Source organism: Polynucleobacter sp. IMCC30063 (assembly GCF_021395235.1).
GTDB lineage: Bacteria > Pseudomonadota > Gammaproteobacteria > Burkholderiales > Burkholderiaceae > Polynucleobacter.
The window spans coordinates 225,022-340,364 of the sequence record NZ_JAJVCQ010000001.1 but is presented as its reverse complement, the minus strand read 5'-3'; the positions used below and the strand labels follow the sequence as shown (position 1 = coordinate 340,364).

Sequence of the window (115,343 nt, the reverse complement as noted above, 5' to 3'; positions counted from 1 at the left end):
CCGTGTCGATTCGATGTGCCCACACAATCCGAACCCGTATCGCCGCCGCCAATCACCACAATATGCTTATCCGTAGCCCGAATTTCATTCGTACTATCACCAGCAACTTCTTTATTTTGCGGAATTAAAAATTCGAGCGCGTAATGAATGCCACTTAATTCTCTGCCTGGTACCGGCAAATCGCGCGGCTGCTCGGCGCCCCCCGAAATAATGACCGCATCAAATGTAGCAAGTAATTCTGCTGGATCTATAGTCTTGCTTGAGTAATTTTTAATTTTCTCGTGCAGAGCCTCTTTACCAACAAAAACGCTAGTTTTAAATACGACGCCCTCGGCTTGCATTTGTTCGACACGCCGATCAATGAGCCATTTTTCCATTTTAAAATCTGGAATGCCGTAACGTAATAAGCCGCCTACCCGATCATTTTTTTCATAGACGGTAACCTCATGGCCAACCCGAGCAAGTTGTTGCGCTGCCGCCATCCCTGCTGGGCCAGAACCAACAATTGCAATGCGCTTACCTGTTTTGTGTTTAGCTGGCTGTGGCTTAACCCAACCATTTTCCCAGCCTTTATCAATAATGGCGTGTTCAATAGACTTAATGCCAACCGGCGCGCGATTGATTGTTAGGGTGCACGCAGCCTCGCACGGCGCTGGACAAATACGTCCAGTAAACTCAGGAAAATTATTGGTTGAGTGCAAAACATCAAGCGCATTTTGCCAATCACCACGAAAAACCAAATCGTTAAAATCGGGGATGATATTGTTTACGGGGCAGCCGTTATTGCAAAAGGGAATGCCACAATCCATGCAGCGCGCGCCTTGCACTTGCGCCTCTGCGTCCTCTAAAGCCAGCACAAACTCTTTGTAATGATGAATGCGTTGCGTTGGTGCCTCGTAGGTCTCATTGACCCGCTCGAATTCCATAAAACCCGTAACCTTACCCATAACCCCTGTGTTCCTTTTCTTTACACTTACTTAAGCAGTAATTAATTTGTCTTGATTTTCTGACTTCAGCCAGAGCTCACCTAAAGCACGCTTATATTCGGTGGGCAACACTTTAATAAAGCGGTTACGCGCTTGCTCCCAGTCGGCCAAAATGGCTTTGGCACGCTCAGAACCCGTGTGGCGGAAATGCTGCTCAACCAAGCCTTTTAAAATCACCTCATCGCTTACGCGCTCGCCACCATCTTTCACATCGCTTGGCGCATGCCACTCTGACTGCGGCATTTGCGCAATTTGCTCTGCGCTGGTTAACACTTTCTCTAAGGTGACCATGCTGGTATTGCAACGCTTCTCAAATAAGCCATCTTCATCATAGACATAAGCTATACCGCCGCTCATGCCAGCAGCAAAGTTACGCCCCGTTTGACCCAGGACCACCACCGTCCCGCCAGTCATATACTCACAGCCGTGATCGCCTGTGCCTTCAACTACTGCTGTAGCCCCTGAATTACGCACTGCAAAACGTTCACCTGCTACGCCATTAAAAAATGCTTCGCCACTAATGGCGCCATATAAAACGGTATTGCCCACGATAATATTTTTTGCAGAATCGCCACGGAATTCATGGGGAGTACGCACAATAACGCAACCTCCCGACAAACCTTTGCCAACATAGTCATTGCCATCGCCAACTAAATCTAGCGTAATTCCGTGCGCCAAAAATGCGCCAAAACTTTGGCCCGCTGTGCCGTTCAACTGAATATGGATCGTATCCTTGGGCAAACCTTCATGTCCATGGTGTTGTGCTACTTCACCCGAAAGCATCGCACCCACAGTGCGATTGACGTTACGCACTGGCACGATAAAGGAAACCTTTTCACCACGCTCAAGAGCAGGCTCGCTTTTTTCAATCAAAATATGGTCAAGTGCGCTACCCAAATTATGATCTTGCTTTAATACTTGATATCGCGGTACATCAGCAGGGACCCGCGGAGCAGCAAATATTTTGCTGAAATCTAAACCACGGGTTTTCCAGTTCTCCACACCCTTACGCGTATCGAGCAAATCTACTCGCCCAATCAGATCATCAAATTTGCGAATACCAAGTTGGGCCATTAATTCACGTGCTTCTTCCGCAATATAAAAGAAGAAGTTCACCACATGCTCGGGCTTACCTGCAAACCGTTTACGCAATTCAGGGTCTTGGGTAGCGACGCCAACGGGACAGGTATTCAAATGACACTTGCGCATCATGATGCAGCCCTCAACAACTAAGGGCGCCGTTGCAAAACCAAATTCATCCGCGCCTAACAATGCGCCAATCACGACATCCCGACCCGTTTTCATTTGACCATCAGCCTGCACGCGTATTCGGCTGCGCAAACGATTCAATACTAAAGTTTGCTGGGTTTCAGCCAAACCCAATTCCCACGGTGAGCCGGCGTGCTTAATAGATGACAATGGCGAAGCCCCTGTGCCACCATCATGACCGGCAATGACCACATGATCGGCTTTCGCTTTAGCGACACCAGCAGCAACCGTACCAACACCCACTTCAGAAACTAATTTGACTGATACATCAGCGGCAGAATTCACATTTTTTAAATCATGTATTAGCTGGGCGAGATCTTCAATCGAATAAATATCATGGTGTGGTGGCGGTGAAATTAAGCCTACACCAGGCACGGAAAAGCGCAAGTTACCAATGTAATCTGATACCTTACTACCTGGCAATTGGCCACCCTCGCCAGGCTTTGCGCCTTGAGCCATCTTAATTTGCATTTGATCTGCACTACGCAAATATTGGGCGGTTACACCAAACCGACCTGAAGCGACTTGTTTAATTTTAGAGCGCAATGAATCACCCTCTTGCAGTGGAATGTTGGCCTCCACCACATCACTGCCGAGAATACTGGCGAGGGTTTCGCCTTTTTTAATTGGAATACCCTTTAGTTCATTGATATAGCGATTGGGGTCTTCTCCACCTTCACCCGTATTTGATTTTCCACCAATCCGATTCATGGCAATTGCTAAGGTGGCATGAGCCTCGGTCGAAATCGAGCCCAATGACATTGCGCCCGTTGCAAAGCGTTTAACAATTTCTTTAGCAGGCTCTACCTCATCGAGTGAGATAGCCTTGGCTGGATCAATTTTAAATTCAAATAAGCCCCGCAAAGTCATTTGCCGCTTACTTTGATCATTAATGATGTTGGCGTACTCTTTATAGGTTTGATAGCCTTTTTCTGGCCCAATGCGGGTTGCGTGCTGCAGCTTGGCAATCGTATCAGGCGTCCACATGTGGTTTTCACCGCGAATCCGATAAGCATATTCTCCGCCAGCTTCGAGCATATTAGTTAAGACTGGGTCATCACCAAATGCAGCTTGGTGCATCTGTAAAGCCTCTTCAGCTACCTCAAATACCCCGATGCCACCGACATTAGATGAGGTGCCCTTGAAATATTGGTTGATTACCTCTTGATTTAAACCAATGGCCTCAAAAATTTGTGAGCCGGTGTACGACATATAGGTTGAGATGCCCATTTTGGACATCACTTTTTGTAATCCCTTGCCAACTGCCTTTACAAAATTCTTGATCGCCTTTTCGGCCGATAAGTCTCCAGGAAGACCCTGAGCCATTTGCGCTAAAGTTTCCATTGCAAGATAAGGGTGGATTGCTTCAGCGCCATAACCCGCTAATAAAGCAAAGTGATGGGTTTCGCGTGCACTGCCCGTTTCAACGACCAAGCCAACACTAGTGCGCAAACCTTTTTCAACTAAATGCTGATGAATGGCTGACGTTGCTAACAATGCAGGTATGGCCACATGATGTTGATCTACCTGACGATCGCTAACAATTAAGATGGTATAGCCTGAACGCACAGCATCAGCCGCCTCGGCACACAGTGACGCTAGCCGCGCTTCAATACCAGCTTTACCCCAGGCGGCTGGATAGCAAATATCCAATTCGTAAGAGCGAAACTTACCATTAGAGTAATGCTCAATGTGACGAATTTTAGTGATGTCAGCGAAATCAAGAATCGGTTGACTCACTTCTAAGCGCATAGGCGGATTAATATTATTGGTATCCAATAAATTGGGCTTAGGACCAATGAACGATACCAATGACATCACTAGATTTTCGCGAATAGGATCAATCGGCGGATTAGTTACCTGCGCAAATAATTGCTTAAAGTAGTTATAAAGTGATTTATTTTTATTTGATAACACCGCCAAGGGGCTATCGTTACCCATCGAGCCAATAGCTTCCTCGCCGGCGCTAGCCATTGGAGCCATTAAGTATTTCAAATCTTCTTGGGTGTAACCAAAGGCCTGTTGGCGGTCGAGTAATTTCGCGATAGGTCGAATGACGCGTTTTTCGTCAAGGCGATCGCTTGCACTTACGGTAACCTCGTCTAACTTAATGCGTACTGCATCAAGCCAGCTTTTATAAGGCTTTGCTTTAGCAACCGCGTCTTTTAACTCAACGTCTTCAATAATGCGGCCCTGTTCCATATCAATCATGAACATTTTGCCGGGCTGTAAGCGCCACTTATGAACAATCTTGCTTTCAGGTATTGCTAATACTCCAGCCTCGGATGCCATGATGACAAGATCATCGTCGGTTACGTAATACCGTGCGGGGCGTAAACCGTTACGATCAAGGGTTGCGCCAATTTGACGTCCATCGGTAAATGCCATCGCTGCTGGACCATCCCAAGGCTCCATCATCGAGGCATGGTACTCATAAAAAGCCCGCCGATTGACGTCCATCAAATTGTGTTGTTCCCAAGCTTCAGGAATCATCATCATCATGGCTTGCGCCATAGGATAGCCAGCCATTACTAGTAATTCAAGGCAGTTATCAAAACAGGCTGTGTCCGATTGCCCCGGATAGATTAGTGGCCATAATTTTTGTAAGTCATCCCCTAATACGGGTGAACTAATTGCGCCAGTGCGCGCATTAATCCAATTGACATTCCCTTTTACGGTATTAATTTCGCCATTGTGCGCAATCATGCGGTAAGGATGAGCTAACTCCCAAGCAGGAAAGGTATTCGTTGAAAAGCGCTGATGCACTAATGCCAAGGCTGAAACGGTACGTTCATCAGTTAAGTCTTGATAGTAGGCTCCAACTTGGTTGGCTAAGAGCAAGCCTTTATAAACAATGGTACGAGCCGACATCGAAGTGACGAAATATTCTTTACCATGTTTTAAATGTAAATCTTGAATTGCATGGCTAGCTGTTTTGCGAATAACGTACAGCTTACGCTCAAGGGCATCAGTCGTCATAATGTCGCGCCCACGCCCAATAAAAATTTGCCGAATGACGGGCTCGGTTTTTCTCACCGTCGGTGACATGGGCAATTGAACGTCTACTGGTACATCACGCCAACCTAATACCGTTTGTCCTTCAAGACGTACTGTCCGCTCTAATTCCTGTTCACAGGCCAACCGGGATGCGTTCTCTTTAGGTAAAAAAATCATGCCGACGCCATACTCGCCTAAGGGCGGTAGAGTTACACCTTGTAAAGCCATTTCATCCCGATACAGTTGATCGGGTATTTGAATCAAAATGCCAGCGCCATCACCCATCAGCGGATCAGCGCCAACTGCGCCACGATGATCTAAGTTCTCGAGGATTTTTAATCCCTGCGTGATGATATCGTGGGATTTTTTGCCTTTGATATGCGCCACAAATCCTACGCCACAGGCATCATGTTCATTTTGTGGGTCATAAAGCCCTTGTTTAACAGGGCGTAATTCAGTTGTCATCATCATCAATCTCGCGGTGGAGCTTAAAAAATTAGCAGCATTACTAGTTGGGAGAAACTAATATAGGGGAATACCCCTTTAGATGCAATAGAAATAAAATGACTCTGTCCCAATTAACGAATAGACAGTACGTTCATTTTAGCTTATTGGGGACAGATTCGTTAAATTCTCTGCCTAGGGCGCCCACGTGGCCGAATTTGTACCACGTCTAAGGGACTCTTAAAAAGTTGCATAGCCGTTGCCTGAGAAATCCAAGGCTTTGATTTCAATAGGTATTCTGTTATTTCTAGGTCTTCACGGTGGGGGGAGCCCTCCTGTACAAAGTGCTGCCAGGCTAATTGCCGTTCAAATGGAGTATTTCCTAAGGCCCAAAAGCTGGAATGGTCGACTAACCATGGCTCTACCTTTTCTCCAGTATGGCTAAGGTAGCTAGTCCAACTAGAAGCGGCGGGGCTTGATTCATAACCAGCCCGAACAGGATTTAATTCTAAATACCGTTGGCAACGTAAAAAATGTTCAGCGTCAATGAGTGAAGAACGGTATCGCCCTTCCCAAATTGTTCCAGAGCGATTTTGCTGCTGATTGCAGTATTGAGCATACCTGCGACCTAAGGACTGCATGGTTTTTGCTAGGGAATGCGCATGCTGGGGGGTTAAAAGACAATGTAGATGATTCGGCATTAAAGCAAATGCATGCACCGTACACCCAAATTCTTTAGCCGCTTCGCGTAACCAATCTAAGTAAATGCGGCGATCTGCCGAATTAAAAAAAAGCGTTTGGCGATTATTACCTCGAGCCATGACATGCATAGCTTGACCTGGAATCACGATGCGTGCTTGACGGGCCATAATTCAGGTCGTCAACTAGTTGAGTTGGCGAATACCACCCTGCGGAGCAAATTCAGGAATAAACCAATCGCCATCAAATTGCGTTACGCCATCTGGGACAACGCGCGCCTCTTCTGGTGAGCCTCTTAGTGCCGTGGTCATATATGAAATCCAAATTGGTAAGGCAAGGCCGCCGCCGGTTTCCCGATCACCCAAACTCGCAGGCTTATCAAAACCAATCCATGCAATTGCCACGACTTTTGGGTTATACCCTGCAAACCAGGCATCATGTGAGTCGTTAGTCGTACCTGTTTTGCCAGCTATATCAGTTCGTCCTAATTTTGCTCGTGCACTTGCAGCAGTGCCAGTTTTAGTTACCTCTTGCAACATGCTATCAATCACAAATGCCGTTCTCGCATCTAGCACTCGCGTGCCACTTTCATGCACCCGCACGGGTTGAGCCTCAAATAACACCACCCCTTTGTTGTCGATCATTTTGTCAATTAAAAAAGGGTCCACTCGATAACCCCCGTTGGCAAAAACACTATACGCTGCTGCCATTTGTAATGGGGTAACTGAGCCTGCGCCCAAAGCTAAGGTTAAGTAAGGTGGGTGTTTTTCTGGCTCAAAACCAAAACGCTGAATATATTCCTGCGCATACGAGGGGCCAATAGTGCGTAATAGGCGCACCGAAACTACGTTTTTGGATTTTGCTAAGGCAGTACGCAAGCGCATCAGCCCCTCATACTTCCCATCATAATTTTTCGGCTCCCAAGCTTGACTGCCGGTTTCTAAAATACCAATCGAAATCGGCGCATCATTAACAACGGTGCTGGGTGAAAATCCTTTTTCAAGTGCTGCGGCATAAATAAAGGGCTTAAACGAGGAGCCTGGTTGGCGCATTGCCTGTGTCACATGATTAAATTGCGTACGATGAAAATCAAAACCGCCTACCAAGGATAAAATTGCGCCAGTTTCTGGATTCATCGATACGAATGCCGCTTCAACTTGTGGAAGTTGGGCCAACTTCCACATGCCATCTTCAGCTAACAAGCGCACTATCGCTCCAGGCCGTAAGCGCTTCTTGGGCTGTGCGCTATCAGTGAGTGTGGCTAAGGCTAGTTTCATGCCGTCGCCTTTGATTACAATGACATCTCCCGTCGCAATCATCACCTCAAGCTCTTTAGGCTTGACTGCCAATACCACGCCTGACTGAAGCTCATCGAGCGGTGGATGCTCAAGCAAAGCATCATCAATGGCCCGTTGGCGCTTTAAATTATCTACTGGCAATTCAATAAAGCCCTCGGGACCACGATAAGCGTGCCGTAAGTCATACTCAAAAATACCTCGGCGCACTGCGCGGTAAGCCGCATCTTGATCAGCTTTTAAAAGTGTCGTGTACACATCTAAGCCTTGGGAATAAATTGCCTCACCATATTGGGCAAATAAAATTTGTCTTACCATTTCCGCAGCGAAATCAGCGCGGGTTCTAAATTCATTACCCAAGCCCCGCACGCGTAATTCCTCCTTCATCGCTTTATCGTATTCTGCGGGAGTAATATAGGATAAATCGCGCATCCGTTGCAAAATATATTCTTGGCGCGCTTTCGCACGACGATAATTAGTAACTGGGTTATAGGCTGATGGCGCCTTTGGTAAGCCGGCCAACATCGCTGCTTCGGCAATGCTAATTTCATGAATATCTTTACCAAAATAAATTTGCGCCGCGCTTGCAAAACCATAAGCGCGCTGACCCAAAAAAATTTGATTCATATAAATTTCAAGAATTTTGTCTTTACTCAGCTCAGCTTCAATTTTCCAGGCCAATAAAACTTCATAAATTTTGCGGCTAAAGGTTTTTTCATTTCCCAAGAAAAAATTTCGGGCAACTTGCATGGTTATAGTTGACGCACCTTGTGCCAAGCGGCCACGCAAATTAGCTAGTCCGGCACGCAACACTCCGAAATAATCAACTCCGCCATGGGAATAAAAACGATCATCCTCTATTGATAAGACCGCATTTTTCATTTGTTGCGGCATTTGATTTAGTGGCACTAACTTACGTCGCTCTTCGCCAAACTCACCAATTAAGACTTTATCTGCGGTATAAATTCGCAAAGGCACTTTAGGGTTGTAATCCGTTAAAGCGGAAATACTCGGTAAATTTGGCTTGGCCACAATAAAAGCGTAAGCCAACAGCAAGCTCAGTAAAATTGCCAAGACCAGCCCCAGAATTAATAAGGCTTTCACGAGCGGGCTACGAATCGCGGTCCAAAAAGAATGACCTCCGGAGTTCAAGCGAGGGCGAATCGTGCCGCTGGGCTGATTGCGTGCATTTGGCTTCAGGGGCGGCCTGTCTTGAGGGGTTTGTGCCATAAGCTTGAATTATAAGAGCCATGCCTAAATCGGCTTATTCCTACGCGTCTTTAAGCCTATGTTGCTAGATTTAGGAAAGAGTTTAGAAAAGAATAGGGGGTGCCGATACGTAAAATTACTTCCCAATCTTTTGATGCCATTTTGAGCGTGCTGGGTGATGATCCAGTCATGCAGAATCCAGTGACTTCAAGCCCGGAACCTGAGCTATCTGCTCGCCAGCAAAATAAACTGGCTGCCGAGGCCGCACCAGCCGAAGCCAAGCACAGCCTTGGCCTTCAGCCGCCAGCACAAATACGCCACACCTTCGCCAAACCAGTCCAATGGATACCAAGTTTAATTGGCCTTGTATCCTTTGGTGCATTAGCTTGGACAATTAGCGCACTCATTGCTCTAGAGCAGAACACGCATTCCCAATTTGGCTTACTGGAAGCGCAAATCAATCGACTCAAGCAAGCCCTAACAGAACAAGAAGACACTGCAAGCAATTATCATGCGGAACTCAGCGAGCAACTCGACCAGATTTATACCGCACAACTTAGTGCAGGTTCTCGCAGTATTAAATCTGCTCATAATCCTATGCGCCAAGAAGCGCTGGAGCTCAACCGTAAATTAAAAGCGGAAGAGGCCACCTTAAGTCAGTGGCGATATTTAGGCATGAGCACCGCTGGTCAAGGTACGGTAGCTTTTTTTCACACTGGTGATAAAACCCTATCCTTAGCTCTTCATACTGCGGTACTAGGGACATGGGTCTTAAGCGAAATTAGGGCAGAGCATGCCAAACTTACTGCAGCCACTGGACAGGTTGTCACGCTTAAATTAAAGCGTCAGCCATGAGGCTCAAGACCCACTCCTTTCGTAGCTACGCACGGCTCTGTTTAGCGCTATGGTTTTTATGGCTGCCGCTGCTCACACCAACTTATGCAGACTCATCGTTAACTGGGACCTCAACTAGCCCACAGAAGATAGCGCAGGCGGCTCAAGCAAAAACCATTAGCCTACATTTTGCCAATATTGAAGTCAGTACCTTACTCAAAGAATTGGCACGACTTGGGCAAACGAATTTTTTAATTAGCGAATCGATTCAAGGCACGATTTCAGTTGATTTGCAGCAGATTCCATGGGGTAGTGCGGTGCAATCAATCTTAGCTAGCAAAGGGTTGAGCATGCTAAGGCATGGCGATATTTTCTGGATTGGCCCCTACGCTGAAATTAATGCCTTTCAAAAACACCGTCGTGAAGATGCAGCCTTACCATTTGGGGGTGACCACGCACAGAGCCCTAAACAAATTTTAATCGAAGCCAGAATCGTTGAAGCTGATGACCGCTTTGCTCGTGATCTGGGTGCTAAGCTCAGCTTTCTGGGTGAAGGAGCGAGTTCGCATTTGAATCCTAAAATGAGCTCGGGTTTTGATTTAGCGGCCAATGGCTTAAATGGATTTAGTCCCGTCAGTGCCGCTGCCACTCTTTTATCTAAAAATGCTAGCCAGCTTTTACAGGCTGAACTTTCTGCGCTTGAAGCTCAAGGCCAAGGCAAAGTTATTTCGAATCCCCGCATCATGACCTCAGATCAAGTCAAAGCAACAATTGAACAGGGCACTGAATTACCTTATCAAGTTTCAACCCAAAGCGGCAGTAAATTGCAATTCCGTAAAGCAAATCTGCGTCTTGAGGTCATTCCTAAAATTCATCCTGATGGCATGATTTCGATGTTAGTTGGCATTACTAAAGACACCATTGGCATGAAAACTGAACAGGGCTATGCCATTGATACGAAAACGCTAAGCTCAGAAGTAACTGTAGAAAATGGGGGTACTGTCATTATTGGTGGAATTTATCAAACCATTGAGCGAGAAGACATCGTTAAGGTGCCCTTGCTTGGTGATATCCCCATTTTGGGCCATTTATTTAGGCATAGCGCCAAACTACACGATAAAAAAGAGTTGCTGGTTTTCTTAACCCCCACCGTCCTGCCCAAACCCTTATAAAATCAGGATGTGAACTCCTTATTAAACAAATCTAACAATATTTTCTTAATTGGTCTCATGGGGGCTGGTAAGTCTACCGTAGGGAAATTATTGGCGCGCAAACTAGGACGCCGTTTTATTGATAGCGACCATGCGCTTGAAGAGCGCTGCGGCGTCAAAATTCCCCTTATCTTTGAAATGGAAGGTGAGTCTGGGTTTCGTAAACGTGAAGCCCAAATGATTGCCGAGTTAACTCAAGAAAATGACATTATTTTGGCTACGGGTGGTGGCTCAATTCTTGCACCTGAAAATCGGCAGGCCTTAAGCAAACGAGGGGTTGTCATTTATTTGCACGCTAACCCCAATGAGTTGTGGCATCGAACTAAAGGCAGTGAGGGCAGGCCCCTCCTACAAAATGGCGACCCACGGCAAATTTTGACAACGCTGTATGCAGAGCGTGATCCCCTTTATCGCGATATTGCCACGCATATTATTGAAACTGGCAAGCCCAGCGTCAATCAATTGGTTCATACTTTGTTGATGCAGCTAGAATTAAGCCCATGAATACACTCAAGGTCGAACTGGGTAAACGTAGTTATCCCATTTATATTGGAAGTGATTTAATCTCCCAAGGCAGTCTCTTTCATCCCCACCTTAAGGGTGAGGTAGTTTTCATTGTGACCAATACAACTGTTGCGTCATTGTATGCAGAGGCGCTCACCAAAACTCTTGAGCAACTAAAAAAACGGGTGCATCTGATCGTTTTACCCGATGGCGAGTCTTACAAAGATTGGACTCATTTACAAACGATTTTTGATGTCCTGCTGCAATCTGGGGCTGATCGCGATACTGCCATTATTGCGCTCGGTGGTGGGGTCATTGGCGACATGGCTGGCTTTGCTGCAGCAAGCTTTATGCGTGGCATTCGCTTTATTCAAGTTCCAACGACTTTATTAGCTCAAGTAGATTCCTCGGTGGGCGGAAAAACGGGCATTAATCATCCGCTGGGTAAAAATATGATTGGCGCTTTTCATCAACCCGTGGCTGTCATTGCCGATTTACGCACCTTACAATCATTACCTCCCCGTGAACTTTCGGCAGGGCTGGCGGAAGTCATTAAACATGGTGCTATGGCTGATATTCATTTTCTGGCTTGGATCGAAAAAAATACGGCTGCCTTGTTGGCCTGCGAGCCTGCTGCGCTAGCGCATGCTGTACTACGCTCTTGTGAAATTAAAGCGGCATTAGTAGCTGCCGATGAACGTGAAAGCAACGTTCGTGCAACCTTAAATTTTGGTCATACGTTTGGGCACGCAATTGAAGCTGGCCTAGGATATGGCAAATGGTTACATGGGGAGGCGGTTGGTTGTGGAATGGTTATGGCTGCCGATCTCTCGATGCGCTTAGGCAAAATTCAAGCCCCCGAGGTGCAGCGCCTAAAGCAGCTCATTCATGCCATGGGACTACCGACTGAAGCACCAAAGTTCGGGCTTGAGCGCTACTTCGAATTAATGCAATTAGATAAAAAAACCGCGGGCGGTCAAATTCGCTATGTGGTTCTTAACCCGCTAGGTGCAGCTATCATTGAAGCCGCCCCCGCATCACTAGTTCAAGAAACTTTACTTGCTACTGGCGCTGCTTAAGGTTGATGCCGGCCTAAAGTTACCGCTTGGCCAGCCTGCGCACTAATAAATTGCGTTAAATCGCTTAATAGCTCTTTGCCTGTTTTATAGTCGATCCACAGTGGTGATGAAGTAGTACCAGCCCAGCGATAATGAAAACCGCCAGCCTTAGCTGCTACCCAAATTTCGTGCAAGGGGGGTTGGCTATTAACAACAATGACGCTACGATCACGAAAACGAATATTAATCACATTGCCACCCTGTCGCTCAACATCTAAATCAAGATCTAACTGATCATCGGCGGCCTCAAGCGTAATCTCGAGCGAGTGTAAGAGTTGACTGGCTAGCTGATGAAATTGTTTATCGTCAATGGGTTCAGCGGCTGGGGTATTTACTGGATGCTGCATGCTATATTCAATCATTCGTTTTAGAGACTTTCATGATAGCGATTCTTATTCGAGCCTTTAGATTTAGCATCATAATATCCCTCATAGGATGTGGGGTAAGAGGGCCCCTGTATTTGCCAAGCGTGCCAAATATACCGCCGATTCCTGCCCAAGTTGAACCAAAAGGCAAGTTGTACCCAGCTCCCGGCCCAAATACCGCTGTTGATAATAAGGAGGCCTCACCTGAGGAAAGCAAATGAGTCAAGCAAAACATCACAATTCCTTACCGGCCTTGCAAAGCTTGCTAGGGTTTTCTGTACGTGATGGCTGCTGGTTTATTGAAGCACTCCCCTTAGCCCAACTGGCGGCGCAATTTGGTACGCCACTCTATGTTTATAGCAAACGTGCTTTGGTGGCTGCATTTGCTGCCTATGAAGAAGCCTGCTTTAACGCACAAGGCAAAAGACGAGCGCGAATTTTCTTTGCAGTGAAAGCCAATAGTAATCTTGCAGTAATGAATTGCTTTAAAGAGCTTGGCGCAGGCTTTGATTTAGTTAGTGGCGGGGAACTCGAACGCGCACTTGCAATTGGCGCCGATCCAGCAAGCTTAGTTTTTGCAGGGGTTGGTAAATCTGCTGCTGAAATTCGGCTGGCCCTTACGGTTGGAGTGAAATGCTTCAATGTTGAATCTGTTGCCGAGCTTGAACAAATTAATCAGATCGCAGCAGAATTATCTTGTCGTGCGCCAATTTCTTTGCGAGTGAATCCCGATGTCGATGCACAAACGCATCCCTATATTTCTACTGGACTCAAAGATAACAAGTTTGGTATTGCTTATCATGAAACGCTAAAAACCTATCGTGAGGCTGCCTTACTTTCGCATCTTGATATCGTGGGAATTGATTGTCATATTGGCTCACAAATTACCTCTACCGCGCCTTATTTGGACGCGCTTGATAAAGTACTTGATTTAGTAACACAACTTAAAAAAGAGGGGATTAAGTTACGGCACCTCGATTTAGGAGGTGGACTTGGGATTGATTATGGCGATGAAAGTTCGCCTGCTATCACCGAATTTACTAACGCGCTTTTAGATCGGATTGCTGAACGCGGCTTTGCCAACCTAGAAATTCTTCTTGAGCCTGGGCGCTCATTAGTGGGTAATGCAGGCGTCTTGCTCACGCGCGTCGAATATATCAAACTTGGAGCGAGTAAAAATTTTTGCATAGTAGATGCGGCGATGAATGATTTATTACGCCCTGCACTTTATAGCGCGTATCACGCCATTGTGGCAGTTCAAAATAATGAGGCTGAAACACAAATTTATGATGTAGTTGGACCAGTTTGTGAATCGGGAGACTGGCTTGGTAAAGATCGGGCTCTGGCAATTAAAGCAAATGATGTTTTGGCGATTTTATCGACCGGGGCTTATGGCTTTACGATGGCATCGAATTACAACACTCGCCCTCGAGCAGCTGAAGTGATGGTCGATGGCAACCAAGCTTTTATCATCCGTGAACGCGAAACCGTTGCTGAGTTGCTCTCAAAAGAGCGTCTCTTACCGCAAAAAAAATAGTACTTCGCCAGCCTTAATGCAGTCCAGCCATGTAATCGGTAACGGCCTTCATTTCAAGATCAGATAGTTTGACAGCGATCATATTCATTTGTACATTTTTACGGGTGCCATCGCGGAAATACCCCAGTTGTACAGCGTTGTATTCTGCCCATTGCCCACCCAAGCGGGGGTATTGCGCTGGAATACCAGCCCCATTTGGACTATGGCAAGCCGCACAAGCAGGAATGCCTTTGGCAGCGATGCCACCACGATAAATGAGTTGTCCGAGCTCGAGGGTCGCCTTATCTTGCGCCTCGCCTTGGGGAGGTGCCTGTTTTACTAAAAACGCAGCCAAATTCAACATATCTTGCTCGGTTAAGGTCGCCGCCATACCCATCATGATGGGATTAGCACGCGTGCCGTCCTTATAACTTTTTAATTGCTTAGCTAAATAAGTTCCATGTTGCGCGGCTAACTTAGGCCAAGTTGCCACGGCGCTCATCCCCTTGGGGCCATGACACGTAATGCAAGCCACTACGCCGCGGCTAGTATCACCGCTGTTATAGAGGGCCTCGCCCGCGGCGGCATCGCCCTTAGTAGGCTTAGCCGCTATAGCTACTGGCGCTGGGGCTACAGCGGTAGCCGTGGCTGAAGCAGGAACTGTAGCAGTTGGTGCTGGCTTGGCGGGCTCGTTAGCAATGGCCACAGAGCCGCTAGCAGATAATATGAAAATACTGCAAAGGCCTAAAAACAGCTTTTTTAAGCGACTTAATTTGGAGATTTGGGTGCTATGACGCATTATGTTTACCTTGGCAAAAATTCCTTAGAAGATTTGGCTGGCTATTGCTGGCCAAATCCCGCAGATCTTAATATTTTATGTGATTTTACAATAGCTTCCAGACATGTCTAAACTCTTTCAATCCCGCTTTTTTACCACCGTAAACGATTTGCATTGTCTGCCCCAAGGCCCCCTGCGGGAAGTAGCCTTTGCCGGGCGCTCAAATGCTGGCAAATCGAGCGCTATTAATGTTTTATGCAATCAAAAGCGCTTGGCTTTTGCGAGTAAAACGCCGGGGCGGACTCAACATATTAATTATTTTGGCGTGTTTGCAAAAGATGATTTATTAGCCTATCTCGTTGATTTGCCCGGCTATGGCTATGCCGCCGTCAATCATGAAACCCGCTACCACTGGAATAGTTTAGTCAGCGACTATTTGCAAGAACGCCCCGAACTAGTTGGCATGATTTTAATCATTGATTCACGCCGCGGGATGACTGACTTAGATGAACAAATGATTCAATGGTTTTTACCGACCGGTAAACCAATTCATTTACTTTTAAGTAAATGCGATAAGCTCAACCATACCGAGTGTCGTCATACCCTAGAGGCCGTAGAGAAAAGATTAGCTGAATTAGCTGGGCCGGCAGTCAATTTGGCTGGGCCCCAGCCGCAAATTACTGCGCAACTCTTTTCCAGTACAAAACGCATTGGGCTGGTAGAAGCAGATAAAATTATTATTAATTGGTTATTTGCTGTTCCGACTCTGCCTGATGTCTTCACCCAAACCGAGGAAAACTAAATGAACCCACTCCATTTTCCTGCTCATCGTCCGCGTCGTATGCGCCGCGACGATTGGTCTAGAAGATTAATGCAAGAAAACCGCTTAACGGTAGATGATTTAATTTATCCGGTTTTTTTATTAGAAGGCAGCAAGCAATCGCAAGCAATTGCTTCAATGCCTGGAATCAATCGACTCTCGCTCGACTTACTTTTTGAGGTTGCTGAAGAATGTCTTGAGCTTGGAATTCCTGTGATGGCACTTTTCCCTGTCATTGATCCAACCCTAAAAACACCTGATGGTAAAGAAGCGCTAAACCCTAATGGTTTAATTCCGCGCGCAGTCGAAGCTTTAAAAACACGCTTTCCTAATTTAGGCATCATGACGGATGTCGCCCTTGATCCCTATACCAGTCATGGCCAAGATGGCATCTTAGATGAACAAAATCGCCTACTCAATGATGTCACTACTGCTGTTTTGGTACAGCAAGCAATAACACAAGCGCAAGCAGGGGTTGATATTGTTGCACCTTCAGACATGATGGATGGGCGTATTGGCGCAATTCGTCGAGAGCTTGAAAAGTTAAATTTGATTCATACCCGCATCATGGCCTATTCTGCTAAATATGCTTCGGCTTTTTATGGCCCATTTCGTGATGCCGTTGGTTCGGCAAAAAATTTAGGTAAGGCCGATAAAAAAACGTATCAAATGAATCCGGCTAATAGTGCCGAAGCCCTTTCAGAAACAGCGCTTGATATTAGCGAAGGCGCCGATATGGTGATGGTAAAACCGGGTATGCCCTATCTGGATATCGTTCGTCAAGTTAAAGAGGCATTTTCTTATCCAACTTATGTATATCAAGTTAGTGGTGAGTACGCCATGCTCAAAGCTGCTGCTCAAAATGGTTGGCTTGATCATGATGCAGTCATGATGGAAAGCTTAATTGCCTTTAAACGTGCCGGCGCAGACGGCGTCCTAACTTACTTTGCTTTAGAAGCCGCGCGCCAATTAAAAAATAACTAAATGTCTTAAAAATCGCTTATTTAAGCGAGTTTAAGTAGACTAAAAAACGGTTTGCCGCCATAAACCCAATGATCCGTTGGGTTGTTTGCTCGCGCCCCTCGGCATCAAAAAATAGTATTGCGGGTGGCCCAAATAGATTAAATTGCTTGAGCAACGCTTGATTTTCGGGTGTATTTTTGGTCACATCGGCCTGCACTAAGACAAACTTACTTAAGGCTTGAGCAACGGTTGGATCAGCAAAAGTAAGGAGTTCCATTTCTTTGCAACTAATACACCAATCGGCATAAAAATCGAGCAACACAGGGCGCCGCTCTATGTTCGCTTTTTCAAGCACCTGCTTTAATTCGGCTGAGGATTGAACAACAGTAAAGTGTAAATTTGCTGCGATGGTACGTTGCGAATTTTGCTTGGATGGGCTTGCTTGCTGAGTTTGAAAGAGTGCTTGCGACCCTGAAAAAAGGGCTGGCCAGACAATCCAAATTGCCAGAGCCACCAATAAAACACCCAGGATGCGCTGTAACCATAACATCCATGCGCCTGTGTTGGGGACCAAAACCCGTGCCTCGAGGGCAATCAAGAGTAGAGGCAAACCCATGCCGATAGCCATAATAAATAACAAGCTGCCGCCAAGTGCTACCGAGCCAGTTTGGGCAATAAATGCCAATACCCCAGCTAATGGTGCCGTAATGCATGGGCTAGCAATTAGGGTTGAAAGCCCACCCAGGATAAATGCACCAATAATGCTGCCGCCCTTTTGGCGCCCAGCAAACTGATCAATGGTCTGTTGCAGTGCATGCGGTAAACGTAAGTGATAAAACCCAAATAAACTGCCGGCCAAAGCTAATAAAACTAGGCCAAAAGCCAATAAGACCAAGGGATTTTGTAGCGCTGCTTGAGCGCCACTGCCAAGCGCAGCCATGAGCATTCCTGCGATTGAATAGAGGCTAGCCATACCCAAGATATAGGCAATGGCTAAGACGGCAGCCCGGCTTTTTTTAATTGACTTAGCAGGGTCTGAATTGAAGAGAATACTCGACAAAATAGGCAACATGGGTAAAACGCAGGGGGTAAATGCCAGCGCAATTCCTAAAATAAAAAATGCTAAAAATAGGTAAGGAATAGATGCTTGAGCTAAAAATTGATTGACTGCGTTGATATCTTCACGCTGCCCCCATAAGCTAACTAAACTCAATTTTTCTGAGGGTGGTGCGATCTCCGTTGTATCGGGCAATGGTTGGGCCTTAACACCAGGGGCTGCTAAGTTAAAGTTTAAGGTCATCGGTGGGTAGCAAATTCCACCATCTGCACAACCTTGCAATTGAATTTGCAAACGCAAACCCTTAACTCGATTACTGAATGCATCAGCTGCTTTACCTATACTACTGATGGCCTGATCTAAATTAATTTGAACTTGAAATGGGGTCTTGTAAATAATAAGATTTTTATTAAAAGTAGGATCAAATTTATTTTCTCCGGCGGGTAAGGGGGGCTGAAACTGATAGGTTGGCTGCCCATTTTCAAGCACATGAAATTGCAATGAATGCTGATAAATGTAATATCCTTTAACGGGTTTGAAATCAATTTCAACCTGCGTTCTATTTTCTAGCCAAGTGGCTTGCACTTGAAACGCTTTTTCTGGTGGTAAAAAATCAGGCGCTGCAAAAGCGCTGGAAATGAATAAACAAAAGGTGAGTACTAGCTTAAGTAGTGTGTTATGTATTTGCATCAATTTAATTCGGTCCTATATAAATGAAAAAGCCAGACCGAAGTCTGGCTTTTCACTATACCCCATACTCACAATTAAGTTGAACTCTCTTCAGCTACAACCTCTTCAACAATAGGGCGATCAACCAATTCAACCAAGGCCATAGGCGCATTATCGCCCTGCCGAAAGCCAAACTTTAAGATGCGTAAATAACCGCCTGGGCGTGTAGCATAACGCGGCCCAAGCTCGGTAAATAATTTAGCAACAATGTCGCGATCTTGCGTGCGGTTGTAAGCTAAACGCCGATTCGCTAAGCTATCTTTCTTGCCTAAAGTAATTAAGGGCTCAACAACCATGCGCAATTCTTTTGCTTTTGGTAGAGTGGTTTTAATTACTTCATGCTCCAAAAGCGAATTCGACATATTACGCAGCATCGCTAAACGATGCGATGAGGTTCGATTAAGTTTGCGTAAACCGTTTCCGTGACGCATGATGCTTCCTTTCTAATTATTTCCAAGGTTAGCAGGTGGCCAACTCTCAAGTTTCATCCCAAGGCTTAAGCCACGAGCCGCTAACACGTCTTTAATTTCATTTAATGATTTACGACCTAAATTAGGCGTCTTTAACAACTCATTTTCAGTGCGCTGGATTAAATCGCCAATGTAATAGATGTTTTCTGCTTTTAAGCAGTTAGCGGAACGCACAGTCAGCTCGAGATCGTCGACTGGGCGCATTAACATCGGATCAACCATCGAAGAGCGGCTAGGTACCAAATCGCCTGAAATTTCGCTACTTTCTAACGCTGCGAATACAACTAATTGATCGACCAAAATACTAGCTGCTTGACGAATCGTCTCTTCAGGTGTCATGACGCCATTAGTTTCAATGGTCATCACCAAGCGATCTAAGTCGGTACGCTGTTCAACGCGAGCTGATTCAACTGCATAGCTAACACGAGTAACGGGGCTAAAAGAAGCATCTAAAACAATGCGGCCAATAAGCTTAGTTGTTTCATCATGATACTGACGCATATTGCCGGGCACATAACCACGCCCTTTTTCCACTTTAATTTGCATATCTAATTTACCACCGGCAGCTAAGTGGGCAATGACATGATCTGGATTAATAATTTCTACATCGTGGGGTAAATCGATATCTTTAGCGGTGACCACACCAGGCCCATCTTTACGTAAATTAATCGTCACTTCATCACGTGACTGCAATTTGAAGACTACACCTTTAAGATTGAGCAAGAGATTAACAACATCTTCCTGCACGCCATCGAGCGTTGAATACTCATGAACCACACCTGAAATAGCGACCTCAGTTGGCGCAAAGCCAACCATCGATGACAACAACACACGGCGTAAAGCGTTTCCCAGCGTATGGCCATAGCCACGTTCAAATGGCTCCATCACCACTTTAGCTTGATTGGGGGTAAGTGCTTCTACTGAAATAATTTTTGGCTTGAGCAAGTTTGTTTGCATATGTTTTCCTTATGGGTGCCTAATTAGCGCGAATATAATTCGACGATCAAACTTTCATTAATATCACCGCTGATTTCTTCGCGGTCGGGCACTTGCTTAAATGTTCCTTCGAGCTTTGCCGCATCAACTGAAACCCAGCTAATGACGCCAGTTTGCTGAACCAAATTCAAAGATTCTTGAATGCGGTTTTGCTTCTTCGCTTTTTCACGAATTGAAATTACATCGCCAGGTTTAACCTGAATCGATGGAATATTTACTGCACTGCCATTTAACATGACTGCACAATGAGAAACTAATTGGCGTGCTTCGGCGCGTGTTGAGCCAAAGCCCATGCGATAAACCACATTATCAAGACGTGACTCTAGTAACTGCAGGAGGGTTTCACCCGTATTACCTTTTCGACGCTCAGCCTCGGCAAAGTAACGACGAAACTGGCGCTCTAAAACCCCATAAATTCGTTTTACTTTCTGCTTTTCACGTAACTGATTGCCATAATCAGAGGTGCGTGAGCCCGATGTCCGTCCATGCTGACCAGGCTTGCTATCAAGCTTGCACTTGTCTGACAATGAACGCCGAGCGCTCTTTAAAAAGAGGTCGGTTCCTTCCCGACGAGATAACTTGGCCTTAGGGCCTAAATAACGTGCCACGATGCTTTCCTTTCTTTGCCGCAGTCTTTCGACCAGCGGTTAGTTCGCTTTAAATTCAAACGAACAGTGGGCTTAAACAATTAAAAAATAAAACTTTTAAAAACCAAATAACAACAATAAAACTTAAATACGACGACGCTTAGGCGGGCGACAGCCATTATGCGGCACTGGGGTTACATCCTGAATCTCAGTAATTTTGATGCCCAATGAATTTAACGCGCGCACAGCAGATTCACGTCCTGGGCCTGGGCCCTTAATTTGTACTTCTAAATTTTTAATCCCACATTCAATCGCTGCTTTACCTGCTACTTCTGCAGCTACTTGAGCTGCAAACGGGGTTGACTTGCGTGAGCCCTTAAAACCCTGTCCGCCAGAAGTAGCCCAAGATAAGGCATTCCCTTGACGATCAGTAATCGTAATAATGGTGTTATTAAAAGATGCGTGCACGTGCGCGATGCCGTCGGCAACGTTCTTTTTTACTTTTTTGCGAGCACGCTGAGCGGTTGCTGCTGCGGTTTGTGGTTTTGCCATTTCAGTACGCTTTCTTGATTATTTCTTCAGTGCAATGCCAGACTTACGCGGGCCCTTGCGGGTACGTGCATTCGTCTTGGTACGTTGGCCGCGAACCGGCAAGCCCTTACGATGACGTACGCCACGATAACAGGCTAAGTCCATCAAACGTTTGATGCTCATTGTGACTTCACGGCGTAAATCGCCTTCAGTCGTCAATTTGCCAACCTCATCACGGAGCTTTTCTAAATCAGCGTCTGTGAGATCTTTAATTTTTTTATCAAAAGCAACACCAGTAGTTTGACAAATTTTTCTAGCTTGGGTTGTACCAATGCCATAGATTGCCGTCAAACCAATAACGGTATGTTGATGATTTGGGATATTGACCCCAGCGATACGTGCCATGAGATTTCCTCTTTATTAACCGAATCAGCCTTGGCGCTGCTTATGACGTGGATCTGACGAGCAAATCACACGCACAACGCGTTTACGCTTAATGACCTTGCAATTTCTGCAAATAACTTTTACGGATGCTAAAACTTTCATCATTCACCTCTTTAAATATGCTGACTACTTAATCACTACTTCGCACGGAAAATAATTCTTGCGCGCGTTAGGTCGTAAGGAGTCATCTCCACCGTTACCTTATCCCCTGGCAGAATGCGGATGTAATGCATACGCATCTTCCCTGAAATATGACCCAAAACAACATGCCCGTTTTCCAACTTCACCCGAAACATTGCATTGGGTAAATTTTCTATAATCTCACCCGCCATCTGAATAACATCATCTTTAGACATAATTACAGTGCGGAGCCCATCTTAAAATTGGCTTTTTTCATTAAAGAGCCATACTGCTGTTGCATCACAAATGATTGCACTTGCGCCATAAAATCCATGGCAACAACCACAATAATTAATAAAGAGGTACCACCAAAATAAAATGGCACGTTGTACTTCAGTACTAAAAATTCAGGCAATAGGCAAACTAAAACCATATAGATGGCGCCGCCTAAAGTAAGTCGTACTAATATTTTGTCGATATAGCGAGCGGTTTGTTCGCCTGGGCGAATTCCTGGTACAAATGCGCCGCTTTTCTTTAAGTTTTCAGCAGTATCTTTACTATTAAATACGAGTGCTGTATAGAAAAAACAAAAGAAAATAATTGCTGCAGCATAAAGAATCGTATAAACCGGCTGACCAGGGGCTAACGTTGCGGCCAAATCTTTCAGGCCGCGACTAAACATATTGCTATTTTCGCCTGAGGTAAACCAACCGGCGATGGTGGCTGGAAATAAAATAATTGATGAAGCAAAAATAGGGGGAATAACGCCCGCCATATTCAACTTCAGCGGCAGATGCGACGATTGGCCGCCGTAAACTTTATTGCCTACTTGGCGCTTGGCATAATTGACTAAGATACGCCGTTGACCCCGCTCGACAAAAACCACAAAATACGTTACGCCAATGACAATAGTCACAATTAAGATGGCTGACAGAACATTCATTGAACCTGTACGCACTAGCTCGAGCAAGCTACCTAAAGCGCTGGGAAGTCCTGAAACAATGCCACCGAAAATAATAATCGAAATACCATTCCCAAGACCACGCTCGGTAATTTGTTCACCAACCCACATCAAAAACATTGTGCCCGTAACCAAAGTAACTACAGTATTTAAGCGAAATATCATGCTTGGATCAATGACTAGGCCAGGCTGAGCCTCAAGCGCAACAGAAATTCCGAGGGCTTGAAAAGTTGCTAATAAAACTGTGGCGTAGCGCGTGTACTGGGTAATTTTTCTCTGCCCTGCTGGACCCTCTTTTTTCATGGCCTCAAGTGAGGGCAGCACAATGGTCATGAGCTGCATAATGATGGAAGCCGAGATATACGGCATGATGCCAAGCGCAAATACCGTAAAGCGCGATAACGCACCGCCTGAAAATAAATTAAACATCCCTAAAATGCCATCTTTTTGGCCGGCAAATAACTGGGCCAACTGATCAGGATCAATTCCAGGCACGGGAATATGTGCGCCAATGCGATATACCAGTAAAGCGAGCAAAAGGAACACTAAGCGACGACGTAAGTCACCGAACTTATTGCCCGATTGCGCAATGCTGGAGATAGTAGGTGTCGCGATTGCCATGGGATTAGTAAATTAAACTGCTTCCAAAACTTGGCCGCCAGCCGCTTCAATTGCTGCCTTAGCACCAGCTGTAGCTGTTAAGCCCTTTAAAATAACAGCGCGCTTCAGTTCACCAGTTTTAACGACTTTTACTGCCTGAATTTGTTCGCCCGCTAAACCATGTTGTCTTAACACCAACAAATCGACCTCGGCTACACCCATTTTTTCTAAATCATTCAGGGTAATTTGGCCAACGTGGCGACGTGTTAAAGAAACGAAACCGCGTTTTGGCAAACGACGATACATCGGCATTTGACCGCCTTCAAAGCCAACTTTATGAAAACCACCCGAGCGCGATTTTTGGCCTTTATGGCCACGACCCGCAGTTTTACCTAAGCCTGAGCCTATGCCACGGCCAACCCGACGACGATTTTTCTTGGCACCAGCTGCAGGTTTAATTGTATTAAGTTGCATTTTTTTACCTATTTACTTTCTGATCTTTTAGCTAATGACCTTGATCAAATAAGAAACCTTATTCATCATGCCGCGCACCGCTGGGGTATCTTGCAATTCTGAAACTGAATTAATACGGCGCAGCCCTAAGCCACGCACAGTTGCGCGATGGCTTTCACGAGTGCCCACCAAACTGCGCACCAGCTGCAATTTGACTTTTGGATTGGATTGATTTGTTGTCATAATTAATTCCTATTCTGGATCTGCTCAACCAAGAATTTCTTCCACTGATTTACCGCGCTTAGCGGCAATTTCAGCCGGAGTACTCATCTTGCTTAAACCGTCAATGGTTGCGCGTACCATGTTGTAAGGGTTGGTAGAGCCAATCGACTTAGCAACTACATTGGTCACGCCCATCACGTCAAAAATAGCGCGCATTGGACCACCAGCAATCACTCCCGTACCTTCTTTAGCGGGCGACATTAAGACTCGTGAGGCGCCATGTTGGCCAATAACCGAGTGCTGTAAGGTACCCTTACGAAGGGGTACCTTAATCATTTTGCGACGCGCTTCATCCATCGCCTTTTGAACAGCGACTGGGACTTCTTTTGATTTACCTTTGCCCATACCAATTCGGCCATCACCGTCACCAACTACAGTTAATGCGGCAAAACCCAGAATCCGCCCGCCTTTAACTACCTTAGTAACGCGATTAACTGCAATCATCTTTTCGCGAAGACCATCATCGCGTTCTTCAGATTGCATTTTGGTTTGCATTTTTGCCATGTTTTTTCCTAAACCCAATAATTAGAACTTGAGGCCGGCTTCGCGTGCTGCCTCAGCCAATGCCTTAATTCGTCCGTGATAACGGTGACCAGAGCGATCAAATGCCACATCGACAATGCCGGCCTTAACCGCACGCTCAGCAATTAATTTGCCAATTTGTTGCGCTGCTGCACTGTTGCCGCCATTTTTAAGCGCCTGGCGTAAATCTTTTTCCATTGTTGAGGCAGCCGCTAGCACCTTAGTGCCACAGGGGCTATACACTTGCGCAGAAATGTGCGCGTTACTGCGAATCACTGTAAGGCGATTAGCAATCTGCTCTGCAATTCGAATACGCGTTTGGCGTGCACGCCGTTGTCTTGATTCGTCTTTATTCATAGATGATCTCGCTTACTTCTTCTTAGTTTCTTTCAGATGAACTACTTCGTCGACATAGCGTACGCCTTTGCCTTTATAGGGCTCGGGTGAACGATAGGCACGCACTTCAGCAGCAACCTGACCAACTTGTTGCTTGCTGGCGCCTTTAATGATAATTTCCGTTTGCGACGGAGTTTCTGCTTTTACGCCTTTTGGCAGGTTATAAATAATGTCGTGCGAGAAACCCAATTGCAATTTTAGGGCGTCGCCCTGAGCTTGCGCGCGATAGCCTACGCCAACCAAACTCAATTTACGCTCAAAGCCTTGTGTGACACCCAGCAACATATTGTTCACCAAAGCACGAGTCGTGCCTGACAATGCGCCTGCTTCTGGTGAGCTATCTTTTAACTCAACGATAATCATTCCGTCGGCCTGCTGCAAACCAATAGAGGGATGTAAATTGTGCGTCAAGGTTCCCAGTGGGCCTTTAACCGTCACCAAAGCGCCACTAATATTAATTTCTGCGCCCTTAGGCACTGGAATGGGGGATTTACCGACTCTAGACATGAAGATCTCCTTAGGCGATATAGCAAATAACTTCGCCGCCCACGCCGGTAGCGCGTGCTTTGCGATCGGTCATTACGCCTTGCGGGGTCGAAATAATTGCCACTCCCAAACCATTCATTACTTCAGGAATGTCATGGCGCCCTTTGTAGATGCGCAAACTCGGAGTTGATACTCGGTCAATACGCTCGATGACAGGACGGCCTGCATAATATTTAAGTTCAATTTTTAGCACTGGCTTAGCTGCTTCGCCTTGAATTTCAAAACCATCGATATAGCCTTCATCTTGCAAGACTCTAGCAATGGAAACTTTAATTTTTGATGACGGCATAGTAACGTTTGGTTTTTGCACCGCTTGCGCGTTGCGAATCCTTGTTAACATGTCGGCGATTGGATCGCTGATGCTCATAAGTTCTCCTGAATTCTTTCGCCGCTTACCAGCTGGCCTTGGTTAAACCGGGGATCTCGCCACGAAAAGCGATCTCACGAATTTTGCCGCGCGCCAAACCAAACTTTCGGAATGTGCCGCGTGGCCGACCGGTTAATGAACAACGATTTCGTTGACGAATCGGGCTTGCATTTCTGGGTAGGGCTTGCATCTTTAAGCGAGCTTCGTAGCGCTCTTCATCGCTTCTTGAAGTATCTGCGATGATGGCTTTAAGTTCGGCGCGCTTTACCGCATATTTTTCAGCACATTTAATGCGCTTTTTTTCGCGCTCAATCAGGGACATTTTTGCCACGTTAACCTCTTAATTGCGGAAAGGAAATTTAAACGCTGCCAAGAGTGCTTTCGCTTCCTCATCAGTTTTGGCAGTAGTAGTAATGCTTACATTGAGACCACGTAGGGAATCAATTTTGTCGTACTCAATTTCGGGGAAAATAATTTGTTCTTTCACACCGATGTTGTAATTACCGCGACCGTCAAAAGCCTTACCTGAGATACCGCGGAAGTCGCGAACTCGGGGTAATGCGACGGTGACGAAGCGATCTAAAAACTCATACATCTTTGCGCCACGCAAAGTTACCATGGCGCCAATGGGATAACCTTGACGAATTTTAAAACCGGCAATGGCTTTGCGTGCCTTGGTAACAACTGGTTTTTGACCGGCAACTTTAGTTAGGTCGCTAACGGCATTTTCAATAATTTTCTTATCGTTTACTGCTTCACCTAAACCCATGTTAAGCGTAATTTTGGTCACACGTGGCACTTGCATTACCGACTTATAGCCAAACTTCGCCATTAAGTCAGTAACCACTTTATTTTTGTAATGTTCTTGAAAACGGGTGCTCATAATATCTCCAAATTCCTTAAGCGCTTAAGCTTGTGCCAGTGGTTTTCAAATAGCGGACCTTTTTGCCATCAGCCAGCTTAATACCCACGCGTGATGCTTTGCCGTTGCTATCAAGCAATGCAACATTGGAGATGTGGATAGGCATGACTTTGTCAATCATTCCACCCGTAACACCTGCGGCAGGATTTGGTTTGGTCGCCTTTTTGTAGATGTTGACACCTTCTACCACAAGCTTTTCTGCCAGCACGGTTGTCACTGTGCCGGTTTTACCTTTATCTCGACCCGTTAATACCACCACCGAATCACCTTTACGAATTTTTTTCATATCAGCCTCTTAAATCTCTGCTTTAAATAACTTCTGGAGCAAGCGAAACAATTTTCATAAACTTCTCGGTGCGTAATTCGCGCGTTACTGGTCCGAAAATACGGGTGCCGATTGGCTCTAATTTAGCGTTCAATAGCACCGCTGCATTTTCATCAAACTTAATGAGGGATCCGTCTGGGCGCCGCACGCCTTTGGCTGTACGTACGACCACAGCATTATAAATATCGCCTTTTTTAACGCGGCCACGTGGTGCAGCAGACTTCACGCTGACTTTAATGACATCGCCAATATTGGCATAGCGTCGTTTAGACCCACCCAATACTTTGATGCATAACACTTCACTGGCGCCTGTATTGTCGGCAACCTGCAATCTACTTTCGGTCTGAATCATTTTTAATCCCCAACTTATTGGCCAAAGGCAAACAGTCTTGGTTCCGTCTAAGGGCTCTGGCAGAACAGCCAAAACCCGGAATTAATGAAAATACACTCTCGTTTACTGCATTGTTTACTGCGAAAAGCCCATGATTCTATAACGAATTATGGGGTCTGGCAAGCAAATTCCCCTTAAAACCCTGGAATATTCCTTAAATACCTCTTGAAGCCTCAACCAACCGTGTAACTACCCATGATTTCGTACGTGAAATGGGGCGGGACTCGGCAATTTCAACGGTGTCGCCCATTTTGTACTGACCAGCTTCATCATGCGCGTGGTATTTCTTAGAATGGCCAACATATTTGCCATACAAGGCGTGCTTAACTTGACGCTCAACCAACACTGTCACGGTTTTTTGCATTTTGTCGCTTACCACTCGTCCAATTAAAGTGCGGCGTAAGGGTGTAGAAGTTTCTGTCATATGCCCACCTTATTTCTGTACAGTTTTTTGGGTAATAAAGGTTTTTACGCGTGCGATGTCGCGCTTGACCTTACCCAATTGACTGGTATTTTGAAGTTGTTGAGTGCCTTTTTGCATGCGCAGCTTGAAGCTGGCTTTGAGCAATTCTGAAAGTTCGCTATTTAAAGCACCCAGATCTTTTGTTTGTAAGTCTTTATTTGTCATATTCATCTACCTAATTAGCCCAGATGGCGAATTACGAAGGTGGTTTGGAGTGGCAATTTAGCTGCAGCCAGCTTAAAAGCTTCGCGCGCCAATGCCTCATCAACACCATCCATCTCGTATAAAACCTTACCTGGCTGAATTTCTGCCACGTAATACTCAGGATTACCTTTGCCGTTACCCATACGTACTTCAGCAGGTTTTTGTGAAATAGGCTTATCGGGGAAAATACGAATCCAAATTCGACCGCCACGCTTAATGTGGCGCGTCATGGCTCGTCTTGCTGATTCAATTTGGCGGGCAGTTAAACGCCCGCGACCCACAGCCTTTAAGCCAAAATCGCCAAATGATACAGAGCTACCACGAGTAGCAACGCCTGTATTACGGCCTTTTTGCTCTTTACGAAATTTGCGACGCTTAGGTTGTAACATACTTAATCTCCTGACTTCTTCGTATCAGCAGCAGGGGTTCCGTTTGCTGCAGCACCCACTTCAACTGCTTTACGTACCCGCTTCACAAGGGGCTTAGTTGTTACTTTTGGTTTGTCATCTGCTGCTACTGCCGCCTTATCGCCAGCTGGACCACGACGTGCAGTTTTGGCAGGAGCGCGACGGGATTTTTTATCATCAACACTAGGCTCAATGGCTGGCGCACTGGCTACGGGTGGCGCTTCAGCACCACGGCCCAAGGTATCGCCCTTATAAACCCAAACTTTTACGCCAATGATGCCGTAAGTAGTTTCTGCTTCCGAGGTCGCGTAATCAATGTCGGCCTTCAAGGTATGCAATGGCACGCGGCCCTCACGGTACCATTCGCGGCGCGCAATTTCTGCACCATTTAAACGACCTGAAGACATAATTTTGATGCCTTGAGCACCCAAACGCATTGCGCTTTGCATGGCACGCTTCATTGCCCTACGGAACATGATGCGTTTTTCAAGTTGTTGTGTGATCGAATCTGCAATTAACTGCGCATCCACTTCTGGCTTACGAATTTCTTCAATATTGACATGCACAGGAACGCCCATACGCTTTTGTAATTCGCGGCGAAGCACTTCAATATCTTCGCCCTTCTTGCCAATAACAACACCTGGGCGTGAACTATAAATTGTGATCCGCGCATTTTTTGCAGGGCGCTCAATAATGACTTTACTAACGGATGCATTCTTTAATTTCTTTTTGAGATAAAGACGAACATCAACGTCTTCTTTCAGCATCTTGGCAAAATCGGTATTGTTAGCATACCAACGTGAAGTCCAATTCTTGGTTACCGAGAGTCGGAATCCAGTGGGATTTATTTTTTGGCCCATAACTTTCCTTAATTACTCAGGGTCACACAAATGTGACAAGTTTGTTTTTCAATTTGATTACCACGGCCCTTAGCGCGCGCAGTAAAACGTTTTAATGACGTTGCTTTATCGACAATGATGGTGGCTACTTTGAGCTCATCAATATCGGCACCTTTATTGTGCTCAGCATTTGCGATCGCCGATTCAACTACTTTTTTAACAATAAAAGCTGCCTTCTTTGGGCTGAAATTTAAAATATGCATTGCGCGAGCAATTGGCAAACCACGAATTTGATCGGCGACCAAACGCGTTTTTTGTGCCGAAATACGGGCGCTTTTATGAGTTGCTTTCACTTCCATCATCATCCCCTTACTTCTTCACAACTTTCTTATCGGCCGAGTGACCTTTGAAAGTACGGGTCAAGGCAAACTCACCTAGCTTATGACCCACCATGTTTTCTGATACGTAGACTGGCACATGCTGACGTCCGTTATGCACAGCTAACGTCAAGCCAATGAAGTCTGGCAATATTGTGGAACGGCGCGACCAAGTTTTGATCGGCTTTTTATCTTTATTGGCCTGTGCAACTTCAACTTTTTTTACCAAGCTGGCATCACAAAATGGGCCTTTTTTCGCGGAACGTGTCATGTATTTTTCCTTAATCGCTTAGTCATTAACGCTTCTGACGACGCTGAACAATCATGGTCGTCGTGCGCTTATTGCGACGCGTACGATAACCTTTGGTTGGCGTTCCCCATGGCGATACAGGTACACGACCTTCGCCAGTTTTGCCTTCACCACCACCATGCGGGTGATCAACTGGGTTCATTGCAACGCCACGTACAGTTGGACGAATTCCCCGCCAACGATTTGCGCCTGCCTTACCAATTTGGCGCAAGCTGTGTTCTTCATTGCCCACTTCACCAATTGTGGCGCGGCACTCAATTAACACCCGACGAACTTCGCCTGAGCGTAAACGGACTTGAGCGTAAACGCCTTCGCGCGCTAACAATACTGCCGAAGCACCCGCAGAGCGAGCAATTTGTGCGCCCTTGCCTGGCAACATTTCAACGCAATGGATCGTGCTACCAATCGGAATATTACGAATCGGTAAATTGTTGCCCGCCTTAATTGCAGCCTCAGAGCCATTCATAATTTGTTGGCCAACAGTCATGCCTTTAGTGGCAATGATGTAACGCCTTTCGCCATCAGCGAATAACAATAAAGCAATGTTGGCGCTGCGATTGGGATCGTATTCCAAGCGCTCTACTTTTGCTGGCACGCCATCTTTATCATTCCGCTTGAAATCTACTACCCGATAATGGTGTTTATGACCGCCACCCTTATGACGAGTAGTGATGTGGCCATTATTATTACGGCCTGCTTTTTGAAACTGTGGTTCAACTAACGCTGCAAAAGGCTTGCCTTTATGCAGATCGGGATTGACCACCTTGACCATTGAACGACGACCTGGCGAAGTCGGTTTTGTTTTCATCAGTGGCATGGTTAACTTGCCTCCGCTTCAAAGTTAATTTCTTGACCAGGCTTCAAATTGACATAGGCTTTTTTGGTGTGGTCACGACGTCCTTCAAAACGGCCATAGCGCTTCGGCTTGCCTTTTTGATTGACAATTTGTACCGAGTCAACTTGCACCTTAAAGAGTAATTCAACCGCTTGCTTGACATCTAACTTATTGGCTTCGCGAGCAACTTGGAAAACCACTTGTTCATTTTTATCAGCCACCATGGTTGCTTTTTCCGAAATAACTGGACCTAGCAATACCTTCATTAGTTTGTGATCATTTTTGCGCACTAGATTCATTTCAGCAACTCCTCGATTTTTGCAATCGCTGCTTTGCTAACCAATACTTTTTGGAACTGCACCAATGCCAATGGGTCTGCATGCTGTGGCTCCATGACTGCAATTTTGTACAGATTACGTGAAGCCAAGTACAAATTTTCACTAACTTGGTCAACAATGATAAGCACTGAGTCAAGACCCATGGCTTTGACTTTATCGGCTAATTGCTTCGTTTTTGGGGCGTCTAATTTAAATTCATCGATGATATTTAGGCGACCTTCGCGAGCCAACTGCGACAGAATCGATTTCATGCCAGCGCGATACATTTTTTTATTTACTTTGTGGCTGTAATTTACTTCTGGTGAATTCGGGAATATCCGACCGCCTCCACGCCACAGTGGTGATGAAGTCATACCAGCACGGGCCCGACCTGTGCCTTTTTGGCGCCACGGTTTTTTCGTGCTGTGCTTTACTTGTTCACGGTCTTTTTGAGCGCTATTACCGCTGCGCGCATTGGCTTGATAAGCAACCACCACTTGATGAATAAGTGCCTCGTTATACTCGCGCTCAAAAATCTCTGGTGATGCTTGAATACCAGCTGCTAATGTGCCGTTATCTTGGAGAAGCTTAATTTCCATTTGGGGCTCTCCTTATTTTTTCTTCAGCGGTGTTTTAACCGCTGGAGTAACAATGACTTTGCCGCCAGGCGCTCCTGGAACTGCGCCCTTAACCATAATGAGGCTACGTTCTGCATCGATACGGGCTATGACTAAATTTTGTGCAGTACGAGTTTCATCACCAAGGTGACCGGTCATACGCTTGCCAGGAAAAACTCGACCTGGATCTTGAGCCATACCAATCGAACCGGGGACATTATGTGAACGCGAATTACCGTGACTAGCGCGCCCCGACTTAAAGTGGTGACGCTTAATCGTGCCAGCGTAACCTTTACCAATAGTCACGCCTTGTACGTCAACTTTTTGACCAGCAGTAAACGTATCGACGCCGACAACTTGACCGGGCGCGAATTCGCTAACTTTAGCTGAGTCTAGGGTGAATTCATTAAGACCGTTACCTGCCAAAACGCCTGCTTTAGCAAAGTGCCCAGCCATAGATTTAGTAACGCGACTTGCTCTACGGGTACCGTGAGCTAACTGAACAGCATCATAGCCATCAGTAGCCAGGGTTTTCACCTGTGCAACTCGGTTATCGCTAACGTCGATTACCGTGACGGGAATTGCTTCACCTTCATCCGTAAAAAGACGGGTCATGCCGACCTTACGGCCGATCAAGCCTAAGCTCATTTTCAAACTCCACGCCGACTTCGATTGGCCGGCAATAATTTAATAACTAATTAATAAGTAAAATATTACTTATAAATCAATGACTTAAAACAATATTTCAACAAAAATGCATGAAAACTAGGGGTTTTGATGCTGCTATAAACCCGGAAAAGCCTATGATTCTATCCCAGATTCAGGCGCTTAGCAAGAAACCTGGGCTATATAACCTTACTGCAGCTTAATTTCTACATCTACACCCGCTGGCAAATCAAGCTTCATTAACGCATCAACGGTTTTTTCAGTTGGGTCAACGATATCCATTAAACGTAAATGGGTACGGATTTCCATCTGATCGCGCGAGGTTTTATTCACGTGCGGTGAACGCAGCAAGTCAAACCGCTCAATGCGGGTTGGCAATGGCACAGGACCCTTAACAACTGCCCCCGTACGCTTTGCGGTATCAACAATCTCAGCTGCAGATTGATCAATTAAGCGGTAATCAAATGCTTTAAGACGAATACGAATTTTTTGGTTTTGCATAATTTTTCCAAAGAGCAATGCGGTGCTGCCGCGGTTATCTATCTAAAGAGCGCACCTGACTTTGCAGCACAAGGCCAGGTGAATTGCAAACCGAAAACTAAAAAACTAAATCAAACCCTAAGCCAAAATCTTTGCAACTACACCAGCACCAACTGTACGGCCACCTTCACGAATCGCAAAACGTAAGCCTTCTTCCATGGCGATGGGAGCAATCAGTTTTACGGTAATCGTGACGTTATCGCCTGGCATCACCATCTCTTTATCTTTTGGCAACTCAATCGATCCGGTTACGTCAGTAGTACGGAAGTAAAACTGGGGGCGATAGTTGTTAAAGAAGGGCGTATGACGACCACCTTCATCTTTTGACAGCACATAGACTTCAGCGGTGAAGTGGGTATGCGGTGTAATTGAACCGGGCTTCGCTAAAACTTGACCCCGTTCGACTTCTTCACGCTTAGTGCCGCGCAATAAAATACCGACGTTATCGCCTGCTTGACCTTGATCGAGTAATTTGCGGAACATCTCAACCCCAGTACAGGTGGTTTTGATGGTGGGCTTAATACCGATGATTTCAATTTCTTCACCAACTTTAACAATGCCACGCTCGATACGGCCAGTAACGACTGTACCGCGACCGGAGATCGAGAAGACATCTTCTACTGGCATCAAGAACGCGCCGTCAACTGCACGCTCGGGGGTGGGAATATAAGTATCTAAGGCTTCGGCTAAGGCCATGATGGCGCCTTCACCGAGTTCGCCCTTGTCGCCTTCTAAGGCAAGCTTAGCCGAACCTTTAACGATGGGGGTGTCATCACCAGGGAAGTCGTATTTGGATAAGAGCTCACGCACTTCCATTTCGACTAACTCGAGTAGTTCAGCGTCATCGACCATATCGCACTTATTTAAAAAGACGATGATGTAAGGCACGCCAACTTGGCGGGCGAGCAAAATATGTTCGCGGGTTTGGGGCATTGGGCCATCGGCAGCAGAGACCACTAAGATGGCGCCGTCCATTTGTGCAGCACCAGTAATCATGTTCTTAATGTAGTCGGCGTGACCTGGGCAATCGACGTGCGCGTAGTGACGATTCTTGGTCTCATACTCAACGTGGGCAGTATTAATGGTAATACCGCGAGCCTTCTCTTCTGGCGCAGCGTCAATTTGATCGTACGCTTTTGCTTCGCCACCAAACACTTTAGAGAGCACGGTGGTAATTGCCGCAGTCAGGGTTGTTTTGCCATGGTCAACGTGGCCAATCGTACCGACGTTAACGTGCGGTTTAGTCCGTTCAAATTTTTCTTTTGCCATTTTTTATCTGCCTTCTGTTTAACTAAGTTCAGTCTTCAAAAATTAAGGTTACGTAAAATTACTTTACCGATTTACTTTGATTTGGCTGCCATCACTGCTTCGGCAACATTCTTGGGTGCTTCTGAGTAATGCTTAAATTCCATGGTGTATGTAGCACGACCTTGCGTTAGCGAACGTAAGCTAGTTGAATAGCCAAACATTTCTGCTAAAGGCACTTCAGCGCGCACAATTTTGCCGCCACCAGGAATATCATCCATGCCCTGCAAAATACCGCGGCGTGAAGATAGATCGCCCATTACGTTGCCCATAAAATCTTCCGGGGTTTCAACTTCGACCGCCATCATTGGCTCTAGTAATACGGGTGATGCGCGGCGCATGCCTTCTTTAAAGGCAATGGAGCCTGCCATCTTAAATGCGTTTTCATTCGAGTCGACATCGTGATACGAACCATAGAAGAGGGTAGCCTTGATATCAACTACCGGATATCCAGCTAGCACACCAGCATTTAAGGTTTCAACAATACCCTTTTCAACTGCAGGAATATATTCGCGCGGTACTACACCGCCTTTAATTGCATCGACGAATTCAAAACCCTTACCTGGTGCTTGTGGCTCTAGCTTTAATACGACGTGGCCATATTGACCACGGCCGCCAGACTGCTTAACAAACTTGCCTTCGATTTCATCACAATTTTTTCGAATGGTTTCGCGATAAGCAACTTGCGGCTTGCCTACAGTTGCCTCAACGCCAAACTCGCGCTTCATGCGATCGACCAAAATTTCTAAGTGCAACTCACCCATACCAGAAATAATGGTTTGACCAGACTCTTCATCGGTTTTTACCCGAAACGATGGATCTTCCTGCGCTAAGCGATTTAAAGCTAAGCCCATTTTTTCTTGGTCAACTTTGGTTTTAGGCTCGACAGCTTGAGAAATAACCGGCTCTGGGAAAACCATCCGCTCGAGAATCACAATACTATCGGGATCGCATAGCGTTTCGCCAGTAGTTGCATCTTTTAGGCCTACTGCTGCAGCAATATCGCCAGCGAAAACTTCTTTAATTTCTTCGCGTTGATTTGCGTGCATTTGTAAGAGGCGACCCACACGCTCTTTTTTACCCTTGATCGGGTTGTAAATGGTGTCACCCGATTTCATTACGCCAGAATAGACACGGAAAAAGATGAGCTGACCGACGAAGGGGTCGGTCATGATCTTAAATGCTAAGGCGGAAAATTTTTCGCTATCCGCAGCTGCTCTGGTCGTTGGGGTACCGTCTTCTTTTTCACAATCGACTGGCGGTACATCTAATGGTGAGGGTAGAAAATCGATAACCGCGTCTAACATGGCCTGTACGCCTTTGTTTTTAAACGCAGTGCCGCAAAGCATTGGCACAATTTCACCGGCAATAGTACGCTGGCGTAGAGCGGCTTTAATTTCTTCTTCCGTTAAGGCTTCGCCGCTGAGGTATTTATCCATCAGCACTTCAGAGCTTTCGGCAGCAGCTTCGAGCATTTTTTCACGCCACTCTTCAGCAGAAGCTTGTAGTTCTGCAGGGATATCAGCATAGGTAAATTTAGTACCTTGCGATTCTTCATCCCAATAAATCGCCTTCATCTTCACTAAATCGACCACACCTTGAAACTTTTCTTCAGCGCCAATAGGTATTTGAATTAAGAGAGGATTGGCTTTAAGGCGGGCCTTCATTTGATCGTAGACCTTGAAGAAATTCGCACCGGTACGATCCATTTTATTCACAAACGCTAAACGGGGTACGCCATACTTATTGGCCTGACGCCACACTGTTTCAGACTGTGGCTGTACTCCGCCTACTGCACAATAAACCATACATGCGCCATCCAGCACGCGCATTGAACGCTCTACTTCAATCGTGAAATCGACGTGGCCAGGGGTATCAATAATGTTAATACGATGCTCTGGATAATTTCCCCCCATGCCTTTCCAGAAGGTGGTGGTAGCCGCAGACGTAATCGTAATTCCGCGCTCCTGCTCTTGTTCCATCCAGTCCATGGTGGCAGCGCCATCGTGAACTTCACCAATTTTGTGATTCACGCCGGTATAGAACAGCACGCGCTCAGTCGTGGTAGTTTTACCTGCATCGATGTGAGCTGAGATGCCGATATTGCGATATCGCTCAATAGGTGTTTTACGTGCCACTGTTGCCTCTTCTTGACTGAATTCTTAGAAACGGAAATGGGAGAAGGCCTTATTAGCCTCAGCCATACGGTGTACTTCTTCGCGCTTTTTCATTGCCCCGCCGCGACCTTCAGCAGCTTCGAGTAATTCATTAGCAAGGCGCTGTGCCATCGATTTTTCGCCACGCTTTTTAGCGGCCTCACGCAACCAGCGCATTGCCAAAGCAGAGCGGCGGGATGGACGAACTTCTACTGGAACCTGGTAGTTTGCGCCGCCAACACGGCGACTCTTAACTTCAACCATGGGCTTTACATTACCCATCGCGGTTGAAAAAATCTCTAGTGGCTCTTTATTGGCTTTTTTCTCAATGTGATCAAAAGCGCCATAAACGATACGCTCGGCTACCGATTTTTTGCCGTCCAACATCAGGACGTTCATGAATTTAGCTACTTCTACATTCCCGAATTTTGGATCAGGAAGAATTTCCCTTTTGGGGACTTCGCGACGACGCGGCATAACAACTCCTATCAGTTCAGTTAGGGGAGACTAATATCAGACTCCCGCTTCGGTTACTCAACTATTTTTAGCTTTAAATTCCTAGGACTAAAAACGAAGTAACCACTTACTTGACTTTTCAGTCAGATACTACAAATACCTACTACAACAGCAAAACTTAAGCAGACTTCTTAGCGCGTTTCGCGCCATATTTTGAGCGCGACTGTTTGCGATCTTTTACGCCCTGCAAGTCAAGCGAACCACGCACAATGTGATAACGCACGCCAGGCAAATCTTTTACACGGCCGCCGCGGATCAGCACAACCGAGTGCTCTTGCAAGTTATGGCCTTCGCCACCAATGTACGAAATAACTTCAAAACCATTGGTTAATCGTACTTTTGCTACTTTGCGTAAAGCAGAATTAGGCTTCTTTGGGGTAGTGGTGTAAACACGTGTACAAACACCCCTGCGCTGCGGACTATTCTGCAGGGCTGGACTTTTGCTCTTAACGGTAAGCCTACTTCTAGGCTTACGCAATAACTGGTTAATTGTCGGCATAAATGGCTCGGTTAGTACTTCTTAATGCTTTTTTATAAGAAAATCAGTAACTTAGGCAACTAATCTCAGATTGCCAAATAAAGCTGATTTCCTACTAATTCAGTAGAACTCAGCATTCTAGCTTGGCCAGCCTTTCCCGTCAACCTGCAACGAGAAAAACTGGCCAGAATGGCAACAAAATGGTGAACTGAGCTTAGCTTTGCTCTGCCTCTCCTTCGGGGGCTGCAACAAGCACTTCGCCCTCAACCGCGAGCTCGGGTGCATTTGCTAAGGCCTCTTCCTCGGCAGCGATCATCTGTGCGCGATCACGCTCAAATTGTTCACGAACCTTACGCGCACGGCGATAAGACAAGCCGGTGCCCGCTGGAATAAGGCGCCCAATAATGACGTTTTCCTTGAGACCACGCAAGGTGTCGACTTTGCCCATAATTGCGGCCTCGGTCAAAACACGTGTGGTTTCTTGGAAAGAAGCTGCCGAAATAAAGCTATCGGTTGATAAAGAGGCTTTAGTAATACCTAAGAGCACATTTTCAAACTGAGCAGGGTGCTTACCTTCAGCAATCACCCGATCATTGGCGTCATACAACTTCGAGCGCTCAACTTGCTCGCCCATAATAAAGCCGGTATCGCCTGGATCGGAGATCTGCACACGGCGCAACATCTGCCGCACGATGACTTCAATGTGTTTGTCGTTTATCTTCACGCCTTGCAAGCGATAAACGTCTTGAACCTCATCAACAATGTAAATGGCTAGCTCTTCTGCGCCTCTGAGTGTCAAGATATCGTGTGGGTCGGCTGGGCCTTCGACAATCATCTCGCCCTTATTTACTACTTGGCCGTCATGCACTAACACTTGTTTCTCTTTGGCAATTAAGAACTCATTGGCCTCGCCATCCATATCGGTAATAACTAAACGCTGCTTACCTTTCGTTTCTTTACCGAACGATACTGTGCCCGTTACTTTTGCCAATACTGCGGCATCTTTTGGCGAACGCGCTTCAAATAATTCGGCAACGCGCGGCAAGCCCCCTGTAATATCGCGAGTCTTTTGTGACTCTATGGGAATACGTGCCAAGACTTCGCCAACTTCAACCTTCTGGCCATCTTTAACGGTAATTAAAGCGCCCACTTGCAGACCAATGGTGACCGGATGGTCGGTGCCCGTAATCATGACTTCAGCACCTTGATCGTCGATCAAATTAATCACCGGCCGAACCCCTTTGCTAGCTGCACTTCTCCGCTTGCCGTCAATAACGACTAGGGTTGAAAGACCCGTCACCTCATCGACCTGCTTGGCAACCGTCACTCCCTCTTCCACATTATCAAAGCGCGCAATACCAGCGTACTCTGAAATAATAGGACGAGTTAAGGGATCCCAAGTGGCCAAACTAGCGCCTGCTTTAACTGCAGCGCCTTCTTTTAAAACTAATGTTGCGCCATAAGGTACTTTATGCCGTTCGCGTTCGCGGCCATTATCATCAACGATGAGTGCTTCGCCTGAACGAGAAATCGCCAATTGCTCACCTTTGGCATTTTTAACCATGCGCATCGATGAGGAAAACTTCAAAGTACCGCTTGATTTTGCTTCAACATTACTTGCCACTAGTGCCCGTGATGCAGCACCGCCGATGTGGAATGTACGCATCGTTAACTGTGTGCCAGGCTCGCCAATTGACTGAGCAGCAATCACGCCCACTGCCTCACCAACGTTAACCAGACCACCACGTCCAAGATCACGGCCATAGCACTTCGCACATAAACCATAACGAGTTAAGCAAGATAAGACGGTGCGTACTTTCACTTCATCGATACCCAGTGCCACAATTTGATCGACATGATCTTCATCAAGCAAGGTATCGTGTGGAATGATGACTTCCTGCGTCTCGGGATTGAGAATATCTTCGATACAGACCCGACCCAAAATGCGGTCGCGTAAGGCCTCAATAATTTCCCCGCCCTCAACTAGCGCCTTCATGGTCACGCCACTGGTAGCACCACAATCATCTTCAATGACCACTAAATCTTGGGTCACATCGCATAGACGGCGTGTTAAATAACCCGAGTTTGCGGTCTTCAACGCTGTATCGGCTAAGCCTTTACGTGCACCGTGGGTAGAAATGAAATACTGCAAAACATTCAAACCTTCACGGAAATTAGCCGTAATTGGCGTCTCGATGATTGAGCCATCAGGCTTTGCCATCAATCCACGCATACCAGCCAACTGACGTATTTGCGCAGCTGAACCACGCGCACCTGAATCGGCCATCATGTAAATGGAATTAAATGATTCTTGACGGGCTTTATTGCCGTTGCGATCTAAAACCTCAACGTGCGATAACTCATCCATCATGGCTTTACCAACCTGATCGCCAGCCGCGCCCCAAATATCAACCACGTTGTTATAACGCTCTTGATTGGTTACTAAGCCCGACATAAATTGCTTGTCGTACTCTTTCACCTTATTGGAAGCATCAGTAATGATGCGCTCTTTAGCATGCGGAATTAGCATGTCATCAATTGCAATTGAGATACCTGCTTTAGTGGCTAAACGGAAACCCGCTTGCAAGAGTCGATCAGCAAAAATCACCGTCTCGCGCAGGCCACACTTCCGAAATGAAGTATTAATAAGCCGCGAAATTTCTTTCTTCTTAAGTGGCTTGTTAATCTCTTCAAAGGACATGCCTTTAGGCAAAATTTCAGACAAAATGGCACGGCCTACTGAGGTTTGATAAATCGTTTTTTTCTCGGCAAAACGGGCGTCGCCCTCGGCCTTCTTATCAACAATATCAAACTCGGTAATTCGCACGGCAACACGGGAAGCTAACTCAACTACACCAGCTTCATAAGCCCGCACAACTTCAGTGATATTGGCAAAAACCATACCTTCACCTTTGCCGTTAATCTTGTCGCGAGTAGCGTAGTACAAGCCCAATACAACGTCTTGTGACGGCACAATGGATGGCTCGCCATTAGCAGGGAACAAGACATTGTTCGAGGCCAACATTAAAGTGCGTGCTTCCATTTGCGCTTCGAGCGACAAAGGCACGTGCACCGCCATTTGGTCGCCGTCAAAGTCGGCATTAAATGCTGCGCAAACTAAGGGATGCAACTGAATCGCTTTGCCTTCAATCAACATTGGCTCGAAAGCCTGAATACCAAGACGGTGCAATGTAGGCGCACGATTGAGCATGATTGGATGTTCACGAATGACTTCTTCGAGAATGTCCCATACGATTGGCGTTTGACTCTCAACTTCTTTCTTTGCAGCTTTAATGGTAGTTGCAATTCCTAAAGTCTCAAGCTTGTTGAAAATAAATGGCTTAAATAATTCTAAGGCCATTAATTTTGGCAAACCGCACTGATGCAATTTCAAGGTTGGGCCAACCACAATGACTGAACGGCCAGAATAGTCAACGCGCTTGCCTAACAAGTTTTGCCGGAAACGACCACTCTTACCTTTAATCATTTCAGCCAAAGACTTGAGAGGGCGCTTATTGGCGCCAGTCATGGCCTTACCGCGACGACCGTTATCAAGTAATGAATCAACGGCTTCTTGTAACATGCGTTTTTCATTACGCACAATGATTTCAGGTGCGCGTAACTCTAGTAAACGCTTTAAGCGATTATTACGATTAATAACACGGCGATAAAGATCATTCAAATCAGAGGTAGCAAACCGACCGCCATCCAAGGGCACCAAGGGGCGCAACTCGGGGGGTAACACTGGCAGCACTTCCATGATCATCCAGTCAGGCTTGATTCCTGAGCTCTGGAATGCCTCTAATACTTTCAAGCGTTTTGCATACTTCTTAATCTTGGCATCGCTACCGGTTGCCTTTAAATCGGCACGGATAGTTTCAACCTCACGATTGATATCAATTGAACGAAGCAAATCACGAATGCCTTCAGCTCCCATAATGGCTGTAAATGCGCCATCACCGAATTCTTCAAGCTTCGCGTTGTACTCTTCTTCAGACATAATTTGGCCGCGCTTCATCGCTCCCTCGGGAGTTAAGCCAGCATCAACCACCACATATGCTTCAAAGTACAGCACCCGCTCGATATCACGCAAAGTCATATCGAGCACCATGCCCAAGCGGGATGGCAATGATTTTAAGAACCAAATATGCGCAACGGGTGCTGCTAACTCAATATGACCCATGCGCTCACGGCGCACTTTCGCCAAAGTAACTTCAACGCCACATTTTTCGCAAATAACCCCACGAAATTTCAAGCGCTTGTATTTACCGCATAAACATTCATAGTCTTTAGTTGGACCAAAAATCTTGGCACAGAATAAGCCGTCGCGCTCTGGTTTAAAAGTGCGATAGTTAATCGTTTCTGGTTTGCGTACTTCACCAAATGACCACGAACGAATTTTTTCGGGAGAAGCGAGGCCAATTTTAATGACATCAAACTGCTCTTCGCCCTGTGTTTGCTTAAATAGATCGAGCAATGCTTTCATATCAGTTACGCTCCATGTCAATGTCAATACCCAACGAACGGATTTCTTTTACCAGCACATTGAATGATTCGGGCATGCCCGCATCAATCGTATGCTCGCCTTTGACGATGTTTTCATACACTTTGGTTCGGCCTGTAACGTCATCCGACTTCACGGTAAGCATTTCTTGTAATACATACGCTGCACCGTAAGCCTCTAAGGCCCACACTTCCATTTCACCAAAGCGCTGACCACCAAACTGGGCTTTACCACCCAATGGCTGCTGGGTTACCAGCGAGTACGGTCCAGTTGAGCGGGCGTGCATCTTGTCATCGACCAAATGGTGGAGTTTTAAGACATGCATTACGCCAACTGTGACAGGACGCTCAAATTGATCACCAGTACGACCGTCACGCAAAATCATTTGTTGCCGTGAGGGTGTCATTTGGAGTGCAGCAGCAACCTCTTCTGGATAAGCTAAATCGAGCATCTTGCCAATTTCTACTTCGGTAGCCCCGTCAAACACGGGCGTCGCGAATGGCAAACCTTGACGCAAATTTTCAGCCAGCATATTGACTTGTTCATCCGTAAAGCTGTCGATATCCTCAACGCGCCCAGTTTCGTTATACAACTGCTTCAAGAACTTGCGCATTTCGGCCTGCTTCACATGATCTTTAATCATGCTGTCAATTCGCTTACCAATACCTTGGGCAGCCCAACCTAAGTGGGTCTCTAAGATTTGACCCACATTCATCCGCGAGGGAACGCCTAAGGGATTCAGTACGATATCGACGGGACGGCCATCAGCCATAAAAGGCATATCTTCGGCAGGTGCAATTTTAGAAACCACACCTTTGTTGCCGTGACGTCCAGCCATTTTGTCGCCAGGCTGTAAGCGGCGCTTCACCGCTAAATAGACTTTCACCATTTTGGTTACGCCTGGCTGCAAGTCATCGCCTTGAGTCAGCTTGGTCTTCTTCACTTCAAACGCATCATCAAATTGCTTACGCTTGGCTTCAATGGAAGATTTAATCGCCTCTACTTGCATAGCGACATCATCATCCGCCGGGCGAATATCGAACCAATGGTATTTATCTAAGTCAGTCAAATACTCTTGGGTTATTTTGCTACCCTTGGCCAATTTTTTCGGACCGCCATTAGCGACCTTATTCATGAGCAATTTCTCTAGACGGCTAAATGCATCGCCCTCTACGATACGCAATTGATCATTTAAGTCGAGCCGATAACGCTGTAGCTCTTCTTGAATAATGGCTTGTGCGCGGGCATCACGATCAATACCTTCACGCGTAAAGACTTGTACGTCGATAACAGTACCAATCATGCCGGAGGGCACACGCAAAGACGTATCCTTCACATCAGATGCTTTTTCTCCAAAGATAGCCCGTAAGAGCTTTTCTTCAGGAGTCAGCGTGGTTTCGCCTTTCGGGGTTACCTTGCCTACCAAGACATCGCCTGCTTCAACTTCAGCGCCAATGTAAACAATACCGCTCTCGTCCAAGCGAGAAAGTTGTGACTCCGCTAAATTAGAAATATCACGGGTGATTTCTTCCGAGCCTAATTTAGTATCGCGGGCCACGACCGATAATTCCTCAATATGAATTGAGGTATAGCGATCTTCAGCAACAACCCGTTCAGAAATTAAGATCGAATCTTCGAAGTTATAGCCATTCCACGGCATAAATGCCACGGTCATGTTTTGCCCTAATGCCAACTCACCTAAATCGGTTGAAGCGCCATCAGCAACTACGTCGCCGCGCGCAACCTGATCGCCAACCTGCACGATGGGGCGCTGATTAATATTCGTATTTTGATTCGAGCGTGTGTATTTAGTGAGGTTATAAATATCTACACCAACCTCGCCAGCTGCGGTTTCATCATCATTAACCCGAATCACAATTCGATTGGCATCAACATAATCAACTAAACCGCCACGCATCGCCAACACGACAGTGCCCGAGTCAACTGCCACAATACGCTCTAAACCAGTTCCTACTAGTGGCTTATCAGGACGTAAACAAGGCACTGCTTGACGTTGCATGTTCGCACCCATCAGGGCGCGGTTAGCGTCATCGTGCTCAAGGAAGGGCACTAATGATGCAGCCGCAGAAACGATTTGACTTGGGGCGACGTCAATAAAGTCAACCCGATCTGGGCTAAGCATTAAGGTTTCACCAGCCTGACGTGCAGAAACTAATTCATCGGCTAATTTCCCGTTCTTATCGATCGTGGCATTAGCCTGAGCAATAACATACTTCGCTTCTTCGATAGCTGATAGATACATGACTTCATCAGTTACCTTGCCATTATTAACTTTACGATATGGGGTTTCTAAGAAACCGTGCTCGTTTAAGCGGGCAAATAAAGCGAGGGAGTTAATTAGTCCAATGTTTGGTCCCTCTGGCGTTTCAATTGGGCAAACTCGACCGTAGTGCGTTGGATGTACGTCACGCACCTCAAAGCCGGCACGTTCGCGCGTTAAACCGCCAGGTCCTAAAGCAGAAATACGCCGCTTATGCGTAATTTCTGACAGCGGGTTGGTTTGGTCCATAAATTGCGAGAGCTGTGATGAGCCAAAGAACTCACGAATTGCCGACGAAATTGGCTTGCTATTAATTAAATCATGCGGCATCAAGTTTTCAGTTTCAGCTTGGCCTAAACGCTCTTTAACTGCACGCTCTACTCGAGATAAACCAGCGCGGAATTGATTCTCTGCTAACTCACCTACACAACGTACACGACGATTACCGAGGTGGTCAATATCGTCCACTTCGCCTTTGCCATTCCGCAGGTCAACTAAACACTTAATGGTGTCGAGAATGTCTTCATTGGATAAAACCATTGCGCCTTCCATTTCTGGACGACCCAAGCGGCTATTTACCTTCATGCGACCGACGCGGGATAAATCGTAGGAGTCTTCGTTATAAAACAAGCGTTGGAACAAGGCCTCTACTGCATCTTCTGTAGGCGGCTCACCAGGACGCATCATGCGATAAATAGCAATACGAGCAGCAGTTTGATCGGCAGTTTCATCAGCACGCAAGGTTTGCGAAATATAAGCACCACAATCTAAATCATTGGTATAAATTGTTTCCAGTTGCTTAATGTTGGCATCACGCAATGTCGCTAATAGTTCTTCGGTAATTTCATCGTTGGCATAAGCTAGGATTTCGCCCGACTCGGGATCAACAATATTTTTTGCCACTACCCGACCAACTAAATAATCATCAGGCACAACAATGCTCTTCGTTTTAGCGGCCTCAAGATCACGAATGTGTTTAGCATTAATGCGCTTGTCTTTCTGAATCACGACTTCGCCGTTTTTATCCAAAATATCAAAGTTGGCTAATTGGCCACGCAAACGCTGTGGCACAAATTCCATCGAGGCGCCATTAGGGCTTAAGGTGAAATGATCAAAATTAAAGAAATTGGCCAAAATCTGTTCGTTGCTTAAACCAATTGCCTTCAGCAAAATGGTTACGGGCATCTTGCGACGGCGGTCAACCCGGAAATACAAAATATCTTTAGGATCAAACTCGAAATCGAGCCATGAGCCACGGTAAGGAATAATGCGAGCAGAGAACAGCAATTTGCCGGAACTATGCGTTTTACCTTTGTCGTGCTCAAAGAACACGCCAGGCGAACGGTGTAACTGCGAAACAATCACACGCTCGGTACCGTTAATTACAAAAGAGCCATTTTGGGTCATGAGCGGAATCTCGCCCATATATACTTCGCTCTCTTTTACTTCCTTAACCTTAGTTGGCGCTTCGCGATCATAGATGATCAAACGCACCTTGGCGCGTAAGGCAGAGTGGTAGGTATAGCCCCGTTGTTGACATTCTTTAACGTCAAATGGGGGTTGCGATAATTGATATGAGACATACTCCATGCGTGCATATCCATTGTTTGACACAATGGGAAACGCTGAAGTAAAGGCTGCCTGTAAGCCCTCATTAATGCGAGACATGGCCGGTTTTTCGGCCTGCAAAAATTTTGCATAGGACTCAAGCTGGGTTGCAATCAGGTAAGGAACCTGGTGATTATTAACGCGTTTAGCAAAACTTTTGCGAATACGCTTACGTTCGGTGAAGCTATAGTTCATTTCATCTCCGAATTCAGCGACTGAGCAAAGATTTGGCGGTTGGCCTCTACCAACCACTGGCGGACAACACTAAACCGTATCGATTTAGTGCCCGACCAAACTTGTCTTCTGCAGTCGTATCAGAAGGCAAACCTGATTTCAATTCAACAAATGAAATCGGGTTTGACCTCTAAAAAGTCAAACCAAAATAGCCAAAGCCCTGCAATGCAGGACCATGGCTTTTTTAAATTACTTAATTTCGGCTTTAGCGCCGGCTTCTTCAAGTTTCTTCTTGGCTTCTTCAGCAGATTTCTTGTCGACGCCTTCTTTAATTGGCTTGGGCGCACCATCGACTAAGTCTTTTGCTTCTTTAAGGCCAAGTGCAGTGATTTCACGTACTGCTTTAATCACAGCAACTTTGTTACCACCAACCTCAAGCAAGTTAACCGTAAATTCGGTTTGCTCTTCGGCAGCAGCTGCTCCACCGCCGCCGCCAGCTGGGCCAGCTACAGCCATTGCTGCTGCTGATACGCCAAACTTCTCTTCAAATGCCTTCACTAGATCGTTCAGATCCATTACCGACATTGTGCCTACTGCTTCAATAATTTCTTCTTTGGTAATTGCCATTTTTAGCTCCTAATACTTAAATAATTAATCCGGCGCTTATTCAGCAGCGGGGGGTTCAACATTGGGTTGGTCGGCTGCTTCGACAGCAGGCGCTGCTTCGGCGACAACTTCAGCAGGCGCTGCTTCTGCTACTGCTTCGCTTGCTGCAACTGGTGAAGCTGCAGGTGCAGGAGCAGGTACAGGTGCAGGAGCACCAGCGGCTTTTTGCGCAGCAACTGCACCCAACACTCGGGCCATCGCTGAGACAGGGGCCAACATGACACCCAACAACTGCGAAAGCAATTCGTCACGACTTGGAATCGTTGCCAACGCTTTCACACCATTGACGTCTAACATCTTGCCGTTATACAGACCTGCTTTAATGACTAGATGCTCTTGAGTTTTAGCAAATTGCTGCAGGACCTTTGCAGATGCAATAGGGTCAACAGAAATGCCGTAAATCAAGGGTCCAACCATCGAATCGGCCAGAGGCTCAAATTGGGTTCCTTGTGCAGCACGACGCGCCAACGTATTTTTTAGAACACGCAAATAAACACCTTGGGCACGCGCGTTTGCACGCAGCGTCGTCAGCTCGCCAACGGGAATGCCCCGATATTCAGCCAACACCACCGTTTGAGCCGCCGCCAATTGTGCGCCGACATCAGCAACAATCGCTTTTTTGTCTTCTACATTCAAAGGCACGGTTTAACTCCTCCAAAACCAACTGCTACCAGTTGGGTGCTTCATACACCAGCGTCTGATTCGTCAATCGCACAAACTGCTACGAATGGGTTCCAGGCTCGCCATCTGCGTTGGTTATTGCAATTGCAATGATTAAGGGTTCAATGAGTACCACCATTTACCCCACCAACGGTCTTTGATGTTCGACACTTTTACAGTGCCGACCCAAAGTTCTTTTTTGTTACCAGCGCCTTACTGAGCCGCTTGTAACGAAGTTTGATCCACGCGTACACCAGCACCCATCGTGCTGCTAACCGCGACTTTCTTTAAATAAATACCTTTAGTTGAAGTAGGCTTCGCCTTGTTTAATGCCTCAAGCAGTGCAAGTAAATTACTCTTTAGCGCAGTTGGCTCAAACGAACGACGGCCAATACTTGCATGCACAATGCCGGCCTTATCTACACGAAATTGCACTTGACCTGCTTTAGCATTTTTAACTGCAGTAGCAACATCTGGCGTCACCGTACCAACTTTAGGATTCGGCATTAAACCGCGTGGGCCCAAAACTTGGCCCAAGGTGCCAACGATTTTCATCGTGTCTGGCGAGGCAATCAAAATATCGAAATCGATTTTTCCGCCTTTAATTTGTTCAGCTAAATCTTCCATGCCAACAATTTCTGCACCAGCAGCTTTAGCTTGTTCGGCTTTCTCGCCTTGGGCAAAAACTGCTACTCGCACATGCTTACCAGTACCTGCGGGCAATACTACTGCGCCACGCACCACTTGGTCGGATTTTTTAGCGTCAATGCCCAACTGCACAGCAACGTCAATCGACTCATCGAATTTAGCAGTGGCACATTCTTTAACTAAGTTGAGCGCGTCATCTAAGGAGTAAAACTTGTTACGGTCTACTTTGGCTTGAATGACTTTGGTGCGCTTGGATAATTTTGTCATGATTAGAGGCCCTCAACCGTAATGCCCATCGAGCGAGCGCTACCTGCGATCGTGCGCACGGCAGCGTCCATATCGGCAGCAGTAAGATCGGGCATTTTTGTTTTAGCAATTTCTTCAGCTTGTGCCCGGCTGATTTTTCCCACCTTATCGGTATGAGGACGCGGCGAACCTTTTTCAATTTTGGCCGCTTTCTTAATTAAAATTGAAGCAGGCGGGGTCTTCATCACAAACGTGAAGCTCTTGTCTGCAAAGGCAGTAATCACGACGGGAATAGGTAAGCCAGGCTCCATGCTCTGGGTTTGAGCATTAAACGCTTTACAAAATTCCATAATATTGAGGCCGCGCTGACCTAAAGCTGGTCCAACGGGGGGTGATGGGTTGGCTTTTCCTGCGGGAATCTGCAGTTTTATAAAGCCAATAATTTTCTTTGCCATGAATTACTCCTAAAAAGCGCGCCGCGTGTTCATTAATAGAATACAAAGCCGCCGTTGAGTAGACGCTTCACCAGATTTGGCAATGCTGGATCGGCTCCTCGGTTACTGCAAATACGAAAAAACTAAAACAAATTACATCTTTTCCACTTGGCCAAACTCGAGCTCAACTGGCGTACCGCGACCAAAGATTGTAACAGAAACACGTAACCGTGACTTCTCGTAGTTCACTTCCTCGACATTGCCATTGAAATCGGTAAACGGGCCTTCTTTAACCCGCACCATCTCGCCAACTTCAAATAAGGTCTTCGGCTTAGGTTTATCAACCCCAGCCTGCATTTGATCCATGATTTTGCTGACTTCGGCAGTTGAAATGGGGGAAGGGCGATTGCGCACTCCACCGACAAAACCCGTAACTTTGGGGGTATTTTTGACCAAATGCCAGCTTTCATCGGTCATTTCCATCTCAATGAGTACGTATCCAGGGAAAAAACGCCGCTCTGAAACCGACTTTTGCCCCGCTTTAATCTCTACAACCTCTTCAGATGGCACCAAAATACGGCCAAATTTATCGAGCATGCCCGATTGGGCGATCCGCTCTTCCAGGCCCTTTTTCACGCTTTTTTCCATGCCGGAGTAGGCGTGAATCACGTACCAGCGCATATTGCCAGTGGCTTGGGGGTTGGTGGCTAATTCTGCATCAATCATTTTTTACTCACTTCCAGCCCAACAGGACTGAAAAAACTAACCATTCAATTAATTTGTCTGCAAACCATAAAAATAGCGACATGATTAGGACAAAGCCAAAAACAACCAGAGTCATTTGGGTTGCTTCTTTGCGGGTGGGCCAGACTACCTTTTTGACCTCATACCAAGACTCTCTTGCATAAACAATGAAACGTTTGCCCTCTGGGGAGATGGCAACAATACCTACTGCCAGTGCAATACCGCCAAACAAAATTGCTAAACGCAGCCAAATTGTTTGATCATTCAGGATGTAATACAAAACTAAAGCAACAATAACGATAGCTACTGCAAGGAAGGTAACCCAAGCAGATTTAGATTCGTTATGACTAAGCGACTGTTGTGACATGTAATTTCAATTCAAACGTGTGGCAGGGGCGGAGGGCATCGAACCCCCAACCTTTGGTTTTGGAGACCAACGCTCTGCCAATTGAGCTACGCCCCTATTTTTCAATTAATCAAACCCTAAGCCAAAATCTTTGCAACTACACCAGCACCAACTGTACGGCCACCTTCACGAATCGCAAAACGTAAGCCTTCTTCCATGGCGATGGGAGCAATCAGTTTTACGGTAATCGTGACGTTATCGCCTGGCATCACCATCTCTTTATCTTTTGGCAACTCAATCGATCCGGTTACGTCAGTAGTACGGAAGTAAAACTGGGGGCGATAGTTGTTAAAGAAGGGCGTATGACGACCACCTTCATCTTTTGACAGCACATAGACTTCAGCGGTGAAGTGGGTATGCGGTGTAATTGAACCGGGCTTCGCTAAAACTTGACCCCGTTCGACTTCTTCACGCTTAGTGCCGCGCAATAAAATACCGACGTTATCGCCTGCTTGACCTTGATCGAGTAATTTGCGGAACATCTCAACCCCAGTACAGGTGGTTTTGATGGTGGGCTTAATACCGATGATTTCAATTTCTTCACCAACTTTAACAATGCCACGCTCGATACGGCCAGTAACGACTGTACCGCGACCGGAGATCGAGAAGACATCTTCTACTGGCATCAAGAACGCGCCGTCAACTGCACGCTCGGGGGTGGGAATATAAGTATCTAAGGCTTCGGCTAAGGCCATGATGGCGCCTTCACCGAGTTCGCCCTTGTCGCCTTCTAAGGCAAGCTTAGCCGAACCTTTAACGATGGGGGTGTCATCACCAGGGAAGTCGTATTTGGATAAGAGCTCACGCACTTCCATTTCGACTAACTCGAGTAGTTCAGCGTCATCGACCATATCGCACTTATTTAAAAAGACGATGATGTAAGGCACGCCAACTTGGCGGGCGAGCAAAATATGTTCGCGGGTTTGGGGCATTGGGCCATCGGCAGCAGAGACCACTAAGATGGCGCCGTCCATTTGTGCAGCACCAGTAATCATGTTCTTAATGTAGTCGGCGTGACCTGGGCAATCGACGTGCGCGTAGTGACGATTCTTGGTCTCATACTCAACGTGGGCAGTATTAATGGTAATACCGCGAGCCTTCTCTTCTGGCGCAGCGTCAATTTGATCGTACGCTTTTGCTTCGCCACCAAACACTTTAGAGAGCACGGTGGTAATTGCCGCAGTCAGGGTTGTTTTGCCATGGTCAACGTGGCCAATCGTACCGACGTTAACGTGCGGTTTAGTCCGTTCAAATTTTTCTTTTGCCATTTTTTATCTGCCTTCTGTTTAACTCTTTAATTAATTAAATCTATTCACTTGCACAAAAAACATGGTGCCCATGGGCAGGATCGAACTGCCGACCTCTCCCTTACCAAGGGAGTGCTCTACCACTGAGCCACATGGGCAAAATCTACTGCTGATATTCAGCTGGAGCGGGTGAAGGGAATCGAACCCTCGTCATAAGCTTGGAAGGCTTCAGCTCTACCATTGAGCTACACCCGCAGCGTTTTATCAACTCATTCGCCAACTATCTTCACTCAAATCTCTTAACCCGCTGCTTATTGCTAATTCCTACCGCCACTACTGAGAAGCACTACTGTATTCCTTACATCTGGTGGAGAGAGTTGGATTCGAACCAACGTAGGCGTAAGCCAACAGATTTACAGTCTGCCCCCTTTAGCCGCTCGGGCATCTCTCCGCGAACCGAACATTTTCACCTGAACCAGCCGGCATGTCAATCTGTAAGTCCTTTTCCCACAAGTAAAAACGCCCAGACCTAAGAGGGTCTGGGCGTTACATTGGTGCCCGGCAATTACCTACTTTCACACGGGTAATCCGCACTATCATCGGCGTTGAGTCGTTTCACTGTCCTGTTCGGGATGGGAAGGGGTGGTTCCAACTCGCTATGGTCACCGGGCGTAGAGGGTGGGGTTGTTTATTCAACAACCCCATTTGAGTAAGCAAATTTGGATAGCGATTCAATTTATATCAATCGCACAAACATCCAACACCAATGGTGCTGGTTATAGGATCAAGCCTAACGGGCAATTAGTATCGGTTAGCTTAACGCATTACTGCGCTTCCACACCCGACCTATCAACGTTGTGGTCTTCAACGACCCTTTATGGAGCTTAAAGCTCCGGGAGATCTCATCTTCAGGCAAGTTTCCCGCTTAGATGCTTTCAGCGGTTATCTCTTCCGTACATAGCTACCCTGCGATGCTTCTGGCGAAACAACAGGTACACCAGCGGTACGTCCACTCCGGTCCTCTCGTACTAGGAGCAGCCCCCGTCAAATCTCCAACGCCCATGGCAGATAGGGACCAAACTGTCTCACGACGTTTTAAACCCAGCTCACGTACCTCTTTAAATGGCGAACAGCCATACCCTTGGGACCGGCTACAGCCCCAGGATGAGATGAGCCGACATCGAGGTGCCAAACACCGCCGTCGATATGAACTCTTGGGCGGTATCAGCCTGTTATCCCCAGAGTACCTTTTATCCGTTGAGCGATGGCCCTTCCATACAGAACCACCGGATCACTATGACCTGCTTTCGCACCTGCTCGACTTGTCGGTCTCGCAGTTAAGCACGCTTTTGCCATTGCACTTTAGGCACGATGTCCGACCGTGCCAAGCGTACCTTCGTACTCCTCCGTTACACTTTGGGAGGAGACCGCCCCAGTCAAACTGCCTACCATGCACTGTTCCCGACCCAGATAATGGGCCAAGGTTAGAACCTCAAACAAACCAGGGTGGTATTTCAAGGTTGGCTCCATCAGGACTAGCATCCTAACTTCAAAGCCTCCCACCTATCCTACACAGACCGGTTCAAAGTCCAATGCAAAGCTACAGTAAAGGTTCATGGGGTCTTTCCGTCTAGCCACGGGTAGATTGCATCATCACAAACATTTCAACTTCGCTGAGTCTCAGGAGGAGACAGTGTGGCCATCGTTACGCCATTCGTGCAGGTCGGAACTTACCCGACAAGGAATTTCGCTACCTTAGGACCGTTATAGTTACGGCCGCCGTTTACTGGGACTTCAATCAAGAGCTTGCACCCCATCATTTAATCTTCCAGCACCGGGCAGGCGTCACACCCTATACGTCCACTTTCGTGTTTGCAGAGTGCTGTGTTTTTATTAAACAGTCGCAGCCACCTTTTTATTGCAACCCCTTTGCCCTTCCGTTGTTCACGGTCAAGCTACCAGGGCGCACCTTATCCCGAAGTTACGGTGCAAATTTGCCGAGTTCCTTCTCCTGAGTTCTCTCAAGCGCCTTAGAATACTCATCTCGCCCACCTGTGTCGGTTTGCGGTACGGTCTTGTTAGACTGAAGCTTAGAGGCTTTTCTTGGAACCACTTCCAATTGCTTCGCGAGCAAGCTCACTCGTCCCACACCCTTGAATTACGCTACCGGATTTACCTAATAGCCATCTCCAATGCAGGAACCGGGAATATCCAACACCCGGACAACTTTCCGCGATCCGTCCCCCCATCGCATCTAACAATGGTCAAGGAATATTAACCTTGTTCCCATCAGCTACGCATCTCTGCCTCGCCTTAGGGGCCGACTCACCCTGCGCCGATGAACGTTGCGCAGGAAACCTTGGGCTTACGGCGAGGGGGCTTTTCACCCCCTTTATCGCTACTCATGTCAGCATTCGCACTTCTGATACCTCCAGCATGGTTTACACCACACCTTCACAGGCTTACAGAACGCTCTCCTACCATCACATTGCTGTGATCCGCAGCTTCGGTTATATGCTTAGCCCCGTTACATCTTCCGCGCAGGACGACTCGATCAGTGAGCTATTACGCTTTCTTTAAAGGATGGCTGCTTCTAAGCCAACCTCCTGACTGTTTTAGCCTTCCCACTTCGTTTCCCACTTAGCATATATTAGGGACCTTAGCTGGCGGTCTGGGTTGTTTCCCTCTTGACACCGGACGTTAGCACCCGATGTCTGTCTCCCGTGCTTGCACTCATAGGTATTCGGAGTTTGCTATGACGCGGTAATCCGCAATGGACCCCACAATCATGACAGTGCTCTACCCCCTATGGTGATACACGAGGCACTACCTAAATAGTTTTCGGAGAGAACCAGCTATTTCCAGTTTTGTTTAGCCTTTCACCCCTATCCACAGCTCATCCCCTAACTTTTCAACGTTAGTGGGTTCGGTCCTCCAGTACGTGTTACCGCACCTTCAACCTGGCCATGGATAGATCAACTGGTTTCGGGTCTACACCCAGCAACTAACGCCCTATTCGGACTCGCTTTCGCTACGCCTTCCCTATTCGGTTAAGCTTGCTACTGAATGTAAGTCGCTGACCCATTATACAAAAGGTACGCAGTCACCCCTTACGAGGCTCCTACTGATTGTATGCATGCGGTTTCAGGATCTATTTCACTCCCCTCCCGGGGTTCTTTTCGCCTTTCCCTCACGGTACTTGTTCACTATCGGTCGATTACGAGTATTTAGCCTTGGAGGATGGTCCCCCCATATTCAGACAGGATTTCACGTGTCCCGCCCTACTTGTCTCTAGCCTAGTACCACCCAATAATTTTCACATACGGGACTATCACCCTATATTGTTGGACTTTCCATTCCATTTTGTTAATTACTGAGCTATCACTAGAAGGCTCTTCCCATTTCGCTCGCCACTACTCTGGGAATCTCGGTTGATGTCTTTTCCTCTCGCTACTTAGATGTTTCAGTTCACGAGGTTCGCTCCACACACCCTATGTATTCAGGTGTGGGTGCCGCAAAAGCGGCGGGTTTCCCCATTCAGAAATCCCCGGATCAAAGCTTATTTGCCAGCTCCCCGGGGCTTATCGCAGGCTATAACGTCTTTCGTCGCCTGTAATCGCCAAGGCATCCACCACATGCACTTATTCACTTGATCCTATAACGAGCACCATTGCTAGTAACCGTTACAGGTTTTTACTTCTACTTCTGACATGTTTGCGCCGTAATCCAAACAATTTAAAACTCTTGCTTGTATTACTTTTGATTGATGATTCAATCACTACCCATATTACTTGTCTGATGCACTCTCAAAGATACATCAGACACTTTGCTTACTCAAATTTTTAAAGAACAGCCAAAAGAAAATGGCAAAACTAAACGTTTTGAATCGCTTAGTTTTGCTATTTAGTTTGATGGTGGAGGATGACGGGATCGAACCGACGACCCCCTGCTTGCAAAGCAGGTGCTCTCCCAGCTGAGCTAATCCCCCATCGACCCACTAAGTCTGTATTGCTTTTGGTGGTGGGTCTGGTAGGACTTGAACCTACGACCCCCGCCTTATCAAGACGGTGCTCTAACCAGCTGAGCTACAGACCCGTGGCTTTTGTTGTCAATCGATAAGTGTGGGCACTAAAGTTCCAGCATCTTTCTCTAGAAAGGAGGTGATCCAGCCGCACCTTCCGATACGGCTACCTTGTTACGACTTTACCCCAGTCATGAACCCTGCCGTGGCAGTCGCCCTCCTTGCGGTTAGGCTAACGGCTTCTGGCAAAACCCACTCCCATGGTATGACGGGCGGTGTGTACAAGACCCGGGAACGTATTCACCGCGACATTCTGATCCGCGATTACTAGCGATTCCAGCTTCACGAAGTCGAGTTGCAGACTTCGATCCGGACTACGATGCATTTTCTGAGATTAGCTCCCCCTTGCGGGTTGGCAACCCTCTGTATGCACCATTGTATGACGTGTGAAGCCCTACCCATAAGGGCCATGAGGACTTGACGTCATCCCCACCTTCCTCCGGTTTGTCACCGGCAGTCTCTTTAGAGTGCTCTTTCGTAGCAACTAAAGACAAGGGTTGCGCTCGTTGCGGGACTTAACCCAACATCTCACGACACGAGCTGACGACAGCCATGCAGCACCTGTGTTCACTTTCCCTTACGGGCACCTAATGTATCTCTACTTCGTTAGTGACATGTCAAGGGTAGGTAAGGTTTTTCGCGTTGCATCGAATTAATCCACATCATCCACCGCTTGTGCGGGTCCCCGTCAATTCCTTTGAGTTTTAATCTTGCGACCGTACTCCCCAGGCGGCTGACTTCACGCGTTAGCTACGTTACTGAGAATGTAAATTCCCAACAACTAGTCAGCATCGTTTAGGGCGTGGACTACCAGGGTATCTAATCCTGTTTGCTCCCCACGCTTTCGTGCATGAGCGTCAGTGTTATCCCAGGGGGCTGCCTTCGCCATTGGTATTCCTCCACATATCTACGCATTTCACTGCTACACGTGGAATTCTACCCCCCTCTGACACACTCTAGCTATACAGTCACAGGCGCCATTCCCAGGTTAAGCCCGGGGATTTCACGCCTGTCTTGTATAACCGCCTGCGCACGCTTTACGCCCAGTAATTCCGATTAACGCTCGCACCCTACGTATTACCGCGGCTGCTGGCACGTAGTTAGCCGGTGCTTATTCTTCAGGTACCGTCATTCGCAGACTGTGTTAGAGCTGCTGTTTCTTCCCTGACAAAAGAGCTTTACAACCCGAAGGCCTTCTTCACTCACGCGGCATTGCTGGATCAGGGTTGCCCCCATTGTCCAAAATTCCCCACTGCTGCCTCCCGTAGGAGTCTGGGCCGTGTCTCAGTCCCAGTGTGGCTGATCGTCCTCTCAGACCAGCTACTGATCGTCGCCTTGGTGGGCTTTTACCCCACCAACAAGCTAATCAGGTATCGGCCGCTCTCATAGCGCGAGGCCTTACGGTCCCCCGCTTTCCCCCTCAGGGCGTATGCGGTATTAGCACAGCTTTCGCTGCGTTATCCCCCACTATGAGGCACGTTCCGATATATTACTCACCCGTTCGCCACTCGCCACCAGGTGCAAGCACCCGTGCTGCCGTTCGACTTGCATGTGTAAGGCATGCCGCCAGCGTTCAATCTGAGCCAGGATCAAACTCTTCAGTTTAATTCCTGTGATCCTTGCGGATCGTCGCACTCATTCAAGAAATTGACTTGGTTAAAAACCAAATCTTTTTACTGTCTTGAGTACTGTTTTATTTACATCTGTCCCGAAGGACTGGATGCCTTTACCCAGTACCCACAATTATCGATTGACTAATTTTTAAAGAGGGCTGAAATGGCTTTTTTAAGAAATTTCAGCGAAGTCCGCTACTATGACACAAGAATTGCAAGATGTCAACACCCATCTAGGTATTTCTGCTGATATTTTCAGAAATTCTTTACAAAAAACGGCCAAATCTGAAGATTAGGGAAAACCCTAGTCAAAAGCGCAAAACGGGGTAAAATGATGCAATGCACAAAATATGCTTTAAGGGTGCCGCAAAACCTACCCGCAAACCATTTATTTGTGGGCTTAATAGCCTGCCAGTGAGAGAACTGCATGCCGGTCATCGCGCAGCTATCTTGGCGCATTTTTTGCTTTTAGATTCAGAAGATCGCCGTTTACGCTTTGGCCTTCCATCTACTGATGTCGTTATTCAAAGCTATGTTGCCGAGCTTGACTTTAAGCGGGATGCAATTTTTGGAATTTTCGATACCAACTTAAAGCTGATCGCGATTGCTCACCTAGCCTATTTACCGGTTGGGAACAAACGCAGTAAAGCTGCCGAATTTGGGGTTTCCGTTCTAGCCGAAAATCGGTATCAAGGGTGTGGCGCTGCATTACTAGGACGAGCAATCGTCCATGCGCGCAATACTCAGGTCACCACTTTATTTGTGCATTGCTTAGCGCAAAATAAAATCATGGTGCATTTGGCACTAAAAGCAGGTATGCAAATTGACTATGCCTATGGTGAAGCGGAAGCCTGCTTAAAGCTACCACCCGCAAATTCCAGCACGATTTTTGCTGAGGCCGTTAATGTCCAGCTTGCAGATTTTGATTTCGCCGTTAAATCCAATCTAAATCAATCAAATAAAGCTTTACGCTGGTTGCTGAAAAAAACCAAGGCCCAATAAGCAGGCCTAGTGCTGGCATCTTTATTGGGTTGCTGGCTTAGTTTTGTGGTGCCGGCTTAGTAGCCGCTGCAGCTGAATTTTTATTGGCCTGGTCAATGCGCTCTTTGTCAGCCTCAGAAATCAAATCAAAAAACGTATAAACCGCTTTCACACCATTTGTTGAGCTCGCAATTTTCTTTGCACTTGCAGCCTCGGCTGCGGTCAAAATACCGAGCATATAAACGTTTGTACCTTCAGTCACGATAACCATTGAATTGGATGGGAGATTATTAGTAAAAATCATTTCCGTTTTAATTTTTGAAGTGAGATAGGCATCATTGGCTCGTGCCGTATAAGAACTAATGGGCCCAATGGTAAGTTCGTTAAAGACAGTACGAACATTTTTTAATTGCTTCACATCTGCTTCTGCTTGGCTTTTCATTTCTGCTGTTTTTACTTCACCAGTTAAAAGAACCTGTTGATTAAATGACGTTACATTGATGTGCGCGTCTTTGCCAAACTTATTGCTGAGCTGCGCCCCAGCTTCTAACTGAATTCCAATGTCGGTTGCTTGAGCAGCTGCGGTGCGACGGTCGGCTAGCACGCTTGCGCTGCCTGCAACTGCGCCGACCGCAATGACACCGCAGGCATTTAATAAGCCCAGCAATGACAACAGACATAACAGCGCACTCACTGAACGAAATAGCGTTTTCATCTGACCTGACCTCTAAAGTTAATCGAGCAAAACATGATCAATCCCATCGCATAAGGCATGCAACAGAATTAAATGTGTTTCTTGAATTCGAGCCGTGCGCGACGCGGGCGCACATAAAAGTAAATCGTTTGCGCCTAGTAAGTTGCTTAACTGACCACCGCCATTGCCGCTGAAGGCAATGACTTGAATGCCCATGGACTGCGCCGCCACAATTGCTTTCAACACATTTTTAGAGTTGCCAGAAGTAGTGATGGCCAATAAAATATCACCGGTTTTGCCAAGGCCGCGCACTTGCTTGCTAAACACTTCGTCATAGCTGTAGTCATTACCCACTGCAGTCAAAATAGAGGTGTCGGTGGTGAGGGCGATTGCTGCTAACTCACGCCGCTCGCGCTCAAAACGACCGATCAGTTCGGCAGCAAAATGTTGTGCATCGGCGGCTGAACCCCCATTACCACAGGCCATAATCTTGCCGCCGGCCTGAAGACAGTTAGCCATCGCCAAAATGGCTTGGGCTGCTAGCGCTGACAGAGTCTTCGCGGCCGCTTCTTGGCACGCAATACTATCTAAGAAATGCTGCGCGGTTCGCGTCTCTAAGCTCGGCAGGGTCTGGTTATTCATCCTAATATTATGCCCCTAGTTTTACCAAGGGGCGATAAGCTGCCATCAAAATGCGGCCTTAAGCCACTCTAGTTGATCGCCTTTTATAGCAATCACGTCAAAGCGGCACGACGGATAGTCCTTAGCGCGATAGTGGGATTGCAAATAGTATTGAGCTGTTTTATAAATCTTATTTTGTTTGCTGGCGTTAATGCTAGCTAGGGCGCCGCCCCAATTGCTTGAGCTACGCGCCCTGACTTCTACAAACACTAAAGTAGCTTGATCACGCATAATCAAATCAATCTCGCCCATGCGGCAGCGATAATTTAAGGTGACGAAGCTGAGACCTGCGCGATGAAGATACTCTTTTGCTGCTGCTTCAGCTTTTTTACCGATGTTGTGAATGTGAATGGAGTGTCACCATGGAATTGGGTATAGCGGATTTTCTACAACAACAAGATTTACCGGCTAGTGCATTGTATGTAGTGGCTACACCGATCGGTAATTTAGGTGATATAACCTTGCGCGCGTTACATGTATTAAATGCAGTTGATGGCATTGCTTGCGAAGATACGCGTCATAGCGCTGCCCTGTTGCGGGCATTTGGCATTCATAAGAAATGTGTAGCGCTACATGAGCACAATGAGGTTGCGGCTACTAAAAAAATGATCTCCCACTTAAAGCAGTCGCAACGTTGGGCTTATATTTCGGATGCTGGTACGCCAGGCATTTCAGATCCCGGCGCTAAGCTCGTCGGTGCCGTTCAGCAAGCGGGGTTTCGGGTGATCCCCATTCCGGGGCCCAGTGCGCTTACAGCGATTGCCTCAGTTGGCGGCGGGGCACTTGATCATTTACAAGGCCGCTTTCAATTTATTGGCTTCTTGCCCCATAAGGTAAAAGAGCGTGAGCGCGTTTTAAATGAAATTAATTTGTCTGCGCAAGCGAGTATTTTTCTTGAGTCGCCACATCAAATCCAATCTAGCTTATTGAATCTATCAGCGATTCTTAAACCTGAGCGCGAAATCATTATTGGTCGTGAGCTGACTAAAAAATTTGAAGCAATCGCTTTTTTAACTGCAGGCGCCTTAAAAGACTGGCTTGCCAACGCAATTAGTCTTAAGGGAGAATTTATTATTTTAGTCGCCGGAGAGAAGTCTAGTGAACCACAGTCAGCCGACGCAGTGGCAGTACATCGCTGGATTAATGTACTTGCTGAATATTTAGGTAGCAAAGAGATTGCTAAGGTGGTGTCTACGGCTACCGGCATGCCCCAAAAAGCGGCGTATCAATTAGCGCTGATGGCTAAAAAACATTAACTCTATTTGGCTGCGGCCTTCGCGGCTGGAGCTGTGATTGCAGCGACCGCGGGTGGCACTGGCGCTGTATTTTCCGCCACTGAGGGTGGTACTGCGGCCGCACTCAGGGTAACCTGCCCAACCGGTTTAATCCGTTGTGCGATTCCTTTTTCTGCCTCAATGCTGCCGCCAGATTCGCGTTGGCCGCTATTAACATAAACCATTAACAATAAAATAATGAGAAGCGGAACAAAAAAACTGAGGCTAACCACCACAATTAATTGTTTTGGGGTTTTAATTAAACTACCGTGACCATTGCTCATTATTTTGCTCTTTTGCTAGTTTTTTTCGTTGATTTGTTAATTATAGCCAGCCCGAACGATTCCGGCACTTACAATAGAGCCTTAGTTCTTAATGCGCCCGTAGCTCAGTGGATAGAGTATTGGCCTCCGAAGCCAAGGGTCGCGCGTTCGATTCGCGCCGGGCGCACCAGCATGGGTAACTTTGATGGGTAACTTTGATCCAAATCAAGCGGAAAAAACCAAAAAGCTCTATCATTCAAGCGTCTAAACCTCTATTTACATTGTGTCCAACTCTTTAAACCCCTCCTATGTTGATTCTTCGCGCGTTGCGCCGCTAACGCCCGATCAACCATTGCCTCACCGTAAAATTATTCGCAGCTGGTTAGAGCCGATGGCGAAGGGCGAAACGAGTCGGGCAATTGCTTTACTTTTGTTTGACGCAACACTTTGGCTAGGCGCCATTTTTGCCACCGTCTATTTTGAACATATTTTGCTTAAAATACTTTTTGGCGTAATCGCAGGATTTATCACAGGACGTATCTTTATCCTTGGGCACGATGCTTGTCATCAAAGCTTTACCGCTAATCGCGAACTGAATAAAGTACTTGGACGCATTGCCTTTTTGCCTTCGTTAACCCCCTACAGCCTCTGGGACATTGGTCACAACGTTGTTCATCACGGGCAAACGAATTTAAAAGGTTTTGATTTTGTGTGGGCGCCACTTTCAAAAGCCGAGTTTGATGCTTTACCTGCATGGCGCCAAACCCTTGAGCGCATTTATCGCAGCGGCTGGGGCCCAGTACTGTATTACATGATTGAAATCTGGTGGAAAAGAGAATACTTTCCCAATGCCACTTATAAGCCAGCGAACCGTGCCATTTTTATGAAAGATAACTATTTGGTCTCGGCCTTTGCGGTTCTGTGGCTTGGCTCACTCATTGCTGGGGCTTGGCTTACCGACCAATCGATTTGGATTACCCTGCTCACCGGTTTTGCTTTGCCATTTTTATTTTGGAATGGCATGATTGGTTTTGTAGTTTACGTACACCACACCCACCCCTCAGTGTCTTGGTACGATAAAAAATCGGAATGGTTAAGGGCTCAGCCCTTTGTTTCTACCACCGTTCATCTGACTTTTAATTTTGTCTGGGGCGCATTAATGCACCATATCATGGAGCACACGGCTCACCATGTAGATATGTCGATTCCCCTATATCGTCTTAAAGAGGCTCAGGCGAAGCTAGAAACTGTTTTACCAGAGCGAATTTTTATCCAAAAATTCTCCTGGAAATGGTATTTTGATACTGCCAGAGCTTGTAAGCTGTATGACTTTGAAAATAAGGCCTGGCTAGATTTTGATGGCAATAAAACCGCTGATTCAGTGAAAATTATGCTGACGCCTGCCCCAGCTTGCTAAAACGGGTAAAATAGCATTTCTGTAGATTAGTACCCCTCGGAATGCTTATGACCACCTCAACCACCGCCCCAACCCAAGACACCTCACAAAGCCTTAAATTTTGCTCATCTTGTAGTCGCGAGAAGCGCTTAGAAGGTGGTACGTGGATTCCTACGAGCAATCGCAAACAGCGCTGGATTTGTGCCAGCTGCCTCTATAACCGTACTCATCGTACGGGCTCAGCTAAAACCTAACGTCGGCTTGGGTATAACTAAGGTCTACAGAGTAGGTAGGGCCTTTAGTTTAAATAAGCGCTGGATCGCGCTCAATCGACCAGCGTATTTTGTCCTTCTTACTAATACGCCCTTGCGACTGACCTCGTAAGAAGGTATCAATTTGCTCTAAAACACCTTGTAAATGATTCCGATGATTGGCTTCAATAACTAATTGGGCGCGTTCTAAGCCTGCAATTCGCACCATACTCTTCGCTACGGGATCGTATATTTTTACCTGCTGTTCGGCGTCAAAGTGGCTGGCTGCCTCTTGTTTAAGCTGCGCTAAAAATACCAATACCTTGCTTAACACTTTTCCCTCGGCGTGAATCAAGGCCTGAAAAGTAAAAGGCGGCAACTGCGCTTCTTCACGTTCAGTTGCTAACTGCGCTAAAAAACCATCGACATCATGCTGAATTAAGTATTGAAAAACAGCGGCATTTGGATGGCGGGTTTCAATATAAATTTGACTTATTTTTTCTACACCATCGCTTCGACCAGCGCGCCCAGCAACCTGAACGAGTTGTGCAAATAAGCGTTCCGGAGCACGATAATCGTGCGAATATAAACGCGCATCAGCATCTAATACGCCAACTACACGGATATTTTGATAGTCATGACCCTTCGCAATCATTTGTGTGCCGATAATAATATCGATTTCACCAGCATGCACCGCCTGCATCATATCTTCAGCGCCACGCCCCCTGCGACTACTATCAGCATCAATCCGCAAGATGCGGGCGTTTGGCCAAGCTAGGCCGATTGCATCTTCAATTTTTTGTGTTCCTTGCCCAATGGGTCGTATATCGGCATCTCCGCATTCAGGACAACTCTTAGGTACAGACTTTACCAAGCCACAATGGTGACAACTCAAAATCGGCTTAGCAGTAATTGCACCTGGCTTATGCAAGACTAAATATGCACTGCATTGCGCGCACTGTGAAAGCCAGCCGCAAGATAAGCAAGTTAAAACAGGGGCATACCCACGGCGATTAATTAGCACTAAACTTTGCTCCTGCTGCTGTAAGTTAGCATCAATTGCATTGGCCAGAGGCCTTGAAAGATGAATTTTTTTAGCACCAGCAGATTGATTATTTTTATCTTTTAAATCAATCAAGCGTATTTCTGGCATTGCACCGCCTTGTGCTCGCTGGTTTAGCTGGATTAAGTCATAGCGCCTATTGCGTGCGGCCAACCAACTTTCTAAAGAGGGTGTAGCAGAAGAAAGAACAATAGGAATGTGTAAATTATGAGCGCGCCAAACTGCTAAATCACGTGCTGAATAACGCGTACCTTCTTGCTGTTTATACGATGTATCGTGCTCTTCATCAACGACGATTGCCCTTAAGTGCGGAATGGGAGTAAGGACAGCTAAACGGGTACCAAGAATGATTTGCGCCCGACCAATTTGTGCTTCATACCAGGCCATGCCGCGTTTTTTTTCTGCCAACGCACTATGTAAGACAGCTAGTGTGTGCCCTGGAAAATGCGCACGCACACTTCTCTCTAATTGCGGGGTTAAATTAATTTCGGGCACCAAAATCAGCACTTGAGCATTTTTTTCTGCCAATATATTAGCCAGCCAATTTAAAAAAACGGCCGTTTTGCCACTACCTGTTCTGCCCTGCAATAATGTGGCGCGCAAGCCGCTCTTCTGGCTGTCTTGTTTTTGATTATTTAATTTTGTTAACGCAGCGGCCTGCTCTGCATTTAGCGCTGCCGTCAGAATGGCGCCGGTAGCCTTAGCGCTTTTGCTGCTGGAGTGGGGGCCACCATCCTGACTAATGGCCGCCTGATCCATTAGCGCAAGTTGTAGTTTTGGCCAATTTTTGGGTTTTTTCCAATATTGCGGAATACTTGGAATGAGGGTTTCGCCAAGCCCTTGAATATAGTACGTGCTGGCAAATACCATGAGCTGCATTAATTGGGGGTCTAAGGCCGGAATCGGTGCAAGTTGCGTAACTGTCTTTAATTGGGCCGGCTCTAGGGCAGTGTCATGGCTTACTTGAACCACAACCCCAACTAAATTTCCGCGGCCAAATGGTACCTCAACCAATTGGCCAATAAGGGGATCTTGCCCTAATTTTTCACTATTCCAAATATAGTCAAAGCATTGGCGCAGGGGCTTATCAATCGCAACCTGAACAATGAGGGGCTTAGTCATTACAGCGCTTTAGCGGGTTAACTTTACTTGTGGATAAGTCTGTGGATATCGCTAAGTTTGCCATTATCTTTTCATTAGCGTTCATTTTTAAAGTCTTACGTGAGGGGTGCTTTACGACTATTTATTCAATTAAAACAATTACTTAGACTAAATTATGCAGGGGTAATCTGAAGCTTCGAGCGAATCTTACTGAATTTCTTATTCTCGTGTTTGGCTGTGCATAACTATGTGCATAACTTTTCGCAATGCACCAAATTAACAGGCCAAGCGGCTCTGGTTTAGCCTACTTTCTAAGGGCTTGGGAGTGGCTTATGACCGCCTCAACTAGCGCAGAAACGTGCTCTGGGGGGGTAAATTGTGAAATGCCATGGCCCAAATTAAAGATATGCCCATCTAAGGGATGTAGTTTGGGGCGCATAGGCGGCGCTGACGCCAATCCATCGAGTATTTCACACGCTAATTGCTGAATTTGGGCGGGCTCGGCAAATAGGGCAAGGGGATCAATATTGCCTTGAAGTGCTATGGGGGTATTAGCCGCTACCAGTGCTGCGCGCGCGTGCTGCAGAGAGATAGTCCAGTCTAGACCAATGACATCAGCACCAGCTTGTGCCATATCGTTTAACCAGAGGCCACCCCCTTTGGTGAAAATAATAATCGGCACTTTTCGCCCTTGGTGCTCTCGGGGCAGCTGCGCTATTACTTCGCGCATGCTTGCTAAAGATACACTTTGATACCACTTGTCGGGCAGCATGCCGCCCCATGTATCAAAAATCATTAATGCTTGAGCGCCGGCCTCTAATTGCAAGCTTAAATATTGGGCTACAGACTGGGCATTGATTTTGAGAATCTGTGCCAGTAAGTCTGGCCGACTAAACATCATGGTTTTAGCATGACGAAAGTCATCAGCGCTTGAGCCGTCAATCATGTAACAAGCCAGTGTCCACGGCGATCCTGAAAAACCAATCAGTGGCATACGCTGCTGACCATTTTGCATTAGCGCGCGGCGAATTTCTGCAACCGCATCAAAAACATACTTCAGCTGATTCATATCCGCCACTTGCAACTTAGCTACATCATCCGCTGTGCGCAAAGGCCTTTCAAAGCTGGGGCCTTCGCCAGCGGTAAATTGCAAACCAAGGCCCATGGCGTCAGGAATAGTTAAGATGTCGGAAAATAAAATTGCAGCATCTAAGGGGTAGCGATCAAGTGGCTGAAGGGTAACTTCAGTAGCTAAACTGGGGTTCTTGGCTAGCGCTAAAAAACTGCCCGCGCGGGCGCGCGTAGCGTTGTACTCTGGCAAATAACGACCAGCTTGGCGCATCAGCCACAACGGCGTTCGATCCGTTGGCTCGCCAAGGCAGGCCTTAAGGAATCGATCGTTCAGCAAGGCTAGCTTGACAAAGAATTATTTTTTGCGCCGAAAGCGCGCAAGTGCAGCTAATTGAGCGGCGGCCATAACAAATTCGGATTGTGCTAAAGCCAAATCAAATTCGCTACCCCGATTTTGCATAGCCTCTGCCGCGCGTTTTTTAGCCTCGAGGGCTTTTGCTTCATCCAGATCGTGACCGCGAATCGCCGTATCGGCCAAAACTGTAATGTGATCGGGCTGTACCTCTAAATAGCCGCCCGCAACAAACACAAATTCTTCCTCGCCATCTACCTTCTCAATGCGCACTGATCCGGGACGAATACGGGTAATGAGTGGCGTGTGACCAGGCAAAATTCCCAGCTCGCCGCTTTCACCAGGAAGCGCAACAAAGTTGGCTTCGCCACTAAAAATGGACTGCTCAGCACTCACAACATCAACCCGAATTGTTGCCATGTTTTGTCCTTAAAGCTTCTTGGCTTTTTCAATCGCTTCGTCGATAGATCCAACCATATAAAAAGCTTGTTCTGGCAGGTGATCTAATTCGCCACTCACAATCATTTTAAAGCCACGAATGGTTTCCTTTAAAGGCACATATTTTCCCGGCGAGCCAGTAAAAATTTCAGCGACGTGGAATGGTTGCGACAAGAAACGTTGAATTTTACGCGCGCGCGATACGGCTAACTTATCTTCTGGCGATAATTCATCCATCCCCAAAATAGCAATAATATCGCGCAACTCTTTATAGCGTTGCAAGGTCATCTGCACTTCGCGAGCCACTTCATAATGCTCTTGACCAACGACCTGCGGATCAAGCTGACGACTAGTTGAATCGAGTGGGTCAACTGCGGGATAAATACCTAAAGCTGCAATATCCCTTGAGAGCACCACGGTGGAATCTAAATGCAAAAAGGTTGTCGCCGGAGAGGGATCGGTTAAGTCATCTGCAGGGACATAAACCGCTTGAATTGATGTCACTGAGCCAGTTTTAGTTGAGGTAATACGCTCTTGCAATTTCCCCATCTCTTCAGCCAAAGTTGGTTGATAACCTACAGCAGAGGGCATCCGCCCCAATAAAGCGGAGACTTCTGTGCCAGCTAATGTGTAACGATAAATATTGTCGACGAAGAACAAAATATCGCGGCCTTCATCACGGAATGCTTCGGCCATGGTTAAACCCGTTAAGGCCACGCGCAAACGATTTCCTGGGGGCTCGTTCATTTGACCAAACACCATGGCCACTTTATCGATTACATTTGACTCTTTCATCTCATGATAAAAGTCATTACCTTCACGGGTACGCTCGCCAACACCGGCAAATACAGATAATCCCGAGTGTTGTTTAGCAATATTGTTAATGAGCTCCATCATGTTGACAGTTTTACCTACTCCTGCTCCACCAAACAAGCCAACCTTACCGCCTTTAGCGAATGGACAAACTAAATCGATTACCTTAATGCCCGTTTCAAGTAAGTCTACTGAAGGGGCGAGATCTTCAAACTTAGGGGCGGGCTGATGAATTGCGCGCCGCACATCGGTTGCAATTGGACCAGCATCATCAATTGGGCGACCCAACACATCCATAATGCGGCCCAACGTTGCGGGGCCAACCGGTACTGAGATTGGTTTGCCGGTCGACTTTACTTCCATGCCGCGGCGCAAACCATCACTGGCGCCCATCGCGATCGTACGTACGACACCATCGCCAATTTGTTGTTGCACTTCAAAGGTGAGCCCCTTTTCAGCAAACGATGCTTCCCCGCTATCGACCAGAGTCAAGGCATCATAAATATTGGGCATTTGATCACGTGGAAATTGAATGTCTACTACAGGACCAATGCACTGCACGATATTGCCGTTGCTTACGTTACTCATCGTATTTCTCCGCTTTTAATTCCTAAAATTCTTTCTTGCTACTAAATAGGCTCGGCTTATACCGCCGCCGCGCCGCCAACAATTTCTGACAACTCTTTGGTAATCGCCGCTTGACGCGTTTTGTTGTATTCCAGTTGCAATTCACCAATCACATTTTTTGCATTATCCGAAGCCGACTTCATAGCGACCATGCGCGCCGATTGTTCCGAGGCTTTATTTTCAGCTACAGCTTGAAAAATTAAAGCCTCGACATAGCGTTTTAATAGACCATTGAGCACCAACTCGGCATCTGGCTCGTAAATATAATCCCATGCATGGGCTGACTGTTGCGGCTCTAAAGCACTTGGCTCGAGAGGTAAAAGTTTTTCTAACACGGGCTCTTGTTTCATGGTATTGATAAAGCGGGTATAGGCCAAATAGACCGCGTCAACTTCGCCTTTTTCAAAAGCTGTCAATTGTGCAGCGATAGAGCCAATCAAAATATCCATGTGGGGCGTATCACCCAACTGAATCACTTCGGATAGAATTTTTGCCTTAGACCGATTTAAAAATTGCAGACCCTTAGCGCCAATGGCGGTAAATTCAATTTCAATCTGGGCCTCTTGCATTTCGCGTGCCTGATTCATCACTAAGCGCAGTACATTGGTATTTAAGCCGCCACACAAGCCCTTATCAGTGCTGACCAAAATAGTGCCAATGGTTTTGACTTCACGCACCGTCATATAACTTGGGCGGTACTCGGGATTTGCTTTGGCTAAATTAGCAACAATTTCACGAATTTTTTCAGCATAGGGGCGAGCTGCACGCATCCGCTCTTGCGCACGCCGCATCTTCGAGGCGGCAACCATTTCCATGGCCTTGGTGATCTTGCGCGTATTTTGTACGCTTTTAATCTTGGAGCGGATTTCTTTTGTGCTTGCCATAGTCTATTTATGCGGCCGCGCGTTTGTAGTCTTCAACCGCTGCACGTAATGCAGCTTCATCATCCTTGCTTAAGTCTTTGGTATCTTCAATATTGGCTACTAACGCAGCATATTTGGATTTTAAAAACTCATGCAAACCTTTTTCAAAGGGCAGCACTTGCTTCACATCAATGTCATCGAAGAAGCCGTTGTTGACAGCGTAGAGTGATGCGGCCATTTGCCAAACTTGCATGGGCATGTATTGTGGCTGCTTTAGTAGTTCAGTCACTCGACGCCCACGCTCAAGCTGTTTACGCGTAGCATCATCGAGGTCGGAAGCAAATTGTGCAAACGCTGCTAACTCGCGATATTGCGCTAAGTCGGTACGAATACCGCCCGATAATTTTTTAATCACTTTAGTTTGTGCAGCACCGCCCACCCGTGATACAGAAATACCAGCATTAATAGCCGGGCGCACACCAGCATTAAATAAGTCGGTTTCTAAAAAGATTTGTCCGTCGGTAATCGAGATCACATTTGTTGGCACAAATGCAGAGACGTCGCCCGCTTGGGTTTCAATAATGGGCAATGCGGTAAGCGATCCTGTTTTACCTTTTACGGCGCCTTTCGTAAACTTTTCAACATATTCCGCATTCACCCGAGCAGCGCGCTCAAGTAAGCGTGAGTGCAGATAAAACACGTCGCCAGGGTAGGCTTCACGACCAGGCGGACGGCGCAATAACAGCGAAATTTGACGGTAAGCAACCGCTTGCTTGGTTAAATCATCATAAACAATTAAGGCATCTTCGCCGCGATCGCGGAAGTATTCGCCCATGGTGCAACCCGCGTAAGCCGATAAATATTGCATTGCCGCCGAATCGGACGCACTAGCTGCAACCACCACGGTGTACTCCATGGCACCCAGTTCGGTGAGCTTGCGCACGACGTTGGCGATAGTGGAGGCTTTTTGTCCAATAGCCACGTAAACGCAATAAACGCCTTTGCCTTTTTGATTAATGATGGCATCAACTGCGACGGCAGTTTTACCGGTTTGACGATCGCCAATGATTAATTCGCGCTGACCGCGCCCAATGGGCACCATTGCATCGATTGCCTTTAGGCCAGTTTGTACGGGTTGACTAACGGATTGGCGAGCAATCACGCCTGGCGCAACTTTTTCAATGAAGTCGCTTAATTTTGCATTAACGGGGCCTTTGCCATCGATGGGCTGGCCTAATGCATCAACCACTCGACCTAATAATTCAGGCCCTACGGGAACTTCCAAAATTCGGCCCGTGCACTTAACTGGATCGCCCTCTTTAATATGGGTGTATTCACCTAACACCACCGCACCAACCGAATCACGCTCTAGGTTTAAAGCAAGACCAATGGTGCCGCCAGGAAACTCTAACATCTCTCCTTGCATCACCCCAGACAGTCCATATACTCGGCAAATACCATCAGTTACCGAAATAACGGTACCTTGATTACGCATCTGCGTATCAATGCCTAATTCACTAATTCGGCTTTTGATCAGCTCGCTGATCTCGGAAGGGTTGAGTTGCATTGCTTACTCCTGGGTCTTAATTCGTATGTTCTTCATTAACTTATGCGCTTAGGCTAATTTGCATCTGAGCCAAGCGCGCTTTTACTGAGCCGTCTAACACTTCATCGCCAACTTGCACCCGAATGCCGCCAATTAAGCTGGGATCAAGAGCAATCGTTGGGCGCAATTCTTTGCCGCCGAAGCGCTTTTTTAGGCTGACCAATAAACTACTTAAGGCCTCGCCCTCAAGTGGAAATGCGCTAGTAATCATGACCTCTGCAGCGCCTTCGCTATGATTTTTTAATAAACTAAATTGCGCCGCTATTTCACTCAAAACACCTAAGCGCTGATTTTGATTAAGTAAGCGCAAAAAACTCAAAACCCGTTCACTTATTGGTGTTTTGGCCATGCCTACAATGAGCTGACTTAAGTCTGCGGCAGACACCTTGGGGTTATTGGCCAACAAGACCAATTCTGGTGCTGAAGCAATTTGCGCTAGCTCGTTTAGTTGAGCTGCCCACGGCGCTAAATCAGTTGGCTGAGCGCTAGCAAATAAGGCCTCAGCGTAAGGGCGGGCAATCGTTGCTAAATCAGCCATATCAAAGTTGCGCCTTCAATTGATCTAATAATGCTGCGTGGGATTTAGCATCGACTTCACGTTGCAAAATTTGTTGAGCGCCTTGTACTGCTAGGGCGGCCACCTCAAGCCGTAAAATTTCCCGGGCGCGACTCACTTGTTGGTCTGCATCTTCTTTAGCCTGCGCCAAAATTCGGGCAGCTTCGGCTTGGGCATTGGAACGAATTTCTTCGGCGGCCATTTGTGCCCGCTTTTCAGCTTCGGCAACCCGTTGTGCACCTTCTTGGCGAGCACCGGCTAATTCTTGTTCAGCAATTTTGCTAGCAGATGCCAAATCGGCTTTGCCTCGCTCTGCAGCAGCCAAGCCTTCGGCTACTTTCGTGGCGCGATCATCTAATGCCTTCACCAACGGCGGCCACACAAAGCGTGCAACAACCCACCATAGTATGAAGAAAACGATCATTTGCGCGAATAAGGTCGCGTTCAGATTCACGATGTTCCTTTCGGTATTGTTAAAAGCGGAGAGATGACCAATTTAGTCATCTAAACCGCAACAATTACTTGATGACGGCAAGCAGTGGGTTTGCAAAGGCAAACAACATTGCCACACCAACGCCGATCAAAAACGCTGCGTCGATTAAACCAGCCAAAAGGAACATTTTGGTTTGCAGTTCGTTCATCAACTCAGGTTGACGGGCTGCACCTTCAATAAATTTTCCGCCCATAAGGCCAATGCCCAAACAGGCTCCTAAGGCGCCCAAACCAATGATAAGACCGATACCGACGGCTGTCAGTCCCTGGATGTTGGCTAAAAATGCTTGCATGTTAACTCCTAAGTATTAAAAGGGGTGAGGTTGAAAAAATTAATGGTGACTATGCGCTTGGCCAATGTAGACCAAAGTCAGCATCATGAAAATAAACGCTTGCAATAAAATAACAAGTATGTGAAATATCGCCCACGCTGATCCGGCTATGACGTTACCGACAAATCCAAACATCGTCATGTCCAGACTAAAGGTCCAAATGCTACCCAGAAGCGCAATGAGCAAGAAAATTAATTCGCCTGCATACATGTTGCCAAAAAGTCGCATACCTAAGGAGACGCCCTTAGCTACATACTCAATTAAATTTAATGCTAGATTAATTGGCGCCAAATACCATTTAGCCCCAAATGGCGCAGAAATTAATTCATGCATAAAACCGCCAACGCCCTTAATTTTGAAACTATAAAAAAGCACTAACAAGAGCACTGAAAAGGATAGTCCGAGAGTGGCGTTGAGATCGGTAGTCGGCACAATTTTGTGATGGGGCACATGCAGGCCAAAACTTCCAACGAACTGATTCACGCCGACAATCCAGTCAACCGGGATAAGGTCAAGGGTGTTTAGCAAAATGATCCAACAGAACACGAATAGGGCGAGCGGGGCAATGTAAGTGCGGTTCCCATGAATAATGCTTTTGGATTGGGTTTCGACCATTTCAACCAGCATTTCCACCAATGCTTGGAAGCGCCCTGGAACTCCGGGGCTTGCACGCCGCGCAGCGATTAACAACAAGACAACCGCTAAGACGCCCATTAACGAGGTCCAAAAAACGGTATCTAAATTAATAACGCTAAAGTCAATAATTGAAGCTTGTTTGCCGCCGATATTATTGAGGTTTTGCAAATGCTCAGCAATATATGAGGTGGGCGTAATGGCTTCAGTTGCACCGTGCGATGCGACTCCATTTGCCAGATTTGCTTCGCTAGACATCTATCAACAATTCCCTGTTTCAATCATTTTGCTACCTGCTTGAAGCGCCACATAAACCAATAGCACTTCAAGGTTAAAAAATAAGTCAGCAACAACGGCAACCATTTTAAATCTGGCTGCTTGACCGCAAACCCCACAAACAAGGCTAAAGTTAAAGTGATCTTAATTAACTCGCCAGAAATCACCGCCGCCAAAAACTGCCCTGCGCTAGGCTTGGTGGAATTACTCGCGATTTGCAGCCGCAATAAAAAGACACTCGCTGGTAAAAACCCAATTAAGCCACCCACCAAAGCCGACTGAGTATAAAGGTTTATACCCAACGGGCTCCCAAAAAAACTACAAATAACCGCGCTAAGCAGTGTTACTACCACCTGACCCAAAATTATTCGCCAAGACGACAAGGCAAAAAATTGCGCGGGCTGTGCAGCCCGTAAGGCGCTCATTTCTGCTTTGCTGTAGGTCCGAAAGGCCTCTTCGGGCTCTTCCCATTGACACTTCGGCGGAAATTGATTTTTTTGGGTAATCAATTTAGCCCGCATATTTTAGTGTTACCAACATGATTGGTCAATTGATTTTGAACTTTTTGCCGGGTATTTTTTCTACACATGCGCAATACCCAACTTTTTTAGTAAGGCATCTAACTCATCAAATTGGCTAAAACGAATACAGAGCTCGCCGCCCTTACTTTTTATTTTAAATTGTGCTGCTAAGCCGATTAGATCAGCTATCTCTTGGGCTAAACGGCGTAAATCAGGATCTTTATTGGCCGCAGCTGAGGCGGAATTTACCAACGATTTTTTACTCTGCCCAATTTGACCCATAGCAATAGTGGCTGCGCTTGCCATTTTTTCTGCCTCGCGAACTGACAAGCCTTGAGCCACAATGCGTTGCGCCAAAATAATTTGGCTTGCGCCGGGTAACGGCAAGAGGGCGCGTGCGTGACCCATATCGAGCTCACCAGCCATGAGCATGGCTTGCACCGGCTTGGCTAGTTGAGAGAGACGCAATAAGTTGCTAATGGCGCTACGCGATTTGCCAACTGCCTTGGCAGCAGCCTCATGGGTAAAACCAAACTCTGCAATGAGGCGCGCCAAGCCCTGAGACTCTTCAAGGGGGTTTAAATCTTCACGCTGCATGTTCTCGATTAATGCCATTGCCGCTGCAGAGCGATCGTTCGCCATGCTAATTAATACCGGCACAGCGGATAAGCCAGCCAATTGGGCCGCGCGAAAGCGTCGTTCGCCGGCAATAATTTCATATTTGCCTGGAGCCACCTCACGCACCAATAGCGGTTGCATAATGCCCTGCTCACGAATGCTCTCAGCCAACTCTTGCAAACCCTCTGACTTAATCTGTTGACGAGGTTGATACTTGCCGGCCTGCAAAGCGGTAAGTGGTAAGGAGGCAATGCTTGATCCTGCTACCTCAGACTGATTTGTTTCGCCCAAAAGGGCATCAAGCCCTCGGCCTAAGCCTTTTTTCTTAGCAACGCTCATGGTTTCACCTCTGCTGAATTGCCCTGCATTATGTTCATTGTCTGCACCCGCTGAATCATTTCGGCACCAAACTCCAAATATGCCTGGGCACCACGGGAAGCCTTATCAAAGGTGACTCCGGGCATACCGTATGAGGGGGCTTCGGCCAAGCGCACATTGCGCGGAATAATAGAGCTAAAAACTTTATCGCCAAAATGGGCCAGTAACTGCTCAGACACTTGCTGCTGTAATGTCATCCGTGCATCGAACATCACTCGCAACAATCCTATGATGACGAGGTCTGGATTTAACTTGGCATGCACTTGTTTAATCGTATTCACTAGGTCGGATAAACCCTCTAGTGCAAAGTACTCACATTGCATTGGCACAATTACACCATTCGCTGCGCATAAGCCGTTTAAGGTAAGCAATGAAAGGGCTGGTGGGCAATCAATCAAAACGAAATCGTAGTCGTGCGCAACGCTATGCAAAGCATTTTTGAGACGCAGCTCACGCTCATCAAGATCGACCAATTCAATTTCTGCGCCAGCCAAATTACGGTTTGCTGGTAATACGTCGTAGCCAGCACTAGGGCAACGCTGCACGGCCTCTTGCACTGCTGCATGACCAATTAATACTTGATAGACTGTTTTGCTTAAGTCGCTTTTTTCTATACCGGAACCCATAGTGGCGTTACCTTGCGGGTCTAGATCTACCAATAGTACGCGTTGCTGATGACCCACCAAGCCCGCTGCTAAATTAACAGCGGTGGTAGTTTTACCGACCCCGCCTTTTTGATTGGCAACACAAAAAATTTTAGCCATAGTAAAAAAATGCTCTATAAAAGATTAGTGCAGTTGGGTAAAGGTGAGTAAATGGCGTTCGACTGTGCAATTGGGTAGATGCACCGGCAAATCGGCAACTAAGCGCCACCGTTCTTGAGGGAGCGAGCTAATTTCAGCTTCAACGTGTTTTGCTTTCATGGCAAAAACCACGCCGGTTGGCTTTAAAAAGGGTTCGGCTAAGCGCAAAAAATCAGCTAAATTGGTAAAAGCCCGCGAAATAACTGCGTCAAACTCGCCTGCAAATTTCGCGCCCGCATCCTCAACCCGCATAGTTAGTATTTCCACATTATTTAAATGCAGCCGACCTTTAAGGTGCTGTAAAAAAGCGGTTTTTTTACGGACTTTTTCAATTAGGCTAAAACGCCAGTCTGGCCGTGCAATGGCCAAAGGAATTGCGGGTAGGCCCCCTCCAGACCCGAGGTCGGCAATTCTATAGGGCTGCGTACTGGTTTGTGATGTGCTCCCCGCTTGCGCCTCTAAAGCCACCAGCATTCCAGGTAAAATTGCAATAGAATCAAGGAGATGCAGACTTATAGAGGCGTTTTCTTCAGTAATAGCAGTTAAGTTATGAACCCGATTCCAGCGCTCAAGCTCTAGCAAAAATAGCTCGAGGTCAGCGACTGCCGCTGGCAATAAAGCCACGCTTAAATCTTGGAGCCCATCTGCTAGCTGGCTCATTGGGCGCCTAATCTCATAAGAGAACAGTGCCCTTACCAAGCCCCTTCTTCAGGTGCACGAGCAATAAAGAAATGGTGGCAGGGGTTACTCCTGAAATGCGGGCAGCATGGCCAAGCGTAGCGGGTTTATGAAAGTTTAGCTTCTGCTGAGCCTCAGCCGATAAACCATGAACTTCGAGGTAATCCAAGTTTATGGGTAAGCTTAGGCCCTCAAAATGGGCATGACGCGCAATTTCTGCGCTTTGTCGATCGATATAACCTTGATATTTGATGGCAATTTCTACTTGATCTTTAATTTGCTGGTCCAAAATGGGGTCGTCTGCCAAATCGCCTGGATGCCAAAAACCTTTTTCGGCTGCCATTAACTCGCTATAACCTATGCTAGGGCGCCGGAGTATTTCAGCCAAAGAGCACTCGTGTGCCAGTGCTTGCCCCAAAATAAGTGCCAATGCACCTGCTTTTTCGTGCCGGGGACCAACCCAAATGCTATTGAGGCGCAATGTTTCACGTGAAACAGCAGCTTCTTTTTCACAAAAGAACCCCCAACGGACATTGTCGACTAAGCCCAATTGGCGCCCGATAGCTGTCAGGCGCAAATCAGCATTATCTTCACGTAAGCTGAGACGGTATTCGGCCCGGCTTGTAAACATCCGGTAGGGCTCTTGCACTCCGCGGGTTATTAAGTCGTCCACCAAGACGCCAATATAGGACTCACTCCGCTTGGGTATCCACGGCTCTTTGCCCAAAATAGCTAAAGCCGCATTAATGCCTGCCAACAAACCCTGTGCAGCGGCCTCTTCATAGCCAGTTGTGCCGTTGATTTGGCCAGCAAAATAGAGCCCTGTGATGGCTTTTGTCTCTAGGGTGTGACGCAAGTGTTGTGGATCAAAAAAGTCGTACTCGATTGCATAGCCGGGGCGCAAGATCGTTGCCGCCTCCATGCCCCGAATACTTCTTACCAGATCCCACTGAATATCAAAGGGTAGGCTGGTAGAAATGCCATTAGGATAAAACTCATTGGTTGATAAGCCCTCAGGCTCTAAAAAGATTTGATGGGCATTTTTAGACTTGAAACGATGGATTTTGTCTTCAATTGACGGGCAGTATCGTGGTCCGACGCCCTCTATCACGCCGGTATACATGGGTGAACGATCAAGCCCACGGCGAATGATGTCGTGGGTTTGTTCATTCGTATGGGTAATCCAGCAGGATACTTGAGGAGGGTGCTGTTCTGGACGACCCAAAAATGAAAAGCTTGGAACGGGATCAAGATCACCAGGCTGCTCTTGCATGACTGAAAAATCAATGGTGCGGCCATCAATTCGCGGTGGGGTGCCAGTTTTAAGCCGCCCCTGAGGTAATTGCAGCTCTTTCAGGCGCAGAGACAGGGTATTGGCTGCGGGATCACCGGCACGACCGCCCGCGTGACTATCTAGCCCAACATGAATTTTACCGCCCAAAAAGGTGCCTGCTGTTAATACAATGCGAGGTGCACAAAAGGTTAAGCCAAGGGCCGTAACTACACCCTGAACCTGATTGTTCAGAACTACAAGATCATCTACTGCGGCTTGAAATAGGGTTAAGTTAGGCTGATTTTCTAGGCGTCGACGAATGGCCGCTCGATACAAGACCCTGTCGCCTTGGGCTCTAGTGGCGCGCACAGCTGGCCCCTTGCTTGAATTAAGAATGCGGAATTGAATCCCCGCCTCATCCGTTGCCGCTGCCATCGCGCCGCCCAATGCATCAATTTCTTTCACCAAATGGCCTTTGCCAATTCCGCCAATTGAGGGGTTACAGCTCATGGCACCCAAGGTTTCAATGTTATGGGTGATTAGCAGGGTATCGCAACCCATTCTGGCGGCTGCAAGCGCGGCTTCGGTGCCAGCATGGCCCCCACCGACAACAATCACCTCAAAATTTTTGGAATAGCGCATGAATTAACCAAGATAGGGCGATGATCATAGCATTTTGTCTGTTTCACGTGAAACAAATTTGTTCCATGCAAATGCAACTCTAGTTAATTTGGTTCGGACTAAGTCCTAATTATATCAGTAAGTTATTGATTTAATTGGTAAAAAAGCCGTCGTAAGCTGATTTTAAAATGAGCGCGCTCACAACAATTAAAAAGGTTTTGCGCACAAAGGTACTGCCGTGGCGAATGGCTAACTTACTGCCATACTGACTGCCCGCAATATTTGCCACCATCATCGCCAGCCCTAGCGGCCAATTAATGTAGCCCAAGCTAGCAAATAAGCCAATTGCCGCCAAATTCGTTGCCACATTGACTAGCTTAGTTGCTGCTGAAGCATGCAAAAAATCAAAGTTAAAAAAACGTACAAAGCCAAATAATAAAAAGCTGCCCGTGCCTGGTCCAAAAAAACCATCATAAAAGCCGATGATTAGGCCCAGGCAAGCCGCCTTGAGTTGCACCAAAAAATTCTTCTCCACTGGGTCGTGCGCACCACCCAATGCTGGTTGAAACCAGGTATAGAACAATAAAAATAAGAGTACGAATGGCAGCGCCTTTCGCAAGGGTTCGGCAGGAAATACCGTCACCGCCTGAGCACCAAGTAGTGCGCCAATAAAACCAAACACAATGGCGGGGCCCACAATCGCCCAAGGTAAATCAACGTGCCGCAAATAGCGCCGCGCTGCATTGAGCGTGCCACCAATGGCGGCTACTTTATTAGTTGACATCAGCGCAGCTGGGGGTAGTTCGGGATAGGCGGCAAATAATGCTGGCAATTGAATTAAGCCCCCGCCGCCAGCCACGGCATCAACCAGCCCCGCAAAAAAAGCGAGCGCCAATAACAGTGGCCATAAGTAAATTGAAAATTCGATGATGCGCTCTTTAAAAAATAAAAACTTATTTTGGTTTTACAAAATAGCCAACCAAGCCTTTGCGAAAGAGCATTACACACAAAATAAAAATCAGGCCGGTAACAATGGTGACCGACTCGCCCAGCGAATTAAACCACTGTACGCTAGTTAGCTTAGCTAAAAAATTACCAATCTCACCGACTCGCTGTTCAAGCACCACAATGACTAGTGAGCCCACTAAGGGGCCGATCAAGGTGCCAACGCCACCAACTAAGGTCATTAAAATAACTAGACCAGACATCGACCAATGCACATCACTAAGCGTTTCGAAGCCAAGCACCAAAGCCTGCGCACTGCCTGCTAAGCCCGCTAGGGCGGCAGATAAAAGGAAGACTAAAAACTTAAATTGATTCACGTCGTAGCCCAAAGAAATTGCACGCGGCTCATTTTCTTTAATCGCTTTTAAGACCTGTCCAAAAGGCGAAGCAACAATACGCGCAATTAGTAAAAATCCAAATACCACCAAACCTAAAATAAAATAATATAAGGTCAGATCATCGCTTAAATCAATCAAGCCAAATAAACTTCCCCTTGGAATGCCCTGAAAGCCATCTTCACCACCGGTAATGGGGGCTTGCAAACAAATGAAATAAAACATTTGCGCCAAGGCTAAAGTAATCATCGAAAAATAAATTCCCTGTCGACGAATTGCCAAACCACCCATTGCTGCGCCTAAACAAGCTGCGAAAGTAGTTCCTAAAATAATTCCGAGCTCCGGCGAAAGTCCGGCATTGCGCATGAAAAATCCCAAGGCATAGCCGCCGCCGCCAAAAAAAGTTGCATGGCCAAACGAGAGCAGGCCGGTGTAACCCAATAACAAATTAAATGCCGCAGCAAACAAAGCAAAACATAAAATCTTCATTAAAAAGATCGGATAAAAAAACCACGGCGCAAGTATGCCGATCGAAAGCAGAAGCAGATAAAAAATCGATTTAAACGATTTCATCGAGAACATGTTATTTTTCCCGTCCAAATAAACCAGCAGGTCGGAATAACAAAACAATCGCCATAATTGCAAACACCACGGTGTTTGAGGCCTCGGGATAAAAAACTTTAGTAAGCCCCTCGATTAAACCAAGCCCTAGGCCCGTCAAAATTGAACCCAAAATTGAACCCATGCCGCCAATAACAACAACCGCAAATACCACAATAATTAAATTTGAGCCCATCAGCGGAGAAATTTGAATAATGGGCGCGGCAAGCACGCCCGAAAATGCTGCTAAGCCAACCCCGAAGGCGTAAGTTAAGGTCATCATTAGCGGAAAATTAATTCCAAACGCCTGAACTAATTTTGGATTCTCGGTTCCAGCCCGTAAGTAAGAGCCCAGTTTCGTTTTTTCGATGACATACCACGTTACAAAGCACACCGAGAGCGATGCAAACACAACCCATGCGCGGTAGTTTGGCAGCATCATAAAGCCTAAATCAGTCGCACCAGTAAGTAATTCAGGGGTTGAGTATGGCAGACCTGAAGAACCGTAAATTGAGCGCAAGATGCCCTCAATAAAAAGCGTCAAACCAAAAGTCAATAAGAGCCCATACAAATGATCCAACTGATACAGGTGCCGCAATAAAAGCCGTTCAATCACCACGCCAATCGCGCCAACGACTAGCGGCGCCAACAATAACATCGCCCAATAGTTCAAGCCAAAATATTGGCCCGCCATCCACGTCACAATTGCGCCCAGCATAAACATCGCGCCGTGCGAAAAGTTAATGACATTTAAGAGGCCAAAAATAACCGCCAGGCCCAAACTTAAAATGGCATAGAAGCTCCCGTTAACCAACCCCAAGAGGAGTTGGCTTAACAGGGCTGAAGTGGATAGACCAAAAATTTCCAAGGATTACTTCAAGGCACACTGCGAATAAGACGCAATGGGAAACGCCTGCTCACCAGGAATGGTGGAAATCAACTTGTAATAATCCCAAGGAGACTTTGATTCAGCTGGCGTTTTAACTTCAAACAAATACATGGTATGCACCATGGTCCCGTCTTTGCGAATGTAGCCGCCCTTAGTAAACATGTCATTAATTTTCACCTTGCGCAACTGCTCCATCACTTTATCAGCGTTATCGGTACCTGCTGCCTTTACCGCATTAAGATAAGTCATGGTTGATGAGTAATTGCCGGCCTGAACCATCGAGGGCATGCGCTTCATTTTGCCAAAGAAGCGCCTACCAAACTTACGGGTCTCTTCGTTTTGATCCCAATACCATGCTTCAGTTGCATAAAGGCCTTGGGCACTTTTTAAGCCCATGCTATGGACATCAGAAATGAAGACCAATAGGCCGGCAATCTTCATGGTCTTGGTAATACCAAATTCATTAGCTGCTTTTACTGAGTTGATCGTGTCGCCACCCGCATTCGCCAAGCCTAAAACCTGTGCCTTGGAGTTTTGCGCCTGTAGGAGATAAGATGAAAAATCGCTAGCGCTTAAGGGGTGTCGTACATTACCCAGCACCTTACCGCCATCTGCTACAACTACTGCGGCTGCATCTTTTTCAAGTGCGTAACCAAAAGCATAGTCTGCGGTTAAGAAAAACCAGGTTTTTCCACCCTTGCCAATCATGCCCTTGCCTGTGCCATTAGCCATTGCAATGGTGTCATAGGTGTAATGCACAGTATAGGGGCTGCATTGTTCGTTAGTAAGTGCCGATGAACCTGCGCCATTATTAATATAAATACGCTTCTTTTCCGAAGCAACCTTGGCCGTTGCTAGCGCTGTACCTGAGTTTGTGCCGCCGAAAAGCACGGTTACGCCATCACGATCAACCCACTCACGCGCTTTTGACGCTGCAATATCAGCCTTATTTTGATGATCTGCAGAGATCACTTCGATCTTGCGGCCCAACACTGTGCCGCCAAAATCGGCAATGGCCATTTTGATCGCTTCGAGGCCACCATCGCCGTCAATATCGGCGTAGAGCCCGGACATATCGGTAATAAAACCAATTTTGACTGGCGCCGGATCGGCGGCCTGCGCAAAACCAGAGGCTGCCATCAGCACTGCCACGGCACTTGAAATTAATGTCTGTTTCATTTTTTTTCCTTTAGTAAATATTGACCCCATCAAACCCCCAAATACCCGTTCAGCAATTCAGCCTTAGCAGCCAATTCTGAACGTTGCACCACTTCGACTACATGTCCGCTTTCAATGACATAGTGTCGATCTGCCAACTTCGCAGCAAAACGAAAATTTTGCTCAACCAAGACAATCGTAAAACCACTATTACGAAGTTTGGTAACTACTTCGCCCAACTTCTGCACAATGACTGGGGCTAAGCCCTCGGTAATTTCATCCAGCAAAAGTAATTTAGCGCCCGTGCGTAAGATGCGGGCAATTGCTAGCATTTGCTGCTCACCACCCGACAAGCGGGCGCCCGGGCTTGACCTTCGCTCATACAAATTTGGAAACATGTCGTAAATCGTATCCAAGGTCATACCGCCCTGCATGACCTCTGGGGGTAAGAGTAGATTTTCTTCGGCCGTTAAGCTTGAAAAAATACCGCGCTCTTCGGGACAATATCCAATACCAAGGTGCGCCACTTGAAAGGTTTGCATGCCAATGGTTTGTTTGCCATTTACCTCAATTGATCCAGTGCGCTTACCCGTTAATCCCAAAATAGCCTTAAGAATAGTGGAGCGGCCAGCGCCATTTCGACCAAGTAGAGTAACAACTTCGCCGTCAGCAACACGAAAATCGATGCCGTGCAAAATATGCGACTCGCCATACCACGCTTCAAGTTGCTTTACATTTAAGGCCGCCGCGCTCATACCTCTGCCTCAGGCTCGCTGCCGGTGTAGGCCTCAATCACGAGGGGATTTTTAGAAACCTCGCTATAGGGCCCCTCGGCCAAGATCGAGCCCCTTTGCAAAACTGTAATTTGGTCAGCAATTGCCGAAACCACTTTCATGTTGTGCTCCACCATCAACACCGTGCGCCCCAGCGCAACTCGCTTAATCAACTCTGTAACTCGAGCCACATCCTCATGACCCATGCCTTGCGTAGGCTCATCTAGCAGCATCAGTTCTGGCTCCATCGCCAAGGTCGTCGCAATTTCAAGGGCGCGCTTTCTGCCATAGGGTAGATTGACTGTTTGCTCATCTGCCATTTCCGCCAAGCCCACTTCCTGCAACAACTCCATGGCCCTCGCATTCAAAATATTTAATGAGCTGGGTGATTTCCAAAAATGAAACTCGCTACCAAGCTGGCGCTGCAAAGCAATGCGCACATTTTCTAAAACGCTAAGATGGGGGAATACGGCCGATATTTGAAACGAACGAATTACGCCTCGACGAGCAATTTGCGCCGGCCGCTCTTTGGTGATGTCGGTGCCATTCAGGTAAATATGGCCCGTACTAGGCTCCAAAAATTTCGTTAATAAATTGAAGCAAGTGGTTTTGCCAGCACCATTGGGGCCAATTAGGGCATGAATACCGCCGCGCGCAACCTGAAGATTAACGTCGCTAACCGCCGCAAACCCTTTAAAGGCCTTCCCTAAATTTACTGTTTTTAAAATAATGTCGTTATGGTCCACAAAGCCTCAATTGCTTGCGCAGATAAGCATTTGAGGATAACCCAGGATCGCGCAGCATTGCATAGGGATAACCCCGAAGAGGCTGAGAATAGGCCCTAAGCTAGGAAATTTCAGTCTGATATTGCTTAATGGCCAGCTGCGCTGAGGCGCCCATCAGGTCGAGCGGCATCCGCTGTGCGCCTTGCATAATTAAAATTGCATACGGCTTTGCTAAGGCGCTAACCTCGGCAGAAAGGGCTTGCTCATCGCCTACCGGCGGCGTTCGCTGACGCCAAAAATTGATCGCCGCCTCCAACTCTTGAATTGTGACAAACACGGTTATTGCCTAGGTTTATTTGGCTGACACAGCAAGCATCGAGCCACGACACTTTTTTGCCCCACAACGGCAAGCGTAATCGCGCTTCATGGCCTTCGTTATGCGCCCCTCCACATCCAACGAATAGTCGTAAAACAATTCTTGACCAACCTTTAAATTACGCTTCGCCAAAATAAATACGCGCGCCTTGCCACCATAGAGCTCTTCCTCAGTTTCGCAGTTGGGTTTACAGGAGTGATTAATCCAGCGTGCTGCATTGCCCCCCTGGTTGGCATCGATTACCCTGCCATCGTCCAAAGAAAAATAAAATGTGTGATTAGGTTGTTTTGGATCATGGGGATGGATACGCTCCGCCTCTTTCCACGAGATGCGCTTGCCCTTGTACTCAATGATTGGCGTCCCTTTTTTAATTGGCTTAGCAACAAAAACACCTTTGCCATGAATGGCCGAAGACTTAACCACTATGCGTGAGCGGTCTACCTTAGGTAGTTGAAGATTCTTCTTTGCCATCTGTTAAACGTCAAGATTGCGAGCAATCAACGCATTCTTTTCGATAAACGCACGGCGTGGATCAACCTCATCGCCCATGAGGGTTGTAAATACTTGATCGGCCATGATGGCGTCTTCAATTTGTACCCTTAACAATCGTCGCGTTGCTGTGTCCATTGTTGTTTCCCACAGCTGTTGGGGGTTCATTTCACCCAAGCCCTTGTAACGCTGCCGGCTCACGGTGCGCTCGGCCTCTGCCAGTAACCAAGCAAAGGCGGCACGAAAGTTTTGCACAACCTGCTCTTTTTGATTTTTTTCAGGATCGCCTCGACGTACGCGAGAGCCTGGCAACACCTTACCGGCAAGCGCTTGGGCGGCACTGGTCAAACTTTGATAATCGTTGCCATGGACAAAATCGGAATTGATTGCTGACAGTTTTAAGTTCCCGTGAATGCGTCTGGACAATAACAACCTAAAGCGCTCAGTGCGATCTTCTTTTTGAACCGTAATTTCGGGCGGCAAAACCAAGGGGTTTAAGCCTTCCGATAGAGCGCTAAGCAAGCGCTTTGCGGAGTCATTGGCCTGTGCCTCGGTATCTAAATTCAGCGGGACACCAGCAGCAATGGCCCGCAACGCGTCTTCATCAATTGTGCGCGAAAGACGATCGACCACCGACTGAATCACTTGATAGTTCTTTGCTAGGTCGACCAAACCGTCACCAGAAATAAGCTCGCCATCGGGAGTTTCAATCGACGCAGACTCAAGCGCTATTTTTAAGAGAAGCTGATTTAATTCAACATCATCTTTAATGTATTGCTCGTTTTTCCCAAACTTCACTTTATATAAGGGGGGCTGGGCAATATAAATGTGGCCCCGCTCAATTAGCTCTGGCATTTGCCGGTAAAAGAAGGTAAGTAATAAGGTTCGAATGTGGCTGCCATCAACGTCTGCGTCGGTCATGATAATGATGCGGTGATAGCGCAACTTATCGGCCTTATATTCTTCCGCGCCAATGCCGGTGCCCAATACGGTGATTAAGGTAACAACCTCTTGGCTCGCTAACATCTTGTCAAAGCGCGCCTTTTCAACGTTCAATATTTTTCCCTTGAGTGGCAAAATGGCCTGAAAGCGACGATCGCGCCCCTGCTTGGCAGAGCCGCCCGCTGAGTCGCCCTCGACAATAAATAATTCAGATTTTTCGGGGTCTTTTTCTTGGCAGTCGGCTAGCTTTCCGGGCAAACCAAGGCCATCGAGCACGCCCTTACGGCGCGTCATGTCGCGAGCCTTGCGAGCGGCCTCACGAGCCCGCGCCGCATCAACAATTTTTCCACACAATATTTTTGCGTCTTGTGGGCGCTCTTGTAGATAGGCACTTAAAGCCTCGGCCACAATTTCTTCTATCGGGCCGCGCACCTCGCTTGAAACCAACTTATCTTTAGTTTGACTAGAAAATTTGGGCTCGGGAACCTTTACCGACAAAATACATGTGAGGCCCTCACGCATATCATCGCCCGAAATTTCAACCTTGGCTTTTTTAGCAATTTCGTGCTCGTCGATATATTTGTTAATCACCCGCGTCATTGCGGCGCGAAGACCGGTTAGGTGGGTTCCTCCATCGCGCTGAGGGATGTTATTGGTAAAACAGAGGACCTGCTCACTGAAGCTATCATTCCACTGCATAGATACTTCTGCCGTAATTTGACCACCTAGATCGGATGGCCGCATACCTTCGGCATAAAAAATATTGGGGTGGAGCACGGTTTTGGTCTGGTTAATATATTCAACGAACCCACGCACCCCGCCAGAAAAAGCGAAGTCTTCTTCTTGGCCGCTGCGCTGATCAATTAGCCGAATGTGCACCCCGTTATTTAAAAAGGAAAGTTCGCGAATGCGCTTCACCAAAATTTCATAGTGATATTCAACCTTGCCGAAAATGGTTTCGTCGGCCAAAAAATGCACCTCGGTGCCCGACATTTCCGTTTCACCAGTGACGGTGATGGGCGAAATGGCCACGCCATTTTCCATTTGAATGTTTGGGTTTTGAATCACGCCGCGCGCAAACTCCATATAGTGCGACTTGCCGTCCCGTCGAATGGTGAGCTTTAACCATTTAGATAGCGCATTAACGCAACTCACCCCTACGCCATGTAGTCCACCTGAAACCTTGTAGCTATTTTGGTCAAACTTGCCACCAGCGTGGAGCTCGGTCATGACAATTTCTGCGGCGCTGCGCTTGGGATCATTCTTGTCGTCGTACTTAATTCCAGTGGGCACGCCGCGGCCATTATCAACAATGGATAAGGAGTTGTCGGTTTGAATCACTACGGTAATTTCTGTGCAATACCCAGCCAAAGCCTCATCGATCGAGTTATCTAAAACCTCAAATACCAAATGATGCAAGCCCGTACCATCCGAGGTGTCGCCAATATACATGCCGGGACGCTTTCGTACCGCATCAAGGCCCTCGAGAATTTGAATTGATGACGCACCATACTGCTCAACTACTTTAATTTCTTCAGTCATTTTTTTCTAATTTAAATTCGCATTGGCATCACAACATACTTAAAGGACTCGGATCCTGGAAGGGTTATGACGGCGCTACTATTGGCATCACCAAGGCTTATTTGTAATGTTTCGTGCTTTAGGTTGGCCAGCACATCGAGCAAGTAACCAACATTAAAGCCAATTTCAATCGCGTCCCCATTATATTGCGTTTCAATCTCTTCCTGTGCCTCTTCCTGCTCGGCGTTGGTAGATTGAATCGTAATGCGATCTGGGCTCAAAGAGAAGCGCACCCCTTTAAATTTTTCAGTGGTTAAGATGGCGGCGCGCTGCAGGGCTGCCTGCAACTCTTCGCGTTTCATGGATAAGGTGTTTTTTTGTCCTTTTGGAATGACCCGCTGAAAGTCGGGAAACTTGCCCTCAACTAATTTAGAAATTAATTCGATCTCACCAAAATTAAATTTCACCTGGTTGCTGGTCAAACTAATTTGCAATGGCGCGTCTGACTCTTCAAGCAGGTGCTGACACTCAAGAATGGTTTTTCTAGGAATGATAATTTCTTGTCTTTCGCCGTTTCCGCTTGGCGGGCTTGCAAGCTCAATTTGACTAAACGCCAAACGATGGCCGTCAGTTGCCACCGCAATAACTTGCTTACCCTCTACCACCAACAGCATGCCATTTAGATAGTAGCGAATATCTTGCTGTGCCATAGCAAAGTGCACTTGGCTAATTAGTTGACGAAAATCTTTTTGGGGCATGTTCCAAGATGCTGTTGTCTCTCCTACGCTTTGCATTACCGGAAACTCAGAGGCCGACAGCGTTTGTAAAGTAAAGCGGCTGCGCCCACTTTGCACCACCATGCGTCCCTCTTTTAAGCTCAGCGCAACCGGCCCTTCGGGCAATGAACGCAAAATATCTAACAACTTTCTTGCAGCAACAGTCGTGATTACGTCTTCAGCACCAACTCCAAAATTTGCCGTGGTGGTAATTTGAATTTCAATGTCGGTCGAGACGAAGGCGACTTGCTCGCCCGATTTTTTAAATAACAGGTTTGCCAAAATAGGCAAAGTATGGCGACGCTCAACAATGCCACTAACGACCTGTAAAGGCTTTAATAAATTATCACGAGATGTATTAACCAGTTGCATTGCTTTTAAGTCCTTGTATATATCTTTATAGTAGTAGTAATAAGGGCGGCCAAAACAGGGGATAACTCAAATAGGTATTTTAAAACAACAATTTACAATCACAAAAAGCTGTGGATAAGTTCTGTATAAGCCGTGGACAAAATCTGTATAACTTCCTAGTGGCAGTCGATTTTCTCCTCAACCAATAGTTCTTCACAACTTATTCACACATTATCCAAAGGCTTATCCACAAGCAAAATTAAGCAAACTAGCCCTTTAGGGTTTGTTCAATAACGTGAATCTCGTGGTTTAAGTGACTATCGTGCGCACGCTCCTCATTAATTTTTCTTGCCGCATGTAAAACCGTCGTGTGGTCACGACCACCAAAAAGATCGCCAATTTCAGGGAGACTCTTTTGGGTTAATTCTTTCGCCATAAACATCGCAATTTGACGCGGCCGGGCAATATTTGCTGGACGCTTTTTCGAATACATGTCTGCCACCTTTATATTATAGAAGTCTGCCACCGCCTTTTGAATACTATCGACAGAAATTTGGCGATTTTGGATTGATAACAAATCTTTGAGGGCCGCCCGCGCAACATCGATTGTGACTTCGCGACCATGAAAGCGTACAAAGGCCAAAATTTTCCGCAGGGCGCCTTCAAGCTCGCGCACGTTGGAGCGCAGATGCTTGGCAACAAAAAAAGCCACATCTTCCGACATGGGAATGCCCTCTTGAGCCGCCTTTTTCATCAAAATAGCGACCCGCATCTCAAGCTCTGGTGGTTCAATTGCCACCGTCAGGCCCGAATCAAAGCGCGAAATTAAGCGCTCGTCGATGCCCACGATCTCTTTTGGATAGGTGTCACTCGTAATAATGACTTGCGAGCGATTGCTTAAAAGGGCCTCAAAGGCGTAGAAAAACTCCTCTTGGGTGCGCGATTTGCCGCTAAAAAACTGGATATCATCAATTAACAGCAGGTCTAATGAGTGATAGTAGCGCTTAAAACGATCAAAAGCCTTTTGTTGGTAAGCGCGAACCACGTCGGAAACGTATTGTTCGGCGTGAATATATCGAATTCGTGCACCAGGCTTTTCTTTTAAAAGGTGGTTGCCAATGGCATGAATCAAGTGGGTTTTACCCAACCCAACCCCACCATATAAAAACATCGGGTTATATGAGGTGCCCGGGTTGTGGGCTACTTGAATTGAAGCGGCTCGAGCTAATTGATTGGCCTTGCCGGTGACAAAAGTATCAAAAGTTAGGGCTGGATTTAGCTTAGAGTGGTCTTCGATATCAAATACCTGCTCATCGCTAAAGCCAACTAACTCTTCGTCATCAAGGGCGGAGTTGGGGTCAAGACCAATTTGGGTGGCGCCCACCAAAGCGGGTGTCGCGGCACTATTCAGGACGCGATCGACTGCATCAGGATCAACTTCAAGGACAAAACTGAGGTTTATCGGGGTGGCAAAATAGGCCGTAGCTAACTCTTGAAAGCGCTCAGCAAAGGTTTTTTTAATCCAATCGAGCTTAAAGCGATTCGGGGCTGTAATAGTTAGCAATTGCTCACTCTCAACAAAGGAGCCCAGCTTAAGGGGTTGGATCCAGGTTTTAAACTGCTGCGGCGACAGCTCACGCGCTAGCAAACTTAAGGCCTCATCCCAAAATATAAGGGGGCTAGAGGCTTGCAGTGAGGGGGGAATTTGGGGATTAGACATATTATGAGATATTGATTGTAGCTAGCTCTGAAAGTTACCCACAAGCACTAAAAGCGTGGAAAACCTGTGGATAACTTGTTAACAAGTAAAAAAATCGTAATAAAATCAGCGCAATGCTCATAAAAATATCAAAATAACTCGCAAAAATTGTGAATTCTCGATCACGAAATTGAATCAATGGTTGACCTTTTGGGCCGTAGCAAGGAAAATGGTCGGCTTTCCCAGGATTGATCATGAAAAGAACTTACCAACCATCAGTAACCCGCCGCAAGCGCACGCACGGCTTTCGCATCCGCATGAAAACGCGCGGTGGACGCCTAGTGCTAAATGCCCGTCGCGCCAAGGGTCGCAAACGCCTCGCAGTTTAAGTTTGCGTTGAAAAGCGCCAGAATTGCAGAGCTTCTAAAAACGCCCCCCAAAAGCAATAAATCTTGGGGCGTGTATGTTGCCGAACCCCAAAACCAAAACCACCCCGACCTAGGCATTGCAGTAGCAAAAAAATGGGTAAGAAGGGCGGTTGATCGCAATACATTAAAGCGTATGCTTCGCAACATAGCGCGCACCACACAAGCACAAACCCTGCATCACGATAAAGTAATTAAGTTGCGCCATGCTGTGGGGAAAACCACACGTGGGCGCTTGCGCCAAGCCGAGTTCAGCAACTTACGCAACAAAATAGCGGAATTAATTTAATGCGCGTATTGAGCCTCTTGGGAATTTACTGCATCCGCGGTTATCAAATCGTCTTGGCACCTTATGTGGGCGGCCAATGTAAGTTTGAGCCAAGTTGTTCGCAGTACGCCTGCGATTGTTTGCGCAGCCACCATTTTCTTAAAGGCGTACGCTTAAGTGTATGGCGAATTTTGCGTTGCAACCCCTGGACTCATGGCGGCTACGATCCGGCAACAAAATCTAAACAAACCCTCAAGACCTAGGCGAATTATTTTTTATGGATATTAAAAGAACAATACTTTGGGCCATTTTTGCCATTTCTGGGCTAATGCTTTACAACAATTGGTTGGTACATGAAGGGCGTCCGAGTTTGCTCGGCGGGCCAACACCAACCGCGCTTAGCGGTGGCACAAAACCACTTGATGCCAACAAAGGTGATTTACCGCCGCAAGCGGGGGCCGCAGTAGCGCCGCCCAGCAATGCACCAGCAAGCCCAGCAAAAGACGTCAACCTCTCAAACCTTAGCGTGTTGGAGCAAAATAACGGCGAAAAATTTGTACTAGAAAACGATGTTTTGCGTTTAGAGCTTAGTGCCAACGGTGCAAATATTGTTAATGCAAAATTATTACAAGAATTTAATGCCGACAAAACCCCCGTCGAGCTATTGCAATTAAACGCAACCCATCAATATATTGCGCGCTCAGGACTGATCGCTGGCGCCAATCTTGAGCTACCCAATCACAACTCAGTATTTAAGCTGCAGTCCTCTGGCAAAGATGGTGCGGGCCGGCCATTTTTGGTGATGGGCGCAGAACGCAATGGGGTGAAGTTAGAGAAATTATTTTTGTTAACTCCTGGCTCTTATGTGGTTCAGGTTGGCCATAGCGTAACGCAGAGCAGTGCCAGCGCCGGACCCATTATTTTATATACCGAATTAGTGCGTGACGGTAGCGAAAAACAAGAGAGCCAGTTTTATAGTACTTTTACAGGGCCTGCGGTCTATACCCAAAAAGATAAGTTTCAAAAGCTGAGCTTTGCTGATATCGATAAAGGCAAACAAGAAATTCCCAAAGATGTACCGGCGGCTTCTCCGGCATGGATTGCCATGGTGCAGCATTATTTTGCGAGCGCTTGGATACCCGCTGACAAAACTGTACGCGATATCTATGTCGGAAAAATAGACAAGAACCTATTTCGGGTGGGCATGCAAATTCCGCTAGGGACAATCGCTGCTGGTACAACCGTTACCGAAAAGACCCGTTTATTTATTGGCCCGCAAGAAGAAAGCATGCTTGAGGGCATAGCACCTGGTCTCGAGCTATTAAAAGATTACGGCTATCTCACCATTTTGGCGAAGCCAATTTTTTGGCTGTTGGAAAAAATTCACGGTGTGGTTAGCAATTGGGGTTGGTCGATTGTTTTGTTAACCGTATTAATTAAGCTAGTGTTCTTCCCGCTCTCCGCGGCTAGCTATAAATCGATGGCAAGAATGAAAGAAGTGCAGCCTCGCTTAACAACCATGCGCGAACAATATAAGGGCGATCCACAGAAATTAAATGCCGCAATGATGGAAATGTATAAGAAGGAAAAAATTAACCCGCTTGGTGGTTGCTTGCCAGTCGTGGTTCAAATCCCGGTATTTATTGCTTTGTATTGGGTGCTGCTATCGTCGGTTGAAATGCGCAATGCACCATGGATTGGTTGGATTCACGATCTTTCAATGCCCGACCCATATTATATTTTGCCAGTCATTATGGCTATATCCATGTTTGTTCAAACCAAATTAAACCCCAAGCCACCCGACCCTATTCAGGCTAAAGTGATGATGTACATGCCACTCATTTTTTCGGTCATGTTCTTTTTCTTCCCCTCGGGCTTAGTGCTTTACTGGGTCGTTAATAACCTGTTATCGATTGCCCAGCAATGGCAAATTAACAAAATGTTTGGAAAAAAACAGGCGGCCTAGGCCCGCTAATAATGCTTGCTAGAAAAACCCCTATTATTGCGATTGCTACGGCGACTGGCGGCGCGGGGGTTGGTATTGTGCGCATTAGTGGCGCCCCCATCCCACCCGATTTAATGCAAACGCTGGTGGGCACCACACTGGTAGCGCGACAAGCCACTTTAGTGTCGATTAAAAATGCCGCTGGACAAACCCTAGACCAAGCCCTAGCACTATTCTTTCCAGCGCCTGCTTCGTTTACTGGTGAAGATGTTTTAGAGCTGCAGTGTCACGGCGGCCCACAATTATTGCAGTTAATAGTTAAGCGCTGCTTAGAGCTTGGAAAAAAATGCGGCCTAACCATTGCTGCGCCTGGTGAATTTACACAGCGCGCTTACCTCAACGGCAAAATTGATTTAGCTCAGGCCGAGGCAGTTGCTGATTTAATTGGCGCCCAGAGCGAAGCCGCGGTGCTGGCCGCCACACGTTCATTGCAGGGGGCTTTTTCACAAACAATCGATGCCCTAGTTGAGGAAATTATTGCCTTACGAATTTTGGTTGAGTCAACCCTTGACTTTCCAGAAGAAGAAATTGATTTTTTAGAAAATGCACAGGCACATCAGCGCCTCCAAAGCATTGGCTTGCGCTTGGCTGACTTACAGCAAGCTGCAACTCAGGGGACAATCTTGCGGGATGGTATTCAACTTGTATTGGTAGGCGCACCCAATGTCGGTAAAAGCGCACTACTCAATCGGCTTGCTGGGGATGAGCTGGCAATTGTTACGCCGGTTGCCGGAACCACCCGTGATCGCATCAAAGCCACAATTAATATGGGGGGCTTACCAGTACACGTAATTGATACGGCCGGCCTGCGCCTTACTCAAGATCTGGTTGAGCAGGCAGGCATTGAGCGCACATGGCAAGCAGTTCAACAGGCCGACGCAATTCTTTTTTTGCGCGATGGCAGTGAACAAAGTGTTGAGGCAGAACAAGCCGAGCAGGAATTACAAAAACGCGTTGCCACTACCGCTCCCGCGAGTTGTGCAATATTCCTGGTTATTAATAAAGCCGATTTACGCACAGATGAAAATAATCAAGCCAGCAATCTGGCGGGCGCTTTAAGTATTTCTGCTAAAACGGGTTATGGCATTGAGGCTCTTAGCCAGCACATTCTCAAGTCTGTGGGATGGTCTGGTACCAACGAGGGACTTCTCATTGCCAGACAACGTCATGTTGATTCTATTCGTTTGGCGGCAAGCCACTTACACAATGCCAAAGGCCATAGCGCGAATGGTAATCAAACCCTTGAGCTCTTAGCAGAAGAATTGCGCCTTGCACAAGAGCGACTCGAGGACATTTCTGGCAGAACCTTGCCAGATGATTTGTTGGGCAAAATATTTAGCCAATTTTGCATTGGTAAGTAGGGCTCAGTGCTGGGATTGGGCCCAAGGGAAAAAGGGCTTAAATAAGCCGTAAATGTTAAAATCGTTTTCTTTATAAAAAATGCAGTGAGGGTTTCCAATGAACCAACCAGCAATCCAAGGCGTGCTGAACTTAAACACCCCTGCCTATGTTAAAAATCAGCAATTAATTCAATGGGTTGCAGATCTTGCCGCCCTTACAAAGCCAGATCAAGTGCATTGGTGTGACGGCTCACAGACAGAATACGATCAGCTTTGTGAACTGTTGGTGCAAGCGGGATCTTTCAAGCGGCTTAATTCTGCTAAACGCAAAAATTCCTACTTGGCCTTATCCGACCCACAAGATGTAGCACGCGTAGAAGATCGTACGTTTATATGCGCAGAGAAAAAGGTCGACGCAGGCCCAACGAATAATTGGGTTGATCCAAAAGAAATGCGCGCCACCTTAAATCCTTTGTTTTCAGGCTGTATGCATGGCCGCACCATGTATGTGGTCCCATTTTCAATGGGGCCAATTGGTTCGCCAATTGCCCATATCGGAGTTGAGCTTTCCGACAGCCCTTATGTAGCAATTAATATGCGCATCATGACCCGCATGGGAAAAGCAGTAATCGATCAGCTGGGCGCCACGGGCAATTTTGTGCCCTGTATACATACTGTTGGTAAGCCGCTGGCCCAAGGCGAAAAAGACGTTGCTTGGCCCAACAACTCAACCAAATATATTGTGCACTTTCCCGAAACCCGTGAGATCTGGTCTTATGGTTCGGGATATGGCGGCAATGCTTTGCTTGGTAAAAAATGCTTTGCTTTGCGCATCGCTTCAACCATGGGCCGTGATCAAGGCTGGTTAGCCGAGCACATGCTGATCTTGGGGGTTACCAATCCCGCTGGAAAAAAATATCATATCGCCGCAGCTTTTCCATCGGCTTGTGGCAAAACTAACTTTTCCATGATGATTCCGCCCGCAGGTTTTGAGGGCTGGAAGGTCACCACCATTGGCGATGATATTGCCTGGATTAAGCCGCGGAAAGATCCACTAACCGGGAAAACGCGCTTATATGCCATTAATCCAGAGTCAGGCTATTTCGGCGTTGCTCCAGGGACCAATCGAGTTACGAATCCCAATTGCATTGATTCTTTAAATCGCGATGTGATATTTACGAATGTCGCGCTGACTGACGATGGCGATGTTTGGTGGGAAGGGCTAACAGAGACCCCGCCAGCTCATTTAATCGATTGGCAGGGCAAAGATTGGACTCCCGCAGATGGAGTAGCAGGGCGCAAAGCAGCACACCCAAACTCGCGCTTTACGATGGCTGCCACCAATAATCCCGCTGTAGATCCCAATTGGAATGATCCCGCAGGCGTGCCAATCGACGCATTTTTATTTGGTGGACGTCGCTCCAGCACTGTCCCGTTGGTCAGCGAAGCCCGTGATTGGGTAGAGGGCGTTTATATGGCTGCGACGATGGGCTCTGAAACCACCGCAGCAATTACAGGCGAAGTGGGTGTAGTGCGACGCGACCCATTTGCCATGATTGCTTTCGCCGGTTACAACATGAGCGATTATTTTCAGCATTGGCTTAATGTGGGCAAAAAACTAGCCAGCGAGGGCGCAGTGTTACCAAAAATTTATTGTGTCAATTGGTTTCGTAAGAATGCGCAAGGTAAGTTTGTCTGGCCGGGCTTTGGTGAAAATATGCGCGTGCTAGCTTGGATTTTGGAGCGCGTGGAGGGAACGGGCAAAGGCCAAGAAACCGTTTTTGGTATTTGTCCAGAGCATGCTGATTTACATTGGGCGGGCCTCGATTTTTCATGCGAGCAATTTAATACCGTTATCTCGGTTGATAAAGCAGCATGGAATGCCGAGTTGAAATTACATGCAGAGTTATTCGAGCAATTAAAAGAGCGCTTGCCCCAAGAGCTATTGGAAACCCGCAGCAAAATTGAAGCGCGCCTTAGTAGTTAAGTGTCGCCTTACCAAGACGACATTTTATTAGTTGGGGCTGGCATTGCTGGCGCAGCAATTGCGCAAGTATTTTTACAACAAGGCAAACGCGTGCGGGTATTAGATGGTGGACCCAAGCCCGCCTCTGGAGCCTCAGCTCATGCTTTTGCTTTAGCCCATCCAGGCCTAATACGCGCGCGACCGTTACTACAGCGCTTAACGTACATTGCTTTTGCTTTAGCCAAACAAACATGGCAGCCCTATTGGCGCGAAGAAGGTATTTTTCAGCCACTTAAACCCAACACCGTATTAAATGAAGCTTTGCTGAACGAACAATTGGCGAGTGTAGGCTTTAATGACGCCTCTGCGCAAATTCTGCGCGCTGGTGAAGCACGGCAATTAACTGGTGTTGCCCGTGATGGTATTTGGTTTCCACAGGGCGCAACCATCAATTTAGAAAAAACCTGCGCCACCATTTTTAGTCAACCCGATGCGCTAATGTATCAAGCAAATACACAAGTTGCCAGCATTCGTCATGACGGTGTAAATTGGCACGCGCTTGATCGACAAGGCCAATCGCTAGCGAAAGCAACATCATTGGTATTGGCATGCGCCCATGGCGCAAAACAGTTAGTGGCAGATTGGCAAATTCAGCTTCCCCTAAAACCCGTTCGTGGTCAGCTGAATCAATTTCAAATTTCAGCAAATAGTGCTTGGGCAGCCTATTTGCCCAGTGCGGCCATTTCAGGCGAAGGTTATTGTTTGCCTGCGCAATATGATGAAGTAAGTAAAACGTATTCCTGGGTAGTTGGCTCGAGTTACGATGAAAATGAAACTAGCCTAGCAGCATGGCCAAGTAGCGATGCGCACAATCGTCAGCAAGCTGCAGCGCTACTTCATTATGAGCGGGGCAATTTAGCCGAACTGAAGCTTGCTGGCAGTTATGTCGGCATACGCTGCGCTGCTCACGATCGACTGCCGATTATTGGTGAGGTGTGCGCGTTGCCGGGCCTCTACATTGCTACTGCGCTGGGCTCGAGGGGCGTGTTGTGGTCGGCTTTAGCGGCCGCCATTATTTCAGCGCAAGTGCAGGCGCGCGTTGAGCAACAAGCCTTAGCTGGCGCTAGCGATCAAGCGCCCTCAGCCGCTTTAGCGCGACTGGCGCGCTTGGGCTTATCGGCCGATTTACTTGCTGCCGTCTCGCCCGCCCGCTTTTTGACTGGTGCCTTACCTGCCGCTTTAGCTTCAAATTCAAAACCAATTTTTCCACTAGGATCTAGTGCCAAATAAGCTTTAAAGCCGCGACCCGTACGATTTGATTTGAAGTTAGTGAGCAAGTCGGTTTTGCCCGTAGTTAATAATTTTTTCAACTGCTCTGTGGAAATTTCTTGTTGTAAAACTACCTTGCCAGTTTTAAAGTCACACGTTTTATTCGGGCCAGTATTGTGTTCGCAGATATAACGCATGCCGTCTTCATAAATGGCGCCCGAGCATTTTGGACACACGCCCAAAGCTTCGCGACCCGTAAAATCAATGGCCTCAGTTTCATCGTTAGCACTATTGCCAAAATCAAACTCTAGCTTAAAGCCCGCATTGGGATAATCTTTGTCATCCTCGGGAATTTCGCTTAATTTAATAATGGCCGCAAAAGGACGGCCCATTTTGCTACGAAACCCCTGCAATGGACCGATGGTTTTTTCTTGCAACAGACTTTCTACTTCGGGATATTCGAAAGCTCGCCCACCCGGAGTTTTGCTAATCGTAAAGCCACACTGTTCGCAAGCAAAGCGCCGGTAGTTTTCTTTAACTGCTTTGCCGCAATGAGGGCATGGAGTTTTTAGGGTGGCGTAATCGCCCGGAATGGTATCGCTATCATATTCTTTAGCGCGCTTCACAATGCGTTGCGTCATCTGCGCAATTTCTTGCATGAAAGTTTCACGCTTCATTTTGCCCTGCTCAATCAGAGCCAGTTTATTTTCCCAGTTGCCAGTAAGGTCGGGGCGCGTAAGCTCCTCAACATCAAGACCACGCAGCAAGGTCATTAACTGAAAGGCTTTGGCGGTGGGAATTAATTCCCGTGCTTCGCGCACCATGTATTTTTCAAATAGTAAGCCTTCAATGATGGCTGCGCGCGTGGCCGGCGTTCCCAAGCCCTTTTCGGCCATTGCCTCGCGCATCTCATCATCATCAACCCATTTACCAGCGCTTTCCATGGCCGAGAGCAAAGTAGCTTCGGTATAGCGAGCAGGCGGTTTGGTTTTAAGCGGCACTACCACTATCGCCTCATTTTGTACTGTTTCATTTGCTTGAACAGGCACTAATTCATCGTCAGCCTGAATCGATTTACCGTAAACAGTAAGCCAGCCAGGACTCACTAAGACACGCCCCTCAGTTTTAAAGTGATGGCCTGATGATTCAGTAATACGCGTGGTAACGCGAAACTCAGCTGCAGGAAAAAATACCGCCAGGAAGCGGCGCACTACTAAGTCATACAACTTGTATTCAGGCTCGCTTAAATTTTTCGGTGCCTCAAGGGTGGGAATGATGGCAAAGTGATCAGATATCTTCGAGTTATCAAAAATACGTTTGTTGGGCTTAATCCAACCATAACCCGCTTTAGCTTTGGGATCGGTCGGGTCGCCGTGTAAGATTTGTTTTGCAAAGGGCTTATATTCCTGCGAATGCTCGGCCAAATTTTCGATGGTTTGTTTAACCGTATCGAGATAGTCTTCGGGCAATGCTCTAGCGTCGGTACGCGGGTAGGTTAATACTTTATGGCGCTCATACAATGCCTGCGCTAAGCCCAAAGTATTTTTTGCTGAAAAACCAAAGCGGGCGTTGGCCTCGCGTTGCAAGCTGGTTAAATCAAAAAGCTGCGGGGCAAGCTGAGTAGCGGGTTTAGCCTCTTCTTTTACCGTGCCTTTTTTACCGCGACAGGCGGCCACAATGCTTTGGGCGGCGGCTTCGCTCCAGAGGCGATTTTCACGCAGATCAGTCTCGGCTGGATCCTTCTTAAATTTCGGATCAAACCAGCGGCCCTCATAAATACCAGCAGCAGCGATAAACTCAGCCTTTACCTCCCAATAATCTTTAGAAATAAATTGCCGTATTTGTTCTTCTCGCTCAACCACCACCGACAGGGTTGGGGTTTGCACACGGCCTACCGTAGTCAGAAAAAAGCCACCACTTTTACTATTAAAAGCAGTCATGGCGCGCGTACCATTAATGCCTACTAGCCAGTCGGCCTCTGAGCGGCAGCGGGCGGCATCAGCTAAGGGTTGCATGTCAAGGTCGGGCCGTAAATTTTCAAACCCAGAGCGAATGGCATTGGGAGTCATTGATTGCAACCAGAGTCGCTTGATCGATTGTGAGGCTTTGGCGTGCTGTGCAATTAAGCGAAAAATGAGCTCGCCTTCACGTCCTGCATCGCAGGCATTAATTAAGCCAGTAATATCTTTACGTTTAATCAGTTTTTGTAACACCTTGAGGCGTGATTCAGTTTTAACAATTGGTCGCAAGGCAAAGTGGGGCGGAATAACGGGCAGGTTAGCGAAAGACCATTTGCCCCGTTTAACCTCATACTCTTCTGGTGCAGCAATTTCCAGCAAGTGACCAACTGCTGAAGAAATTACAAAATCGGCGTTTTCAAAATAATCGTCGTATTTTTGGAAACCACCTAAGGCCTTCGCAATATCATTCGCTACCGAGGGCTTCTCAGCAATGATCAAGGTTTTAGTTTCACCGTCTGCAGAAGCGGAGGGTTTAGTTTTGGTAGGTGCTTTTGCCACGCGGGAGCCTAAAGTTGAACTTAAAAAGAAATGAGAATTATTAAAAAGAAGGGTAATTTAACCTGATTTTGTTAGTCATCGGCAGATTCACCCTTTTTTATTATTAACCGATCTTTTAGGAAAAGTCCAAATTCATTGTTTTTGCAACAAACGCAGGCGCTCTCCAGGCAGTCGCTCAATTAAGCCCTTAGCCTCTAGCAATAAGGCCTGAACCAGGGCTTCTTGGGTAGAAATGCCACTTAAAAGACAGATTTCGTCGATGGAGCTGGGGTGATAATTAATCCACCGAAGCAGCGGAAAATCTGCAAAAACGGGTGATTTAGGGGATAAATCACCGGTGATTTCACTGTGCAGGGGTATTTGTCGGCTGGTTTGAAGCCCGTAAGCGGGCAATTCGCTCACAATATCGTCAATACTGGTCACTAACTTCGCCCCAGATTGAATGAGTCGATGGCAGCCCTTGGCAAGCGTTGAGTGGATTGAGCCTGGCAGAGCGAAGACTTCGCGACCTAGTTCGGCTGCAAGATGCGCGGTAATTAAAGATCCGGACTTCGTCGCAGCCTCAACTACCACAACCCCCAAACAGAGTGCTGCAATCAAGCGATTACGGCGCGGAAAATGAAAGGCTTTGGGGGCGGTTCCCGCAGGAAATTCGGATAAAAGTAGGCCTTGGCAGGCAATTTCTTGAGCAAGTTGCTCATGCTGTGGGGGGTAAACCACATCTAACCCAGTTGCACCAACGGCTAAAGTGAAGCCTTTGGCCCTCAAGGTGCCGCGGTGCGCGGCGCCGTCAACCCCTAGCGCTAGGCCAGAAACTACTCCAAAACCCCTTTCTACTAGGCCTTGTGCTAAAAAAGCGGCATCGAGCAAGCCTTGTCGAGAGGCAGCTCTTGCACCCACAATGGCAATTAGGGGCTGGCGATTAATTAGCGCTACATCGCCCGAGGCATAAATTGTCGCCGGCGGGTCGTGAAGGTCGAGAAGCTGGGGTGGATAGTTGGGTGCGCCACGGCTAATAGCCAAAATCGTAGAAGTTTGCATCAATTCATTGTCGGCGTAGGGAAATTTTTGTCTGTCAGGACAGCTTTATTACTCTGTTGGATAATTCTTACATGGCACTATTAGAAGTTCTCCAATATCCCGACAAGCGCTTGCATAAAATTGCCAAGCCAGTGGCACAGGTCGACTCTCGTATTCAAAATATTGTGCGCGATATGGCCGCAACAATGTATGCGGCACCGGGTGTTGGTTTAGCTGCAACCCAGGTTGATATTCATGAACGCATTATTGTGATTGACATTACTGAAGAGCAAAATCAACTTATTGCTTTAATTAATCCCGAGTTAGTTTGGGCGAGCACAGAAAAAAAATCTTGGCGGGAAGGTTGTTTGTCGGTACCAGAATACTTTGATGAAGTAGAGCGCGCAGAAAGCATTAAAGTTAAAGCATTAGACCCTAGCGGAAATGAATTTGAGCTTGAGGCCGATGGTTTATTAGCGGTTTGCCTACAACACGAAATGGATCACTTAATGGGCAAGGTTTTTATCGAGTACCTCTCACCTTTAAAGCGCGCGCGAATTGCTTTAAAAATGAAAAAGCGCGCGATCGATTTATTAACTCGTTAGTGCATCAGCACAGCGGCCTAAAAACAGGTGAGCCATTTATGAAGGTTATTTTTGCTGGCACACCTGAGTTTGCTGCGCAGTCATTACGGGCAATTTTGGCTGCTGGTCATCAAGTAGTGTTAGTGCTTACTCAGCCTGATAGGCCTGCTGGTAGGGGCATGTTAATGCAAGCAAGCCCCGTAAAGGTACTGGCTCTAGAACATGATATTCCGGTGCTGCAACCGCCCAGTTTAAAAATAAAGCCGGGTGAATTAGAAAACAATTCTTTAGTCCAAGCAGCGTTCGATGCTATCACTCAAACCGATTTCGATCTAATGGTAGTGGTTGCATATGGGTTGCTAATTCCCCCGGCCATTTTAGATTTAACCGAAGCCAATGGACGCTGGGGCTGCTTTAATGTGCACGCTTCTCTTTTGCCGCGTTGGCGCGGGGCAGCACCTATTCAGCGGGCAATCCAAGCGGGCGATAGGCAAACTGGTATCACGATTATGCGCATGGATGCAGGGCTTGATACCGGGGATCAGGTCGCGTTGCAAAAGACGCCCATCGCTGCTGATGAGACTAGCACCAGCTTGACCGATCGATTAGCCATTATGGGCGCACAATTAATAACCCAATGTTTAACAACGCTACAAATGGGCCAGTCACTCAGGCGCATGCCTCAAGCAAACGAAGGCGTTAGCTATGCGCAAAAAATTCTCAAAGGTGAGGCTGTTGTAAATTGGTCTAAAAGTGCTAACGAAATTAATCGGCAGATTCGTGCGTTTAATCCCTTTCCTGGGGCTAGTACTCGGTTAAATGGTGAGGTGCTCAAAATTTGGCATTCACAAATAGCTAGCTATACGATGCCAAAGGAAGTGACTGCAGGCACTGCATTAGTTGGAGCAATTTTTTGTGGCCCCAATGGTGAGGTGTTGGTGAGGTGCGGGGAAGGCATGATTGAATTGCTTGAAGTACAAAAGCCGGGAAGAAATAAAATCAGTGCACGCATTTGGTTTTTAGCTTTAGAACAACATCCCCAGCAGCAGTTTCATAACGAATCTTGTTAATGGGGCAGTTAAGGCAAACCCAACAAAGTATCGGCCTGGCAAAAGCCATTAGTTTGTCTGCTACCGCAATAGATGGGATCATGGCAGGCCAATCATTAACGCAAATTATTGAAGACTTACCCGCCCAAGAGCGACCCATTGTGCAAAGCCTCACATTCGAGACCTTGCGCCAGTGGCGGGGGGCGCATCAGCTAATTAAAGAATATGTGCCTAAAGCGCCCAGCCAGCGACTAGACCATCTTTTGAGCATCGCCATTGTGCTATTAATGCAGCGCCAGATAAATATGAAGCGGGGGTATCCTGCTCATACCGTGGTCGACGAAGCAGTGAAGGCGTGTGACGCCTCAGTTCAGACCAAGCACGCGAAGGGATTAGTGAACGCAGTATTACGAAAAATTAGCATGGCAATCACCGAGCTGGACCAAGGACCCAATAAGGTTGCCAAGATTGATGTAGGGGGCGGGTATCTACCGCCATGGTGGTTAGCCCAACTAAAGGCTAGCTACCCAAGTCAATGGAAACAACTCTGCTTTCATCAATCACAACACCCGCCGCTAAGTTTACGTATTAATTTAAGCAAAATTACCCGCGTCGCTTATCTCGAACTATTGGCGCAGGCTGGCCTAGCTTATGAAGAAATTCCGCCTATTGCAGGCCATACCTTAGAAGGCGCACTTTCTTTGCAAGTACCACGTCCAGTGACAGAAATCCCTGGCTTTACAACTGGCTTAGTATCGGTTCAGGATGCGGGTGCACAGCTGGCAGGGCTCTTGTTAAATCTTCAGCCGGGCGAGCGGGTTCTAGATGCTTGCGCAGCACCTGGAGGAAAAACAGCGCATTTACTTGAAACTGCCAACATTAAGTTACTTAGCCTAGAAATAGACCCACACCGCATTAGCAAAATTGCTAGCAATCTAGCCCGTTTGGGGCTAGCATCCGAAGCCCACCTTATTAAACAGGCAGATGCTGCTCTAAGCAATTGGTGGGATGGGCAATTATTTGATAAGGTCTTATTAGATGCCCCCTGTTCAGCCTCAGGAATTGTGCGGCGCCATCCGGACATTCCTTTTTTACGCCGAGAAAACGATATTGCGCAACTACAACTAAGCCAACGTGCCTTACTAAACTCCTTATGGCAAGTATTAAGGCCTGGCGGTTTAATGTTGTATGTCACTTGCTCACTTTTTCCAGCCGAGGGGGAGGAGCAAGCTAGCTGGTTTGAAGCAAATTATGCCGATGCATTACGATTAGAGTCTATTGGCCAGCTTCTGCCGGCCAAAACGCACGATGGCTTTTACTATGCTCTATTTAAAAAGAATGGTTCATGACGCGGCGACTTAACAATTGGATCTTGTATTTAATTTTAGGCTTAGGTTTAGGGCTGAGCCCATTAATCTATGCCGAAGGAATTAAAGTTAAGGCAGCAGAAATTGAACGGGTTGACACCGACTGGCTGTTAAACGCCGTTTTTAATATTGAGCTATCGCCCGGGTTAGAGGATGCTTTACAAAAAGGTTTGGTTTTAACATTTCAAACTGAGTTTGAACTAACTCGGGGGCGTTGGTATTGGTTTGATGAAAGACCCTCACAGGTGACGCGACAAACGCGGGTTTCTTACCAGCCTCTCACCAAGCAATATCGAATCTCTACGGAGGGTTTTAGTTTCTCTGTAGCAACTATGCGTGAGGCCCTACAGGCAGCCGGTACGATCGGGGGTTGGCGCGTTATTGAGCGCGCCAATATTGATTTGGGTAAAACCTATATTGCGGCATTACGCATGACCCTAGATTTAAGTAAGCTACCCAAACCATTTCAAGTTAATGCGTTAAATAATCGCGACTGGAATGTTTTAAGCGATTGGTTGCGTTTTCCATTCTCACCCAGTTTCCAGAACGTCATCGCGCAATGATAAGTAGCCCTATTCCTGCCCGTTGGAGCGCTGCGCTAGCAAGGGAGGGCTGGAAACGACGCGCCCTACCTATAGCCGTAACCGCTTCTGGATTTTTGGCTTTAGTGTTATTAATATTACTTTCAGTTGCTTCATCCAACACCGCATTTTTCGATAACAATTTTATTTGGCTCTATAGTGCCAACGTTGTTGTTGGACTTTGTTTGTTAACGATCATTTTGGTGCTGGGCGCAGTGATAGCGGTACGCTGGAAAGAGCGCCGTTTTGGCGCGCGCTTGGTGGCTAAATTAGCCATGATTTTTGCTTTAGTCGGAGTGGTGCCAGGTTTAATTTTGTATGGTGTTTCTTGGCAGTTTGTCTCGCGTAGTATTGAAACATGGTTTGATGTCAAAGTTGAAACAGCGCTTGGAGCTGCGCTTGAGTTAGGGCGCACTACCTTGGATGCCTCTTTACAAGAATTGCAAGATGATGGTAGCAATATCGCTGAACAATTGACGCGCTTGCCAAATAATGCCAGCGCTGCCGAATTAACACTTATATTATCGCGGCTACGCGCCCAAACTAATACTCAAGAATTAGCAATTTTTAATACTCGGCAGCAGCTAATTGCGATTGCTATTTCTGGTAGCAATATTCAGGAAGCCCCGCCTCCCTCAGCGAGTTTATTGGCACAGGCTAATAAATTAAAAGGAACTGGCACCATTGATGAGCGTATTGAGGGGGATGGTTCCCAAAGTTATTTTTTACGTGCAGTAGTCCCGATAAGTCAGGGCAGAGTGACCTCAGCAGCTGGCAACTTTGGGATCAGCCCACAAGGCCTTCGAGAGGCTAGGTATTTGCAATTAGTTAAGCAGGTTCCTCCTAGTGTCACTAAAAATACCCTGGCAATTCAAACTGCATACAGCGATTATCAGGAAAAGGCTTTAGGGCGCACTGGCTTACGCAAAATGTATATTGGTACCTTAACCTTAACCCTATTTTTTGCCCTGTTTGTCGCAGTAAGCCTTGCGTTATTGTTGGGCGGAGAATTGGCTAAACCCCTATTAATGCTTTTGCGGGGGACAGAGGCAGTTGCACAAGGCGATTTATCGCCCAAGCCTGAGTTAGATACAGGCGACGAGCTAGGCATGTTAACGCGTCAATTTAATATGATGACCAAACAAATTGCCGATGCACGCACAGCGCAAGAAGAATCCAAATCATTTTTACAGTCGATTTTAGATAGTCTTACTGCGGGGGTATGTATCTTTGATCAGCAATATCGTTTGGTTTCCAGTAACCCAGGCGCCGATCGTATTTTTGGGACCGAATTAGCGCCAATGCGGGGCCAACAAATCAACGCTTTTCCCTTGTTAGGAGAGTTTGATGCTGCCATTCGCGAAGGCTTTGCAACTTTGCATATGGCAATTTCAGGTGAAGCAAGCCAAGCCAACCATAAAAAACCTAGCGCCACCATATGGCAGAAGCAAATTCAGCTACATGCGATAAATGAATATGAAAATGAAGTTGGTGTAACGCTTTTTGTGCGCGGCACCGAGTTAAGTCATGAATTGCGCTTGATTGTTTTTGATGATATTACTGATGTCGTTACGGCCCAGCGCTCCATTGCTTGGGGCGAAGTAGCACGGAGACTAGCGCACGAAATAAAAAATCCTTTGACACCAATTCAATTGTCTGCCGAGCGTTTGCAACAGAAATTAACGGGCGCAGTAACCCCCGAGTTGGAAGAAATGATGAAGCGTAATACCGCAACTATTATTGGTCAAGTGCAAGCAATGAAGCAAATGGTCAATGAGTTTCGTGATTTTGCAAAAACCCCATTGCCACAATTACGACCTGTTTCGCTGAATGCCTTAATACAGGAAATTTTGGGCTTATACGAAGGCAGCCCAATGGAGGTTCAGCTTGACCCCAAATGCCCAGACATTTTGGGTGACCCCACTCAACTGCGGCAGGTTATTCATAACTTACTCCAAAATGCCCAAGATGCTACGCTTGAAGGTAAAGACCATACCGCTTTGGTGGAAGTAAGGACTAGTGTTGTACCTTATGGAATTGGGGCCCATCCCCAACAAAATGCAGTACGCCTCACAATAAGTGACTCAGGCTGCGGATTTCCAGCTAAGATATTGGCAAGGGCGTTTGAGCCCTATGTTACAACCAAGAGTAAGGGAACAGGTTTGGGCTTAGCGGTGGTAAAAAAAATCATTGATGATCATGGCGCCAAAATTGAGATTCAGAATCGTTTACAAGGCGAAATACTGATTGGAGCCAAAGTTGCCATTGTATTTATGAACCTTGCAAAAGAGCCCGCTTAATATGGCAAATATTTTAGTTGTTGACGATGAAATGGGTATAAGAGAATTACTCAATGAAATTTTGAGTGATGAAGGCCATACCGTTTATTCTGCAGAAAGTGCCATTCAGGCGCGTACGATTCGTGAGCAAATGCGGCCCGATTTGGTCTTGCTCGATATTTGGATGCCTGATACCGACGGCATTACATTGCTAAAAGAGTGGTCAAAGAGTGGCCAGCTCACCATGCCAGTGGTGATGATGTCGGGGCATGCCACGATCGATACCGCCGTAGAGGCAACCCGCATAGGGGCAATGAATTTTTTAGAAAAGCCGATTGCTTTGCAAAAATTACTGAAGACGGTAAATAAGGCATTAGAAAAATCGCTGAAAAGACCCGAACCAGAAGATGCTTTGGCCGCAAATGGCGCATATTCCCCGGGCCAACTTAAAACCGGTGTAGCGCTCGATGCCGCGGCCAGCGCCACGAGCGGCCAGCCTGAATTAGAGTTAATTAGCGGCATTGCAAAAAGTTATTTTGATTTGCCTTTGCGTGAGGCTAGAGACCTATTTGAAAAGGCCTACTTTGAAAATCAAATGCAAATAATGGGCGGGAGTATGACGAAAATTTCTGAATTTACGGGTCTCGAACGGACACACCTTTACCGTAAACTCAAAGCACTAGGGATAGACACCTCAAGAAATAAGGGCGATTGATTTATAATTGCGAGTCTTGGCCTGGTAGCTCAGTCGGTAGAGCAGAGGACTGAAAAGCATCCTGTAAGACGGCAGAGCCATATAGAATAAGGCTTTGCGGGCGATTAGAGTTTGGTAAGTTACAAAGTTTGCTAAACAAAATCACAGAATATTTTTACAGTCGTTAAAAATTTCTTCACATAAAAAGTAGCGTAGCAAAACGTAATTACGTATTTCAAAACGTGTGACGTTGCCAACGCTTAACCATTTTTACTATGCCTGTCGTCAGTGTCGCCAATATTTTTTTATACAGCCATATTCAGCGCTAATACCCCGTCTTTTGGCGCATAAACGCATTTACATAAAGCGACGTGTTGAAACGACACTTACTTGTTGTCAAACTTTTGCTGCGCTACGTTACGCAATGCCAGCACTTTATCTGTTTCAGTTGGTTGGGCTTGCTGCTTTAAGGCGGACTGGGTATAGCGATTAGCAAGCGCATTCATTTTGCGTTGCTGTACGTTGTGGAGTTTTTGCGGAAGGGTTGGTGGCTTAGCTTGTGGGGGTGGTGCTTTTTGTTGTGGGGGTTGGGCAGAGGCTGGTGAGGGTATGGCTTTATTGGGCGGGGGTGTTGGTTTAGGTTGGGAGGTTTGGTTGGGTTGGGCTGGTGGCGCAGCAAACTTACTGGCAAAGAATTGGTTTAGCAGTTGTAGCAATTCATTCTTATCCTCGTCCTTCATAAATTCATTCATACGCATAGCACTTCTCCTTTTATGTATTTATTGGAAATGCTTACGTAGTCGTGTTGAAACGACAGCAAGTGGGTGCTACGCATATGGCAGCACCCTTACCCGCTTAATGCTTAAACGCAGCAGCTACAGCGCCACTAACTTGCTCTAACTGTGTGTCTAATTCACCCGCTTCTACAGCGCCCTTAATAATTTCTAATGTAGGCACAAGCTCTGTTGTTGTACCAACTTCTACTGTGCTTTTACCTTTTGTAATTTCAATTAGCTTTGCGCCATAACGGACGTTTAAGCACAGCTTGCCGTTATCCGCCACAAACCACCATTGCCGTACACGCTTATGTAATTCCACATTTCTACTTGTGCCGTCTTCATTGCGTAAAGTTTTATGACGTACAACGCTAAACGTAGTGCCGCTTTGTTGTGCTTTAGCTAACTGAATTTGCTCCCATACTTTTTTAGCCAGCTTATTACGGCGTAGCTGTACAGCAGGCATTGCTGTTGGACGTTTAGTGCTGCTTAGTTTTAAGTTACCAATTGCGCTCATATCTTTCTCCTTTTGTTAATGAGTGCTTGTAAGTTAATTTCACTCACCACAAATGGACAACCTATTTCACCAAAATACCTAATAACCACATATTTCTAAGCCAGATTTATTACTGTTTTATTTGGTTTAGATAAATAAAAGTGCGAGTTGCTTTGGAGTTGCTATTGGTTGCCAGTTACGTAGTGACACAAAGAAACAAGTTACTTGTTACAAGTAACTGCTGTTACCCGTAATGCGACTTAGTGACAGCAACAGAGACAAGTAACTTCTTCTTTTGGCATCGCCACTTCTGTAACTGAGAAGCAACAGCGCAACAACAGAAAAAGGAAAATGAAATGACAACAACAGAAATAGCAGTACGCCTATACAACAACCCAAAGTTTGGTACGACATATGGGAAAGGGCAATATCACAACGCAATAATGAATGGCACAGTGGACTTACATAAGCAAAGTATTAAGTACCTAATTGACTTAGTGCCACACGCCAATTGGGAAGCAAGCATTAAGACAGATAACGATATGGAGTTATTGGCTTACGCAGAAGAGTGCTATGAGCAAGTGGGCATTAAGACAGAGGCACAGCGCAAAGACTTAGCGTGTAGTTGGATTAAACGATTTGACAATAATTTATTGAAGCCTCGTGTTATTGGCTTTGCTTTAATGAATTTGAATACTGGTGACTTTAAGTTATTGGTATTGGACGAGGAGAAAGACGTAAAGCTACAAGAGCGGCTAACGGTGAAAAGTTGTAGGGACGCAAGTAGTGGGCAGCGCAGCCCTAACTTATTTGCCAGTAATTACGACTTAGCTGCTTAGCGTAGTAAGCAATGGGGGGTGAGTAAAAAAGTGGTGGGGTTGATAAAAAAAAGAAGTTAAAAAATCCGCAGCGCAGAAATTTAAGTGCTGCGTACCCATTTCGTAGCTTACTCACCTTAAATCCGCCGTATACGCTGTCAATTTGGTGGAGTACATAGCAGCACAGCAGAGAACCGCTTAAATAGCTTGTAGGGCTTGCTGTACCTATAACAGCAAAGCCGTAGTCTAAAAGCCACAAAGCAAGTGAAAAGAAGTAAAAAAGAAAACCACATACAACAGTGAATGTATTTAGTTTTTTATGTAAGTCATTGAAAAAGCTGAAAGAGCACCGCTTACAACAAGCGGTTGCTCTTTCTAAACAACAGAAATTACGCTTATACACAGTTATTTATTGATTAAGGAGACTGTGTATGAAACAAGCAAAGACGCTTAGTAAGCAAGAAGTGCGCCGTGTTTTAGATTACGTTGCTACCCGTAAACACGCACTACGCAACAGAGCAATGATTTTGACAACATTTTTATGTGGTGTGCGTGTAGGAGAATTGGCGCAGCTACGGGTAGGAGACGTTGTTGGGGCAGACGGCACAATTAAGACAGAGGTACATTTAGACAAAGAGCGCACTAAACACCAACACGCACGTACTGTGTTTATTAACGAGCGTTTACGTAAAGAGTTAGCCACTTACGTTGCTACGCTTACTGTCCGCAGTCCACAGCAACCATTATTTGGTACGCAAAAGAATAGAGAGCGTGGCTTTACGCCCAATACAGCAGCGCAGCACTTTCTAACAATGTACAGAGGTGCTGGTATAGATGGCGCAAGCAGTCACAGTGGCAGACGTACGTTTATTACTTCATTAGCGAATAAAGGTGTAGGTGTGCGGGTGCTAATGAGTTTGGCGGGACACCAGTCAATGAGCACTACACAGTCATACATAGACGTTAACGCAGAGTTAATGCGTAAAGCTGTGGAGTTGGCGTAATGCTTTGTCGTTTTGACACGACTGTGTATACGGAGCTGTAATGCGTACAAGACGTAAACAGACGCAGCTATTATTCCCAATACCAGCAAAGCCAATAGTCAACTGGGAGTTTGTCACCAAGTTAAGCAGTAAAGAAAATACCAACATCATTTACTTACGTGACGGCGAAGTGGTTTTGTATAAACACGCACGTAGCAATGTATGGCAAGTACGCTTTAAGTTATTTGATAGGCAGTGGCACAGGCACTCTACTAAACACTACAACCTACAATTTGCTAAACAAGTGGCTTGTGAAATGTATGACGAAGCACGATTTAAGGAGCGTATTGGAGTGCCCGTTGTCAGCCGTCGTTTTGATACTGTGGCTAATCGCTGCTTACAAGATATAGACAGAGAAATACAGGCGGGCATTAAGGCGCACACCAATAAAGACTACAAGCGTGTCATTAACAAATACCTTATTCCATTTTTTGGTAGCTATATGGTTGATAACATTAATGAGCAAATAGTGAGCGAGTATGAGCAGTGGCGCAATAATGAAATGGGTATTACGCCAAAAGCCAGTACGCTAATGACACACGCCAGTGCGTACAGCAGAGTGATTAAGTCAGCCGTACAGCGTGGTTGGGTAAGTGCTAACAGTCCTATTGCGTTTTTGAATAGAAGAGGTAAAGCCAGCACACCACGTGCGGGCTTTACACGTGAAGAAGTACATAAGCTATTAGCGTACTTGCCAGAATTTGCTAATGGCGGACATACAGAGTTAGCACGTGATATGCGTAAGCTACTACGTGACTATGTAGAGATATTGATAGCAACGGGTATGCGCTGCGGTAAAGAGAGTATGAATTTACAGTGGAAGCACGTGGACTGGTATGACGAGGCAGCTACTGGCAAAAGATACTTACGCTTGTATGTGAATGGTAAAACGGGAGGCAGACAGTTAATTGTTAGAAACTTTGGAATTGCTGCGTTTGAGCGTTTAGCTATTAGGCAGAAAGACTTAATTGCTAAAAACTTAAATGAAGCTATTAAACGTAAAACAACGATTAGGGTGTTTAGATTAGGTGACGGCACACAACCTAAAAGTCTACATACAACATTTAAGTGGTTACTCCACTTTGCCCACTTAACGTATGACACTAAAACAAAGCAGCAAAGGACTTTATATAGTCTGCGTCACGCTTACGCTACGTTAGCGTTAATGGACGACGCAATAGATTTACATACATTAGCAAGACAAATGGGTACAAGCGTAGGGATGTTAGAAAAGCACTACAGCAAACTGACGGCAACTATGGCTGCGGAGAAGTTATCTTAGTGTCGTGTTAAAACGACGGGCTATAGCGGGGGGGGGAATCTCAAAATAGTAATGGTGTTGCGCTATAGTGGTACTTATAGAAATAAGAATGGAAGAAAAATGTTAGAAAACAATGCCGATATAGAAAATTTATTTGACGAATTATTTCCCTTGCCCAGAAGCATAACAGGCGATGGCTATAGGCAGTCAGTCCAAATAATATCTCGATATATTCCATTTGAAATTGGTAGGGCATTAAGTGGGGCGAAAGTTTTTGATTGGACAGTCCCTCCAGAGTGGGTAATTGAAGATGCTTATTTAATAGACCCTAGTGGAAATAAAATTTTAGATTTTAAGAAAAATAATCTTGAAGTATTAAATTATTCTGAGCCAATTGATAAAATTATGGAGCTTGATGAATTAAATAAAAATCTTCACTCAATTCCAGAGCAGCCAGACTGGATTCCATATGTAACCTCTTACTATAAAAAGACTTGGGGATTTTGTCTTACAGATAGACAGCGGCAAGAGTTAAAGCCAGGCAAATATCACGCAGTAATTAAATCGTCATTTATTGACGGCGCTGTTGAGTATGGCTTTAAGTACTTAAGAGGGAATACGGCTAATGAGAAGGGGGGGGTAGAAAGAAAATTAATTTTAATTTCTAGTTATCTATGCCACCCATCCTTAGCCAACAATGAACTTAGTGGACCTATCGTACTTGCTGCACTATACCAACGTATGGCAAAGTGGAAAAATAGGCGCTTTGACTATCTTTTTGTAATAAACCCCGAAACTATAGGTTCAATTTGCTTTCTACACCAACACGGTGAAGAAATTGCTAAATCAATGCAAGCAGGATTAGTACTGACTTGCGTTGGAGGGCCAAATGAAAAATTAAGCTATAAAAAATCTAGACGTGGTGATTCAACTTTAGACAAATTATTTCTTCAATTAGAGCAAGAAGGTGAAGTTGAAATTAGAGAGTTTGACCCATCCGAAGGAAGCGATGAAAGACAGTATTGCTCTTCCGGCTTTAACTTGCCAGTTGGACAGGTTGCTAAAACAACTTATGGCTCTAATCCCGAATACCATACTTCAGCAGATAACAAAGAGTTTGTTGAGTTAGACAAATTTCTTAGCACTACAGCTAAGATTGAGAACGTTCTAAAAATCCACGAATATCTTCAACCGCTAGAAAGAGTAGAGCCTTATTGTGAGATTCAATTAGGCAAGAGAGGGCTTTATCCAAATATTAATTCACCGCAAACTTGGGATGCAAGTAGTGACTCTTTGATAGACCATCGGGAACAGTTAAAAGCAATTATGTATATGCTTAGTTATGCAGATGGAAAGCACGATTTGGTAGATATAGCTAAGTTAACAAAAATAAAAATGAAAAATCTTTATAGATATGCAGAAATACTGATTAATGCAGATGTATTGAAATAAGGGGGTATTTGTGAACAACACATATACAGAAAAAGATATACGGGATTGTTTATTGGCTCTGGGCGTTAAGAAAGGCGATTGTCTTTTTGTTCACTCTGGATTAAAGGCGCTTGGAAAATTCATTCCAAATAATGATGTGAATAGTTTAGAGGCGTTATTAAATGTATTTCTAGATGCAGTTGGAGAAAAAGGAACAATAGTAGTTCCAACATTTAATTTTGCCTTTTGCAGTGGCGAAGTATTTGATAGAAGAAAAACCCCTTGCGATGGTATGGGAGCATTTTCAGAATATGTAAGAACGCATAAAAACGCTTATAGAGCGCGCCATCCTTTTCACTCTGTTGCTGCAATTGGCGCAAGTGCAATCTCAATTTCAGAGTCAGTGGGTTTTAGTGAATTTTCAGAAGGAAGTTTTTTTGACGCTTTATTACAATTAAAATGCAAAATCTTATTTTATGGCGTTAGTTTTGTTGAGACTTTTGTTCATATTGCAGAAGAGCGAGCAAAAGTACCTTATAGGTTTTGGAAAACATTCACTGGCGATGTTATTGATGGAGAAGCAAGAGATACAGTAACTATAAATTTTTATGCCAGAAGATTTGATTTAGAGCCAGAACCACGAGTTGATATTGAGAAGATTAACCAATATTTAAGAGAAAAAAAGATTATCACATCTACAAATCTTGGTGCTGGCAGCGTTTCTATTTGCAGTAGCAATCAAATGGTTAATGAATTGATAGATAAATTTACTGCTGAGCCAAATTTCCCGTTAATTAAAAGCCCACTGTAGTTAGTGGGCTTTTTTCTTGTCGTGTTAAAACGACTGCGTATACAACGGCACTAAGCTGCTAATTTTAAATTCCCACCATTAGTCCTATATTGCTGTACAACTAACTTACGTGCGGCATTGAGTATGCGACGTGCGCTGCCGTTACAGTAACTAATAATTTTAAGTATGTCGCCGTCCGTTACGCCAGTCACGTTGTAGTCAGCCAATATGCGCTTAAATATTGGCAGCCAGTCAGCGTTAGCAGCAGCATTAAACTCCACACGCTCACACCTATCTTGTACGCCATTTTCAATTAGCGATAACCTATTAGTAGTAAAGATATACACACACTGGTTAGTATTTGTATTCATTGCTACTTTTAATGAAGACATTGACTCAGTGCGTAAATTATCCACTTCGTCCAAAATAAAGTAGTGATACGTACCCATTAGCGGAATAAATTGAGCTTGTGACTTAATACTTTCAATTACGTTTGCGCCGTTGTCCCCACCTTGCGCTATTTTGTAATAGGCAACGTGCGGATTACTTCCGCCACGTGCTGTTTCTATTAAGTCTGGCAGTATCTTTGCTAAAGCTGTTTTGCCAGTGCCATTAACGCCATATAGCAATATGCCGTTAATGCCGCCAGTTGGAAAACCTACTAACCCACTAACAATGTCTTCTACAGTTTGCTTTGCGTTGACGCTGTGAAAAACAATATCATTTAGCGTTTTAGGGCTATAACGCTCTTCAAAATCATTAAACATAGACTTCTCCTTATTTGTAATAAAAAGGGCAACGCTGTTACACGTTGCCCAATAGTTGTCGTTAATTAAGCAGCTACGTTAGCAATAGCGTCATTTAACTGTGCGTCGTTGCTTGCTACGCTACGCTCTGCCACTTGTTTTTTAATGCCGTCTTTGTTTGCGCTGTAGTACGCAGCTAAAGCAGCATTTACAGCCGTAGTGCTATTTGTTACAGCGTTAATAGCAAACTTGCCATTAGCTTGCTGCGTAGCTACAAACACTACTTGTTGCCCAATACACGCAGCGTCAACTTGCTTAGCAATAGCTTCACTGCTAATTTCAGCTAAAACAGCACTTGCTACAGTAGTTTTAGCTACTTCAGCTTTTTGCTTTGCGCTTAACGCATTGCCGTTTTTAGCTAAGCGTATTTCTTCTACTCCGCCGTTATTTCTAATAAAGTCCGCAATAGCTGCGCTTTTAATTTGCTTAACGTTAGCAGTACGCAAAACAATGCTGTACGCACTTACACGTCGTCTGTCTGCGCCAAACACGCATTTAACAATTTTGTGTAGTGTGTGTGACTTTTTGTTAACAGCTACGTTATGTAGCGTCATATAGTCGTCCAACTGTGTACGCAGCGTTTTAGCATTATCTGTAGCTAAGCACATTTCTTCATACTTTGCGTAGCATTTAGCCAAAATTGCGTATAGCAAGTCGTTGCTATTCTTAAACGCATTGTCTGCCCATACTTCTTGCTCGTTTTTAAGCAATTCAATAAAAGACAGCGAATTAGTTGTTAACATTGCTTTAGAGTTGTCGTTTGTAAACGACTCTGCGTTAGCAGTTACAACAGCGTTGTTAGCAATAGTGTTTACAGCAGTAGTTACAGTAGTTTGTGTCATTTTTAATACCTTTCAATTTAAGTTAGATTTATGATTAGTGTTAACAAATAAACCTCACTAACCATAAGTATTACTTTACTCTTTTAACCTAAAACTCACACTTCAAAAGCAATTGATAACTATTTGGATGTTAATAAATGAAGGTACATTTTTCAGCACAACACCCTACTTTTGGCACTAAGCACAAGCCAAAGTCACCAACATACCAACAGCGCAGTCCGTACTATTGGTGGTGGGCTTTTTTACGCTTAAATGAGGACTACATTAAGTGTTGTGAATTGGGCGGTAAGGGCAAGTTGGCAGCGTTATATAAAGACTTTGGTGACGTAAGGGGAGAGAGTTTTAAGCAGTGGTGGAATGACAAAGCCGTT

114 protein-coding genes, 7 tRNA genes, 3 rRNA genes and 2 pseudogenes (2 of these 126 only partly in view) are annotated in these 115,343 nt (G+C 46.4%); 32 read left to right on the top strand and 94 right to left on the bottom strand.

What is annotated here, in order from left to right:
• The 4 genes from LZG75_RS01845 to LZG75_RS01830 form a co-directional block, all read right to left on the bottom strand.
• Nucleotides 1-947, bottom strand: the 5' portion of a protein-coding gene (locus LZG75_RS01845; RefSeq protein WP_233923258.1) for a glutamate synthase subunit beta. Its footprint begins 517 nt before the window's first position; the window shows 947 of its 1,464 coding nt (coding positions 1-947); the start codon lies at nt 945-947; its stop codon lies off the left edge, out of view.
• Between the two features lie 30 nt (nt 948-977).
• Entirely contained in the window at nt 978-5,720 is a 4,743-nt protein-coding gene (locus tag LZG75_RS01840; protein WP_370634747.1) for a glutamate synthase-related protein, read from the bottom strand.
• A 158-nt stretch (nt 5,721-5,878) separates the two neighbouring features.
• Nucleotides 5,879-6,565, bottom strand: coding sequence for a transposase (locus LZG75_RS01835; protein ID WP_233923260.1), 687 nt, complete (start codon nt 6,563-6,565; stop codon nt 5,879-5,881).
• 15 nt (nt 6,566-6,580) lie between these two features.
• Nucleotides 6,581-8,920, bottom strand: coding sequence for a penicillin-binding protein 1A (locus LZG75_RS01830; protein ID WP_233934854.1), 2,340 nt, complete (start codon nt 8,918-8,920; stop codon nt 6,581-6,583).
• A gap of 99 nt (nt 8,921-9,019) precedes the next feature.
• Here LZG75_RS01830 and LZG75_RS01825 point away from each other — a divergent pair, with 99 nt between their 5' ends.
• The 4 genes from LZG75_RS01825 to aroB are packed head-to-tail and all read left to right on the top strand — an operon-like array spanning nt 9,020 to nt 12,527.
• Nucleotides 9,020-9,754, top strand: a complete 735-nt coding sequence (locus tag LZG75_RS01825) for a hypothetical protein (protein ID WP_233934853.1) — start codon at nt 9,020-9,022, stop codon at nt 9,752-9,754.
• Nucleotides 9,751-10,905: a type II and III secretion system protein gene (locus LZG75_RS01820; RefSeq protein ID WP_233923263.1), complete on the top strand. Its 1,155-nt coding sequence runs from the start codon at nt 9,751-9,753 to the stop codon at nt 10,903-10,905. Before LZG75_RS01825 ends, LZG75_RS01820 begins: the two co-directional genes overlap by 4 nt.
• Nucleotides 10,906-10,962: 57 nt before the next feature.
• Nucleotides 10,963-11,448 (top strand): shikimate kinase, encoded by a 486-nt coding sequence (locus LZG75_RS01815; protein WP_233923388.1) that lies wholly within the window; start codon nt 10,963-10,965, stop codon nt 11,446-11,448.
• On the top strand, nt 11,445-12,527 hold the full coding sequence (gene aroB, locus LZG75_RS01810; RefSeq protein ID WP_233934852.1) for a 3-dehydroquinate synthase: 1,083 nt from the start codon (nt 11,445-11,447) through the stop codon (nt 12,525-12,527). Before LZG75_RS01815 ends, aroB begins: the two co-directional genes overlap by 4 nt.
• Here the strand turns inward: aroB and cyaY are convergent.
• Complete coding sequence (gene cyaY, locus LZG75_RS01805) at nt 12,524-12,928, bottom strand: iron donor protein CyaY (RefSeq protein ID WP_233923265.1); 405 nt, start codon at nt 12,926-12,928, stop codon at nt 12,524-12,526. The two genes, aroB and cyaY, sit on opposite strands and share 4 nt — an antisense overlap.
• 17 nt (nt 12,929-12,945) lie before the next feature.
• Between cyaY and LZG75_RS12295 the strand changes: the two genes are divergently transcribed.
• Both LZG75_RS12295 and lysA read left to right on the top strand, forming a co-directional pair.
• On the top strand, nt 12,946-13,152 hold the full coding sequence (locus LZG75_RS12295; protein ID WP_370634749.1) for a lipoprotein: 207 nt from the start codon (nt 12,946-12,948) through the stop codon (nt 13,150-13,152).
• Nucleotides 13,149-14,468: a diaminopimelate decarboxylase gene (gene lysA / locus LZG75_RS01800; protein WP_233934851.1), complete on the top strand. Its 1,320-nt coding sequence runs from the start codon at nt 13,149-13,151 to the stop codon at nt 14,466-14,468. The genes LZG75_RS12295 and lysA overlap by 4 nt, the downstream gene beginning before the upstream one ends.
• A 13-nt stretch (nt 14,469-14,481) precedes the next feature.
• Here the strand turns inward: lysA and LZG75_RS01795 are convergent, their stop codons facing one another.
• Complete coding sequence (locus tag LZG75_RS01795) at nt 14,482-15,246, bottom strand: cytochrome c (RefSeq protein ID WP_233934850.1); 765 nt, start codon at nt 15,244-15,246, stop codon at nt 14,482-14,484.
• Nucleotides 15,247-15,349: 103 nt separating this feature from the next.
• Between LZG75_RS01795 and yihA the strand changes: the two genes are divergently transcribed.
• Both yihA and hemB read left to right on the top strand, forming a co-directional pair.
• Entirely contained in the window at nt 15,350-16,027 is a 678-nt protein-coding gene (yihA, locus tag LZG75_RS01790) for a ribosome biogenesis GTP-binding protein YihA/YsxC (RefSeq protein WP_233923268.1), read from the top strand.
• Nucleotides 16,028-17,029, top strand: coding sequence for a porphobilinogen synthase (gene hemB / locus LZG75_RS01785; protein ID WP_233923269.1), 1,002 nt, complete (start codon nt 16,028-16,030; stop codon nt 17,027-17,029).
• 16 nt (nt 17,030-17,045) lie between these two features.
• Here hemB and dsbD read toward each other — a convergent pair whose 3' ends face one another.
• The 52 genes and pseudogenes from dsbD to LZG75_RS01525 all read right to left on the bottom strand — a co-directional run bounded on the left by dsbD (nt 17,046) and on the right by LZG75_RS01525 (nt 57,041).
• A complete protein-coding gene (dsbD, locus tag LZG75_RS01780; protein ID WP_233934849.1) occupies nt 17,046-18,755 on the bottom strand; it encodes a protein-disulfide reductase DsbD in 1,710 nt (569 codons plus the stop codon).
• Between the two features lie 74 nt (nt 18,756-18,829).
• Nucleotides 18,830-19,225, bottom strand: coding sequence for a 50S ribosomal protein L17 (gene rplQ / locus LZG75_RS01775; protein WP_233934848.1), 396 nt, complete (start codon nt 19,223-19,225; stop codon nt 18,830-18,832).
• Between the two features lie 12 nt (nt 19,226-19,237).
• A complete protein-coding gene (gene rpoA / locus LZG75_RS01770; RefSeq protein ID WP_233923272.1) occupies nt 19,238-20,221 on the bottom strand; it encodes a DNA-directed RNA polymerase subunit alpha in 984 nt (327 codons plus the stop codon).
• Nucleotides 20,222-20,244: 23 nt separating this feature from the next.
• Complete coding sequence (gene rpsD, locus LZG75_RS01765; protein ID WP_233923273.1) at nt 20,245-20,868, bottom strand: 30S ribosomal protein S4; 624 nt, start codon at nt 20,866-20,868, stop codon at nt 20,245-20,247.
• Between the two features lie 123 nt (nt 20,869-20,991).
• Nucleotides 20,992-21,399: a 30S ribosomal protein S11 gene (gene rpsK / locus LZG75_RS01760; protein WP_233923274.1), complete on the bottom strand. Its 408-nt coding sequence runs from the start codon at nt 21,397-21,399 to the stop codon at nt 20,992-20,994.
• 18 nt (nt 21,400-21,417) lie between these two features.
• Complete coding sequence (gene rpsM / locus LZG75_RS01755) at nt 21,418-21,783, bottom strand: 30S ribosomal protein S13 (RefSeq protein ID WP_233923275.1); 366 nt, start codon at nt 21,781-21,783, stop codon at nt 21,418-21,420.
• Nucleotides 21,784-21,807: 24 nt separating this feature from the next.
• The gene (gene rpmJ / locus LZG75_RS01750) at nt 21,808-21,924 is read right to left on the bottom strand and encodes a 50S ribosomal protein L36 (RefSeq protein WP_233923276.1); all 117 of its coding nucleotides are present in this window, start codon (nt 21,922-21,924) and stop codon (nt 21,808-21,810) included.
• A gap of 35 nt (nt 21,925-21,959) precedes the next feature.
• A complete protein-coding gene (gene infA / locus LZG75_RS01745; protein ID WP_015420252.1) occupies nt 21,960-22,178 on the bottom strand; it encodes a translation initiation factor IF-1 in 219 nt (72 codons plus the stop codon).
• A 2-nt stretch (nt 22,179-22,180) separates the two neighbouring features.
• Complete coding sequence (gene secY / locus LZG75_RS01740) at nt 22,181-23,524, bottom strand: preprotein translocase subunit SecY (protein ID WP_233923277.1); 1,344 nt, start codon at nt 23,522-23,524, stop codon at nt 22,181-22,183.
• Between the two features lie 12 nt (nt 23,525-23,536).
• Nucleotides 23,537-23,977 carry a 50S ribosomal protein L15 gene (gene rplO / locus LZG75_RS01735; RefSeq protein WP_233923278.1) on the bottom strand — a complete coding sequence of 147 codons (441 nt, stop codon included), beginning with the start codon at nt 23,975-23,977 and terminating at the stop codon, nt 23,537-23,539.
• Between the two features lie 27 nt (nt 23,978-24,004).
• Nucleotides 24,005-24,199, bottom strand: a complete 195-nt coding sequence (rpmD, locus tag LZG75_RS01730; protein WP_233923279.1) for a 50S ribosomal protein L30 — start codon at nt 24,197-24,199, stop codon at nt 24,005-24,007.
• A 24-nt stretch (nt 24,200-24,223) separates the two neighbouring features.
• Nucleotides 24,224-24,742: a 30S ribosomal protein S5 gene (gene rpsE, locus LZG75_RS01725; RefSeq protein ID WP_233923280.1), complete on the bottom strand. Its 519-nt coding sequence runs from the start codon at nt 24,740-24,742 to the stop codon at nt 24,224-24,226.
• Between the two features lie 21 nt (nt 24,743-24,763).
• Nucleotides 24,764-25,117, bottom strand: a complete 354-nt coding sequence (rplR, locus tag LZG75_RS01720; protein WP_233923281.1) for a 50S ribosomal protein L18 — start codon at nt 25,115-25,117, stop codon at nt 24,764-24,766.
• Nucleotides 25,118-25,129: 12 nt separating this feature from the next.
• Nucleotides 25,130-25,663, bottom strand: a complete 534-nt coding sequence (gene rplF / locus LZG75_RS01715; RefSeq protein WP_233923282.1) for a 50S ribosomal protein L6 — start codon at nt 25,661-25,663, stop codon at nt 25,130-25,132.
• Between the two features lie 10 nt (nt 25,664-25,673).
• Nucleotides 25,674-26,069 carry a 30S ribosomal protein S8 gene (gene rpsH / locus LZG75_RS01710; RefSeq protein WP_233923283.1) on the bottom strand — a complete coding sequence of 132 codons (396 nt, stop codon included), beginning with the start codon at nt 26,067-26,069 and terminating at the stop codon, nt 25,674-25,676.
• 25 nt (nt 26,070-26,094) lie between these two features.
• The gene (gene rpsN, locus LZG75_RS01705) at nt 26,095-26,400 is read right to left on the bottom strand and encodes a 30S ribosomal protein S14 (RefSeq protein ID WP_233923284.1); all 306 of its coding nucleotides are present in this window, start codon (nt 26,398-26,400) and stop codon (nt 26,095-26,097) included.
• A gap of 9 nt (nt 26,401-26,409) precedes the next feature.
• Nucleotides 26,410-26,952 carry a 50S ribosomal protein L5 gene (rplE, locus tag LZG75_RS01700; RefSeq protein WP_233923285.1) on the bottom strand — a complete coding sequence of 181 codons (543 nt, stop codon included), beginning with the start codon at nt 26,950-26,952 and terminating at the stop codon, nt 26,410-26,412.
• A 16-nt stretch (nt 26,953-26,968) separates the two neighbouring features.
• Nucleotides 26,969-27,277, bottom strand: coding sequence for a 50S ribosomal protein L24 (gene rplX / locus LZG75_RS01695; protein WP_233923286.1), 309 nt, complete (start codon nt 27,275-27,277; stop codon nt 26,969-26,971).
• 22 nt (nt 27,278-27,299) lie between these two features.
• The gene (gene rplN / locus LZG75_RS01690) at nt 27,300-27,668 is read right to left on the bottom strand and encodes a 50S ribosomal protein L14 (protein WP_233923287.1); all 369 of its coding nucleotides are present in this window, start codon (nt 27,666-27,668) and stop codon (nt 27,300-27,302) included.
• A 193-nt stretch (nt 27,669-27,861) separates the two neighbouring features.
• Nucleotides 27,862-28,131, bottom strand: coding sequence for a 30S ribosomal protein S17 (gene rpsQ, locus LZG75_RS01685; RefSeq protein WP_233923288.1), 270 nt, complete (start codon nt 28,129-28,131; stop codon nt 27,862-27,864).
• A gap of 9 nt (nt 28,132-28,140) precedes the next feature.
• Nucleotides 28,141-28,335 carry a 50S ribosomal protein L29 gene (gene rpmC, locus LZG75_RS01680; RefSeq protein ID WP_233923289.1) on the bottom strand — a complete coding sequence of 65 codons (195 nt, stop codon included), beginning with the start codon at nt 28,333-28,335 and terminating at the stop codon, nt 28,141-28,143.
• 14 nt (nt 28,336-28,349) lie between these two features.
• On the bottom strand, nt 28,350-28,763 hold the full coding sequence (gene rplP, locus LZG75_RS01675; RefSeq protein ID WP_233923290.1) for a 50S ribosomal protein L16: 414 nt from the start codon (nt 28,761-28,763) through the stop codon (nt 28,350-28,352).
• Between the two features lie 2 nt (nt 28,764-28,765).
• On the bottom strand, nt 28,766-29,641 hold the full coding sequence (gene rpsC, locus LZG75_RS01670; protein WP_233934847.1) for a 30S ribosomal protein S3: 876 nt from the start codon (nt 29,639-29,641) through the stop codon (nt 28,766-28,768).
• Nucleotides 29,642-29,649: 8 nt separating this feature from the next.
• Entirely contained in the window at nt 29,650-29,982 is a 333-nt protein-coding gene (rplV, locus tag LZG75_RS01665) for a 50S ribosomal protein L22 (protein ID WP_233923389.1), read from the bottom strand.
• 7 nt (nt 29,983-29,989) lie between these two features.
• On the bottom strand, nt 29,990-30,268 hold the full coding sequence (gene rpsS / locus LZG75_RS01660; protein ID WP_233923292.1) for a 30S ribosomal protein S19: 279 nt from the start codon (nt 30,266-30,268) through the stop codon (nt 29,990-29,992).
• A 25-nt stretch (nt 30,269-30,293) separates the two neighbouring features.
• Nucleotides 30,294-31,124: a 50S ribosomal protein L2 gene (gene rplB, locus LZG75_RS01655; protein WP_233923293.1), complete on the bottom strand. Its 831-nt coding sequence runs from the start codon at nt 31,122-31,124 to the stop codon at nt 30,294-30,296.
• 2 nt (nt 31,125-31,126) lie between these two features.
• Nucleotides 31,127-31,441: a 50S ribosomal protein L23 gene (gene rplW / locus LZG75_RS01650; RefSeq protein WP_233923294.1), complete on the bottom strand. Its 315-nt coding sequence runs from the start codon at nt 31,439-31,441 to the stop codon at nt 31,127-31,129.
• On the bottom strand, nt 31,438-32,058 hold the full coding sequence (rplD, locus tag LZG75_RS01645) for a 50S ribosomal protein L4 (protein WP_233923295.1): 621 nt from the start codon (nt 32,056-32,058) through the stop codon (nt 31,438-31,440). Before rplD ends, rplW begins: the two co-directional genes overlap by 4 nt.
• Before the next feature lie 12 nt (nt 32,059-32,070).
• Nucleotides 32,071-32,724, bottom strand: coding sequence for a 50S ribosomal protein L3 (rplC, locus tag LZG75_RS01640; protein ID WP_233923296.1), 654 nt, complete (start codon nt 32,722-32,724; stop codon nt 32,071-32,073).
• Nucleotides 32,725-32,931: 207 nt separating this feature from the next.
• Nucleotides 32,932-33,243, bottom strand: a complete 312-nt coding sequence (gene rpsJ / locus LZG75_RS01635; protein WP_233923297.1) for a 30S ribosomal protein S10 — start codon at nt 33,241-33,243, stop codon at nt 32,932-32,934.
• 117 nt (nt 33,244-33,360) lie between these two features.
• Nucleotides 33,361-34,551 (bottom strand): elongation factor Tu, encoded by a 1,191-nt coding sequence (gene tuf / locus LZG75_RS01630; RefSeq protein ID WP_233923298.1) that lies wholly within the window; start codon nt 34,549-34,551, stop codon nt 33,361-33,363.
• A 71-nt stretch (nt 34,552-34,622) separates the two neighbouring features.
• Nucleotides 34,623-36,725: an elongation factor G gene (fusA, locus tag LZG75_RS01625; RefSeq protein ID WP_233923299.1), complete on the bottom strand. Its 2,103-nt coding sequence runs from the start codon at nt 36,723-36,725 to the stop codon at nt 34,623-34,625.
• 24 nt (nt 36,726-36,749) lie between these two features.
• Nucleotides 36,750-37,220: a 30S ribosomal protein S7 gene (rpsG, locus tag LZG75_RS01620; protein ID WP_068320103.1), complete on the bottom strand. Its 471-nt coding sequence runs from the start codon at nt 37,218-37,220 to the stop codon at nt 36,750-36,752.
• 157 nt (nt 37,221-37,377) lie between these two features.
• Nucleotides 37,378-37,758, bottom strand: coding sequence for a 30S ribosomal protein S12 (gene rpsL / locus LZG75_RS01615; protein WP_233923300.1), 381 nt, complete (start codon nt 37,756-37,758; stop codon nt 37,378-37,380).
• 193 nt (nt 37,759-37,951) lie between these two features.
• Nucleotides 37,952-42,223: a DNA-directed RNA polymerase subunit beta' gene (gene rpoC / locus LZG75_RS01610; RefSeq protein WP_233923301.1), complete on the bottom strand. Its 4,272-nt coding sequence runs from the start codon at nt 42,221-42,223 to the stop codon at nt 37,952-37,954.
• A gap of 1 nt (nt 42,224) precedes the next feature.
• Nucleotides 42,225-46,325 (bottom strand): DNA-directed RNA polymerase subunit beta, encoded by a 4,101-nt coding sequence (gene rpoB / locus LZG75_RS01605; protein ID WP_233934846.1) that lies wholly within the window; start codon nt 46,323-46,325, stop codon nt 42,225-42,227.
• Nucleotides 46,326-46,553: 228 nt separating this feature from the next.
• Entirely contained in the window at nt 46,554-46,931 is a 378-nt protein-coding gene (rplL, locus tag LZG75_RS01600; protein ID WP_233923303.1) for a 50S ribosomal protein L7/L12, read from the bottom strand.
• 165 nt (nt 46,932-47,096) lie between these two features.
• Nucleotides 47,097-47,612: pseudogene (rplJ, locus tag LZG75_RS01595) on the bottom strand (50S ribosomal protein L10); the annotation flags it as partial.
• Between the two features lie 231 nt (nt 47,613-47,843).
• Complete coding sequence (gene rplA / locus LZG75_RS01590) at nt 47,844-48,545, bottom strand: 50S ribosomal protein L1 (protein WP_233923305.1); 702 nt, start codon at nt 48,543-48,545, stop codon at nt 47,844-47,846.
• A 2-nt stretch (nt 48,546-48,547) separates the two neighbouring features.
• On the bottom strand, nt 48,548-48,979 hold the full coding sequence (gene rplK / locus LZG75_RS01585; RefSeq protein WP_233923306.1) for a 50S ribosomal protein L11: 432 nt from the start codon (nt 48,977-48,979) through the stop codon (nt 48,548-48,550).
• Nucleotides 48,980-49,111: 132 nt separating this feature from the next.
• The gene (gene nusG, locus LZG75_RS01580) at nt 49,112-49,684 is read right to left on the bottom strand and encodes a transcription termination/antitermination protein NusG (RefSeq protein WP_233923307.1); all 573 of its coding nucleotides are present in this window, start codon (nt 49,682-49,684) and stop codon (nt 49,112-49,114) included.
• A gap of 7 nt (nt 49,685-49,691) precedes the next feature.
• Nucleotides 49,692-50,069 carry a preprotein translocase subunit SecE gene (gene secE / locus LZG75_RS01575; protein ID WP_233934845.1) on the bottom strand — a complete coding sequence of 126 codons (378 nt, stop codon included), beginning with the start codon at nt 50,067-50,069 and terminating at the stop codon, nt 49,692-49,694.
• Between the two features lie 20 nt (nt 50,070-50,089).
• Nucleotides 50,090-50,165 (bottom strand) — tRNA-Trp (locus tag LZG75_RS01570).
• Between the two features lie 20 nt (nt 50,166-50,185).
• The gene (gene tuf, locus LZG75_RS01565) at nt 50,186-51,376 is read right to left on the bottom strand and encodes an elongation factor Tu (RefSeq protein WP_233923298.1); all 1,191 of its coding nucleotides are present in this window, start codon (nt 51,374-51,376) and stop codon (nt 50,186-50,188) included.
• Nucleotides 51,377-51,438: 62 nt separating this feature from the next.
• A tRNA-Thr gene (locus tag LZG75_RS01560) sits at nt 51,439-51,513 on the bottom strand.
• Between the two features lie 23 nt (nt 51,514-51,536).
• A tRNA-Gly gene (locus LZG75_RS01555) sits at nt 51,537-51,610 on the bottom strand.
• A gap of 110 nt (nt 51,611-51,720) precedes the next feature.
• Nucleotides 51,721-51,806 (bottom strand) — tRNA-Tyr (locus tag LZG75_RS01550).
• 105 nt (nt 51,807-51,911) lie between these two features.
• Nucleotides 51,912-52,025, bottom strand: a 5S ribosomal RNA gene (rrf, locus tag LZG75_RS01545).
• A gap of 110 nt (nt 52,026-52,135) precedes the next feature.
• Nucleotides 52,136-55,010, bottom strand: a 23S ribosomal RNA gene (locus LZG75_RS01540).
• A gap of 257 nt (nt 55,011-55,267) precedes the next feature.
• Nucleotides 55,268-55,343 (bottom strand) — tRNA-Ala (locus tag LZG75_RS01535).
• A gap of 30 nt (nt 55,344-55,373) precedes the next feature.
• Nucleotides 55,374-55,450 (bottom strand) — tRNA-Ile (locus LZG75_RS01530).
• 58 nt (nt 55,451-55,508) lie between these two features.
• A 16S ribosomal RNA gene (locus LZG75_RS01525) occupies nt 55,509-57,041 on the bottom strand.
• Together the 16S, 23S and 5S rRNA genes with 5 tRNA genes alongside form the textbook arrangement of a ribosomal RNA operon.
• Nucleotides 57,042-57,388: 347 nt before the next feature.
• Between LZG75_RS01525 and LZG75_RS01520 the strand changes: the two genes are divergently transcribed.
• Nucleotides 57,389-58,051: a GNAT family N-acetyltransferase gene (locus LZG75_RS01520; RefSeq protein WP_233934844.1), complete on the top strand. Its 663-nt coding sequence runs from the start codon at nt 57,389-57,391 to the stop codon at nt 58,049-58,051.
• Between the two features lie 37 nt (nt 58,052-58,088).
• On the opposite strand, the gene LZG75_RS01515 is transcribed toward LZG75_RS01520, so the two are convergent.
• From LZG75_RS01515 to LZG75_RS01505, 3 genes are read right to left on the bottom strand one after another with little or no spacing between them, the layout of a single operon-like run.
• The gene (locus LZG75_RS01515; protein WP_233934843.1) at nt 58,089-58,745 is read right to left on the bottom strand and encodes a BON domain-containing protein; all 657 of its coding nucleotides are present in this window, start codon (nt 58,743-58,745) and stop codon (nt 58,089-58,091) included.
• 18 nt (nt 58,746-58,763) lie between these two features.
• Entirely contained in the window at nt 58,764-59,366 is a 603-nt protein-coding gene (locus LZG75_RS01510) for a phosphoheptose isomerase (protein ID WP_233934842.1), read from the bottom strand.
• Nucleotides 59,367-59,411: 45 nt separating this feature from the next.
• Nucleotides 59,412-59,750, bottom strand: a complete 339-nt coding sequence (locus LZG75_RS01505; protein ID WP_370635393.1) for a YraN family protein — start codon at nt 59,748-59,750, stop codon at nt 59,412-59,414.
• 17 nt (nt 59,751-59,767) lie between these two features.
• Between LZG75_RS01505 and rsmI the strand changes: the two genes are divergently transcribed.
• The gene (gene rsmI, locus LZG75_RS01500) at nt 59,768-60,661 is read left to right on the top strand and encodes a 16S rRNA (cytidine(1402)-2'-O)-methyltransferase (RefSeq protein ID WP_233923312.1); all 894 of its coding nucleotides are present in this window, start codon (nt 59,768-59,770) and stop codon (nt 60,659-60,661) included.
• 2 nt (nt 60,662-60,663) lie between these two features.
• Here the strand turns inward: rsmI and LZG75_RS01495 are convergent, their stop codons facing one another.
• Complete coding sequence (locus LZG75_RS01495; RefSeq protein WP_233923313.1) at nt 60,664-60,963, bottom strand: hypothetical protein; 300 nt, start codon at nt 60,961-60,963, stop codon at nt 60,664-60,666.
• 93 nt (nt 60,964-61,056) lie between these two features.
• Here LZG75_RS01495 and LZG75_RS01490 point away from each other — a divergent pair.
• The 3 genes from LZG75_RS01490 to LZG75_RS01480 all read left to right on the top strand — a co-directional run bounded on the left by LZG75_RS01490 (nt 61,057) and on the right by LZG75_RS01480 (nt 62,592).
• A tRNA-Arg gene (locus LZG75_RS01490) sits at nt 61,057-61,132 on the top strand.
• 201 nt (nt 61,133-61,333) lie between these two features.
• The gene (locus LZG75_RS01485; RefSeq protein ID WP_233923391.1) at nt 61,334-62,359 is read left to right on the top strand and encodes a fatty acid desaturase; all 1,026 of its coding nucleotides are present in this window, start codon (nt 61,334-61,336) and stop codon (nt 62,357-62,359) included.
• 47 nt (nt 62,360-62,406) lie between these two features.
• Entirely contained in the window at nt 62,407-62,592 is a 186-nt protein-coding gene (locus LZG75_RS01480) for a hypothetical protein (RefSeq protein WP_233923314.1), read from the top strand.
• A 49-nt stretch (nt 62,593-62,641) separates the two neighbouring features.
• Here LZG75_RS01480 and priA read toward each other — a convergent pair whose 3' ends face one another.
• From priA to dnaA, 26 genes are all read right to left on the bottom strand, one after another.
• Nucleotides 62,642-64,774 carry a primosomal protein N' gene (gene priA, locus LZG75_RS01475; protein WP_233934841.1) on the bottom strand — a complete coding sequence of 711 codons (2,133 nt, stop codon included), beginning with the start codon at nt 64,772-64,774 and terminating at the stop codon, nt 62,642-62,644.
• A 283-nt stretch (nt 64,775-65,057) separates the two neighbouring features.
• Complete coding sequence (gene hemE, locus LZG75_RS01470) at nt 65,058-66,161, bottom strand: uroporphyrinogen decarboxylase (RefSeq protein WP_233923316.1); 1,104 nt, start codon at nt 66,159-66,161, stop codon at nt 65,058-65,060.
• 18 nt (nt 66,162-66,179) lie between these two features.
• Nucleotides 66,180-66,596, bottom strand: a complete 417-nt coding sequence (locus LZG75_RS01465) for a F0F1 ATP synthase subunit epsilon (RefSeq protein ID WP_233923317.1) — start codon at nt 66,594-66,596, stop codon at nt 66,180-66,182.
• Nucleotides 66,597-66,605: 9 nt separating this feature from the next.
• Nucleotides 66,606-68,015 (bottom strand): F0F1 ATP synthase subunit beta, encoded by a 1,410-nt coding sequence (gene atpD, locus LZG75_RS01460; protein WP_233923318.1) that lies wholly within the window; start codon nt 68,013-68,015, stop codon nt 66,606-66,608.
• 56 nt (nt 68,016-68,071) lie between these two features.
• Nucleotides 68,072-68,938: a F0F1 ATP synthase subunit gamma gene (gene atpG, locus LZG75_RS01455; RefSeq protein ID WP_233934840.1), complete on the bottom strand. Its 867-nt coding sequence runs from the start codon at nt 68,936-68,938 to the stop codon at nt 68,072-68,074.
• A 7-nt stretch (nt 68,939-68,945) separates the two neighbouring features.
• Entirely contained in the window at nt 68,946-70,484 is a 1,539-nt protein-coding gene (gene atpA, locus LZG75_RS01450; RefSeq protein ID WP_233923320.1) for a F0F1 ATP synthase subunit alpha, read from the bottom strand.
• A gap of 40 nt (nt 70,485-70,524) precedes the next feature.
• The gene (locus LZG75_RS01445; protein WP_233923321.1) at nt 70,525-71,061 is read right to left on the bottom strand and encodes a F0F1 ATP synthase subunit delta; all 537 of its coding nucleotides are present in this window, start codon (nt 71,059-71,061) and stop codon (nt 70,525-70,527) included.
• 1 nt (nt 71,062) lies between these two features.
• The gene (locus tag LZG75_RS01440) at nt 71,063-71,533 is read right to left on the bottom strand and encodes a F0F1 ATP synthase subunit B (protein WP_233923322.1); all 471 of its coding nucleotides are present in this window, start codon (nt 71,531-71,533) and stop codon (nt 71,063-71,065) included.
• A 64-nt stretch (nt 71,534-71,597) separates the two neighbouring features.
• Nucleotides 71,598-71,864: a F0F1 ATP synthase subunit C gene (gene atpE, locus LZG75_RS01435; protein ID WP_233923323.1), complete on the bottom strand. Its 267-nt coding sequence runs from the start codon at nt 71,862-71,864 to the stop codon at nt 71,598-71,600.
• Between the two features lie 39 nt (nt 71,865-71,903).
• Nucleotides 71,904-72,794 (bottom strand): F0F1 ATP synthase subunit A, encoded by an 891-nt coding sequence (gene atpB, locus LZG75_RS01430; RefSeq protein ID WP_233923324.1) that lies wholly within the window; start codon nt 72,792-72,794, stop codon nt 71,904-71,906.
• Nucleotides 72,795-72,817: 23 nt separating this feature from the next.
• Nucleotides 72,818-73,333 (bottom strand): ATP synthase subunit I, encoded by a 516-nt coding sequence (locus tag LZG75_RS01425; RefSeq protein WP_233923325.1) that lies wholly within the window; start codon nt 73,331-73,333, stop codon nt 72,818-72,820.
• A 60-nt stretch (nt 73,334-73,393) separates the two neighbouring features.
• Nucleotides 73,394-74,290 (bottom strand): ParB/RepB/Spo0J family partition protein, encoded by an 897-nt coding sequence (locus LZG75_RS01420; protein ID WP_233923326.1) that lies wholly within the window; start codon nt 74,288-74,290, stop codon nt 73,394-73,396.
• The gene (locus LZG75_RS01415) at nt 74,287-75,093 is read right to left on the bottom strand and encodes a ParA family protein (protein ID WP_233923327.1); all 807 of its coding nucleotides are present in this window, start codon (nt 75,091-75,093) and stop codon (nt 74,287-74,289) included. The genes LZG75_RS01420 and LZG75_RS01415 overlap by 4 nt, the downstream gene beginning before the upstream one ends.
• Nucleotides 75,094-75,117: 24 nt before the next feature.
• Complete coding sequence (gene rsmG, locus LZG75_RS01410) at nt 75,118-75,792, bottom strand: 16S rRNA (guanine(527)-N(7))-methyltransferase RsmG (RefSeq protein ID WP_233923328.1); 675 nt, start codon at nt 75,790-75,792, stop codon at nt 75,118-75,120.
• A gap of 13 nt (nt 75,793-75,805) precedes the next feature.
• Nucleotides 75,806-77,725 carry a tRNA uridine-5-carboxymethylaminomethyl(34) synthesis enzyme MnmG gene (gene mnmG / locus LZG75_RS01405; RefSeq protein ID WP_233923329.1) on the bottom strand — a complete coding sequence of 640 codons (1,920 nt, stop codon included), beginning with the start codon at nt 77,723-77,725 and terminating at the stop codon, nt 75,806-75,808.
• 130 nt (nt 77,726-77,855) lie between these two features.
• Complete coding sequence (locus LZG75_RS01400) at nt 77,856-78,605, bottom strand: TSUP family transporter (RefSeq protein ID WP_233935726.1); 750 nt, start codon at nt 78,603-78,605, stop codon at nt 77,856-77,858.
• 52 nt (nt 78,606-78,657) lie between these two features.
• Complete coding sequence (locus LZG75_RS01395; RefSeq protein WP_233934839.1) at nt 78,658-79,617, bottom strand: branched-chain amino acid ABC transporter permease; 960 nt, start codon at nt 79,615-79,617, stop codon at nt 78,658-78,660.
• A gap of 10 nt (nt 79,618-79,627) precedes the next feature.
• Nucleotides 79,628-80,512 (bottom strand): branched-chain amino acid ABC transporter permease, encoded by an 885-nt coding sequence (locus LZG75_RS01390; protein WP_233923331.1) that lies wholly within the window; start codon nt 80,510-80,512, stop codon nt 79,628-79,630.
• A 3-nt stretch (nt 80,513-80,515) separates the two neighbouring features.
• The gene (locus LZG75_RS01385) at nt 80,516-81,712 is read right to left on the bottom strand and encodes an ABC transporter substrate-binding protein (protein WP_233923332.1); all 1,197 of its coding nucleotides are present in this window, start codon (nt 81,710-81,712) and stop codon (nt 80,516-80,518) included.
• A gap of 29 nt (nt 81,713-81,741) precedes the next feature.
• Nucleotides 81,742-82,446 (bottom strand): ABC transporter ATP-binding protein, encoded by a 705-nt coding sequence (locus tag LZG75_RS01380; RefSeq protein WP_233923333.1) that lies wholly within the window; start codon nt 82,444-82,446, stop codon nt 81,742-81,744.
• Nucleotides 82,443-83,210, bottom strand: a complete 768-nt coding sequence (locus LZG75_RS01375; protein ID WP_233923334.1) for an ABC transporter ATP-binding protein — start codon at nt 83,208-83,210, stop codon at nt 82,443-82,445. The genes LZG75_RS01380 and LZG75_RS01375 overlap by 4 nt, the downstream gene beginning before the upstream one ends.
• A gap of 100 nt (nt 83,211-83,310) precedes the next feature.
• On the bottom strand, nt 83,311-83,526 hold the full coding sequence (locus tag LZG75_RS01370; protein WP_233923335.1) for a DUF3717 domain-containing protein: 216 nt from the start codon (nt 83,524-83,526) through the stop codon (nt 83,311-83,313).
• A gap of 15 nt (nt 83,527-83,541) precedes the next feature.
• A complete protein-coding gene (locus tag LZG75_RS01365) occupies nt 83,542-84,036 on the bottom strand; it encodes an SET domain-containing protein (protein WP_233923336.1) in 495 nt (164 codons plus the stop codon).
• 3 nt (nt 84,037-84,039) lie between these two features.
• Nucleotides 84,040-86,538: a DNA topoisomerase (ATP-hydrolyzing) subunit B gene (gene gyrB / locus LZG75_RS01360; RefSeq protein ID WP_233934838.1), complete on the bottom strand. Its 2,499-nt coding sequence runs from the start codon at nt 86,536-86,538 to the stop codon at nt 84,040-84,042.
• Nucleotides 86,539-86,549: 11 nt separating this feature from the next.
• The gene (gene dnaN / locus LZG75_RS01355; protein ID WP_233934837.1) at nt 86,550-87,665 is read right to left on the bottom strand and encodes a DNA polymerase III subunit beta; all 1,116 of its coding nucleotides are present in this window, start codon (nt 87,663-87,665) and stop codon (nt 86,550-86,552) included.
• Between the two features lie 247 nt (nt 87,666-87,912).
• On the bottom strand, nt 87,913-89,364 hold the full coding sequence (gene dnaA / locus LZG75_RS01350; RefSeq protein ID WP_233934836.1) for a chromosomal replication initiator protein DnaA: 1,452 nt from the start codon (nt 89,362-89,364) through the stop codon (nt 87,913-87,915).
• Between the two features lie 233 nt (nt 89,365-89,597).
• Between dnaA and rpmH the strand changes: the two genes are divergently transcribed.
• The 7 genes and pseudogenes from rpmH to mnmC form a co-directional block, all read left to right on the top strand.
• Nucleotides 89,598-89,732 carry a 50S ribosomal protein L34 gene (gene rpmH / locus LZG75_RS01345; RefSeq protein WP_233923340.1) on the top strand — a complete coding sequence of 45 codons (135 nt, stop codon included), beginning with the start codon at nt 89,598-89,600 and terminating at the stop codon, nt 89,730-89,732.
• Between the two features lie 7 nt (nt 89,733-89,739).
• Nucleotides 89,740-90,057 (top strand): ribonuclease P protein component, encoded by a 318-nt coding sequence (rnpA, locus tag LZG75_RS01340; RefSeq protein ID WP_233934835.1) that lies wholly within the window; start codon nt 89,740-89,742, stop codon nt 90,055-90,057.
• The gene (yidD, locus tag LZG75_RS01335; protein WP_233923342.1) at nt 90,057-90,299 is read left to right on the top strand and encodes a membrane protein insertion efficiency factor YidD; all 243 of its coding nucleotides are present in this window, start codon (nt 90,057-90,059) and stop codon (nt 90,297-90,299) included. Before rnpA ends, yidD begins: the two co-directional genes overlap by 1 nt.
• 14 nt (nt 90,300-90,313) lie before the next feature.
• Nucleotides 90,314-92,002, top strand: a complete 1,689-nt coding sequence (yidC, locus tag LZG75_RS01330) for a membrane protein insertase YidC (protein ID WP_233923343.1) — start codon at nt 90,314-90,316, stop codon at nt 92,000-92,002.
• 11 nt (nt 92,003-92,013) lie between these two features.
• Complete coding sequence (gene mnmE, locus LZG75_RS01325; RefSeq protein WP_233923344.1) at nt 92,014-93,402, top strand: tRNA uridine-5-carboxymethylaminomethyl(34) synthesis GTPase MnmE; 1,389 nt, start codon at nt 92,014-92,016, stop codon at nt 93,400-93,402.
• A gap of 97 nt (nt 93,403-93,499) precedes the next feature.
• Nucleotides 93,500-95,368 carry a phosphoenolpyruvate carboxykinase (GTP) gene (locus tag LZG75_RS01320; protein ID WP_233934834.1) on the top strand — a complete coding sequence of 623 codons (1,869 nt, stop codon included), beginning with the start codon at nt 93,500-93,502 and terminating at the stop codon, nt 95,366-95,368.
• Nucleotides 95,369-96,427 (top strand): annotated as a pseudogene (gene mnmC, locus LZG75_RS01315) (FAD-dependent 5-carboxymethylaminomethyl-2-thiouridine(34) oxidoreductase MnmC); the annotation flags it as partial.
• A gap of 50 nt (nt 96,428-96,477) precedes the next feature.
• Here mnmC and LZG75_RS01310 read toward each other — a convergent pair.
• Both LZG75_RS01310 and dprA read right to left on the bottom strand, forming a co-directional pair.
• Nucleotides 96,478-99,135 (bottom strand): DNA topoisomerase III, encoded by a 2,658-nt coding sequence (locus tag LZG75_RS01310; RefSeq protein WP_233934833.1) that lies wholly within the window; start codon nt 99,133-99,135, stop codon nt 96,478-96,480.
• A gap of 132 nt (nt 99,136-99,267) precedes the next feature.
• Nucleotides 99,268-100,176 (bottom strand): DNA-processing protein DprA, encoded by a 909-nt coding sequence (dprA, locus tag LZG75_RS01305; protein ID WP_233923347.1) that lies wholly within the window; start codon nt 100,174-100,176, stop codon nt 99,268-99,270.
• A 71-nt stretch (nt 100,177-100,247) separates the two neighbouring features.
• Between dprA and def the strand changes: the two genes are divergently transcribed.
• The 6 genes from def to LZG75_RS01275 are packed head-to-tail and all read left to right on the top strand — an operon-like array spanning nt 100,248 to nt 106,730.
• Nucleotides 100,248-100,760 (top strand): peptide deformylase, encoded by a 513-nt coding sequence (def, locus tag LZG75_RS01300; protein ID WP_233923348.1) that lies wholly within the window; start codon nt 100,248-100,250, stop codon nt 100,758-100,760.
• Nucleotides 100,761-100,798: 38 nt separating this feature from the next.
• The gene (fmt, locus tag LZG75_RS01295; RefSeq protein WP_233923349.1) at nt 100,799-101,809 is read left to right on the top strand and encodes a methionyl-tRNA formyltransferase; all 1,011 of its coding nucleotides are present in this window, start codon (nt 100,799-100,801) and stop codon (nt 101,807-101,809) included.
• On the top strand, nt 101,809-103,137 hold the full coding sequence (gene rsmB, locus LZG75_RS01290) for a 16S rRNA (cytosine(967)-C(5))-methyltransferase RsmB (RefSeq protein WP_233934832.1): 1,329 nt from the start codon (nt 101,809-101,811) through the stop codon (nt 103,135-103,137). The genes fmt and rsmB overlap by 1 nt, the downstream gene beginning before the upstream one ends.
• Nucleotides 103,134-103,718 (top strand): DUF4390 domain-containing protein, encoded by a 585-nt coding sequence (locus tag LZG75_RS01285; protein ID WP_233934831.1) that lies wholly within the window; start codon nt 103,134-103,136, stop codon nt 103,716-103,718. Before rsmB ends, LZG75_RS01285 begins: the two co-directional genes overlap by 4 nt.
• Nucleotides 103,715-106,036: an ATP-binding protein gene (locus LZG75_RS01280; RefSeq protein ID WP_233934830.1), complete on the top strand. Its 2,322-nt coding sequence runs from the start codon at nt 103,715-103,717 to the stop codon at nt 106,034-106,036. The genes LZG75_RS01285 and LZG75_RS01280 overlap by 4 nt, the downstream gene beginning before the upstream one ends.
• Nucleotide 106,037: 1 nt before the next feature.
• Nucleotides 106,038-106,730 carry a response regulator gene (locus tag LZG75_RS01275; protein WP_233934829.1) on the top strand — a complete coding sequence of 231 codons (693 nt, stop codon included), beginning with the start codon at nt 106,038-106,040 and terminating at the stop codon, nt 106,728-106,730.
• A gap of 365 nt (nt 106,731-107,095) precedes the next feature.
• Here the strand turns inward: LZG75_RS01275 and LZG75_RS01270 are convergent, their stop codons facing one another.
• On the bottom strand, nt 107,096-107,467 hold the full coding sequence (locus LZG75_RS01270; protein WP_233934828.1) for a hypothetical protein: 372 nt from the start codon (nt 107,465-107,467) through the stop codon (nt 107,096-107,098).
• A 97-nt stretch (nt 107,468-107,564) separates the two neighbouring features.
• A complete protein-coding gene (locus tag LZG75_RS01265) occupies nt 107,565-108,002 on the bottom strand; it encodes a DUF6641 family protein (RefSeq protein ID WP_096673157.1) in 438 nt (145 codons plus the stop codon).
• Between the two features lie 335 nt (nt 108,003-108,337).
• On the opposite strand from LZG75_RS01265, the gene LZG75_RS01260 reads away from it, so the two are divergent.
• From LZG75_RS01260 to LZG75_RS01240, 5 genes are all read left to right on the top strand, one after another.
• On the top strand, nt 108,338-108,820 hold the full coding sequence (locus LZG75_RS01260) for a hypothetical protein (protein ID WP_215290265.1): 483 nt from the start codon (nt 108,338-108,340) through the stop codon (nt 108,818-108,820).
• A 410-nt stretch (nt 108,821-109,230) separates the two neighbouring features.
• Complete coding sequence (locus tag LZG75_RS01255; protein ID WP_233934827.1) at nt 109,231-109,803, top strand: site-specific integrase; 573 nt, start codon at nt 109,231-109,233, stop codon at nt 109,801-109,803.
• Nucleotides 109,804-109,843: 40 nt separating this feature from the next.
• Nucleotides 109,844-111,124 carry an integrase gene (locus LZG75_RS01250; protein WP_233934826.1) on the top strand — a complete coding sequence of 427 codons (1,281 nt, stop codon included), beginning with the start codon at nt 109,844-109,846 and terminating at the stop codon, nt 111,122-111,124.
• Between the two features lie 54 nt (nt 111,125-111,178).
• Entirely contained in the window at nt 111,179-112,555 is a 1,377-nt protein-coding gene (locus tag LZG75_RS01245) for a DUF4910 domain-containing protein (RefSeq protein WP_233934825.1), read from the top strand.
• 10 nt (nt 112,556-112,565) lie between these two features.
• Nucleotides 112,566-113,345 carry an AAC(3) family N-acetyltransferase gene (locus LZG75_RS01240; protein WP_233934824.1) on the top strand — a complete coding sequence of 260 codons (780 nt, stop codon included), beginning with the start codon at nt 112,566-112,568 and terminating at the stop codon, nt 113,343-113,345.
• A gap of 50 nt (nt 113,346-113,395) precedes the next feature.
• Here the strand turns inward: LZG75_RS01240 and LZG75_RS01235 are convergent, their stop codons facing one another.
• A complete protein-coding gene (locus LZG75_RS01235) occupies nt 113,396-114,091 on the bottom strand; it encodes an AAA family ATPase (RefSeq protein ID WP_233934823.1) in 696 nt (231 codons plus the stop codon).
• Nucleotides 114,092-114,156: 65 nt separating this feature from the next.
• Nucleotides 114,157-114,972, bottom strand: a complete 816-nt coding sequence (locus LZG75_RS01230) for a hypothetical protein (RefSeq protein ID WP_233934822.1) — start codon at nt 114,970-114,972, stop codon at nt 114,157-114,159.
• 137 nt (nt 114,973-115,109) lie between these two features.
• On the opposite strand from LZG75_RS01230, the gene LZG75_RS01225 reads away from it, so the two are divergent.
• Nucleotides 115,110-115,343, top strand: partial view of a hypothetical protein gene (locus LZG75_RS01225; RefSeq protein WP_233934821.1) — the start only. The gene runs 498 nt beyond the window's last position; only the first 234 of its 732 coding nucleotides appear in the window; the start codon lies at nt 115,110-115,112; its stop codon lies off the right edge, out of view.

What these genes read in the sequence shown, in the direction of transcription:
- rpsH (WP_233923283.1), bottom strand. Translation starts at nt 26,069, where the DNA reads ATGAGCATCAGCGATCCAATCGCCGACATGTTAACAAGGATTCGCAAC.
- rplW (WP_233923294.1), bottom strand. Translation starts at nt 31,441, where the DNA reads ATGAATCTAGTGCGCAAAAATGATCACAAACTAATGAAGGTATTGCTA.
- rpoC (WP_233923301.1), bottom strand. Translation starts at nt 42,223, where the DNA reads ATGAAAGCATTGCTCGATCTATTTAAGCAAACACAGGGCGAAGAGCAG.
- tuf (WP_233923298.1), bottom strand. Translation starts at nt 51,376, where the DNA reads ATGGCAAAAGAAAAATTTGAACGGACTAAACCGCACGTTAACGTCGGT.
- LZG75_RS01495 (WP_233923313.1), bottom strand. Translation starts at nt 60,963, where the DNA reads ATGAGCAATGGTCACGGTAGTTTAATTAAAACCCCAAAACAATTAATT.
- LZG75_RS01520 (WP_233934844.1), top strand. Translation starts at nt 57,389, where the DNA reads ATGCACAAAATATGCTTTAAGGGTGCCGCAAAACCTACCCGCAAACCA.
- LZG75_RS12295 (WP_370634749.1), top strand. Translation starts at nt 12,946, where the DNA reads ATGATAGCGATTCTTATTCGAGCCTTTAGATTTAGCATCATAATATCC.
- yidC (WP_233923343.1), top strand. Translation starts at nt 90,314, where the DNA reads ATGGATATTAAAAGAACAATACTTTGGGCCATTTTTGCCATTTCTGGG.
- dnaN (WP_233934837.1), bottom strand. Translation starts at nt 87,665, where the DNA reads ATGCAACTGGTTAATACATCTCGTGATAATTTATTAAAGCCTTTACAG.
- infA (WP_015420252.1), bottom strand. Translation starts at nt 22,178, where the DNA reads ATGTCTAAAGATGATGTTATTCAGATGGCGGGTGAGATTATAGAAAAT.
- mnmG (WP_233923329.1), bottom strand. Translation starts at nt 77,725, where the DNA reads ATGCGCTATTCCAAAAATTTTGAGGTGATTGTTGTCGGTGGGGGCCAT.
- LZG75_RS01380 (WP_233923333.1), bottom strand. Translation starts at nt 82,446, where the DNA reads ATGAGCGCGGCGGCCTTAAATGTAAAGCAACTTGAAGCGTGGTATGGC.
- rpsK (WP_233923274.1), bottom strand. Translation starts at nt 21,399, where the DNA reads ATGGCAAAACCACAAACCGCAGCAGCAACCGCTCAGCGTGCTCGCAAA.
- LZG75_RS01480 (WP_233923314.1), top strand. Translation starts at nt 62,407, where the DNA reads ATGACCACCTCAACCACCGCCCCAACCCAAGACACCTCACAAAGCCTT.
- LZG75_RS01795 (WP_233934850.1), bottom strand. Translation starts at nt 15,246, where the DNA reads ATGCGTCATAGCACCCAAATCTCCAAATTAAGTCGCTTAAAAAAGCTG.
- hemB (WP_233923269.1), top strand. Translation starts at nt 16,028, where the DNA reads ATGAACCCACTCCATTTTCCTGCTCATCGTCCGCGTCGTATGCGCCGC.
- rplR (WP_233923281.1), bottom strand. Translation starts at nt 25,117, where the DNA reads ATGAATAAAGACGAATCAAGACAACGGCGTGCACGCCAAACGCGTATT.
- rpmC (WP_233923289.1), bottom strand. Translation starts at nt 28,335, where the DNA reads ATGACAAATAAAGACTTACAAACAAAAGATCTGGGTGCTTTAAATAGC.
- rsmG (WP_233923328.1), bottom strand. Translation starts at nt 75,792, where the DNA reads ATGAGCCAGCTAGCAGATGGGCTCCAAGATTTAAGCGTGGCTTTATTG.
- rplL (WP_233923303.1), bottom strand. Translation starts at nt 46,931, where the DNA reads ATGGCAATTACCAAAGAAGAAATTATTGAAGCAGTAGGCACAATGTCG.
- LZG75_RS01840 (WP_370634747.1), bottom strand. Translation starts at nt 5,720, where the DNA reads ATGATGACAACTGAATTACGCCCTGTTAAACAAGGGCTTTATGACCCA.
- lysA (WP_233934851.1), top strand. Translation starts at nt 13,149, where the DNA reads ATGAGTCAAGCAAAACATCACAATTCCTTACCGGCCTTGCAAAGCTTG.
- rsmB (WP_233934832.1), top strand. Translation starts at nt 101,809, where the DNA reads ATGGGGCAGTTAAGGCAAACCCAACAAAGTATCGGCCTGGCAAAAGCC.
- nusG (WP_233923307.1), bottom strand. Translation starts at nt 49,684, where the DNA reads ATGATTGATGCAGAATTAGCCACCAACCCCCAAGCCACTGGCAATATG.
- secE (WP_233934845.1), bottom strand. Translation starts at nt 50,069, where the DNA reads ATGTCACAACAGTCGCTTAGTCATAACGAATCTAAATCTGCTTGGGTT.
- LZG75_RS01420 (WP_233923326.1), bottom strand. Translation starts at nt 74,290, where the DNA reads ATGAGCGTTGCTAAGAAAAAAGGCTTAGGCCGAGGGCTTGATGCCCTT.
- dsbD (WP_233934849.1), bottom strand. Translation starts at nt 18,755, where the DNA reads ATGCAAATACATAACACACTACTTAAGCTAGTACTCACCTTTTGTTTA.
- priA (WP_233934841.1), bottom strand. Translation starts at nt 64,774, where the DNA reads ATGACTAAGCCCCTCATTGTTCAGGTTGCGATTGATAAGCCCCTGCGC.
- LZG75_RS01445 (WP_233923321.1), bottom strand. Translation starts at nt 71,061, where the DNA reads ATGGCTGATTTAGCAACGATTGCCCGCCCTTACGCTGAGGCCTTATTT.
- LZG75_RS01235 (WP_233934823.1), bottom strand. Translation starts at nt 114,091, where the DNA reads ATGTTTAATGATTTTGAAGAGCGTTATAGCCCTAAAACGCTAAATGAT.
- cyaY (WP_233923265.1), bottom strand. Translation starts at nt 12,928, where the DNA reads ATGATTGAATATAGCATGCAGCATCCAGTAAATACCCCAGCCGCTGAA.
- rpsL (WP_233923300.1), bottom strand. Translation starts at nt 37,758, where the DNA reads ATGCCGACAATTAACCAGTTATTGCGTAAGCCTAGAAGTAGGCTTACC.
- def (WP_233923348.1), top strand. Translation starts at nt 100,248, where the DNA reads ATGGCACTATTAGAAGTTCTCCAATATCCCGACAAGCGCTTGCATAAA.
- LZG75_RS01515 (WP_233934843.1), bottom strand. Translation starts at nt 58,745, where the DNA reads ATGAAAACGCTATTTCGTTCAGTGAGTGCGCTGTTATGTCTGTTGTCA.
- rplE (WP_233923285.1), bottom strand. Translation starts at nt 26,952, where the DNA reads ATGAGCACCCGTTTTCAAGAACATTACAAAAATAAAGTGGTTACTGAC.
- LZG75_RS01365 (WP_233923336.1), bottom strand. Translation starts at nt 84,036, where the DNA reads ATGGCAAAGAAGAATCTTCAACTACCTAAGGTAGACCGCTCACGCATA.
- rpmH (WP_233923340.1), top strand. Translation starts at nt 89,598, where the DNA reads ATGAAAAGAACTTACCAACCATCAGTAACCCGCCGCAAGCGCACGCAC.
- dprA (WP_233923347.1), bottom strand. Translation starts at nt 100,176, where the DNA reads ATGCAAACTTCTACGATTTTGGCTATTAGCCGTGGCGCACCCAACTAT.
- rsmI (WP_233923312.1), top strand. Translation starts at nt 59,768, where the DNA reads ATGGAATTGGGTATAGCGGATTTTCTACAACAACAAGATTTACCGGCT.
- LZG75_RS01425 (WP_233923325.1), bottom strand. Translation starts at nt 73,333, where the DNA reads ATGCGGGCTAAATTGATTACCCAAAAAAATCAATTTCCGCCGAAGTGT.
- atpB (WP_233923324.1), bottom strand. Translation starts at nt 72,794, where the DNA reads ATGTCTAGCGAAGCAAATCTGGCAAATGGAGTCGCATCGCACGGTGCA.
- aroB (WP_233934852.1), top strand. Translation starts at nt 11,445, where the DNA reads ATGAATACACTCAAGGTCGAACTGGGTAAACGTAGTTATCCCATTTAT.
- rplB (WP_233923293.1), bottom strand. Translation starts at nt 31,124, where the DNA reads ATGCCACTGATGAAAACAAAACCGACTTCGCCAGGTCGTCGTTCAATG.
- LZG75_RS01285 (WP_233934831.1), top strand. Translation starts at nt 103,134, where the DNA reads ATGACGCGGCGACTTAACAATTGGATCTTGTATTTAATTTTAGGCTTA.
- LZG75_RS01265 (WP_096673157.1), bottom strand. Translation starts at nt 108,002, where the DNA reads ATGAGCGCAATTGGTAACTTAAAACTAAGCAGCACTAAACGTCCAACA.
- rplP (WP_233923290.1), bottom strand. Translation starts at nt 28,763, where the DNA reads ATGTTACAACCTAAGCGTCGCAAATTTCGTAAAGAGCAAAAAGGCCGT.
- rplA (WP_233923305.1), bottom strand. Translation starts at nt 48,545, where the DNA reads ATGACAAAATTATCCAAGCGCACCAAAGTCATTCAAGCCAAAGTAGAC.
- LZG75_RS01820 (WP_233923263.1), top strand. Translation starts at nt 9,751, where the DNA reads ATGAGGCTCAAGACCCACTCCTTTCGTAGCTACGCACGGCTCTGTTTA.
- LZG75_RS01250 (WP_233934826.1), top strand. Translation starts at nt 109,844, where the DNA reads ATGCGTACAAGACGTAAACAGACGCAGCTATTATTCCCAATACCAGCA.
- secY (WP_233923277.1), bottom strand. Translation starts at nt 23,524, where the DNA reads ATGGCAATCGCGACACCTACTATCTCCAGCATTGCGCAATCGGGCAAT.
- LZG75_RS01835 (WP_233923260.1), bottom strand. Translation starts at nt 6,565, where the DNA reads ATGGCCCGTCAAGCACGCATCGTGATTCCAGGTCAAGCTATGCATGTC.
- gyrB (WP_233934838.1), bottom strand. Translation starts at nt 86,538, where the DNA reads ATGACTGAAGAAATTAAAGTAGTTGAGCAGTATGGTGCGTCATCAATT.
- rpmJ (WP_233923276.1), bottom strand. Translation starts at nt 21,924, where the DNA reads ATGAAAGTTTTAGCATCCGTAAAAGTTATTTGCAGAAATTGCAAGGTC.
- LZG75_RS01485 (WP_233923391.1), top strand. Translation starts at nt 61,334, where the DNA reads ATGGCGAAGGGCGAAACGAGTCGGGCAATTGCTTTACTTTTGTTTGAC.
- rplV (WP_233923389.1), bottom strand. Translation starts at nt 29,982, where the DNA reads ATGATGGAAGTGAAAGCAACTCATAAAAGCGCCCGTATTTCGGCACAA.
- rpsM (WP_233923275.1), bottom strand. Translation starts at nt 21,783, where the DNA reads ATGGCACGTATCGCTGGGGTCAATATCCCAAATCATCAACATACCGTT.
- rplC (WP_233923296.1), bottom strand. Translation starts at nt 32,724, where the DNA reads ATGAGCTTAGGCTTGATCGGCCGTAAGGTCGGCATGACCCGTCTTTTT.
- rplF (WP_233923282.1), bottom strand. Translation starts at nt 25,663, where the DNA reads ATGTCTAGAGTCGGTAAATCCCCCATTCCAGTGCCTAAGGGCGCAGAA.
- atpD (WP_233923318.1), bottom strand. Translation starts at nt 68,015, where the DNA reads ATGAGTAACGTAAGCAACGGCAATATCGTGCAGTGCATTGGTCCTGTA.
- LZG75_RS01830 (WP_233934854.1), bottom strand. Translation starts at nt 8,920, where the DNA reads ATGGCACAAACCCCTCAAGACAGGCCGCCCCTGAAGCCAAATGCACGC.
- LZG75_RS01320 (WP_233934834.1), top strand. Translation starts at nt 93,500, where the DNA reads ATGAACCAACCAGCAATCCAAGGCGTGCTGAACTTAAACACCCCTGCC.
- rpmD (WP_233923279.1), bottom strand. Translation starts at nt 24,199, where the DNA reads ATGACAACAAATCAATCCAATCCAAAAGTCAAATTGCAGCTGGTGCGC.
- LZG75_RS01270 (WP_233934828.1), bottom strand. Translation starts at nt 107,467, where the DNA reads ATGCGTATGAATGAATTTATGAAGGACGAGGATAAGAATGAATTGCTA.
- dnaA (WP_233934836.1), bottom strand. Translation starts at nt 89,364, where the DNA reads ATGTCTAATCCCCAAATTCCCCCCTCACTGCAAGCCTCTAGCCCCCTT.
- LZG75_RS01255 (WP_233934827.1), top strand. Translation starts at nt 109,231, where the DNA reads ATGAAACAAGCAAAGACGCTTAGTAAGCAAGAAGTGCGCCGTGTTTTA.
- rpoB (WP_233934846.1), bottom strand. Translation starts at nt 46,325, where the DNA reads ATGAACTATAGCTTCACCGAACGTAAGCGTATTCGCAAAAGTTTTGCT.
- atpE (WP_233923323.1), bottom strand. Translation starts at nt 71,864, where the DNA reads ATGCAAGCATTTTTAGCCAACATCCAGGGACTGACAGCCGTCGGTATC.
- LZG75_RS01230 (WP_233934822.1), bottom strand. Translation starts at nt 114,972, where the DNA reads ATGACACAAACTACTGTAACTACTGCTGTAAACACTATTGCTAACAAC.
- LZG75_RS01815 (WP_233923388.1), top strand. Translation starts at nt 10,963, where the DNA reads ATGGGGGCTGGTAAGTCTACCGTAGGGAAATTATTGGCGCGCAAACTA.
- rplN (WP_233923287.1), bottom strand. Translation starts at nt 27,668, where the DNA reads ATGATTCAGACCGAAAGTAGATTGCAGGTTGCCGACAATACAGGCGCC.
- rpoA (WP_233923272.1), bottom strand. Translation starts at nt 20,221, where the DNA reads ATGCAAACAAACTTGCTCAAGCCAAAAATTATTTCAGTAGAAGCACTT.
- LZG75_RS01275 (WP_233934829.1), top strand. Translation starts at nt 106,038, where the DNA reads ATGGCAAATATTTTAGTTGTTGACGATGAAATGGGTATAAGAGAATTA.
- tuf (WP_233923298.1), bottom strand. Translation starts at nt 34,551, where the DNA reads ATGGCAAAAGAAAAATTTGAACGGACTAAACCGCACGTTAACGTCGGT.
- LZG75_RS01510 (WP_233934842.1), bottom strand. Translation starts at nt 59,366, where the DNA reads ATGAATAACCAGACCCTGCCGAGCTTAGAGACGCGAACCGCGCAGCAT.
- rplD (WP_233923295.1), bottom strand. Translation starts at nt 32,058, where the DNA reads ATGGAAATTAAGCTTCTCCAAGATAACGGCACATTAGCAGCTGGTATT.
- atpA (WP_233923320.1), bottom strand. Translation starts at nt 70,484, where the DNA reads ATGCAACTCAACCCTTCCGAGATCAGCGAGCTGATCAAAAGCCGAATT.
- LZG75_RS01465 (WP_233923317.1), bottom strand. Translation starts at nt 66,596, where the DNA reads ATGGCAACAATTCGGGTTGATGTTGTGAGTGCTGAGCAGTCCATTTTT.
- LZG75_RS01415 (WP_233923327.1), bottom strand. Translation starts at nt 75,093, where the DNA reads ATGGCTAAAATTTTTTGTGTTGCCAATCAAAAAGGCGGGGTCGGTAAA.
- rpsC (WP_233934847.1), bottom strand. Translation starts at nt 29,641, where the DNA reads ATGGGCCAAAAAATAAATCCCACTGGATTCCGACTCTCGGTAACCAAG.
- rplX (WP_233923286.1), bottom strand. Translation starts at nt 27,277, where the DNA reads ATGAAAAAAATTCGTAAAGGTGATTCGGTGGTGGTATTAACGGGTCGA.
- rpsS (WP_233923292.1), bottom strand. Translation starts at nt 30,268, where the DNA reads ATGACACGTTCCGCGAAAAAAGGCCCATTTTGTGATGCCAGCTTGGTA.
- rpsQ (WP_233923288.1), bottom strand. Translation starts at nt 28,131, where the DNA reads ATGACAGAAACTTCTACACCCTTACGCCGCACTTTAATTGGACGAGTG.
- fmt (WP_233923349.1), top strand. Translation starts at nt 100,799, where the DNA reads ATGAAGGTTATTTTTGCTGGCACACCTGAGTTTGCTGCGCAGTCATTA.
- LZG75_RS01385 (WP_233923332.1), bottom strand. Translation starts at nt 81,712, where the DNA reads ATGAAACAGACATTAATTTCAAGTGCCGTGGCAGTGCTGATGGCAGCC.
- mnmE (WP_233923344.1), top strand. Translation starts at nt 92,014, where the DNA reads ATGCTTGCTAGAAAAACCCCTATTATTGCGATTGCTACGGCGACTGGC.
- rplO (WP_233923278.1), bottom strand. Translation starts at nt 23,977, where the DNA reads ATGCAACTTAATACAATTAAACCTGCAGCTGGTGCCAAGAAAAATCGT.
- rplK (WP_233923306.1), bottom strand. Translation starts at nt 48,979, where the DNA reads ATGGCAAAGAAAATTATTGGCTTTATAAAACTGCAGATTCCCGCAGGA.
- LZG75_RS01260 (WP_215290265.1), top strand. Translation starts at nt 108,338, where the DNA reads ATGACAACAACAGAAATAGCAGTACGCCTATACAACAACCCAAAGTTT.
- rpsE (WP_233923280.1), bottom strand. Translation starts at nt 24,742, where the DNA reads ATGGCAAAAATGCAAACCAAAATGCAATCTGAAGAACGCGATGATGGT.
- rplQ (WP_233934848.1), bottom strand. Translation starts at nt 19,225, where the DNA reads ATGCGTCACGGAAACGGTTTACGCAAACTTAATCGAACCTCATCGCAT.
- LZG75_RS01395 (WP_233934839.1), bottom strand. Translation starts at nt 79,617, where the DNA reads ATGAAATCGTTTAAATCGATTTTTTATCTGCTTCTGCTTTCGATCGGC.
- yidD (WP_233923342.1), top strand. Translation starts at nt 90,057, where the DNA reads ATGCGCGTATTGAGCCTCTTGGGAATTTACTGCATCCGCGGTTATCAA.
- rpsG (WP_068320103.1), bottom strand. Translation starts at nt 37,220, where the DNA reads ATGCCGCGTCGTCGCGAAGTCCCCAAAAGGGAAATTCTTCCTGATCCA.
- yihA (WP_233923268.1), top strand. Translation starts at nt 15,350, where the DNA reads ATGTCTAAACTCTTTCAATCCCGCTTTTTTACCACCGTAAACGATTTG.
- LZG75_RS01280 (WP_233934830.1), top strand. Translation starts at nt 103,715, where the DNA reads ATGATAAGTAGCCCTATTCCTGCCCGTTGGAGCGCTGCGCTAGCAAGG.
- atpG (WP_233934840.1), bottom strand. Translation starts at nt 68,938, where the DNA reads ATGGCAAGCACAAAAGAAATCCGCTCCAAGATTAAAAGCGTACAAAAT.
- rpsJ (WP_233923297.1), bottom strand. Translation starts at nt 33,243, where the DNA reads ATGCAAAACCAAAAAATTCGTATTCGTCTTAAAGCATTTGATTACCGC.